The sequence below is a fragment of the Streptomyces sp. NPDC001902 genome, from assembly GCF_042891295.1.
Lineage (GTDB): Bacteria > Actinomycetota > Actinomycetes > Streptomycetales > Streptomycetaceae > Actinacidiphila.
In genome coordinates this window covers 1-111,884 of record NZ_JBIATA010000029.1, presented here as the reverse complement: position 1 = coordinate 111,884, position 111,884 = coordinate 1, and the positions used below count along the sequence as shown (strand labels likewise).

Below are 111,884 nucleotides of genomic sequence, written 5' to 3'. Positions count from 1 at the left end.
GGCGCTGGAGGCCGGAGGCGCCGAGGAGAGGAGCGACGCAGCCGCGGCCGTCTTCCGCTCGGGGGACGCCTGGGAACCGGAGCGCACGCGTACGGCGCTCGCCCGCTTCGCGGGACCGGTGCACGTAATGGCGGGGGAGTGCGACGTGCACGCACCACCGCCCGCGATGGCCGAGGTGGCGGAGCTGTTCCCGGACACCGCGCCGGGCGTTCAGCCGGGCGCCGGGCACTTTCCGTGGCGGGGCGAGCGGGAGCGGTCGGTACCCGGCCGACTCGGACAGCCCGGAGCGGAGGGCGAGTCCACCGGGCGGGATCCGTTCCCGCCCGCCCCGCCCGCCCCGCTCACGCCCGGGCGGCGGCGGGCAGCGTCACTTCCCAGGTGTCCACCGCGAAGTGCAGGCCCATGCCGTGCGCGGTGTACAGGCGCAGGGCCCCCGTGGTGTTGTCGGTGTCCACGCCCAGGCCGAGGGTGTCGCGGCCGCGGGCGGCGTAGACCCCGAAGGCGTGGCGCAGCAGGTGGCCGGCGATGCCCCGGCCCCGCGCCTCCTTGCGCACCCCGAGGCTGCGGATCCACGCCATGGCCGCGCGGTCGTCACGGGTCAGTGCCACGCCGACGTCCCCCGCGCCCTCCAGCGAGGCGATCCACACCAGGGACCAGTCGATGCCCGAGCCGAGGTCGTCCAGCCACTGCGGGTAGGTGCGCCGGTGGTGGTCGAAGTGTTCCGCGAAGGTCTCCTGAAGGAGTTCGTGCGCGCGGCGTCGGTCGACCTCCTCCGTGCAGTCGCGCAGCGTCAGCCCGGGCGGCGGCTCGGGGACGGTGTCCGCGGCGGCGGACAGCGGGCGGGTCGGCACGTGGTAGTGCCGTACGGTCCTCCAGCCGCGCCGCGTCAGACGGGACGTGTCCATGGTGGGCGCGGTGTTCAGGGCGAGATGGACGACGGCCCGGGCCACGCCGTTCTCCGCGGCGCGCCCGGCGGCCCGGTCCTGCAGGAGGTCCAGCAGCCGCTCCCCCGCCTCCTGGTGCGCGGGCAGGACGTAGTGGTCGACGTCGATGCGTTCGGCGCCGGAGTCGTCCCACAGGAGCCCGAACGCGACGGGCGCGCCGTCCTCGAAGACCAGCCAGGAGTTGCGTTCCAGGTCGGCCTCGGGGTGGACCAGTGACGACTCGACGGTCCCCAGGTCGGTCTCGGGCTGCCCGAGCTCCACGACGTCGACGGCGTTGAGCAACTCGCAGATGACGGGGGCGTCCTCGGGGACGGCGGGGCGCACGGTGATGGGCATGCCGCAACTGTCGGTACCGGTACCGGCCCCGCGCAAATGTTTTTCGCGGCGGAGCCGGTCCGGCGGGGACGGTGCCCGCGTCAGGCGTCGGCGGCCTCGGTCGCCGGACGGCCGGCTTCGGCGTCGGCCTCGGCATCCGCGTTGCGCTGGGCGGGGACGGTGACGTCCACGGCCCCGCCGGTCTCCTCCGCCGCGTCGGCGTCCTCGGCGGTGCGCACGGACGGCGTGGCCGGTACGGTCCGTACGGCCGTTGCGGCCACCGCGACCCCCGTCGGCACGGCGGGCGCCATGACGTCGAGGTCGGCGTCGTCGGGCCGGCGGTCGCGGCGGACGTCGCCGACGATCAGGGCCACCACCGCCGCGGAACCGACGAACTCCAGCAGGCTCTGCGAGGTGTCCACGGCGGTCACGGGCATCGTGCCGACCGCGTAGCCCCACAGCTCCGTGAAGGCCGACGGCATCATGAAGAGCGACAGGCCCACCGAGAAGCCCGGGGCGGTGGGCCGCCGCCGGGCCGCGAGCAGCATGCCGGCCCCGCACAGCACGGTCAGGCACACCCACTGGTACGGCGACGGCACCGCGAGGATCGCCCGCCCGCTGCCCTTGCCGACGATCAGGTCGCTGAGCACGCCCGGCCCGACCTGAACGGCCGTCACCGCGTTCCGGCCGATGTAGAAGACGTTGAGCACCGCGAGCAGCAGCCCGGAGGCGGTGGCCGTCACCTTCACCGGGCGGATGCCGCCCGTCACCGAGTCCGCGGCGGCGGCGGCCTCGTACTCCATGTGCCGGGCGAGCAGGAGGAGCGCTCCCAGGATGAGCGTGAGCACCACGGCGAGGACGGCGGTGCTGCCCACGGCGTTCAGCGAGGCACCCTTCAGGGTGCCGAACCACGGGTCGGACGGCGAGTCGAGCAGCAGGTACCAGACCGCGGGGAGGCGGAAGCCGAGCGTCACGGTGCACGCGGTCACCAGCAGGCCGCCCGCGCCGCGGGTGCGGAACAGCGCCGCCAGACCGGCGCAGAGCTGCAGCGCCGCCAGGCCGAGGTCGAGCGAGGAGGTCGCCGACAGCCCCGGCACCCACCCGGTGGTCCACAGCGACCAGGCGCCCGGCAGGCCGCGGACAACGATGTCGTAGAGCAGCCAGAACGCCGTCTGGGCGAACAGCGCGAGGCTGAGCAAGGCCACGGCTATCCGCACTTGATTGATCGACATCCCCGGACGGTTCACGGCGCGCTGTCCCCTCGACGGCCAAACGTGGTTGAGTTCACAACTACCCAATGACGGAGCAGAGCATAAACGGTCCCCCATGGGCCCGCGCCAATCCGCCCCCGGCGTGCCCGCCTTGCGGAACCGCACGGGAACGTCACGCCAACGGAAAGTGAATGACACCTCGTCAGGGCAGTCCGTCACCGGTTCATGGATGAGCCGGTGCGCGACGGAACGGGCCTTGTGCGACGGGGAGTTGGCCATGAGGCGGGAGCGCTGGCGATCACCGCGCGGCGGGCACCATCGGCTTCGTGGTGCGCGCCGGACTGCACGGGGGACGGCACGGCTGGTCCTGCTCGACCGGGTCCCGCTGGTCGCGGAAGCCGCGAACAGGGAGATGCACACCGTCGACCTGCAGGACGCCGACGCCGTACGGTCCGCCCTGGTGGGCGTCGACCGGGTCCTGCACCTCGGCGGCATCCCCGACGAGGCCCCCTTGGCCGACCTCCTGGAGGTCAACGTCCTCGGCACCCACCACGTCCTGGAAGCCGCCCGGCGGGGTGGCACCCGCCGCGTCGTGCCGGCCGGGAGCAACCGCGTCACCGGTTTCCACCCCGCCGGGCACCGCACCGCCCCGGACGAACCGGTGCGCCCCGACGGCCTGCAGGGGTCGGCAAGGCGGCCGTCGAGGCGCTCGGACGGCTCTACGCCGACAAGTTCGCGCTCTGCGTCATCTGCCTGCAGCATCGGCAGCTTCGAGGCGGAACCCGGCGAGCGCCGCCACCTGGCGACCTCGCTCAGCCACCGCGACGCCGTCGGCTGGACCCGGGCCGCGCTCACCGCGCCGCCCGGCGTGCGCTACGCCACGGCGTACGCCGTCTCCGCCAACACCCGCCGCTTCTGGGAACTCCCGGACCCGTCGGTGCTCGACTGCACCCCCGTCGACGACCCCGAGCAGCACGCCTCGCGCCTCACCGCCGCGGACGGCGACGCCGCACCGGACCCCGCCGCGCCCCAGGGCGGCCCGTACGCCCTGCCCGAGGTCACGCTCGCGCACCTTCGGCCCCGACCCGGAAGAATGTTGTCAGAGGCCTGTGATGGGATACCGGGGAACACCGCAGCCACCATCCCCGGGGAGAACACGCCCATGCCTCAGTACCCTTCGCTGACCCACGCCCTGGCGGAGGCGCTCGTGGACGTCACCTGGTTCATCGACGGCACGGACGACGAACAGATGGACGAGGACGACGCCGTGACGGCACTGGAGGGCGTCGCGGCCGTGGTGGACCGCATGTCGGAAGCACAGCGGGCCGAGTTGCTCGACGTGCTCGAGGCGATGGCGGCAGCCGAGGCCGACCCCCGGCGCCGCGCGTTCCTGGAGACGTTCCCGGAGGACTTCGGCGTCGTCGAGTGACCACCCCGGTCGCCTCCTCGGCGCGGGCCCGCCGTGCGAGGTCAGCCCCGCAGCAGCCGCGGGTCGAGGAGGCGGTGCAGCCGGTGGGCGACGGGACGGAATCCGCGACGTGGCCAGAACACCGAGGACAGCGGGTTCGCCGCCCGCCAGTCCGTCACGCACACGCGGAACCCGCGCCGGGCGGCGTCCGCGAAGGCGTGCTCGGTGAGCCGGCGCCCCACACCGCTGCCGCGGTGCTCCGGAACGGTCGCGGCGAGGAGCAGTTCGACCGAGCCGCGCGGCGCCGTCAGTGAGACCTCGTCGTCGGGCACCGGCCGCATGACGCAGAAGCCCCGGACCCCTTCCGGCCCCTCGGCGAGCCAGTACGACACGGCCGGGTCCTCCAGCAGCTCCAAGTGGCCCGGGCGCAGACCCTCGTAGAAGGACGGCTCGATGAAGGCGAAGACCGGCGGCCCCGCGTGCACGTCGGCGACCAGGCGGAACAGCGACTCCAGCGCGGCGAGGTCCGACGGCCCCGCGGCGCGCACGTCGTCGTGGCGGACGGCCGCCTCCGTCGCCAGGTCCGTCACGGCGTGGACCTGCTCGTACGCGAAGCACTGCGACAGCCAGACCGGCAGGTCGCCGGCGGCCGCGACGGCGTAGTGGTGCAGCCGCCCGTCGGCGAGCCATGGACCCGACAGGTCCGCGTAGAGCCCGCGCAGTACGTCCCCGTCGCGTGCCGCGTAGTGCCCGGGGCCCGTCCAGACGTGCCGTCCCCGGCCGTCGTCGCCGGGTACGGCGAGGAGGTACCCGGCGGGCGTGCCGTCCGCCGTCTCCGCGACCGCGCCCCGCGCGCCCTGCTCCCAGGCGTCCCGCAGCAGGGCCGCGCAGGCGGCCGGTTCGGTGAAACCCGGGTCGAGCGCGGCGTCCCGGGCGAGGTCGCGGCGGTGGCGGGCGGCGAGCAGGCCGGCCGCGGCATCGACGTCGGACTCCGCGAACGGCCTGGTGGTCGGCGCGATCACGGGTGTACTCCTTCCGGTGGTCAGCCCTTGCGGGCCTCGATCAGATAGCGCTGCGAGTACGCCACGAAGGGCCCGTGCCGCTCCATGAAGTCGTGCAGCCGCGCCAGCTGCTCGCGGTAGGCGTCCACCGTGAAGCCGGGCACGATCCAGATGACCTTGCGCAGGAAGTGGACCACGGCGGCGATGTCGTGGAACTCCATGCGCAGCGCCTCCTGGCGCAGGTCCACGACCTCCAGGCCCGCCGCTTCGGCGCGTGCGGTGGCCTCGACCCCGCTGGAGCCGGCCGTGGTCGTGAAGGGGTCCCGTGTGTGCGTGGCGACCGGCCGGGGCCCCATCAGGTAGTCCGTCAGCTCCCGCACCGAGCCAGCGCCGACCTGCTGGGACAGGTAGGTGCCCCGGGGACGCAGCACCCGGCGCACCTCGTCCCAGCGGGTCACCACCGGATGCCGGCTGACGACCAGGTCGAAGTGGCCGTCGGGGAAGGGCAGGTCGGCCGTGTCGTCGGCCTCGACGACGGTGGCGCCGAAGGGCGCCAGGTTGCGGCGGGCGATCTCCAGGTTGGGGGCCCAGGACTCCGTCGCCGCGACCACCGGCGGGGCGGTGGGCACGGTCGCCAGGACCTCCCCGCCGCCGGTCTGGATGTCGAGCACGGCCTCGGCCCGCGCCGTCCGCTCGGCGAGGAGCCCGCTGTAGCCCCAGGACGGGCGCTCCTCGGTGGCGCGGCCGGTGAACCAGGAGAAGTCCCATCCCTCGGTCGGGACGGCCTCCCCTTCGGCGAGGAGATCTTGGAACGTGGACATGGGCGCGAGGATGGCAGAAGCACAAAGCGGAACGCATCCGGATTACGCCGGGCCCGGCGCCGCCCGGCGGTGCGCCGTCAGCAGCCGGACGCCAGGGGGGTGAAGGACATCGGGGTGCCCTCCTCGGCGCCGACGGCCGTGCCGTAGGTCGTGGCGTCCACCTTGTACCAGACGTCGTCGCGGGTGCGGTCGCCGCCGACGTCGTCCAGTTCGACGCACCAGCGTTCCGCGGACACCACACGGGTGTAGGACTCGGTGCCCTGCTGGACCTTGCGGCAGTCCTGGTAGTGCTCGGTGGTGTACCAGGTCCGGGTCGACTTGCGCTTGCCCGAACCCTTCGAGGAGGTGTGCTTCACCCGCCGGGTGCGGTCGGTGCACCGCTGCACCATGTGCGGGCGCCGCGCGGGGGCGGTCCTGCGCGCCACGTGCCGGTGGTCGTCCAGCGCCCCGGTGACGGGCGGGTCCGCCTTCGCCACCGGGGTGCGGGTGCCGGCGGAAGCGGCGGCCGACGGTCCGGATCCGGCCACGGCGCCGGAGTCCGGGCTCCCGCAGGCACCCAGCAGGGCGGCCAGGAGCACGGCGGCCACGGCGGCGGAGTACGGACGGCGGTGTCTGTGCACTTCTCTCCTCGATGAACCTGAACGTGGACACGAAGGTGAACGCGAGGGCGAACGCGAACGGTGCGGGCGGTCGGTGCCCGCCCGGATCATGACGCATCGTGGACGGACCGGGTTCCCGTCAGCCCGGTTTCGACGGAGCTCTGACACCGGCTGCCCGTTCCGGGCGTCCGGAAGTCGAACGCTGGGTAGGAACCGGGACGGGGATGGCTGGAAGTCGTAGTCCTTGCCCGGGTCGCCGACGGCCCGGGAAGGGGGGAATCCGGTGGGGAAGACATCTGCGTTCGTTCGTATCGACGGCCCGGGGGGACGGGCCGCGCACAGCGGGACGGCACGGGGCCGGGCCGGGGGGCCCGTCCGCGTACCGGGCCCGTCGCTCCTCAACCCCGGCCTGCGGCAGGTGGAGCCGCACGTCATGGCCTGGGCGCGGCGGGCCGGGTTGCTGTCCGCGCCGGCCTCGGGGCAGGCCGGCCGGGAACGGCAGGCCGCCATGGCCGCGCACGTGTGGCCATGGGCGACCCCGGCCCGGCTGACGGAGCTGGCCCGGCTGACGCTGTGGATGTTCGCCGTCGACGACGGCAGCGACGTGGGCCCGTCCACGGGGACCGGCGCGGAACTGGAGGCCATGGCACGCGCCGTCGGCGGCTGCGGGTGGGAGGTCCCCGCGTCGGCGCCGCCGGCCGTCCGCGTCCTGGGCGAACTCCTGCCGCGGGTGACCGGGGCCATGGGGCCCGCCTGGGGTGACCGTTTCCGCCGTCACCTGCTCGGGTGGATCCGTACCAACCAGGACATGATCAGGATCCGCGCCGGCGACGAGGTGCCCACCCCCGAGGCCTACATCGCCTGGCGGCGGGTCTCCGGCGCGACCGGATGGTGCTTCGACCTCATCGAGTACGCCCAGGAGGCGGAACTGCCCCCGGCGATCTGGTTCTCGCCGGCCTGCCGCGCGCTGCGCGAGGCCGCCGCCGATGTCATCGGCTGGACCAACGACCTGTTCTCGGTGGAGAAGGAGCTGCGCTCGGGGGAGACCACCAACCTGGTCCTCGTCCTGCGCCACCACCACGGCCTGACGCTGGACGAGGCGATCGACGAGACACGGCTGTGGCACGCCCGCCGCGTCGCCTCCCTGCGCACCGCGACACGCGACCTGTACGCCACCGCCCTCGCGACCGACCTCACCCCGGGGCAGCTGGCCGCGGTCTGCCAGTACGCGGACGGCATCCACGCCTGGGCCCGCGGCTTCCTCGACTTCTCCCTGGCCTCCGCCCGCTACCGTGCCCCCGGTGGGTAGCCGGCGGCGCCACCGGGAATGCACCACGGCAGGGGAGCACCGGGGGGACGGGGGAGTACGCGATGGCTGCCGGGAGGGACCGCGCCACAGGCGCGGCGGGTTACCTGCTCAGGGTGTTCTCCGGTCTGGCCCGGCCCGCCCTGACCCTGCTGTTCGGCCCGGCGGGAGCGGTCGCCGGGGCGGCGACGGAGACCGTGGCCGCCTCGGGAGGCAGGGCGCTGGAGCAGTCGGCGGGCCGCAGACGGGCGCTGCCCGGCCTGCTGCGGATCTCCCGGCGCGGCACGGCGCCGCTGGTGGCGGACGTGGACGACCCCATCGGTCTCGGCGTCCACCCGGCCGCACCGGGCGGCGGCGGGACGGCCGGCTTCGGCCGTGTCCCGGTGTTCGTCGGCCGGGACGCCATGCCGCAGGCGGAGGCGGTGCTCAGCGGGGGACAGGGCTTCCTGCTGCTGGTGGGGGACTCCACGGCGGGCAAGACGCGTCTGGCCTACGAGGTGGTGCGCAAGCACTTCCCGCGCTACCGGCTGCTCGTCCCGGACAGTCGTGAGGCGATGGTCGCCCTCGCGGACACCGTGCCACGGCTGAAGCAGGCCGTGGTGTGGCTGGACGACCTGGAGAACTACCTCGGCGCGGGCGGGCTGACGGCAGGTCACGTACAGCGGCTGCTGGAGGCCGGGCCGGCCCGGGTCGCCGTCGTGGCGACCATGAGCGCACGTCAGCACATCCGCTTCGGCGCCCGCTCGGCCGCCGACGACGAGCCCGGCGGTGACGTGCTGCGCTCGGGGCGCGAGGTGCTGCGGCTGGCCTCGGTCGTGCGGGTGGACCGTACCTGGAGCGAGGCGGAGCTGGCGCGGGCCCGGCACCACACCGACGACCCGAGGATCAGGGCCGCCGTCAACGACGCCCGGTCCGGCAGCCGCGGGGTGGCCGAGTACCTCGCCGCGGCGCCCCAGTTGCTCGACGACTTCAGCAACGCGTGGGCGGCCGGTGCCCGTCCGCGGGCCGCCGCCCTCGTCGCAGGGGCCGTGGACGCCCGGCGCGCGGGCTACCACCAGCCGCTGCCCGAGGACGTGCTGCGCCGCCTGCACGAGATCCACCTGGACCTGCGCGGCGGCACCAGCCTGCGGCCGGAGGCGTGGGAGGAGGCGCTGCGCTGGGCCACCGACCCCCTGCACGCCACCTCCAGCCTGCTGCTGCCCCGCGACGACGGCGCCTACCTGGCCTTCGACTACCTGCACCAGACCCTGGACGAGCAGGTGCCGCCGCCGCGCATCCCGGACGCCGTGTGGGAGATCCTCATCGACCACGCCGACCCGGTGCGCGCCCTGGACATCGGCGCGACCGCCTACCAGCGCGGCGACCTGCACCACGCCATGGCCGCCTTCGACAAGGCCGGTGCCGACCCCGGGCAGTTGCCCCGGCAGTGGTACGCCACGTGCGTGGGGGAGGCCGGCGACCCCCGGCGCGCGGCGGACCTGTACCGCGAGCTGGTCGCGGAGGCCGAGCGGCGCGGCGGCCCCGACGTCAAGGAGACGCTGGAGAACCGCAACTCCCACGCCCGCTACGTCGGCATGGCCGGCCACCCCGCCGAGGCCGTCGACCTGCTGCGCGGCGTCATCCAGGACCGCACGCGCGTCCTCGGCCGCGAGCACTCCCACACCCTCAACAGCCGCAACAACCTGGCGCTGTTCCTCGGCGAGACCGGACGGCTCGAGGAAGCGGTCGCCGAGTACCAGTCCGTGCTGGCCGACCGGACCCGCCTGCTGGGCGCCGACCACCCGCACACCCTCAGCAGCCGGTACGGCTACGCCTACCTGCTCGGCGACGCCGGCCGCCCCGCACAGGCCGCCCGGCTTTTCGACAGCCTGGTCGCCGACCGGTCACGCACCCAGGGCCCGTACCACCCCTACACCCTCAACAACCGCCGCCACCACGCCCACTTCCTCGGCGAGGCGGGGCATGCCGCCCGCGCCGCCGGGCTGTTCGGGGAACTCCTCCAGGACTGCCTGAAGGTCCTCGACCCGCTCCACCCGGACACCCTCGCCTCCCGCCACGGCCACGCCCGTTTCCTTGGCGAGGCCGGTGACCCCGGCCGCGCATCGGCACTGCTCAGCGACCTGATCGAGGACGGCCGCGGAGCCGCCGTGCACGGGCCGGACAGCCCGATCCCGCTGCTGTGGCGGCGCTACCAGGCGGTGTTCCTCAGCGAGGCCGGGGCGGCCGAGGAGGCCGTACGGCTCCTCGGCGCGCTGTTGACCGAGAGCGCCGAGATCCTCGACGACGGGCACCCCCAGCTGTTCGCTGTCCGTGCCGCCCACGCCCGCTGTGTCCTGAGGGCGGGCCGGGCGGCCGAGGCGACGGCCCGGTACGAACAGCTCGTCGACGACTGCCGCGAGCGCCTGGGCGACGACCACCCCCAGACGCTCACCGCACGCGGCGGGCGTGCCCGCTGCCTGGCCGCCACCGGCCGTCACGGCGAGGCCGCGGACCTGCTGGAGATCCTCGTCCAGGACCGCACCCGCGTCCTCGGTGACGACCATCCCTCCACCCTCAACAGCCGTAACGCCCACGCTTGTTCGGTCGGCGCGGCGGGCGACGCCCCACGTGCCGCCCGGCTGCTGCGCCAGGTCCTCCAGGACCGTGTGCGCCACCTCGGCGAGGACCACCCCTGGATCGCCCGTACCCGGGAGGAACTCGCCCGCTTCCCGTGACGGGGCCTGCCGCTCCCGGCGGGTCAGCCGCGGGTGACGTGCCCGTCGACCAGCCGCCACAGCCCCAGCGGGTTGGCCGGGACCAGCGCCTCGGGGAGCAGCGCGTCCGGGAAGCCCTGGTAGGTGACGGGCCGCAGGAAGCGGTCGATCGCGCTCATGCCGACCGAGGTGAAGCGGCTGTCGGTGGTGGCCGGGAACGGGCCTCCGTGGATGGTGGCGTGGCCGACCTCCTGCGGGTGGGCGAAGGCGTTCACCACGATCCGGCCGGTGCGGCGCTCCAGGACCGGCAGCAGGCGCGCGGCCTGCGGGTGGTCCTCCTCCTCGAGGTGCATCGTCGCCGACAGCTGGCCGCGGAAGCTCCGGGCCACCTCGGTCATCTGCTCGACGCCGGACAGCCGGACCAGCAGCGCGGCCGGTCCGAAGACCTCCTCGGCCAGGGTGGGTTCGGCCAGGAACCGGTCGCCGTCGACCTCGAGGAGCTGCGCGCGGCCCTCGAAGGCGCCCTCGGGCTCCGGGCCCACCGTCACGGTCGTGGCCCCGGAGTCGCGCAGGCGCTGCGCTCCGCGGCCGTACGCGTCGTGGATGCCGGGGGTGAGCATCGTCCGTGCGCCCATCGCGCCCACCCGTGCCGCGGCTGCCTCGCGCATCGCGGCGTAGCCCGGGCCGTCGACGGCGAGCAGCACGGCCGGCTTCAGGCAGGCCTGGCCGACGTTGACGAGCATGCGCTCGGCGAAGCCGTCGCCGATCTCGCCGCCGCGCGCCGCCAGCGCCGCTGGCAGGACGAAGGTCGGGTTGACGCTGGTCATCTCGGCGAAGACCGGGATCGGGTCGGGTCGCAGCTGGGCCCGCCGGTACAGGGCCATGCCACCGCCTTCGGAGCCGGTGAAGGTGACGGCCTTGACCAGCGGATGGTCCACCAGGGCCTCGCCGATAGCGTTGCCGGCCCCCCGGACCATCGAGAACACGCCCTCGTGCAGTCCGGAATCGGCGACGGCGCCCTGGATGACGCGCCCCTGCAGCTCCGAGGCGCCGGGGTGGGCGTTGTGGGCCTTGAGGATCACCGGGCAGCCCGCCGCGAGAGCGGCGGCGGTGTCGCCGCCCGCGACCGAGTACGAGATCGGGAAGTTGCTGGCGCCGAAGACGGCCACCGGGCCGATCCCGATCTTCTGCATGCGGTGGTCCATGCGCGGCCGGGGCTGCCGCTCCGGCTGGGCCGGGTCGACGGCGGCCTGCCGGAACCGGCCCTGCCGGACGACGTCCGCGAACTGCCGGAACTGCCCTGCGGACTTGACCGCCTCGGCTTCCAGCTGCGCGGCCGGAAGGCCCGTTTCCAGGGCTGCCCGCTCGGCCAGTTCGCCCTTGATCCCCTCGAGCCGGTCCGCGATCAGTTCGAGGAACGCGGCGCGCTCCGCGAGGCCGGTGCGGTTGTAGGTGTCGTAGGCCTCGTCGGCCAGGCGGGCGGCGCGGTCGACCTCGGCCGCCCCGCCGAGCGCGAACTCCGGTCCGACCAGTTCGCCGGTCGCCGGGTCGAGGGCCTTCATCGTGCCTTCGGACGCGGGGACGGACGACGCGCCTATCAGCATCTCTCCGGTCAGTCGCATGTCAGTGGTCTCCGTTCTCCAGGGTCTTGAGCAGGTCGGCGGTGGTGGTGATGGAGTGGGCGTAGGTGGGGCCGTTGAGTTCGTGGGCGGCGTGCATCATCTCCGGGCGGTAGGCCGCGGTGGCGTCGCGGACGAGCGTCACGTGGTAGCCGAGCTCCATGGCGAAGCGGCCGGTGGACTCGATGCAGGTGTTGGCGAGCAGGCCGATGACGATCACGTGCGTGATGCCGTGCTGCTTGAGCCGGAAGTCCAGGTCGGTGTTGGCGAACCCGCTCTGCGACCAGTGCTCCTGGATGACCACCTCGCCGTCGGCGGGCCGGAAGTCGGGGTGGAACTCGCCTCCCCAGGTGCCGAGGGCGAAGGTGTGCCGCTCCTGGATGATGCGGTGCGTGGGGTTGGGGTGCTCCCAGTCCTCGTAGTCACCCTCCTGCCAGCGGCGGTGGGGGACGAAGAAGACCTTCTGGCCCGCCGCGCGCCCCGCACCGACGACGGCGCGGAGGTTGTCGAGCAGGCCGACCTCGGTGGCGACGCCCTCCAGCGCGGGCCAGACCTTGCCGCCCTCCGACAGGAAGTCGTTGTAGGGGTCGACCAGCAGGATCGCGGTGCGCGTGGGGTCGTAGGTGTCGGTCATGACGGGTCCTTTCCAATCTGGATTACTTGCATCATCCTCATTCTTCATTCAGGATTACTCTCGTCATCCTGAAAGTCAAGGACGGCGCCCCCGGGCGCCCGGCACGTGAGCGAGGTACGGCGATGACCCCCGATGAACTGCGCACATCCCTGATCGGCGCCTGGCGCCTGATGTCCTACGAGGCCACCGACGTCGGGACCGGGGAGGTCGTCGAGCCCTTCGGGCCGCGGCCCCGGGGACTGATCACGTACGGGCCGGACGGCCACATGGCGGCCCAGATCATGCGGGTCGGGCGGCCGGGCTTCCGCCACGGGCGGCTCGAGGAAGGGCTGCCGGAGGAACTGGCCGCGGCGGCCGCGGGCTACCTCGCGTACGCCGGCACCTTCGAGGTCCCGGCGGGGGACACGGTCGTCCACCACGTCGAGCTGAGCCTGTTCCCCAACTGGGTGGGCGGTTCCCAGACGCGGATCGCCGACCTGGACGGGCGCAGGCTCCGGCTGAGCCTGCCCGGTGCCGCCAGGATCTGGGGGGCGCTGCGCACCGGCGTCCTGACCTGGGAGCGCGACGGACGGTAGTGGCGGCCCCGGGAAGCGGGGGTGCGGGAGCGCGGGCGGTGGGGCCCGCGCTCCGAGGGGGTGTGGCTACCGCCGCAGGGCGGGAGCGGTGGCGGTGTCCGCGTCGGCCTGTCCGGGCTCGGCGTCGTCGCCGTGCCGGGGGCCGGTGCGGCGGGCGCGGAGGCCGTGCCAGGCGAGCGTGAGGCCCGCGAGGAGCAGGAAGCCCAGGCCGCCCGCCACCACGCCGCGCCAGCCCAAGGCGGAGAAGAGCACCCCGGCGACGGCGGAACCGGTGGCGCCGCCACCGAAGACCGCGAACATGTACACCGTGTTGAGCCGCCCCCGGATCTCCGGCCCGGCGGTGAAGATGCGGGCCTGGTTCGCTATCTGGCCGCTCGTCACCCCGTAGCCGAGGAGGTTGCAGCCGACGGCGAGGACGACGAGCGACCGCCCCGCGACCCCGAAGAGCACGAAGGCGGCCAGTGCCGAGGCGACGGCGAGGGTGTTGACCCCCAGCGGCCCCCACCGGTCGGTGAGCCGCCCCGAGTAGCGGGCGGCCAGGGCGCCCGGCACGCTGCACAGGCCGAAGAGGCCGACCACGGCGGGGCCCAGGCCGATCGGCGGCGCGGTGAGGTGGAAGGCGAGCGTGGACCAGAAGGCCGAGAAGGAGGCGAACGCCGTCGCCCCCAGCGCGGCCGACAGGCGCAACGGGGCGTGGACCACGAGCAGTCGGGGGAGCGAGGCGAGCAAGCTCCCGTAGCCGCCGGAGGCCGCCGCCCCCGGCGGGCGCCCGGCCGGCATGTAGCGGGGGAGGACCAGCAGCAGCGCCGCCGTGGCCGCCGCGGCGACGAGGAAGCCGGCCCGCCAGGTGCCCGCGGCCTCGGCGATGAGCCCGGAGGCGGTGCGCGAGAGCAGGGCGCCCATCGTCAGCCCCGTGCCGACCGCCCCCAGGACCCGCCCGGCCTGGCCGGGGGCGGCCATGGACGCGACCGTGGGCATGATCACCTGTGGGAGCACGGTGCTCGCCGAGAGCACGAGGGTCGCCATCCCCAGCAGGGCGACGGACGGAGCCAGGGCGCCCCCCAGGAGCGCGACGGCGGTCACCGCCAGCAGGACCCTGGACAGCCGGCGCAGCCGGGCCCGGTCCGCGAGCGGGACGACGGCCACGATCCCCAGCGCGTAGCCGATCTGTCCTGCCGTGGCCACGAGGCCGGCGGCCGAGGCGGAGATGCCGAAGCCGCGGGCGATCTGGTCGAGGAGGGGCTGGGTGAAGTAGATGTTGGCGACCGTGATCGCCGTCGCCGTGGCGAAGACGGGGAGGGTTCCCCGCTTGACGTCCGGGCGGGTTGCTGTGGTGGTCATGGGTCCTCGCGGAGGGTTCGCGGGCGGGAGGGGCGGGGCGGTGGGCCTGCTCCGGTGGAGGCTCGTGCCGAGGTCTGGATGATTTGTGTCATCCACACATGCAGGATGATGCGTGTCATCCTGCATGTCAAAGCCCGGGAGGGGATTCCGGTGGCGGTGTATGATGTCCGTCATCCACATTGGGTCGGGTCAGCCCGACGCACACCCGGGAGGTCATGCGATGGGTCACTCGCAGGCAGCGAAGGCCGAGTCGCGCGAGAAGGTCCTGCGGATCGCCGCCCGCCGGATCCGCGAGGAGGGCATGACCCGACCCGGCGTCGCGGACCTCATGAACGAGGCCGGACTGACCCACGGCGGGTTCTACAAGCACTTCGCCTCGCGCGAGGACCTGATGGGTCAGGCGGCGGCGCTGGCCCTGGCCGACGGCGAGGCCAAGATGGCCGAGGCCGCCCGCCGGGACCCGGATGAGCCCCGCTCGGGCCTGATCGACGCCTACCTCAGCGCCCGCCACCGGGACGCTCCCGGCACCGGCTGCGCCCTGGTGACCTTGGGCGCCGCAGCCGGTCGCGGCGATGCGGAGTTGCGGGAGGCGTACGAGAAGCAGGTCCTCGGCTACCTCGCGCTCATCGGTGAGGCGGCGCAGGGCGACGACCCCGGTGAGGCGCGGGCCGACGCGATGCTCACCCTCAGCGCCCTGGTCGGTGCCTTGTTGATCTCGCGCGCGGTCGCCGACCCGGAGCTGTCCGACGAGTTCCTGGCGACGGTCGCCGGGCGCCTGAAGGACGCGCACGTACCCGCGGAGGCCTGACCGAACCGGCCGGAGCCCCCGAAGGCCCGTGCCACCGGCCCCGGCCGCAGCGGCGGCACCCGCGCGGCCTGCCCCTGAGCGCGGGGCGACGTCCGCGTCCACGCACGCCTGCCGCCGGCGGTGCCGGACCGGCCGTCCGACGGGACAGGCGCGGGAGGGTCCCGGTACGTCAGGGCGCTGCTCACGGACGGCCGGACGGTGCTGCTGCGGGGGCGTGTTCCGCGTCTTCGCGGGGTCCGGGGCCGGGCGTGCGGGTCGTGGCGGGCGGTCGCTCGCCCACCGCGTGCGTGCGGCGGTGTCCCGCGGTTCCGTGCAGGCATGGGCCAGGGCCCGCGGAAGACCCTGCCGGTGCAGGGCGCACAGCCGGGCAACGGCCACTTCCTCCGACACCGCCCGCCGGGTGACGGCCACGCAGCGTGCACCGGTGAGCCGGGGCTGGGTCGCCGCGACGACACGCACCAGGGCTGCGTCCACCGCGTCCAGGCGCGGGCGGACCTTTGTCGTCAGGTCGGGCCGCTCGCGCCGGCGCAGCTATGGATCAGGCCCCCCAGAGCCGCAGTAGCCCGGCCTGGTCGACCTTGTCCGCCTCGATCCGGTCCGGCGAAGACCCGCCGGACCACCGCGGGGTCCGCCCCGATGTCCGCCCGCCGCTCCGCCGGCAGCCGCGCCAGGCGCGAGAGGACCGCGTCCGCGGAGGACGTTCCCCCGGACTGTCTGTCAAGAGCGGCAGAATGAACCCTTTCATCCCCTTGTACGGTGGTTCGTGTACGAGTACCGGGACACCGCGAGGGCGGACCATGGCGACACGGATCCCCTCCCTGATCGGCAGACAGGCCGAAACCGAGGCGATTGACGCCCTCCTGCGCCCCGCGGACGGCCGCGGCGGCGCCCTGGTGCTGCGCGGCGAGGTGGGGATCGGCAAGACGACGCTGCTGGCGCTCGCCCAGGAACGGGCGGCGGAGCAGGGCCGGCGGGTGCTCGGCCTGGCCGGTGTGCAGTCCGAGTCGCACCTGCCGTTCGCCGGACTCCACCAACTGCTGCGCCCGGTGCTCCTGGAGACCGGCCGCCTCCCGGAGCCCCAGCGCGAGACGCTGCTGGCCGCGGTCGGCCTCCACGACGTGGGCCGCCCCGAGCCCTTCCGCATCGCCCTCGCCGTGCTCGACCTCCTCGCGGAGTGCGCCTCCGACCGGCCGCTGCTCCTGATCGTCGACGACCTCCAGTGGCTCGACCGGTCCACCAGTGACCTGCTCGCCTTCGTCGCCCGGCGGCTGTCCTCGGACCCCGTGGTGCTGCTGGCCGCCGCCACCCAGGGCGAGACGGAGGCGCCCGCCTGGGAAGGCGTCGAGGAGATGCCGGTCAGCCGGCTCGACGCGGACCACGCCGCGCGGCTGCTGGACGCCGGCGCGCCGGCACTCGCGCCCTTCGTCCGCGCACGGTTGCTGGAGGAGGCCGACGGCAATCCACTGGCCCTCGTCGAACTCCCCCTGGCGGCCGGGGGCCTGGAATCCGTCGCGGTCATCCCCCGCTGGCTCCCGCTGACCGTCAACCTGCAGCGCGCGTTCGAGACCCGGATCCTGGAACTCCCCGACGCCACGAGCACCCTGCTGCTCGCCGCCGCGCTCGACGCCGAGGCGGCGACGGGCGACGTCGTGGCAGCGGCCGGCGCCGTCTGCGGCGTCCCTGTCACCGTCGACGGCCTCGTGCCCGCCGTGGACGCTGGCCTCGTCCGTGTCGACCGGCACGCCGTGCGTTTCCGGCACCCCCTGGTCCGCTCCGCGATCCACCAGGCCGCGTCCGTCACGCAGCGCAACGCCATGCACGCCGCGCTCGCCGCGATCCACGCCGGCCGTCCCGACCGCGGCATCTGGCACCTGGCCGCGTCCACCCTTCCCCCGGACGGGACCGTCGCACGGGGACTGGAGCGGTGCGGCGACCACGCGCTGCGACGCGGCGCCGCCGTCGCCGCCGTGCACGCCTTCGAGCACGCCGCCGCCTTCACCCCCGACGGCGGCCGACAGGTCGACCTCATGCTGCGCAGTGCGGAGCTGGCCGTCGGCCTCGGCCGACGCGACCTCGTCCGTCGCCTGGTGCGGACCGTCGAGCGGCTGGAACCGACCGGCAAGGACACGGCCCGCCTGCTGTGGATCTCCGAGTCGCTCACCGTCTGCGGGGGCCGGGAGCCGGTGGCCGTCCGGACGCTGCTCCGAACGGCCGAGCGCATGCGGGCCGACGGCGAGACGGCCCTGTCGGTCCGGCTGACGAGCGCCGCGGCCGCCCACCTCTACCGCGGGAACGGGGAGTCCGCGCTGCACGGGGAGGTCCTGCGCACCGCCGACCGGCTGGCCGCGGAGCTGGACGGCCGGTGCGAGACCGGGGGCGCCGCCATGGTGCTGATCGACGCGCAGGCCGCGCCGGTGGAGCGTGCCTCCTCGGTGCTCGAAGCGGCCCGCGCCGTGGCCCGGCGGACGGACGACGCCGCGGCGCTGCACACGACGGCCCGCGCGCTGTGGTGCGTCGGTGCGCCCGAACACGCGGACCCCTTCCTCACCGCGGCCGTCGAGCGGCTCAGGCACCAGGGGCGGCTGGCACCGCTGGCGGAGGCGCTGGCACTGCGCGCCTCGGGACGCGCGGCCACGGGCCGTTGCGATCCGGCGCGGCTGGACGCCGACGAGGCCCGCAGGCTCGCCCGGGAGACCGGGCAGCCCGAGTGGGAGGCGACCGCGCTCAGCGTGCTCGGCTGCCTCGCCGCCCTGCGCGACGACGCGTCGAACGCCCACCGGCTGATCGGGCAGGCGCGGGCCATCGCCGTCCGGCTGAACTCCCCGCTGCTGCACGCGACGGTGCGCATGGCGCGCGGCACGGCGCTGTCCTGCAGCGGGGACCACGCGCAGGCGTACGCCCAGCTGCGGCGGCTGACCGATCCGGCCGACGCCGGGCACCACGTGATGACCGCCCTGTGGACCCTGGGCGACCTCGCCGAGGCGGCCGCGCACTGCGGCGAGAAGGACGACGCGCAAGGGGTCCTGGAGCGGCTCGCACCGCTGGCCCGCCGGACGCCCGCGGCCCGCGTGCGCCTGGCCGCACGCCACGCCCGGGCGGTCCTGGCCGGTGAGGACGAGGGTGAGGCCGCCTTCGCGGCCGCCTTGGAGGCGGACCTCACGGGCTGGTCCCTGGAGCGGGCGCGCCTGCGGCTCGCGTACGGCGAGTGGCTGCGCAGGCAGCGCCGCGTCCTGGAGTCCCGCGCACCGCTCAGGGCCGCCCGCGACACCTTCGACGACCTGGGAGCCGCGGCGTGGAGCCGCCGCGCGCGGCAGGAACTGGAGGCCACCGGCGAGACCACCCGTCAGCGGTCGCCCCGGGCCGCCGACCGGCTCACGCCGCAGGAACTGCAGATCGCGACGCTGGCGGCCGAGGGCCTGTCCAACAAGGAGATCGGCGCGCGGCTCTACGTGTCCCACCGGACGGTCAGCACCCACCTGACGCGGATCTTCCCCAAGCTCGGCGTCACCTCGCGCAGCCAGCTGGCCCGGTTCTTCCCACCCGGGTCCTGAGGCCGGAAGGGGCACCGTTCACGCGGCGGCCCGCCCGGTCAGGCCGTCGCCCCCTTCGCCCCTGATGAGGTCGGCCGCCCGTTCCGCGACGGCCAGCACGGTCGCGTTGGGGTGCGCGGACACCGCGGACGGCATCACCGACGCGTCGGCGACCCGCAGCCCCGACACGCCGTTCACCCGGAGCTCGGGGTCGACGACGGCCTGGTCGTCCGACCCCATGCGGCAGGTGCCCCCCGGGTGGTAGAAGCTGCCGACGCTGCGCCGTACGTAGTCCTCCAGGAGCCCGTGGCTGAACACGGCGGGCCCCGGCAGGACCTCTTCCTTCCGCCATACCTTCAGCACCTGCTCGCTGCCGATCTCCTGGGCCATGCGCACCCCCCTGATCAGGCTCTCCACGTCGGAACGCGCGGACAGGAAGTTCGGGTCGACCAGCGGCGCGGAGCGCGGGTCGGCCCCGGCCAGCCGGACCGAGCCCCGGCTGCGGGGCGACATCAGACCCACCACGAAGCTGTAGCCGTTCTCCGCGCCCTCCAGCGGCGGCGGCACGTACGGCGCGCACAGGAACAGCACCTGGATGTCGGGGGCGGTGTCGGCGTGGGTGCTGCACAGGGCCGCGGCGGCGTCGAACGCGGGTCCCGTCGGCGTGGGCACCGCCCGGGCCGCGGAGAAGTTGACGACCGTGACGGGGTGGTCGTGCAGATTGCTCCCGACCTCGCGGAGGTCCGCCTCCACGCCGATGCCGTGGGACCGCAGCTCGTCGGGCGGCCCGACACCCGAGAGCATGAGCAGGTGCGGGGAGCCGACCGCGCCGGCGGCGAGGACGACCTCCAGGCCGGCCTCGGCCCGTTCGGGCAGCCCGTCACGGCTGTACTCCACGCCCGTGCACCGCCCGTGGTGCAGCAGGAGCCGGTGGACCTGCGCCCCGGTGACCACGGTCAGGCCCGGCCGGTGCAGCACCGGCCGCACGTAGGCGTCGGCGGCGCTCTGCCGGGCCCCGTCGACGATGTTCAGGTCCAGCCACCCGCCGCCCTGCTGGTGGCGGCCGTTGAGGTCGGTGCTGATGGGGTGCCCGGCCGCCTGCACGGCGCTCAGGCACGCGGGCGACAGCGGGTGGACCCGGTGCGGCGGCGCCACCCGCATGGGGCCCTCGGTGCCGCGGAACTCCGGGTCACGCCCCGCCGCCCGCTCGCTGCGGCGCAGGTAGGGCAGCAGGGTGTCGAAGTTCCAGCCGGTCGCGCCCGCCTTCTCCCACGCGTCGTAGCCGGCCGGGTGCCCCCGCAGGTGGACCATGGCGTTGATGCTGCTCGATCCGCCCAGCGCCTTCCCCCGCGGATAGGGCAGCACGGCACTGCCGGCTCCGCGCTGCTCCACGGTCCGGTCGCCCCAGTCCATCCCGCTGCCGATCAACCGCATCCACCGCGGCGGAGCGGCCGAGCGCTTCGCCGCCCGGGCCGGCCCCGCCTCGAGGAGCAGCACCCGGGCCCGCCCGTCCTCCGAGAGCCGCGCGGCGAGCACGCACCCCGCGGTCCCGCCACCGACGACGATGTAGTCGTATGCCGTCATCCCAGACCTCCGAGTCGACCCGTCCGCGGTCGCCCGGCCCCCGGCCGCGGACACAGCAAAAACTAGGGCGAAAGCCGACGAAAGGCGTCCGTCAAGCTACGTAACGGCGGTCCGCCGTGTGCCCGGTCATGCGTACCGCCGTACGTCATCGCCGCGCCCGGTGCCCCGGTCGCGGCCCGTGGATGACGGAAGGTGTCCGTTGCATCACTTATGCGCGGCATGCGTACGATGGGAAAGGTTCGAGGCGGGGGCCACCCGGCCCGGGCGAGGTCGCCGGAACCCCGGACCCGCCGACGGGCGGCGAGGAGCAAGGGTGACGCAGGACAGGGATCGGTGCAGTCGCCGGATGCTGGCGGGCCTGCTGGCCGATAGCCACTTGATGCCCCTGGAACAGCTGCCGGCGAAGGTGGCCGAGCACGCGGAACCCGCCGGCCTCGCCCACGTCACGATCTACCTCTCCGACCTCCAGCGCCGTGTGCTGCGCAACCTCGCGGAGGAGGGGGCGGGCGAGTGCGGCCACCGGAACCACAGCTCCGAGCTGCGGATCGAGGGCACGGTGCCCGGCCGCGCCTTCCAGTACGGCCGGCTGCTCCCCGCCGTCTCCGAGTGCCCCGGCAAGTGCCGCTGGTGGGCACCCCTGCTGGGCGGTTCCGAGCGGCTGGGCCTGCTGCGCGTCACCACCGAGGGGGACGACGACCGCACCCGCGAGGACGTGCAGTCGCTGGCCGACGCGGTGGCGCTCATCGTCACCGCCAAGCGCGACTACAGCGACGTGTACGCCCGCACGGTGCGCAGCGAGGCCATGAACGTGGCCGCCGAGATGCAGTGGCGCCTGCTGCCGCCCCGTTCGTACTCGGACGGCCGGGTCGTCATCTCCGCGGCGCTGGAACCCGCCTACCGGGTCGGAGGGGACGCCTTCGACTACGCGCTCGACGGCCCGCTGGTCCATCTGTCGATCTTCGACGCGATGGGGCACGACACGGCGGCCGGCCTGACCGCGAGCCTCGCCATGGGCGCGAGCCGCAACGCCCGCCGCCGCCACGCGGAACTGGTCGAGATCACCGACGAGATCGAGAAGGTGCTGGTCGAGCAGTTCGAGGGGACGCGCTACGCCACCGGCGTCGTCGGCCGGCTGGACACCGGCTCCGGCCTCTTCGAATGGGTCAACCGCGGCCATCACCCGCCGGTCCTCATCCGGGGCGGGCGCTGGGTCGCCGAACTCGCCTGCTCGCCCGGCGACCCCATGGGCCTGGGGCTGGGGGTGGCACCGCAGGTGTGCCGTGAGCAACTGGAGCCGGGCGACCGCCTCGTGTTCTACACCGACGGCATCCCGGAGGCCCGTACCACCACCGGGGGGGAGTTCGGGCTCTCCGGGTTCCTGGACTTCCTCATCCGCCACCACGCCGACCGGTTGCCCCTCCCCGAGACCCTGTGCCGTCTCATGCGCCGGGTCTCGGACCACCAGGTCGGCGAGTTCCAGGACGACGCGACCGTGCTGTTCTGCGCATGGCTGGGCAGTTCCCCGGACGGCACCGAACGGGCGGCGGCCGTCGCCGGGGTACCGCTGTCGTTGTGCCCGACGGTCGGAGCCCCGGACCCGGTCCCCGCGATCGGCGGTGAACTCCCCGGACCCGCCGACGTCATGGCGCAGGACCGGCGCTCCTGACCGGGCACCCCGCAGATCGATCGTCCAGGGCGAGCCTTCACGAAATCTTTCCCGTCGCCCCGGCCCGGACCATGCGGCACGGGGCAAACGCACGGCAACGACATGCTGCTGAACGGCGAACGCGGCCGAACCGGGCCCACGAGGGGGCGTCCATGCGAGCACTCACGGAACACCTGTCCCTGCGGCTGATCACCGGGACCCGGCGGTTCCTCGATCTGTCGGCGGACTGCCGGTACCGTTCCGACGACCCCTACATCGTGCGGATGCGCTTCGGCCTCGACGACGGTGTCGGCGAGGCGGAGTGGGTGCTCTCCCGCGAGCTGCTGCTCGCCGGGCTCGCGGCCTCCGCCGGGGACGGCGACGTGCACGTCGAACCCGGCGACCACGCCCACACCCTGATCACGCTCGCCGCCCCCGGCGGCACGGCCGTCCTGCAGCTCGCCACGGGTGACCTCGCCCGGTTCCTGGCCGCGACCGCGGAACTCGTCCCGCTCGGCACCGAGGGCGGCCACATCGACTGGGACGCCTGCATCGCAGGACTCCTCTCGGCCTGAGGCGTTCCTCAGGGGGTGGGCACGCCCATCGGGTTCGGGTACGGCAGCGCCCCCGCGCAGGCCCGCGCCGCAGCGGACAGCACGGTGACCAGGCGCTCGACGGCCCCGGGTGCCAAGGGCTCCCAGGGCCGACCGGCGGCGCGGTCGGTGGCCTCCTCCAGCGCGCGGTGGGCCTCCCGCCCCGCGGCGGTCGCGGAGCCGTCCGCGCCGAGCAGGCCGCGGTCGGCGAGACGGGCCGCTGCACCGGCCCACTGCTCGTCGGTCCATCCGCGGTGCGGCTGCAGCTCCGTTCGCGGCAGGTCGATGCCCGTGCGCAGCACCAGCGCCTCGCATCCACTCAGACCGGCCGCGACGAGCGCCGCCACATGACCGTCCCCGCGGTGCTCGCGCAGCAGCGTGGCCTGGTGCCAGAGCGCGTCGACCGGGTCGCCGGGGGAGGGGAGCGCCGTATTCGCGGCGGCGAGCACCCGACCCGCGACGTCGAGGCCGGCGACGACGGGAGCCAGCAGGTCCACCGCCTCCGCCACCGCCGTCTCCTGCCCCGCCAGCAGCCGCCGCAGTGCGGCGCCCGCGCCGCGCCGCCGCGCGTCAAGGGCGCGCTCGGGCGGGGCGAGCGCCCACACGCCGGGCAGCGCGCGGGCCACCATGGCGGGCGCGAAGCCGAAGAAGGCGGCCACGACGGGCTCCGGGCCCACCGGGCCGAGGGGGGCCGCGCGACCGGCGAAGTAACCGCGCCAGTAACCGCGCAGCCCCGCCTCCTCGTACGCGGCACGTGCCTCGGGCGTGAAGTAGGTGACGGCGTGCACCGGTTCGGCGAGCCGCCACATGCGCCGGGCGGTGACGGCGGCCTCCGAGGGCGTCACGGTCCGGCTCACCGGACGCCTCCGCCCCGTACCTCGGCGACCAGGTCGCCGGCGACGTCCGTGCGGGCTTCGATCGCCCGCAGCACGGCCACCATGTCCGCGCGTCCGTCGCCCTGTTCCACGGTCTCGTCGAAGAGGGCGTGGCAGACGTCCAGCAGCGGCGAGGCCAGGCCGGACGCGCGGGCCGCCTCGGCGATGAGGCGGTTGTTGTGCAGCACGTCCGCCGCGGCGGCCTGCGCGGAGAAGTCGCGCTCCCTCAGCTTGGGCGCCTTCATCCGCGACACGGCGCTGGCCATGGGCCCGGCGTCCAGGACGGAGAGGAACTGCCCGGTGTCCAGGCCCTGCCGTTCCGCGAAGTGGAACGCCTCGGTGAGCCCGGTGACCATCGTGATCAGGAAGAGGTTGACCGACAGTTTCATCAGCAGCGCGCCGGGCACCGGCCCGCAGGCGAAGGACTCCCGGCACATCGGCGCGAGCAGCGGCCGCACCTCCTCCACCGCCGCGGGATCCCCGGCGAGCATCGCCACGAGCTGCCCCGCCTCGGCGGGCTTGCGGGAGCCGGAGACGGGGGCCTCCACGTAGCGGCCGCCCGCCGCGCGGACGGCGGCCTCCAGCCCGCGCGAGTACGCGGGCGAGGTGGTGCCCATGTGGACGACGACGTGCCCGGCCACACGCGCGGCGAAGTCCGGGGTGCCGCGGCCCAGGACGTCGTCCACGGCGGCGCCGTCGGCGAGCATCAGGACCACCACGCGGGCCCGGTCGAAGACCTCGCCGGGCCCCTCCGCCACCTCGACCCCGGCCGCGCGCAGCGGAGCGCACCGGGCGGCGGTGCGGTTCCAGACCACCAGCCGTGTTCCCGAACCGGCCAGACGGAGCGCCATGGGCTGCCCCATGATCCCCAGGCCGATGAAACCCACGTCCACTGCCCACCGCCGTCCCGGCCGTCCGACCGCTCGACCCGCGCGTTATGACGGCTGTCATACGCGCTATGACAGACGTCATAATAGACCCCGGGGCGCCGGACGCCGGCCCGCGCGCGCGAACTGCGCCGCCGAGCTGACGCGCACCGGGGCAGGGCCGCCGCCCCTTACGCGGGCGGGCGGAAGGGCAGACGGTGGGAGGTCGGCGATGACCGGTTCCGAGCGGGGTCCCCGCGAGCGCATGGTCTTCAGCGCCGCACAGCTGATCCGCCGCGGCGGCGTCACGGCGACGGGCATGCGCGAGGTCGCCGCCCACGCGCAGGCGCCCCGGGGATCGCTGCAGTACTACTTCCCGGGCGGCAAGGAGCAGATGGTCAACGAGGCCGTCGGCTGGGCCGGCCGCTACGCCGGCAAGCGCGTGGCCCGCTTCCTCGCCGCCCTGCCGGAGCCGACTCCCGGCGGGCTGTTCGCCGCCATGGTCGGCCAGTGGACGGACGAGTTCCTGACCTCCGGCTACGACGCCGGCTGCCCCGTCGCGGCCGCCACGGTCGACTGCGCCGGGACCTCCGAGGCCACCCGTACGGCGGCGGCCGTCGCCTTCGCGGCCTGGACGGGGCCTGTCGCCGGGGCATTGGAGGAGATGGGCGTGCCGGCGGGGCGGGCACCGTCGCTGGCGACGCTGATGATCAGCGCCATCGAGGGCGCCGTCGTCATCGCTCGGGCGGAGTGCGACGTACGCGCCCTGACGGCTGTGGCACGCGAGCTCGGCCCGCTGCTGGACGCTTCCGTGGCGCCGGAGCGCTGAGCCGTCTCGACGCGCCGGGACTCCGTCCCGGCACTACGGTTTGACCAACGGCGTACTCATCCCGGTCGGGGCCGGGCTTGGGTATGGGCAACCCCGGAACCCTGCGTTCCCCCTGGAGCGAGAAGGACTCAGGATCATGCCGTATGCAACAGCGAAGGACGGGACCCAGATCTTCTTCAAGGACTGGGGGACCGGCCAACCCGTCGTGTTCTCCCACGGCTGGCCGTTGACCGCGGACGCCTGGGACCCGCAGTTGAAGTGGATGGTGGACCACGGTTTCCGGGGCGTCGCCCACGACCGTCGTGGCGGTGGGCGTTCCGGTCAGCCCTGGGAGGGCAACGACCTCGACACCTACGCCGACGACCTGGCGGCCGTCATCGAGGAACTCGACCTGCGCGACGTCATCCTGGTCGGGCACTCGACCGGTGGCGGCGAGGTCACGCGCTACATGGGGCGGCACGGCACGGGCAGGGTCGCCAAAGCGGTGCTGGTGGGCGCGATCCCCCCGCTGATGCTGAAGACGCAGGCCAATCCCGAGGGCCTGCCGATCGAGGTCTTCGACGAGATCCGCGAGGGCGTGGCCCAGGACAGGTCCCAGTTCTACAGGGACCTCAGCGGCCCGTTCTACGGCGCGAACCGCGAAGGGTCGACCGTCAGCCAGGGCACCCGCGACGAGTTCTGGCTGTGGAGCATGACGGTGGGCATCAAGGGCGCCTACGACTGCGTCAAGGCGTTCTCCGAGACGGACACCACCGAGGACCTCAAGAAGATCGACGTCCCGACGCTGATCGTGCACGGGGACGACGACCAGATCGTGCCCATCGTGGCTGCCGGTGCCAAGAGCTCGAAGCTGGTCAAGGGAGCGGTCTACAAGGTGTACGAGGGAGCCCCGCACGGGCTGGCGATGGTGCCCAAGTTCGCCGAGCGGTTCAACGCCGACCTGCTGGACTTCGCGCGCGGCTGAGCCGTCCGCGGCGCCGCGACCGCGCCCTGATGCGCGTCACCCCGAGCGCGACCGGTCGCGCGCCGCACGACGCCGGTCCCCCGGCGCCCGGCCCGGCCGGTCCGCCCGGGCCGAGGGCACGGGCGCCGGGGGACCGGTCCGTGTCTCCCCGCCGGACGCGCCCCGCCCGTGACGACGGCGCCGGACGCGTTCACCGCGGGCCACGAGCCGGAGCCTGGCCAGCACGGCGAAGCGGTCCTGCTGCGCCCGGGCGGCCTCGTCCAGCTCCTCCATCAGCCGGCGGGAACGGTGCTCCAGGGCCAGCTCGTCCAGGATGCGGTCCACCTCGGCGAGCAGGGACCCGTGCAGTTGCCAGGCCCCCGGATGCTGCCGCACCCGGTCGAGCAGCATGTCCGCGGCCTTCTCGCGGCTCGCGCGGGCCGCCGCGAGCTCCGCGGCCAGCCGGCCCTCGGCCTCCTCGGCGTTGCTGCTCACCTGCGTGGTCACCAGGACGGCGAAGCTGACGAGCGCCCCGCCGAGGTGGGCGAAGAGCTCCTCCAGGGCGACCGCCACGTCGCGGTCGAACAGCGGCTCGTCCGCGCCGCGCCGCTTCGCGAGATCCGTCAGCGACCGCGCCAGGACGCGCAGGACCACCACGCAGATCTCCAGGGTGTCGAGACCGGTCCTCAGCACCACCCGGGACAACAGCGCCTCCCTGACCCGGGGATTGAGCCGCAGGCTGTCCTCGGCCCGGCGCAGCGCGGTGTCGACCTCGGCGACGTCCTGGTCCAGTCGTCGCGCCTCGTGCAGCCGTGCCGCGGCACGCTCCACCGCGGCGGGGGAGTCCAGTTCCTCGGCGCAGCACAGCAGGAGATGACGCATACGGCGGGCGAGGTCCTCGATCGACGCCCCGGCGGTCCCCACCCACACGGGCGGTGCGAACAGGACGTTGAGCAGCAGGCCCACCCCTGCCCCGATGAGTGTCTCCAGTACGCGGTCCCATGCCTGCTCCGTCAACTGGCTCACCCCGAGCACCAGCATCGCGCTGATGGCCACCTCGTTGACGAACTCCTCGACCCGCACGAACTGCCCGATGACCAGCGCCGCGAGGATGATCAGCCCCAGGCTCCACCACGTCAGGCCGACCAGCGCGCTGAACCCGACGGCGATCAGGACCCCGACCACCACGGAGTTCACCCGGCGGATGCCGGTGGTGAGCGTGGAGTAGAGCGTCACCTGCACGACGAGCAGGGCGGTGAGCGGCGCCGTCAGCGGGGCAGACTCGCTACTGACGTGCACGGCGATCACGTACGAGATGGTCGCGGCGACGGTGGCCCGCGCCGTCAAGGTGACCACCGGGTCCCGGCTGCGGCGGGCCAACCAGGTCACGGCATCACGTATAGGCATCTTCTGCCTTTTCCCGTACAAACACCGCGTACACCTGCGGATGCCGCTCCCGGTCCGTGGGCGTCGGGCCGGGGGCCGCGGGAACCGGTGGCTACGCCGGGAAGCTGTCGAGAGGCGCCGCCTCCAGCAGTGCCGTCAGTTCCGCGCGGTGCAGGTCCGCTATCGGGGCCACCAGGTCCGGGTGGCGCAGGAGGACGGCAGCCGCACGGTCGTGGGCACCGGGAATGGTGAGCCGGAGGGCGTCACCGGCGAGGGAGGCGCCGTGTTCGGTGGCCGCGAGGGCCGTCACCGCAGAGGCGGCCAGCTCCGGGTCGGCGAGCAGGCAGGCCGCCCAGCTCACGACGACCTCGTCCACCCAGGTGCGCCAGCCGGTCTCGGTGTCCCCGGCGCCCTCGTCGAGGACCCCGGCGCCGGCGACCCGGTCCAGGCGGTCGGCGCCGCCGGGCGGCAGCAGTCCGAGCAGGGCGGCGTCCACGGCCGTCGGGTAGCGCAGGGCGGCGGCGACCATGGCGGCCTGGCGGGCCTGAGCTTCGGCGAGGGCACGGCTGAGGGCTCCGCCGTTCGCCGGATAGGCGGCCAGCAGCCACCGGGTGGCCGCGGCGATGACCGACGAGAACTCACTGTGCATGCCGAACGAACCGTCCTCCGTGCGCGTGGGTGCCGCGCCCGTCCGGCGCGCGGCGCGCCCAGCGTACGCAAAGCCGTGCTTTTGCGACATGAGCCGCATCACGCCCGCTCCCGGCGAGGACCCGGCGCAGGGTCCCCCGGAGGAACGGGGACCCTGCGCCGCCGCCCCTGCGGCCGGGGGTCAGGACCGGCCGCGGCCGCTCACGAAGTCGCGGGCCCGGTCGACGAGGCCCGCGCCCGGGGCGAGGAGCTTGTTGGCGGGAGGGGTGTGCGGTGCCGCCGGGTGGGGCCGGGTGGGGGCGAGGGACTTGGCGCGGCGCACCTTGTCGCCCAGGTCGTCGAGGGCCTCGGGGGAGCAGGCGCTGCTGAGTCCGGGGAAGAGCGTGCCCTCCTCGTCCTGGACGTGCGCGGTGACCTCGTCCATCAGCCGCATCAGCAGGGGGTGGAACCGGCCGTCGTTCGGTGGCAGCTGCTCCAGCTCCTTCAGCAGTTCCTCGATCCTGGCGTGGTCCGCGATCTCCTTGTCCGCGATGCGGTCCCCACCCTCGACGTGCTCGCGGACGGCAGGGTAGAGGTACTGCTCCTCCGCCACCGAGTGCCGCACCAGCTCGATGGTCACCTCGTCCACCAGCTCCCGCAGCGCCGGGTCGCCGGTCGACATCGACTGCATGCGGTCGAAGATCTCCTCGACCTCGCGGTGGTCGGCCAGCAGCTCAGCGATCACGTTTCCGCCGTGTCCCATTCCCTCACGCCTTTCCGTGCGGCAGTACGGCCCGGGCGTGCGCCGGGGCCGAACCCCATGCATTCCACCCTGCCGGTGCCGAGCCCACCCGGGGACGCGGTCACCACCCGCCCGGCGGCACCTGATCACAGGCGCCCCCGCGGCCGGCGGTGCGGGTCGGCGCGGGCGATCAGGAGGGCGACGTCGTCGTGGTCGTCGGCGCCCCTCAGCTCCCGCAGGAGCCGGTCGCAGGTCTCCTCCACCGAGGCGTCCGGTGTGCCGAGCAGGGTCAGGAGCAGTTCGAGGCGCTCGTCGATCGGGTCGTCGCGGGTCTCCACGAGCCCGTCGGTGTACAGCACGAGACGGTCCCCGGGCGCGAGCGTGATGCTCGTGCTCTCGAACGGCACGCCGCCGACACCCAGGGGCGTCCCCGTCGGCAGGTCGAGCAGTTCGGGGGAGCCGTCGCCGTGCACCAGGACCGGGGGCAGGTGCCCGGCGGTCGCCAGGTGGCACTCGGCCGTGCGCGCGTCGTACAGGGCGTACACGCACGTCGCGATGTACGGGTCGAGGCCGCGCGTGATCTTGTCGAGGTGGCCCAGCACCGTGGCCGGGTCCAGGTCGAGCTCGGCCAGGGTCGAGGTGGCGGTGCGCAGCCGGCCCATGGTCGTCGCGGCGTCGATGCCGCTGCCCATGACGTCGCCGACGACCAGCGCGGTCCGCTCGTCGTCGAGCGGGATGACGTCGTACCAGTCGCCGCCCACCTTGCTCCTGGCCTGCGCGGGCCGGTATCGGGCGGCGACCTCCAGGCCGGGATGGTACGGCTGCGGCTCCGGGAGGAGGCTGCGCTGCAGGGTCTCGGCGGTGTTGCGCACCTGCTGGTACCAGCGGGCGTTGTCGATGCACACGGCCGCACGCGCGGCCAGCTCGCAGGCGAGGGTGAGGTCGTCCTCGTCGAAGGACGCGTGCGTACGGGCCCGGCTCATGCCCAGCACGCCCAGGACCTCGCCGCGGGCGATGAGCGGGATCGCCATGCACGAGTGCACACCGGCGTCGGCGAGGAGCCGCGCCGACTCGGGGTCGGGGGTGATGCGCTCGAGGTCGTGCTGGCCCGCGTGCGCGATCATGTGCGGGCGGAGCGTGCGCACGCACTGGGCGGAGAGGTGATCCGCGTGGTAGGTGACGACCTCGCCCGGGGCCGGGACGGCACGGGCCGCCTCCGTGGCGTAGGCGGCCCGGATCGCCAGGGAGCGGAACACGGGCGCGTCCTGCCGGGCGGCGGGGGCGCGCTGGTCCAGGACGCTGTCGAGGATGTCGACCGCCGCCAGGTCCGCCAGGTCGGGCACGACGACCTCGACGAGTTCCCGTACCGTCGGCTCGACCTCCAGGGCGGTGCCGATGCGGGCCGAGCCGTCGGCGATCACCGCCAGCCGCCGCCGGGCCCGGTCGGCCTCCGCGGCCGCGCGGTGCCGCTCGGTGATGTCGACGACGACCTCGGCGAGGCCCAGCACGTGCCCGCGGTGGTCCTCCAGCCGGTAGAGGGACACCGCCCAGGCGTGCTCGCTGCGCGGGTCGGACGGGGTACGGCCGACGGTGTAGCGGTCGACCATCGGTACCCCCGACGCCAGCACCTGCCGCATCTCCGCCTCCACCGCCCGGTAGTCGGGGCCCGGGAGGACGCTGCGGAACGGGCGCCCCAGGTGGTCCTGGACCGAGGTGCCGTGGAACCGCGCCAGCGCGGGGTTGAGGCTGAGGTACCGCAAGTCGGTGTCCAGCACGGCGATGCCGATCGGCGACTGCGAGATCAGCCGCGTGGACAGGGCGACCTCCTGCTCCACCTCGCGCATGGTGGACTGGTCGGTGGCGAGCCCGAGAATGTAGTAGTCGCCGAGACTGTCCATCAGTCGCATGTTGCGGAACTCCACCAGCCGCCGGCTGCCGTCCTTGAGGCGCACCGGGAAGGACCCCGCCCAGCTCTCGCCGGTCTTCATGATCTCGGAGAACAGCCCGATGACGAGCTTGCGGTGCGTGTCGTGGACCAGCAGGTGGGCGGCGTACTGGCCGACCGCCTCCTCCGCGGTGTAGCCGAACAGCGCCTCGGCCTGCGGGCTCCACATGTCCACCCGGCCGTCGCCCTCCAGGAGCACCGCGGCCACACCCAGGAGGTCCATCAGCCCGCTCGGGCTCGTCGAGACCCCGTCCAGCCGCTCCGGGCCGGTCGTGTACCGATCCGTGTCGCTCATGGTGGGCGCCTCTTCCGCCTGCCGTTCCGGCCGGTCGGTCCGCCGTCCCCTCTCGCCCGTGCCGACGCGATTCCATGGTCCCCCCGAAGACGCGGCGGCGCACCCCTCGCAAGGGCCCGTCCCGGGGCGCGTCCGGACGCGCCGTCCCCGGCGGGCGTCGGCTTGCGGGGACTGCGAGGGGGACGCACACAATGGTCAACAGGTGGGGCTTCTGAAGCGACCGGCGACGCGTCCGGCCGGGGTGCCGGCCCGGGACGAGTGGAGGAAAGCCCTGTGAGCGTTCTACCGCCCTCGCTCGCCCGCCCCGAGGGCCCGCCCTCGGGCCCGCTGTCCGGACCGGACGGGACCGACGAGGCGAGGCCGTCCGGCCAGGACCGGGACTCGCCCGGACGGCGGCGCCGGACGCCGACGGTCGTCGTGGGCGGACCGCCCCCGCCACCGGGTGGACCACCGGACGACGGCGGCGGAGGGGGCGGGGGAGACGGCGGCGGGGACGGCGGAGGACACGAACGGCCCTGGTGGCGCTCGGTGCCCAAGGTGGCCGCGATCACCGCGGTGGTGGTGGCGGCGGTGGCACTGGCCGTGGTGTTCACCCGGCCCGGCGGCGTCTCGGGCGGGAAGCAGGGCGAGCTGTTCCTGCAGACGGCGGGCAGCGCGGGACCGAACCCGTTCACGGGGTCGACGGCCGAGGAGACCGCCGCGCCCTCGGCGACACCGGCGCTGCCGACGCCCTCGACGACGGGGGGCACCGTACGGCAGGTCTACAGCGGCGGCATGCCCGGTCTGTACGGCGGCACGCGTGACGCCGCCAGCTGCGACGTGGAGAAGCAGATCAGTGCCCTGTCGTCGGACCCGTCGAAGAGCAGGGCGTTCGCCTCGGTGCTGGGCCTCGCGCCCGCGGGCGTCCCGGCGTACCTGCGCGGCCTGACCCCGCTTCAGCTCCGCGCGGACACGCGGGTCACCAACCACGGCTACCGCGACCGCAGGCCCACCGCCTTCCAGTCGGTGCTGCAGGCCGGGACCGCGGTCCTGGTGGACGACCGGGGGATGCCCCGGGTGCGCTGCGCCTGCGGCAATCCGCTGACCGGGCCGGTCGAGCAGAAGGACGGTGCCAGGACCGTCGGCCGGGCGTGGCCCGGTTACCAGCCGTCGAGGACGGTGGTGGTGGCCCCGGCGACCGAGCGGGTGAAGAAGTTCGTGGTCCGCGACCCGGGTACCGGCGAGTGGTTCACCCGCGAGAGCGGCGACGGCAAGGCATCCGGCGACACGCGGACCACACCCCCGCAGAACGCGCCTTCCGGCGGCCCGTCCGGGTCGCCGCAGGGCGGCTCACCGGCCGCCCCGGAGGAGGGCGGCGGTTCGACGGGCCCCTCCGCACCGACGGGGGAACAGGGCGGGACCGCCCCGCAGTCCCCGCCGCCCGGCACGGGCCCCGTTCCGCAGAGCCCGGTCCCCGGCACCCCCGGGCCGCCGGGAGGGGAGAGCCCCCCGCCCGGCGGTACCGCCCCCGGACAGCCGTCCGGCCCGGCCGCGTCCTAGGACACCGCCGGGCCGGGGCCGCCGTGCCTCAGCGCGTGGTGAAGTCGGCCATCATCGCCATGTCCTCGTGCTCGAGGTTGTGGCAGTGGATCATGAACTTGCCCGCGTAGTCGGTGAAGCGGACCGCCACCTCCACGGTCTCGCCCGGGCCCGTCGCCACTGTGTCCTTCCAGCCCGCGTCGAACGCGCCCGCCTTCTTGCCGTTGCGTGACAGCACGCGGAAGGCGTCCAGGTGCACGTGCACCGAATGGAAGAACACCGAGGTGAACTTCCAGATCTCGATCGTGCCGAGCTTCACGTCGGCCAGCGAGCGGCCGGGCTTGTACGGCAGGCCGTTGATCGTCCAGCCGTCGCGCGAGTGCCGGAACGCGAAGGTCCGGTGCGCCACGGCCTTGCGGGGGTCGAGGATGGTGGCGGGGCGGCGTGACAGCCGCTTGGGGATGTGGGTGTCGTCGTGCGGCTTCCGGGACGACGGCGAGACGTCGAAACGCATGACCTGCGCGGTGCTGCCGCTGCCGAACCGGTTGACCAGGCGCACCTTGGTGCCGGGCCGGTAGCGGGCGAAGTCCACGATGACGTCGAAGCGTTCGGCGGGGGCGATGCGCAGGCTGTCGTGGGCCAGCGGGCTGCCCAGCAGTCCGCCGTCGCTGCCGATCTGCAGCAGGCCCTTGCCGCCCGGCGGCGGAGGGTCCAGCTCCAGGCGGAAGTCCCGTACGTTGCAGCCGTTGAGGAACCGCAGCCGGTAGCGCTGCCGCTTGACCCGGTGCACGGGCCACGGGGCGCCGTTGACCAGGATGACGTCGCCCATCATGCCGAAGTGGTGCGCGTGCACGACGCCGGGCTTGTGCATGCCGGAGTCGACCGCGGGGTACATCAGCGCCCCGTTCTCGGCGAACGCCCGGTCCGCGAGGAGCAGCGGGATGTCGCGGGAACCGCGCGGCAGGTCGAGCTGGTCCTCCTCGTCGTCGGTCACGAGGTGGAACCCGGCCAGTCCGCGGTACACCGCCGGGCCGGTGTAGCCCATGCGGTGGTCGTGGTACCAGAGCGTCGCCGCGCGCTGCAGCATCGGATACGTGTAGCTGCGCTGGCCATGGCTGAGCTGGCCGGCGGAGCCGTGCATCTCCGGCATGCCCTCCATCGCGTCGGCGTACGACATGCTGCTGCCGACGGGCATCGTCAGGTCGATCGGGTAGCCGTCGCTGTCGGAGGGCGTGTGGCCGCCGTGCAGGTGGACCACGGTCGGCTGGGGCAGTTCGTTGCGGTGCGTGACGATCGTGCGGCGCCCCGAGCGGGAGACGACCGTGGGCCCGGGGAAGAGGCCGTCGTACGTCCAGCAGTTGGTGCGCAGTCCCGGGAGGATCTCCAGTTTCGCCGCGCGCTGGGTCATCTGGTAGTAGTCGGTCGTCGCGGTCCGCAACATGGGCTCCAGGACCGGCGGGACCGGCAGGGGTACCTGGTACGGGCGCGGGAGCCGAGCCTTGCTCCGCAGGATCCCGCCCGGTGGTACATCGGCCAGCGGTGTACCCGCCCAGGCCCTGCTCGTCGCGCCCGCCCCGACGACGGCCGCCCCCGCGGCGAGAAAGCGGCGCCTGCCGATGCCTTCGATCACGTAGGGCTCCCAAAATGTGACGATTTGCGCAATTTATTGGTCGGCGTCACAATAGCCCGCCGGAGCCGCGCGCGACGGCGCCACACGCGGGCCCCGCGAACAACCTTCGGAGCCGCCCGCCACCCGTCCGGCCCCCGGTCCGGTCCGCCCCGCGCCCGGATCACGTCCGCCTGCGGCCCCGTCCCACGGTGTCGTGGCGGGGGTCCAGGACACCCGCGGCGATTCCGGCCAGGACCAGTCCGGCCGCCATCAGCAACCCCTGCGGGAGCACGATGCCGACGAGGATCCAGGCGAGCGCCACCGCCAGCAGGAACCAGCCCAGCCGCCGCCGGTACTCGCGCGGCGCGCACGGGCGCCCGGTGCGCAACCCCTCGGCGAAGCGGGGGTCGGTGCGCCGGGTCTCGGCCTCGATGGCCTTGTGCCGGTACGGCATGGTGTCCTCCTCCCGGAGCCGGGTGGGCCCTGTCCCCTCCACCGTCGCCCGTGCCCGCCCGCGGAACCATCGGGGCCGGCACCCAATCCCGGGGCGCGGAAATGGGTGCCGGCCCCGATGGCGTCGGCCCCCCGGCCCGGCGCAGGCTGGAAGCGGGACCCGGGTACCCACCACCCACGGCACGAGGAGCGCGGCAGGGCACGCGCAGGACGGCACGGCGATGGCGGCGGACAGTGGAGGAAAGCCCCCGAGGAAGGCGGGACCATGTCGCTGTACTGGCGGATCTTCCTGCTGAACGGCGCGGTGCTGGTCGTCGCCACGGTGCTCCTGCTCGGCCCCGTCACGGTCTCCACCCCCGTGCTGCTGGGCGAAGCGCTGGTGCTGGGCGTGGGACTGGTCGCCATGCTCGTCGCCAACGCCCTGCTGCTCCGGGTCGGGCTCGCACCGCTGCAGCGGCTGAGCCGGGCGATGAACTCCGCCGACCTGCTCCGTCCTGGGGGCCGCCCCGCCGTCACCGGATCGGGGGAGATGGCCGCCCTGATCACGACCTTCAACACCATGCTCGACCGCCTGGAGGCCGAGCGCGCCACCACCAGCGCCCGCGTGCTGACCGCCCAGGAGGACGAACGGCAGCGCATCGCCCAGGAACTCCACGACGAGGTCGGCCAGACCCTCACCGCCGTCGTGCTGCAACTGGGACACAGCGCCGACCTGGCCCCCGATCCCCTCAGGGACGACCTGCGGCAGGTGCAGGAGACCACCCGCGCCGGACTCGACGAGATCCGCCGCATCGCGCGCCGCCTGCGCCCCGGCGTCCTGGAGGAACTCGGCCTGCACAGTGCCCTGCGCGCCCTGGCCGGCGAGTTCACCGCCCCCGGGCTCACGGTCGTGGACCGCTTCGGGCCCGCGCTCCCCCCGTTCGACCACGAGACCGAGCTGGTGCTCTACCGGGTCGCCCAGGAGGCGGTCACCAACGCGGCCCGCCACTCCGGCGCGGACCGGGTGGAGATCCACCTGGGCGCCGTTCCCGGAGGCGGGGCCGAGCTCCTGGTCAGGGACAACGGCAAAGGCATCGGCGAGGTCCCCGAGGGCTCCGGGATGCGCGGCATGCGCGAACGCGCGCTGCTCATCGGCGCCCGCCTGGCGGTCGGTGCCGCCCCCGGCGGCGGCACCGACGTCCGCCTGGACGTACCCGCTCCGGCGGCGGACGGCCCGCGATGACCGCCCCGCCGCCCACCCGGATCCTCCTCGCCGACGACCACGCGCTGGTGCGGCGGGGCGTCCGGCTGATCCTCGACGGCGAACCCGACCTGACCGTCGTCGCCGAGGCCGGTGACGGCGCCGAGGCCGTCGCCAAGGCCCGCGGGGAGCAGGTCGACCTGGCCGTCCTGGACATCGCCATGCCCCGCATGACCGGCCTGCAGGCCGCGCGGGAACTGAGCAGGCTCCGCGCGGACCTGCGCATCCTCATCCTGACCATGTACGACAACGAGCAGTACTTCTTCGAGGCCCTCAAGGCCGGGGCCAGCGGATACGTCCTGAAGTCCGTCGCCGACCGCGACCTGGTCGAGGCCTGCAGGGCCGCCGTGCGCGACGAGCCCTTCATCTACCCCGGCGCCGTCACCACCCTGATCCGCACCTACCTCGAACGTGCCCGCCAGGGCGAGCCCCTGCCCGCCCGCGCCATCACCGAACGCGAGGAGGAGATCCTCAAGCTCGTCGCCGAGGGCCACACGTCCCAGGAGATCGCCGGCCTGCTGTTCATCAGCGTCAAGACGGTCGAGCGCCACCGCGCCAACCTCCTGCAGAAGCTCGGCCTGCGCGACCGACTGGAACTCACGCGCTACGCGATCCGGGCCGGGCTCATCGAGCCCTGACCGCGACGGTGCTCAGGAGCCGGCGGAGCCCACGAGGAGCTTGTCGACCTCGCCCAGGAAGGCGTCCAGGTCCTCCGGTGTGCGCGAGGTGACCAGCGGGTACCCCGCGGAGGCGTCGCTCACCACGGGTTCGTCGACCCAGGACGCGACGCCCGCGTTGAGCAGGTCGGTCCGCACCGAGGCGTACGAGGTCAGCGTCTTCCCCTTCGCGACGCCCGCCTCCACGAGCGCCCACGGGCCGTGGCAGATCGCCGCGATCGGACGCCCCGAGGAGGCGAACGCGCGCACGACGTCCATGGCCTTCCCCTGGAGGCGGAGGTTGTCGGCGTTGATCGTGCCGCCGGGGATGAGCAGCAGGTCGAAACCGGTGGGGTCCACCTCGTCGAGGGTGATGTCCGGCTCCACGACCTTGCCGGGATCCTTGTCCCCGACCAGGGTGCGTACGGCGTCGCGGCGCGTCGCGGCGACGGTGACCTCGGCGCCCTTGTCACGCAGGTGCTCGACGGGGACGACCAGCTCGTCCTGCTCGACCCCGTAGTTGGAGACGACCGCCAGGACGCGGCGGCCGCCCGGGAAATCTGCAGCCATGGGTTTTCCCTCTTCTGTGGGCTTCTTGTGCGATATGGGCGCCTGCCCGGGAGCGGGCCCGGGAAACCTGGCCGTCCAGGGGCCGCCGGAGGCGTCCACGAGCAGGACTCACTCGTCGGAGCCGGGGTAGGCGGACGGACGGGAAAGCGGAAGGGATCGGCCAGGGGGCGGGCGAAGAGGGAGCCTGCGATGAGCGAAGCGCGGACACCGCTCGGGACCGATCAGCTCGAGGCCAGGGCACTCGGCCCCAGCGGACTCATGGACCTCCTGGGAGTCGCCGCGGTGCTGCTCGAGTCGGACGGGCGCATCGACATGTGGAGCCCGCAGGCGGAACAACTGTTCGGCTACACCGCGGGCGAGGCCGTCGGCCAGTACGCCGCGCCGCTGCTCGTCCGGCCCGAGCACCGCGGCGACGCCATGAGGCTGTTCGCGGAGGTGCTGGAGACCGGCCGCAGCTGGTCGGGAGCGTTCCCCGTGCGCCACAAGGACGGCAGCACCCGGCTGGCGGAGTTCCGCAACGTCCGCCTCACGGACAGCCGCGGCCGCGTCTACGCGCTGGGGATCGCCACCGACCGGCCCGTACTGCAGCGCCTGGAACGCGGCCTGGCCCTCTCCCTCCAGCTGGTCTCCCAGTCCCCGATCGGGCTCGCCGTGCTCGACACCGACCTGCGCTACCTCTCCGTCAACCCCGCCCTCGCCGAGATGCACGGCCTCGCCGAGGGCGACCACATCGGGCGCCCCTTCCGCGAGGTGCTCCCTGGGGCCAGGTTCCGCATGGCGGAGGACGCGATCCGGCAGGTCCTGCGGACGGGCACACCGATCGTCGACCGGTACGTCGTCGGCCGTACGCCCGCGGACCCCGCCACCGACCGCGCCTGGTCGGTTTCGTACTTCCGGCTGGAGGACGGGAACGGGCACGTCCTGGGCATCGCCACCTCCGTGGTGGACGTCACCGACCGGCACCGTTCCGCCCAGGAGGCCGACCGCGCCCGGGCGCGCCTCGCCGTGATCGCCGACAGCTCCGCCCGGATCGGCACGTCCCTGGACGTGGAGGACACCGCCCGGGAACTCGCCGACGTCGTCGTCCCCGAACTCGCCGACTTCGCCGCCGTCGACGTCCTCGACTCCGCGCTGCGCGACGACGGCGGCGAGCCCGGCCACGACCGCCCCCGCTTCCGCGCGCTGTCCTCCAAGTGCACCGAGGCCAGTGAGGCGGCAGGGGCCTTCGGCCGGCCCGGCAGCCTCGTCTCCTACGGCCCCGACCACCTGGCCGCCCGGTGCCTGGACACCGGCCGCCCCGGCCTGATCACCCACGCCGACGAGCGGAGCCTGGTGCACATCGCCCGCGACCCCGACGCCGCCGCGCTGCTGGCCCGGGCGGGCGTCCACACGGCCATGGCGGTACCGCTCATCGCCCGCGGCCGGATCCTCGGCGTCCTCGGCCTGGCCCGGGCCCGCACCCCGCAGCCCTTCGACGAGGACGACCAGACCCTCGCCTGCGAACTGGCCTCCCGCGCCGCCGTGTCCATCGACAACGCCCGCCTCCACCAGCAACTGCGCAGCACCGCCGAGACCCTGCAGCGCAGCCTCCTCCCGCGACTTCCGTCGGCCCACCCCCGCCTCGAACTCGCCGCCCGCTACTGCGCGGCGCAGGCCAGCAGCGAGGTGGGCGGCGACTGGTACGACGTGATCCCCTTCGACGACGGCAGGGTCGCCCTCGTCATCGGCGACGTCATGGGCAGCGGCGTCCCCGCGGCGACCACCATGGGACGCCTGCGCACCGCGACCTCCACCCTCGCGGGCCTCGACCTCGACCCCGCCCAGGTCCTCGGCCACCTCGACCGGATCACCCACGGGCTGGACCCCTACATCGCGACCTGCGTCTACGCGATCCACGACCCCGGTCGCGGAGTCTGCCACCTCGCCAACGCCGGCCACCTGCCCCCGGTCGTCGTCCGCGCCGGCAAGCGCCCGGAGCTGCTCGAACTGCCCACCGGCACCCCCCTGGGGGTCGGCGGCGTGCCCTTCGAGACCACCACCGTCGACCTCGTCCCTGGCGACCGCCTCGTCCTCTACACCGACGGTCTGGTCGAGACCCGCGACCGCGCCATCGACGAGCGCCTCGACGACCTCCTCCGCCTCCTGGACGCCCCCGACGAACCGGTCGAGCAAACCTGCGACCGCCTCCTCGCCGCGCTGCGCCACCCCGCCGACCGCGACGACGTGGCCCTCCTCATCGCGCGCCCGAAGGATGCGTGACGGGCGTCGCGGTCAGCACCTATGCCGCGGCATGAACCAGCCGGACCGCGCCGATCGTCGTGCCGATCACACCGAAGACCGCACCCACGGCCCTCAGCACCACGGGAGCGAGGACGGCGCCGGCCCTCGGATGACGCGCCGCACAGCGGTGAAGCCGCCCCGCCGCATCGCCCACGTTGAGCGCCACCAGCAGCAGGGCCACCCCCAACCCGAGGTCGTAAGCCGCCCTGAACCCGGCACTCATCGCTGATCCCCTCCTCCGGTTCCGCGGACGCCCGGTCGGTCGCCGTGGAGCCGTCCACCCTAGCCATGACGGTGACGGCTCGTCGCAGGGGCGTTCATCGGTGGACGGGCCCGCCGTCAGGCGCTGCCGGGTCGCACATCACCGATGGGTACGTCCAGCACGCGCAGTCCGCGGGCGACTTGAGTACCCACGGCCACAAGGGCGACCACTGCCGTCAGGAGCAGCATTGCGGTGGTCGGGCCGAACGCGGATGACAGGATTCCCGCGGAGAGGGGGCCCAGCCATCGCAGTGAGGAGGCGCCGAAGTCGATCGCGCTGCTGACCCGGCCCATGAGTTCGTCCGGGATCATCCGGGTCTCGTACGTGGCGAAGATGACGTTGATCGGCGACACCAGGAACAGCAGCACGGCCACCAGCACACCTATCAGCCACGGCAGGGGGACGACCCCGATCGCCGCGAAGACCACCACGGTGACCCACGAGAGCAGGACCACGATGGCACGGCCGTGGAAGCGCCTGGTGACACGGCCTGCGAAGACGGCTCCGGCGAGACCTCCGACAGCACCGGTCGAATTCACCCAGCCCACAAGCATCGGGCCGCCACCGTGACCACGGACCAGCACGATCACCAGGAGGAACATGCCGGCCACCGCTGCGTTGAACGTGGCGGTGTAGATCGTCAGGAACCGCAGATAGGCATCACGGCGAACGTATGCGAGTCCCGTGCGGATGCTCGCCACGACGGACTCCCTCCGCGCTTCCCTGACGTCCGGCCCCAGCGGCTGACGGATCAACAGCACACCCAGGGCACTCACGAGGAAGGAGACGGCGTCCCCGAGGAACGGCACCCAACGCGCAAGGGAAAACAGGAAGCCCCCGGTAGGAGGCGCAGCCAGTCTGACCGCCATGTCGCGACCCTGCATCTGCGAGAAGGCCGTCGGAAGCTGCTCCGGCGGCACAATTCGCCGAAGGGCCGGACGAGACGCACCGGAGGTCAATCCCCCGACAAAGCCCTGGAACAGCCCGATCGCAGCGACATACGCGACATTGACATGGTCGAAGGCCACAGCCCAGCAGACGGAGCCGACCGCGACAGCTTGCAGCAGGGAACCTGCCAGGAGAAGCATGCGCCGTGAACGGCGGTCGGCGAGCGAGCCGCCGACCAGCATCGTCGTGAGGGCGCCGATGCTCACGGTCGAGCCGACGATACCCGCGCTCGCCGCGGATCCGGTCGCTGTGAGGATCAGAAGCGGATACGCAAAGGCCGACAGAGCGGTACCGAATCCCGACACCGTCTCACCGACCCACCACCCCACGTAGTCCCGGTTGCGCCACAGCGCGTTCGACGGGGGTGCGGATTCCTGCTGGCCCAGGGCATGGTGACGGGCCGTCATGCGCAGAGCTTAGAGGAGCCCCTCATGCCGTTACGGAGGCTTTGCGGTCGCCCCACGACACGCTGGAGCCGCCGGCGGGTAGGGCCGGCGGCCCGGGCCCTCCCTTGAGCGGCCCGCCGGTGATTGCCTCCGGCGCCTCCACGCCGGCCGGCCGGAAACCAGGTGCGAGCTGCCCGCGCGGTGGTGTGGGATCGGGGCATGGCGATCGTGTCGGGCACGCCGGGAGTCGACGGGTTGGGCGAGGCCGTGGGCGTGCTGCGGGAGTGGCAGGACGACGGGGCGCCGATGCAGCTGCATCCGGGGGATCTGGGCTGGTACTGGCGGTTCGGTGCGGAGGCGACGGCCGCGGCGGTCCGGACCTGGGGCCGGGACGGAAGGATCCTCGCCGTCGGGCTGCTGGACGGGCCCGAGCTGTTGCGGCTGACCATCGCCCCGGACGCGCAGCGGGACGAGGAGTTGGCGCGGCAACTGGTCGAGGACGTGACCGAGCCGGAGCGCGGCGTACTGGCGGAGGGGAAGGCGTACGTCGAGGCACCCAAGGGTGCGCTGGTCCACGATCTGCTGTCCGAGCACGGCTGGAAGCCCGACGTGCCGTGGACGCCGCTGCGCCGCGACCTCACGGAACCGGTGGAGGACCCAGGCGTGCGGGTCGAAGTGGTCCGGCCGGAGCAGGCGCAGGTGCGGGCCGCCGTACAGCGGGCGTCGTTCGACAGGTCGTCGTTCACGGAGGAGCGCTGGCACGCCATGGCCGCCGGACTGCCGTACGCCGAGGCCCGGTGTCTGGTCGCGTACGACGACCGGGGTCGTGCGGTGGCGGCGGCGACGGTGTGGTCGGCCGGTCCGGGCAAGCCCGGGCTGCTCGAGCCGATGGGCGTGGACCGGGAACACCGCGGCCACGGCCACGGCCAGGCGATCACCCTCGCCGCGGCCGCCGCACTCCAGGGGCTGGGCTCGTCGAGCGCGATCGTCTGCACCCCGAGCTCCAACGTCGCGGCCGTCGCCACCTACACGTCAGCCGGCTTCCGGCGACTCCCCGAGGTCCGGGACCGGCGCCGCGACGCCTAGATGATCAATTCCGAGGGGATCCCCGAAGGGCAGGTCCCGCCGCCCGACTCGATGCTGCCCGCGAACTTTCGCGGCGCTAATCTGGCCGCCATGTCGAACCCCGTGCGTCTGCGCCCCATCGTCGAGCGCGACCTGGACCTGCTGGAACGTCTCTTCGAGGACCCGGACGAGGCGGCGGAGTCGGCCTTCTTCGGTCACCGCAACCCGGGGGCCCTCCGTCGGCAGTGGTCGGAGAAGGGCTTCCTCTCCCAGGAGGGCGGCCGGCTCGCCGTGGTCGGGAAGGACGACTGCTTCGTGGGTGAGGTGCAGTGGCACCAGGTCATGCTCGGCCCGGCCTCACCGTGCTGGAACATCGGCATCGCGCTGCTGGCGGCGGAGCGCGGCAAGGGATACGGCAAGCATGCCCAGCGTCAGCTGGCTGAGTACCTCTTCTCGCACACCAAGGTCAACCGGGTCGAGGCGAGTACCGACGTCGCCAACGTCGCGGAGCAGCGGGCCTTGGAGTCGGCCGGTTTCACGCGCGAGGGTGTGCAGCGCGGGGCCTGTTTCCGTGCCGGAAAGTGGCGCGACATGGTCGTGTACTCGGTCCTGCGATCCGAGGTCGTGCTTGCGGATTGAGCGGCCGCCCTGGTGGTGGCGTTCGCCTGGCTGCCGGCAGGCCGGCCGGCCTGCCCGCAGCGGCAGCCGGCGCCACCGTGCTCACGCCTTGAGGAGGTCGAGGATGGCCCGGGCGGTCGTGATGGCATCGTCCGCCTGAATCCACGAGTACTCGTCGGAGACGATGAACACAGGCCGACCGTCCGCCTGGCAGTCGACGTCAACCGCTTCGAGGCTCCCTTCGATACGGAGCCGGAAGCGGTCCCGCCCTCAACTACGCGTTCGGCGACGAGTTCCGGCACCTGTGCGTGAACGAGGCGGAGAGCGTCGTCCAGGATACGGTCGGCCTCACCCGGTCCGAGGTCTGGGTTCACGGTCAGGATCTTGCCATCCTGTGCGCTCCGTGTGTTGTCCGCGCATCGGCACATCCCGCTTTCTTCCGGCGGCAGTCGGGACGCCGTCGATCCGCAGGCTCCAGGCGGTCACATCCCGGTGGCCCATCTCGTCTACCTGCGACCTCGCTTGACGCAACTCGATGGGAAGTGCCGCTTTGTCCGTACTTGGGTCCCCGGCGCCGACGACCGTCCGCCGCTCAACCGGCCTCCGTGCGTGGCCGGTGGCCGCGCTCGCTTCGTCGGTCGGTCTGATCGGGGGAGCGTTGACGTCCTTCGGTCAGGGTGTCGCACCGGGCGGCTGGCACGCGTTGGTCAACTCGGGCTCCTCATGGGTCATGGCCGCCTTCCTCATGGGTCTGTGTGCCCGTGGCCACTGGCCGAGGGCGTCCATGGCGGGGCTGTTGTCGCAGGCGGGCCTGGTACTGGGGTACTCCGTCGCCTCAGAGCTGCGCGGCTTCCCCGTCGAGGCGCGATTCGTGGCGATCTGGCTGGTCACCGGCGCGATCGCCGGTCCGGTCTTCGGGGCGGCCGGTGCGCTGCTGCGCGATGGCCGCCGGCGCATCCGGACGGCGGCAGCGGGCGTCACCGGATCGGTGTGGCTCATCGAGGGCGCCTACTTCCTCTCGCTCGCGACGGACGACAACTCCAGCAGCGGGGCGGGAACGACGGCCGGTTGGTGCTACCTGTGCGTGGGTGTCCTGCTCCCCGTCGCGCTCGCCCGTTCGGTGCGGGACAGGGCGTACGCCGTGCTCGCCCTGCTCGTGAGTGCCGGAGCCGCCGGTGGGGCCCTGGCCCTCGTTTCCGCGGCGTTCCTGGCCTGAGGCCCGCGGTCCGCGGCCTGCAGCCCGCTCGGAAGGCGCGGACGCGCGGCTGGGGCCGCGGGTCAGGAACGCCTCTTCATCCACGAGATGTCCTCGCCGCTGTGTCCCAGGGACCCCGCTTTCCAGGCGTGCATGTCGCGGCGGGCGTCCCGTACGTCCCGCGACATGGCTGCGCCGTCGCGATAGGAATGCTCGCCGTGCCGGCGGGATTTCCAGTCGACCCAGGAAGCGAGCGCCACGACCAGGACGAGGGGCACCAGGAACATCCACATGGGAACAGCATGTCGGCACTCCGCGGCGCCGGACAGGTGCCGTGCGCCACCACCCGGCGAAGCTTGGTTGCCGTGGCCGGGGCTTGACACGGCTGTCGGCACGCCCTGCCGCCCTGTGTGTGCCGTGGCGCAGGGTGCCGCCCGCGGTGTCCCCGGCCGGGCCGGAGCCGGCCTGGGACGCCGCGGGCGGCGTGGGGGGTCAGGTGGTGCTGAAGGTGAACCAGTTGACGTTCACGAAGTCGGCCGGCTGGCCGCTGCTGAACGTCAGGTACACGTCGTGCTTGCCGGTGATGCCCGAGATGTTCGCGGGGATCGTCGTCCAGCTCTGCCAGCCGCCGGTGTTGGCGACGGAGAAGCTGCCGATCGGGGCGTTGCTCCGGCTGTCCAGCCGGACCTCGACCAGGCCGCTGACGCCGCCCGCGGCCCCGGAGGCGACCCGGGCCTTGAACTGCCGGGCCGTGGTCGTCCCGAAGTCGACGCCCGGGTAGAGCGCCCAGTCGCCGTTCGCGAGCGAGGCGAGGTTCTGGCCGCCGCCGCTGTCCGTCGTCGTCTCGACGGTCGTGCCGGACTGCTGCGTGTACGACTCGGCCTGGAGGGTGCCGTAGGCGCTGCCCGTGCCCCCGGTCGGCGGGGGAGAGGTCGGGGGCTGCGTGCCACCGCCGCCGGAGCTGTAGACCGCGACGTAGTCGACCAGCATGGGTACGCCCGAGACCGTGGAGGCCGTCGGCGTCTTGTACCCCGCCACCGGGTCGGGGAAGGCCCCGCCCATCGCGACGTTCAGCAGGATGAAGTGGCCGTGGCCCGTGGCCGCGTTCCAGGTGGACGCGTCCATCTGGCTCGCGTTCACCGAGTGGAACTGGACCCCGTCGACGTACCAGCGCAGCTGCTGGGGGCTGACGCTGCGGTCCCACTCGAAGGCGAAGGTGTGGAAGTTGCCCTGGCAGGCGCTGCCGGGGCAGGCGCGGGTGGTGCCGAGGCCGCTGGTCTCGTTGCAGGGGCCGCCCGGGTTGGTGCCGCAGTGCAGCGTGCCCCAGACCTGGTTGACGCCGTTCACGTTCTCCATCAGGTCGAACTCGCCGATGGACGGCCAGTTCCAGTAGTTGCCCCGGTAGGGCGCGCCCAGCGTCCAGAAGGCCGGCCAGTAGCCGGCCGCGGCCGCGCCGGTGACGTTCGGCATCTGGATGCGGGACTCGATGCGGAGCTTGCCGCCCGACGGGGGCTCGAAGTCGCTGCGGCGGGTCTCGACGCGCCCGGAGGTCCAGTTCCCCGCGGAGTCCCGGATCGGGGTGATGCGCAGGTTGCCCGAGCCGTCCTGGCGGAGGTTGGCGGTGTTGGAGGTGTAGGTCTGCACCTCGCCGGTGCCCCAGTTGGCGGCGCCGCCGGGGTAGCTGGTGCCGGTGTCGATGATCCAGTTGTCGCCGGACGGGAGGGTGTTGGCGGCCCCGCTGAAGTCGTCGCTCCAGACGGTGGTCCAGCCGGACGGTGCCGGCGGGACGGCGGCCCTGGCCGAGCCGAGCAGGCCCAGGCAGAGCGCGGTCACGGTGGCTGCAGCGGCCACCACCAGGGTGAGCGGTCCGGTGGCGTGGCGCCTGCCGGTGGTCGTACGCGCGGTCACGGGTGATGCCTCCTCGGGATCGGTGCCGGGGAAGGGTGCGGTTCCGGGTGGAGAGCGGCTGAGAGCGCTCTCATATGGCGGGAACACCTTCCCGCCAGGGTGAACCGCGGTCAATACATGGAACAAAAGAAGTCGCGCGCGGTTTCCTGCCTTCACTGCTTGGAGTCAGTGGCGTCGGCCGCGGGCGGCCCGGCTTGTGCCGCGGGCGGGAAACGACAGCCGGGGAGCGGGTGTTGGGAGCCGTCAGTGGCGTGGTCACGTGGTCCTGGCGACCACGTTCGCGCTGCTGAGAGCGCTCTCACCGTGAGGGCGATGGTCCCGGTGGACATCACTCCGGCCGAATCCGGCGGTCATGAAACGCGAAGACCTGGGTAGCCGATCCCTGTAGGAATGGGGGTGAACGCGATGCCGGCAGGTTCACGTCGGAGGCGTGGACGGCAGGCGACGCCGACGGCCGGTCCCGGCTGAGCGAGGCCCGGCGTGACCGCGCACCGTGCGGTCACCGCCCCGGGGCTCGCACCCCCGGTGCCACCGGCCCGGCACAGGGCAACGGCGACCAGGGCCGCGCAAGGGAGTACAACATGATCATCCTCGGTATCATCCTGCTCATCATCGGATTCCTCGCCGGAATCTCCATCCTGTGGACCCTGGGAGCCATCCTCGTGGTCATCGGCCTCGTGCTCTGGGTCCTGGGTGCCATGGGACACGCCGTCGCGGGGCGCCGCCACTACTACTGACGGCCGGTGAGCCCGAGCACGTGCCGCGCCCTGTGTCCCCGAGGGCGCGGCACCCTCATGGGCACGGGTCGCCCGGATGGGCTGCCTGCAGTGGTCACCTGCGCGCGCGGGGGATTGGTTGTGATATGTCCCCCCGACGCCCAGGTGCACTGGAGTATTCGCATGGAATCCGGTTCCTCCGCGCACAACTGCCCCTTCGACTTCGCCGAAGCCCTCGAGTTCGATCCGCAGCTGAAGCACTTCATGGAGAACGAGCAGATCTCCCGCATCAAGCTGCCGCACGGCGAGGGTGAGGCCTGGCTCGTCACGCGGTACGAGGACGTGCGGACGGTGACGACCGACCGGCGTTTCAGCCGCGCCGCCGTCGTCGGCAAGGACTTCCCCCGCATGACGCCGGAGCCGATCGTCCAGGACGAGGCCATCAACGTGATGGACCCGCCGGACAGCAGCCGGCTGCGCTCGCTGGTCTCCAAGGGCTTCACGCCCCGGAACGTCGAGCACATGCGCCCCAGCATCGAGCGGGTCGTCACCGAACTGCTCGACGGCATGGAGGAGAGCGGCTCCCCGGCCGACCTCGTGGAGCACCTCGCGGCGCCGCTCCCGCTGGCCGCCATCTGCGAGGTGCTCGACATCCCCGACGAGGACAGCTGGGAGCTGCGGGGCCACGCCCGCACCATGATGGACTTCAGCCCCGACAACCGGGACAACGCCGTCCACTCCAAGGCCTACCTGCGGGAGTACTTCACCAAGCTCACCGCCGAACGGCGCGCCCGCCCGGGCGACGACCTGGTCAGCGTGCTGGCCACCGCCCGTGACGGGGACGAGATCCTCAACGACAAGGAACTCGCCGTCATGGCCATGGTCCTGCTCATCACGGGCCAGGACACCACGTCGAACGAGATCGGCAACATCGCCTACACCCTGCTCACCCGCCCGCGCGAGCTGGCCATGCTGCGCGAGCAGCCGGACCGCATCCCGCAGGCCATCGAGGAGATGCTGCGGTACATCCCGTTCCGCAAGGGCGTCGGCATCCCGCGGATCGCCGTGGAGGACGTGGAGATGGGCGGCGTGCTGATCCGGGCCGGCGACGTCGTCCACGTCTCGTACCTGACCGCGAACCGCGACCCGGAGAAGTTCGACCGCCCCGACGAGCTGGACCTGGACCGCGCCGGTACGCCCCACATGACCTTCGGCTGGGGCGGTCACCACTGCCTCGGCGCGCCGCTGGCGACCATGGAGCTCCAGGTGGCCTTCAGGGAGCTGTTGCGCCGCTTCCCGGACCTGAGGCTGGCCAAGCCCGCCGACGAGGTCCGCTGGAGCGCCACGTCGATCTGGCGCTACCCGGTGGCCCTGCACGTCGCCTGGTGACCTGTGTCCGCTCCGGCCCCGCTCCGGCCTCCGTCCCGGCCCCGCACCCGCACGGGTGCGGGGCCGGTTCCGTCGCGTTCTCCCTCGTGACGGCGGGTGCGGGCCGCTCCGACATGCGAAATCCGCCCAAGTGACGTACGTTTTCCTGGTGGACGCAAATCTGAACAGGCCATGAATCCACTTCGACAGCAGCCGGTCCCCTTTTGTGAACCGTCTTTTGCCGGGACCTCGTGAACGTCAGGCCTTCTGTGGGCGCGCACATGAAATGCGCTCGTACCCCCTACCGCATTTTCGTGACAGGTACGGGCCTGCTCCGGAAATCCCGGAGCAGCGCGCCACATGGACCATAGCCCGCCGAGGGGCAGGAAATGGAGCCACGCATGGCTGTTCTGTGCAAGCCGGTGATCTCGGTTCCCGACAACGTTATCACCTGCGAACAAACGCTTGAGCTGGCACGACGGCTGCACAAGGACCACCCGCAACTCGGCCTGACCCTCAGGCTCATTGAGAACACGGGCGTTCAGAAGCGGCACCTGATCCAGCCGATCGAAGAGGTGCTCAAACATCCGGGTTTCGACGTACGCAGCCAGATCTACGAGGCGGAGTCGAAGGCGCGGGTACCGGCCGTCATACGACAGGCGTTGGACCAGGCCGAGTTGGAGCCCGACGAGATCGACATCATCGTGTACGTCTCGTGCACGGGCTTCATGATGCCGTCGCTGACGGCGTGGCTCATCAACAAGATGGGATTCCGCCACGACACCCGCCAGCTGCCCATCGCGCAGCTCGGATGTGCGGCAGGAGGCGCGGCCATCAACCGCGCCCACGACTTCTGCACGGCGTACCCGGAGGCCAACGCCCTCATCGTGGCATGCGAGTTCTGCTCGCTGTGCTACCAGCCCACGGACCTCAGCGTCGGAACGCTGCTGTCCAACGGGCTGTTCGGCGACGGCATCGCCGCCGCCGTGGTCCGGGGCAGCGGCGGCACCGGGATGCGGCTGGAGCGCAACGCCTCCTACCTCATCCCGGACACCGAGGAGTGGATCTCCTACGCGGTGCGCCAGACGGGCTTCCACTTCCAGCTCGACAAGCGCGTACCCGGCACCATGGAGCCCCTGGCACCGGTGCTGCGCCAGGTCGCGGAGGACCACGCGTGGAACGCCGCCAAGCTGGACTACTACATCATCCACGCCGGCGGTCCCCGCATCCTGGACGACCTCTGCCGCTTCCTCGGGGTCCCGCCGGAGTCGTTCCGCTTCAGCCGGGCCACGCTGACCGAGTACGGCAACATCGCGAGCGCCGTCGTGCTCGACGCCCTGTACCGGATGTTCGAGGAGGGCTCCGCCCTCGACGGGCACCGCGGACTGCTGGCGGGCTTCGGCCCGGGCATCACCGCGGAGATGGTCCTGGGGACCTGGGTCACCAACGGGCTCGACGCCACGATGACGCCCCAGCACTCCTACGGGGAGTACGACGTCATCACGTGAGGCCGCGGCCCCGGTGACGGCCCGGGCCGGCGGTGGCCGGGACGCCATGGCGTCCCTCCATCCGCCGGCCCGGTCCCACCGGCCGGGTGAGGCCCGTTCAGCCTTGCGACGCGACGGCCGCGCGGCCGTCGCGTCGCGCCCGTTTCACCGGTTCCGTCACGCGGGGGCTGTCACGCGGGGACCGCCCGCTCGCGGGCGGTCACGAAGCCGACCACGGCCTCCGCGAAGCGGCCGGGCTCCTCGATGTGGCCGAAGTGCCCGCTGTTCTCCAGGACCAGCAGCTCCGATTGGGGGATCAGCTCGTGCAGTTCACCGGCCCAGCGCATCCCGCAGACCACGTCGTACCGGCCCACCACGACCAGCGCCGGCACGGTGAGCGCCCCCAACCGCCCGCGGTCGTCGACGGCATCGGGGACCAGGTCCTCGCCCAGCCCCGAGATGTGCGTGCCCGACACCGCGGCGCTCAGGGGCGCGAACTCCTCCTCCCGGCCCCAGTAGTCCGCGAAGTAGGCGGGCAGCAGCCCCTTGAGGACCGCCGTCATACCCGCGTCGTCGGAGATGGCGGACACCTTCTGGAAGGCTTCCAGGACCTCCGGCAGACCGGGGTGACCGGCGTGCCGGGCGGCGAACTCCTCGACCATGCGCATCGCCTCGGCGCCGTGCTCGGGGCCGGTGACCGGCGCGCTGTCGTACAGGACGATCCCGGCGACACGCGCGGGCCGGTGCAGCGCGTGGTACTGGACGACGAAGCCGCCGTGCGAATGCCCCAGGAGGTGCACGCGAGGGGCGCCCAGGTGGTCGACGAGCGCGTCCAGGAACCGGCTGTAGCGCTCACGGGTGTAGCCGTGCGGGTGCGAGGGGAGACGGCCCGAGCCGCCGGTGCCGACCGGCTCCGGGTAGACGACCGTCAGGTGCCGTTCGACCTCGGGCATGCGCAGGTACTCCCAGAACACGCCCGGCCCGCCGGAGTGCGCGATGCACACAGGTCCGGTGCCGTGGACGTGGTAACGCTGGGCCACCCCGTCCACCTCGAAGGTGTGGGTGCCGGGGGACAGGGGGTCGGTCAGGGGGGTGGGCATCGGTGCTCCGTATCCGGGAGGTGTCGAGGACACCGACAGGACGCGGGGCGGCACGGGAAGTTCGATCGCCGGCGAGTGACGGTCGTCACAGCCGGGCGGCGGGCCGGCCGCGTGTGCGCGCGGGGGCCGGTCGGCCCCGTCCTGCGGCGGAAATGATCCGTGTGGCCCCTGCTGCGGCAGTGCCGGCGCGTGCGACGGTCGTCGGACAGGGAAGGGAGCACGGCCATGAGCGGCAGGGCGGTGTTCTGGCGCTGGCGCCGCAATCCGCTGCGGCGACGGTCGGATGTCCTGGAGGCCTGGACGGGCGTGGCGGCGGCCCTGCTGATCGCCGTCGGGGCCCCGGCGGCCGGGGCGGCCACGGCGGCCGCGGTGGAGCAGTCCGAACTGCGGCGGAGCCAGGGCACCCACCTGGCGACGGCCGTCCTCACCGAGGACGCCGCGAAGGCCGTGGAGAACCCGTACACCGGCTCCATCGGAAAGGTCCTCACCACCGTCCGGTGGACCGCATCCGACGGCTCCGCCCGAACCGGTCAGGCCCGCGTCGAACCGGGCAGCCCCGCGGGTTCCACCACGTCCGTCTGGCTGGACGCGGACGGCCGGCTGCAGCAGAACCGGCTCACCCCTGCGCAGGCCGAGGCCCAGGGCGTCGTCTTCGGCTCGGTCGCCGCCGCGGGCGCCTGCGCGCTGGTCCTCGCCGGGCGCTGGGTCGTCCGCCTGCGGATCGACCGCCGGCGCGCCGCGGCCTGGGGCCGCGAGTGGGAGGAAAGCGGCCCCTCATGGGGCCACCGCAGGGCCTGATCCCCGACGGCCCCTTGACCGGCGCACGGGGCCCGGACGTCGGCCGGCGCCGGGGGAAGCCGGGGACGGACGACGGGCAGGACGGACGAGGAGGCGCGGTGAGCGGTCTGGTGGTCGTAGGAGCGGACGGCTCGGCCTCGAGCCTTGCCGCGGTGGAGACGGCGGCCCGGGAGGCCGCATGGCGCGGCGCCGGACTGAGGGTGGTGCACGCCTTCCTGTGGCCGGCCATGCACGTGCCGCTGGGACCCCCGGCCCTGGGCCCGTCCGAGGGCGGCCTGCGGAACGCCGCGCAGCGGGTGGTGGCGGAGGCCGTGGAACGCGCCGGGCGCACGGCACCGGACGTGGACGTCACCCACGCCGTGGTGACCGGGGAACCCCTCACCGTGCTGGAGGCCCAGTCGCGCGCCGCGGAACTGGTCGTCGTGGGGTCCCGCGGCATGGGAGGCTTCGTCGGTCTGATGCTGGGTTCGACGGCGGTGCACCTCGCCGCGCACGGCCAGTGCCCGGTCCTGGTGGTCCGGGAGCAGCCGGCCGCCGGCGGTCCGGTCCTGCTGGGCGTCGACGGTTCCCCGGCCGGCGCGGACGCCGTCGGCTTCGCCTTCGCCGAGGCCGCGTTGCGGGGCGCCGAACTCCTCGCCCTGCACGCGTGGACCCCGTGGCACACGCCCGTACCGCCGCCCCAGGACCCCGCGATGCCCTACGCGAGCGAGCCGGGCGAACTCGCCCGCACCGAGGAACGCCTGGTGGCCGAGACGATCGCGGGACGGCGGGAGCGCCACCCCGGGGTCGCGGTCCGCACGAAAACGGTGCGTGGCGCGACCCGCGAGACCCTCATCGAGGAGAGCCGGACCGCGCAGCTGCTCGTCGTCGGCGCACGCGGACGCGGCGGTTTCTCCGGGCTCGTGCTCGGCTCCGTCAGCCAGGCGGTCCTGCACCACGCGCACTGCCCGGTCGCCGTGGTGCGCGGCTCCGCCGCCGGACGGTGAGGGCGGTGCGCGGGCGCTGCATGTCGCGGCGCCCGGGGTGCCATTGCCGGGGCGTCCGGGTCCGGCAGGTCGTGGCGGTGGCCCGCGCAGGGCCGGCCGTACGTGCACCCCGCAGGGCGGCCTGGCCGTCCGCACCGGGCGCGCTGCCCTGCGCCCGGCCGTGCAGCCTTGAACGTGCGTTCCGCGGGCGGCGGCCGGGGGTGCCGGGGCGGTCGGCGGTGAGGAACCTCCTCAGCCGACCAGGATGCGGCGTCCGGTCACGCTGGCCGGGACGACGCGGATCCACAGGTCGCGGTCGCCGCCCGCCCAGGGGCCGGCGTACTCGCGCTCCGCCAGCCGCCGCACGGTCCCCGGATCGGTGACGGCGGAGGCGACACCTCGGACGAGCACGCTCCAGCCCTGGCTGAGGGCCTCGTCGACCTGGTCGACCTCGAAGGCGCACCTGGTGTCCGCGGCCGCCGCGGGGGTGGCCCCGGGATGGGTGCGGAAGGCGATCACGCCCTCGGTGACCGTGTAGTTGACCGGCAGGATCGCCAGCCCGTCGGGCGTGTCCAGCCCGATCCTGCCGACCCCGTGCGTGGACAGCAACGCCCAGCACTCCCCGGGGCCGAGTTCCACCAGTGACGCCCGGCCCGCCGCGCGGCCCCGGCCGGGCGGCAGCTCCGCCTCGCCGCCGCTCAGCGCCGACACGCTCGTCCCCAGCGCCGTGGCCAGCCCGTGCAGGGTGGAGCTGCCCGGCGCCGCGGTCGGTTCCTGCTCCACGTACCGCAGATAGCCCGGGGCGATGCCGGCGCGTTCCGCCGTCTCCTCCAGGGACAGGCCCAGTTCCTCCCGGCGGCTCGCGATCCGGCGCCCGATGTCCCCGGCCGCGGCGGCCGCGTGCTGCTGCGTCATGACCGGTCACGTCCTTCCGTACGTCGCGGATGCGTCCCCTCCAGGGTCCCGCGGCCGGCGTGGTGCCGCCGCCGGGACGGCGTCCGGGCCGGACCGGCGGCACAGGCAGGGCCGCCACCCCCCGCCACCGCGCCGGTACACGACCCGTACGCTTGAGCACAGCGGTGACCTGCTCCCACCGTCCCGGGCGGGGCATCCTTCGCCCATGGGCCGGTCGGCCCCCGTACGGGCCCGGCGGGCCCCTGCCGGAGGCCCGTCGCCGGCGGGAAGCTGGGGGCGAACAGCCCCCGCCCTTCGTCCCGTTCGCCAGGAGGCACGTCATGTCCCGTACGGTCACAGCCGGTCTCGACGGATCGCCCGAGAGCCGGGCCGCCGCGGACTGGGCCGCCCGCGAGGCACTGCGCCGCGGACTGCCCCTGAGGCTCGTGCACGTGTACGACTGGCAGCCGTACACGTCCGCCTACGCCCCGCTGGCCGGGGCGGTGGCCGCGGTGGACCCCGACGCCCAGCGGCAGTGGGCCGAGTCCGTGCCGCGCGACGCCGCGGACGAACTCGCCGGGCGTCACCCGGACCTGGAGATCTCCGCCGGGGTCGTGAGCGGGCAGCCCGCGGCGGCCCTCGCGGCCGCCGCCGAGGAGTCGGAGCTGCTGGTGCTCGGCTCCCGGGGCCTCGGCGCCCTCGCCGGTTTCCTCGTCGGCTCCGTGGCCTCCGCGACCGTCGCGCAGGCCGTCCGCCCGGTCGTCCTCGTACGGGCCGGTGAGACGGGCGAGGACGAGCACCGCCCGGACCTCGACGGGCTGGTCTCGGAGTACACGCCCTTCCGTGAGGTGGTGCTGGGCATCGACCTGGCCCGTCCCCACGACGATCTGCTGGCCTTCGCCTTCGAGGCCGCCGTGCTGCGCGGCACGGCCCTGCGCGTCGTCCACGGCTGGAACCTGCCGGGTTCCTACGGCTACAACCCGGCGGCGATCGCCCTGGACCTGGAGCACGAGCTGACCGACGCCCAGGCGAAGGCGCTCACCCAGGCGCTGGCGCCGTGGCGGGCCAAGTACCCCGCCGTCGAGGTCGTGGAGCACTCCCTGGTCGGCGGGGCGGCGCACCATCTGGTCGAGGCGGCGGCCGACGCCTCACTGGTCGTCGTCGGCCGCCGTGTCCGGCACGCGGCCGCCGGCCTGCACATCGGCCCGGTGACCCATGCGGTGCTGCACCATGCCAAGGCGCCCGTGGCGGTCGTCCCGCACGACTGACGGTCGCCGTCGTTACGCCCAAGGCCGTCCCGGGTCAGCGGGCGGGGCGGCCCACCGCGTCGATGAGCGCCGTCTCCTCGTCCGTCAGCCGCAGCGCGCCCGCCGCCACGTTGTCGGCCAGGTGCTCCGGATCGCCGGTCCCCGGGATGGCGAGCACGTGGTCACCCTGCGCGAGCGTCCACGCCAGCCGCACCTGCGCGGGCGAGACACCCTGGGCGGCCGCGACGGCGAGCACCGCGTCGCTCTCGGCGCCGCCGGCGCCGGGCCCCTGCTCGCGGCCCCCGCCGGCGATGGAGAAGAAGGGCACGAAGGCGATGCCCTGGGCGCCGCACTCCCGCAGCAGGTCGTCGCTCTCGCGCGCGTCGACGCCGTAGCGGTTCTGGACGCACACCACGGGGGCGATGGCCCGTGCCTCGGCCAGGTGCTCGGGACGGACGTTGGAGAGGCCCAGGTGGCGGACGAGCCCGGCCTCGCGCAGCTCGGCCAGGGCGCCGAAGTGCTCGGCGACGGAAGTGCCGCCCATGAAGCGGAGGTTGACCAGGTCGAGGTGGTCGCGGCCGAGCTGCCGCAGGTTCTCCTCGACCTGGCCGCGCAGCTGGTCGGGCCGGGCGGCGGTGGCCCACTCCCCGGAGGCGTCCCGTGCGGGCCCCACCTTGGTGGCGATGACCAGGTCCTGCGGGTACGGCGCCAGGGCCGAGTTGATGAGCTCGTTGGCCGAACGCAGCCGTGAGAAGTAGAAGGCGGCGGTGTCGATGTGGTCGACGCCGAGCTCGACGGCGCGGCGCAGCACGCCGATCGCGCGGTCCCGGTCGCTGGGCGTGCCGAGGTGGAAGGCGGCGCTGCCGGTCAGCCGCATCGCGCCGAAGCCGATCCGGTTCACCTTCATGTCGCCGAGGAGCCAGGTGCCGGCGGCGGCCGCGGAGATCCTGCCAGTGGTCATGGGTGACTTTTTCCTTTCGCCGGCCTGGAGTATCCCCCAGCGCTTTCCGCCGCCGGTGAGCGGCCGGGATGGCCACCGCCCCTCTCCACTACTTGAACGATTCAGTATGTGACGGGCAGGAAGATACGCGGCGGCGGGCACCGCGACAAGGCGCCAGACATCGGAAGCCGCTTTCCCGCTCACGTGGGGCGGCTCGCCACCGCGCTATCTTCCCTTGTGCAGCAGTTTGTGACGGTCCGTCGGCACCGCGGCCCGCACAGGCCATGGTTTGGGCTGCCGCTCTTGACGGTCTCCGCGGAGTCATCCTAGGTTGCCGCTGGCTCTAAAAACGATTCATTCGCTCTCAGGCCAGTGGCCGGGCATCGGGCTGCCCGGCAACCGCGTTCCACGGCCGCATGCCGCCGGCCAACCGCCGACCGGTGGTACTCCTCCGCGCCCGGAAGGAGTTCCGAGAATGTCCGCACCACCTCCGTCCCGGCCGTCCCGCCGGAACGTGCTGACCGCCGGCGTCGCCGCGGCCGCGACCCTTACGGCTGCCACGCAGGCCGTCCAGGCGACCCCCGCCGCCGCCGCGCCGAGCGCCCCCGAACCGACGGGCGCCGTCCGGAGCGGGCCGGTGCCCGCGGCGCGTCCGAAGCTCGACCCGCTGCCGCTGTCCGCCGTGCGCCTGCTGGACAGCCCGTTCCTCGACAACATGCGGCGCACCTGCGCCTACCTGCGCTTCGTCGACGTCGACCGGCTCCTGCACACCTTCCGCCGCAACGTCGGACTGCCCTCGTCCGCCGAGCCCTGCGGCGGCTGGGAGGCCCCGGACGTCCAGCTGCGCGGCCACACCACCGGGCACCTGCTGTCCGCGCTCGCCCAGGCCCACGCCCAGACCGGCGACGCGGACCACGCCGACAAGGCCCGCGTCCTCGTCGCCGCACTCGCCGAGTGCCAGGCGGCCGCGCCCGCCGCCGGGTTCCACGACGGCTACCTGTCGGCCTTCCCCGAGTCGGTCTTCGACAGCCTGGAGGCGGGCGGCAAGCCCTGGGCGCCGTACTACACCCTGCACAAGATCATGGCCGGGCTGCTCGACCAGTACACCCTCAGCGGCAACCGGCAGGCCATGACCGTGCTGCTGGGGATGGCCGCCTGGGCGGACGCGCGGACCGCGCCGCTGCCGTACGAGCGCATGCAGTCCGTGCTCAAGGTCGAGTTCGGCGGGATGAACGACGTGCTGACCCGTCTCCACCTCGTCAGCGGCGACCCCGCACACTTGCGCACCGCCCGCCGCTTCGACCACGAGGAGCTCTACGCGCCGCTCGCCGCCGGCCGCGACGAACTGGCCGGTCGTCACGCCAACACCGAGATCGCCAAGGTCGTCGGCGCGCCGTTCGGCTACGAGGCCACCGGGGAGCGCCGCTACCTCGACATCGCGCGCACCTTCTGGCGCACCGTCGTGGAGCACCACACCTACGCCATCGGCGGCAACTCCAACCTGGAGCTCTTCGGGCCCCCGGACGAGATCGTCAGCCGTCTGTCGGAGAACACCTGCGAGAACTGCAACAGCTACAACATGCTCAAGCTCGGCCGGCAGCTGTTCCTGCACGAGCCGTCCCGCACCGCCTACATGGACCACTACGAGTGGACCCTGTACAACCAGATGCTGGGCGAGCAGGACCCCGACTCCGAGCACGGATTCGTCACGTACTACACCGGGCTGTGGGCCGGCTCCCATCGGCAGCCCAAGGGCGGGCTCGGCGCGGAGCCCGGCAGCTACAGCGGCGACTACGACAACTTCTCCTGCGACCACGGCACCGGTCTGGAGACCCACACCAAGTTCGCGGACAGCATCTACTTCCAGTCCCGCGACGCGCTCTACGTCAACCTCTTCATCCCCTCCGAGGCGGACTGGCGGCCCCACGGGGCGCAGGTCGGGGTGATGATCCGTCAGCACACCGTGTCCGAGGACACCGTGGGCATCACCGTCGCCGAGGGCGACGGCCGCTTCGCGCTCAAGGTCCGGATACCGGGCTGGCTGGCGGACGGCCGGGGGCGGGCCCGGGTACGCGTGGCCGGACACCCCTACTCCGGCCGCGTCGAGCCCGGCACCTACCTCACCCTCGACCGGCGCTGGCGGACCGGGGACACCGTCGAACTCACCCTGCCCCGCGAACCCGTGTGGCGCCCCGCGCCCGACAACCCGCAGGTGCGCTCGGTGTCGTACGGTCCGCTCGTGCTGGCCGGCGCCTACGGCCCGACGGAACTGACCACCATCCCCGGGATCCGGCCGGAGTCCCTGCGGCCCGTGCGCGGCGGCGACGGCGCGTTCACCGCCGATGCGGCCGGCGGCGCGGTCACCCTGAAGCCGTTCCACCAGGTCCACCACGAGAACTACACGGTCTACTGGGCGGTCGCCCCCCGCGCCGGCCGCGAGCGCGACGTCGCCCGCTACCCCCTCGACGAAGGCACGGGCACCAGCGCCGCCGACGCCACCCGGACGTTCGCCCCCGCGACGCTCACCGCGGGCGCCTCCTGGACCGCGGACGGGCCGGGCGGCCGGAGCGCCGTCACCCTCGACGGCGCCGGGGGCCACGTCGCCCTGGCCCCCGCCCTGCCCGCCGGGCTGTCCGAACTGACCGTCAGCATGTGGGTGCGGGTGGACGTCCTGGTCAACTCCGCCCGCGTCTTCGACCTCGGCTACCACAAGGACACCTATCTGTTCCTCACCCCGCGCACCGGCGCGGGACGCGCCCGGGCCGCCCTGAAGATCGCCGGCATGGAGGCCGAGGACGTCATCGACGCCGCCGCACCGCTGCCCACCGGCCGCTGGACCCACGTCGCGCTCACCCTCGGCGAAGGCGCCGGCATCCTCTACGTCGACGGCGCCGAAGCCGGCCGGAACGCGGCGATGGCCGCGAGCCCGCTGCTGCTCGGCACGACCACGCACAACTACCTCGGCCGCTCGCAGAACCCCACGCACCCCTACCTCACCGGTGCGGTCGCCGGCTTCCGGCTGCACAACCGCGCCCTGGCGCCCGCCGACGTCGCCGCCCTCGCGGCCCCCTGACACGGCCGGCGCGAGCGCCCCGGCCCGCCCACCACTGCACCCGCCCTCACCTCACGGAGTACCGCCATGCCTGAACTCCCCCTGTCCAGACGCCGTTTCGTGGCCGCCGCAGGGATGACCGGAGCCGCGCTCGCCTCCGGCCTCCCGCTCCCCGCGTACGCCGCGCAGCAGCACCACGGTGCGACGGGGACGACCTGGTCGCCAGCCCGCTTCGCCGACCCCGCCAGGGACAGCCGCCCGACGGTCTACTGGTACTGGAACGGCCCCGTCACCCCGGAGCTCGTCGACGCCCAGATGGCGGACCTGCGGGACAAGGGGATGTACGAGGTCGTCCTCTTCCCGTTCGACAACGCGGAGATGCAGCCGGTCTTCTTCACCGAGGAATGGTTCGCGATCGTCGGCCATGTCCTGCGGACCGCCGAGAAGACCGGCATGCGGGTGTGGATCTTCAACGACGACCACTTCCCCAGCGGACGATCCGGCGAGTACATCGTCAAGGGCGGCCAGGTCGGCTCACGCACCTACGAGCCCCGCCCCGACCTGCGGCTGAAGGCCCTGTGGCGGTCCAGCACCGTCGTCTCCGGGCCCGCCACCATCGACCTGCGCACCACCACCGGCGTCGGCGTGGACACCACCTCGCTGGTCGCCGACGCCGCGGTCCTGGGCGGCGCGGCCGTGCTGCGCGGGGGAGAGGAGTGGCGCGACTACACCGTCACCGGCAGTGCCCGGGCCGACCAGGTGTCCGCCGGGCTCGTCGTACGCGCCGCCGCCGACGGCACCGCGGGCTACGCCGTCGAGTTCGACCAGACCGGCGTGGTCACCGTGTCGCTCCTCGCGGAGGACCGGGACCCCGTCGAGCTCGCCCGCTCCACCCGCACCGACGGCTTCAACAAGACCAAGTTCCACACCCTCGCCGTGACCGTCAGCGGCTCCACCCTGACCGTGACCCTCGACGGCAAGGCCAAGGGCACCGTCACCGACACCACGCACCCCGCCGGCAGCGTCGGCGTCCGTGCCACCGGGACGCAGCGCGCCCTGTGGGCGAGCCTGGTCGTGACCGCGGCCGACGGCACCGCCCTCCACACCCGGACCGCCTTCGGCGACCCCGCCGCCGCGGGCGACTTCCCCGCCCGGATCCCGCCCGCCGGCGCCGCGACCCCCGCCGCGGCCGCCGCCCGCCCGGTCGGCGCCACCTCCAGCGACCAGGTCGTCGAACTCACCGGGGAACTCGGTGAAGGCCGCACCTGGCGCGTCCCCGAGGGCGACTGGCTGATCGACGTGTTCGGCGGCACCCCGCTGGTCGACGACTCCCAGGGCTACAGCCGCAGCTACGTCGACCTCCTCGACGACGAGCCGGTGGAGCTGTTCCTCGACATCGTGCCCGGCGAGTACCACCGCAGGTTCGCCCGCTACTTCGGCAACGTCATCCCCGGCTTCTGGGACGACGAGCCGTTCTTCGCCTCCGCCGAGGCGCACTTCAAGCGCCTCCCGTGGTCGCCCACCCTGGCCGCGGCCCTGCGGAAGACCGGCACCGAGCCCGGCACCGCCTACGCGACGGCCTTCGACGACCTCGGCCGTACCGGCCGCATCACCCGCGGCCGCTACTGGCAGGCCGTCTCGGACCGCTTCGCCGGCTACTTCCGCAAGCAGTCCCAGTGGTACGCCGAGCGCGGCGTCGCACTCATCACCAACCCGCTGTACGACGAGACCTCGCCCTCCAAGCGGATCGTCTCCACCGGCGACCTGCACAAGGTCCACCAGTGGGCGCAGGTGCCCGGCGGCGACATCATCACCGCCGAGTACGTGGCGGGACAGCCCACCATGATCCCCCGCAACCCGGTCAGCGTCGCCCACCAGATGGGCCGCGACCGGGCCCTGTTGGAGTGCTTCGGCAACATGGGCTGGCAGGTCGCGCCCGACTTCGTGCGGGCCCTGGTCGGTGCGAACGCCGCCCGCGGCGTCAACCTCACCGTGTTGCACGCCCTGTGGACAGACGAGCAACGCGTCTTCTTCCCGCCGCCGTTCGGGCCGCGCGCACCCTGGTGGTGGGCGATGGAGCCGATCGCCGACTGGATCGGCCGCGTCATGGAGGTCGCCCGCGGCACCTCCGGCGCCCGCACCGCCCTGATCCAGCCGCAGCGGGCCGCCGAGCAGTGGCGCGGCACCACCCGCCAGGGCGAGGTCGACGGCGCCTTCACCGACGCCGCGTACGCACTGGAGAGCGCCCAGGTCGACTTCGACCTCGTCCACGAGGGCGCCCTCTCCGGGGACCCGGAGCTGCTCGCCCACGCCCGCGTCCACCAGAGACGGCTCGTCGTCGGCGAGGCCGGCTACGACCTGGCCGTCCTCCCCGTCACCCCGACCCTCGACGCCGCCGCCGTCACCCGCCTCGAGGCCTTCGCCCGGCAGGGCGGCACCGTCGTCGCCGTCGGCACCCTGCCCCAGGAGGACGCCGGCGGGCGCGACCGCACCCTGGAGCGCGCGCTGAACGGCCTCTTCGGCGACACCGTCCCCGGCAGCCACCGCGTCGGCGCGGGAACCGCCGTCCGCGTCGCGGACTCCGCCGCCCTCGGGGACGCGGCACGGGAGGCGGGAGTCGCCGCGGCCGTCCTCGAACCGCGGGCGCCGGCCGTACGGGTGCTGCGCACCACGCGCGGCAAGGACGTCGCCTTCCTCCTCAACAACGAGAGCGCCGTGCAGGTCGACACCGTCGCCGTGCTCCCCGCCACCGGCGCCCCCGAACTCTGGGACCCCGTCACCGGCACCGTGCGCCCGGCGCCCGTCCACCGGGAGCAGAAGCACGGTGGCATCCGCCTGCCGCTGCGGCTCGCCCCGTACGAGACCCTCGCCGTCGTCGTGCGCGCCGGCGCGAAGGAAGCTCCGCACCTCACGGACAGCACCCTGCCCGCAGCGGCCATCACCTCCGTCAAGGCCGCCGGCCAGACCCTGCGCGTCACCGCCGTCCTCGACGCGCCCGGCGACCACGTCCTCACCGGCACCGACGGCGGCCGCACCTACCGGGGCACGGTACGCGTCACCGACCCGCTCGCCCCGCTCCCCGTGGACGGCGACTGGACGCTCACCCTGCAGCGCGCCGGAGCCACGCCGGTCACGGGCCCGCTCGGCAGCTGGACGACCGTGGAACCGCTGTTCTCCGGCAGCGGCACCTACACCACCGAACTCGTCCTCGACGCCGGGACCCTCGACGGCCGGGGCTTCCGCCTCGACCTCGGCCAGGTCAGGGAGGTCGCCTCGGTCACCGTCAACGGAACCGAACTGCCCCCGCTGCCATGGGCCCCGTACACCACCGACGTGACGGAGCTGCTGCGCCCGGGCCGGAACACCCTCACGGTGCGGGTGTCCAACACCCTGTCGAACGAGCGCAACAAGCCCCTGCCGTCCGGACTCCTCGGCCCGGTGACCCTGCGCCCGCACCGCGAGGTCACCACCACCCTGCGCCGGATCTGACGTGCCGTCCCCCGCAGCGACGGACCCGCAGCCCCCGCCCACAGCACCGCCGTCAAGGAGCACCCGCATGCCCCGACCCCCGCGCGCAGGCACCCGGCGTACCCCGGCCCTCGCCCTCGCGACCGGTCTCACCGCGCTCGTCACGATCCTGCCCACCGCCGTCACCGCGGAGGCCGGCGCCCCCGCGTCGCTGACCGCGACCGCCCTGCGCAACCAGAAGCTCACCCAGGCCCTGGGCATCGACGACACCACCCCCGAACTGAGCTGGGCCCTCACCGGCCGCTCACCGGGGCTCGTCCAGACCGCCTACCGGGTTCAGGCCGCCACCTCGCCCACCAGGCTCCGGCAGGGCCGCCCCGACCTGTGGGACTCCGGCAAGGTCGCCTCCGCCGTCCCGCAGACCGTCTACGCCGGCGAGCAGCTCGGCTCCCGCACCCGGGTCTACTGGCGCGTCATGCTCTGGTCCGCCACGGGTTCGCACGGCGCGGACCACGCCGCCGACTGGAGCACGCCCGCGTCCTTCGAGACGGGCCTGACCAAGAGCGGCGACTGGCAGGCCGACTGGATCACCAACGCCAACTGGCAGCTCGGCAAACGCGACGTCACCCCCGTGGTCGTCACACTGCCCCGCACCACGGCACGCTACCTCCGCCTCGACGTCACCCGCCTCGGCCTGCCCCTGCAGGAGGACTTCCCCGGCCGCACCTGGCGCCTGCAGCTCGGCGAGATCGACGTCCGCGACGCGGCCTCCGGCACCACGGGTCTCGCCAAGGGTGCCGCCGTCACCGCGTCCGAGTCCACCACCCTCCGCAAGACCTGGGAACCGGCCCTCGCCGTGGACGGCCTGCCCAACAGTGGCCTCCAGACCGCCGCCGGCTACTCCAGCGCGGCGCACACCGGACCGGACGTCTCCCAGCAGCCCGTCACGCTCACCCTCGACCTGAAGTCCGCGAAGACCTTCGACGAGGTCGCCCTCTACCCCCGCGCCGACGTCCTCACCGACGACGGCCGCGTCCCCGGCTTCCCCACCGACTACACCCTCGCCACCGCCGACACCCCCACCGGGCCCTTCACCCAGGCCGCGGCCGTCACCGGCCAGCAGCCGCCGAAGCCCTGGCTGCCGTCCGGACTGCCGCTGTTCACCAAGGACTTCGCCCTGCCGAAGCACGTGCGCAGCGCCCGCCTGTACGTCTCGGGCCTCGGCGTCTACGACGCCACCATCAACGGCAGGCAGGTCGGCGACGCCGTCCTCGAACCCGCCAACACCACCTTCACCAAGCGCGTCCAGTACGCCACCTACGACGTCACCGACCTGCTGCGCACCGGCGGCAACACCGTCGGCGTCTCCCTCGGCAACGGCATCTCGAACGTCGTCAGCACCGCGGACCGCTACCGCAAGCTCTACGGCAACATCAGCGACCCCAAGCTGATCGCCCAGTTGGAGGTCACCCTGGCCGACGGCACCGTCCGCCGCATCGGCAGCGGCGACGACTGGCGCACAACGCTCGGCCCCACCACGTCCTCCAACTGGTACGGCGGCGAGGACTACGACGCGCGCCGCGCCGTTCCGCACTGGGACGAACCCCGCGGCAGCCGCGCCGGCTGGGACAAGGCCGTGACCGTCGCCGGTCCCGGCACCGCGGACGCGCCCGCCCTGCTCAGCGCCCGCGAGACCGAGCCGATCCGGGTCGTCGAGACCCTCACCGGCAAGGAGGTGCCCGGCGCCGAGGGCAGCCGGGTCTTCGACCTGGGCCGCAACATCGCCGGCTGGCCCGAGATCACGGTGCGGGCACCCGCCGGCACCACCGTCCGCATCGTGCCCGCCGAGAGCCTGAAGGACGGTCACGCCTTCCAGTCCATCAGCAACGTCGGCGGGCCCCTGTGGGACAGCTACACCACCAGCGGCTCCGGTGCCGAGACCTGGCACCCCGAGTACGGCTACCACGGCTTCCGCTACCTGGAGCTGAAGGGCCTGTCCGCCGGGGCGACGGTGACCGTCCGCGGCAAGGTCCTGCACACCGACAACACCTCGGCCGGTGACTTCACCAGCTCCAACGACCTGGTCAACGGCATCCACTCCCTCATCCGCCGCTCCATCGAGGGCAACATGATGAGCGTCCTCACCGACTGCCCGAGCCGCGAGAAGCTCGGCTGGCTGGAGCAGGACCAGCTCGTCTTCCCCACCCTCGCCGCGAACTACGACATGGAGTCCCAGCTCCGCAAGATCGTCCGCGACATGGCCGATGGCCAGACCCCCGAGGGCCTGATCACCTCCACCACCCCGGAGTACACGGCCCTGCCCGGCGGCTACCGCAACGACTCCAACTGGGGCGGTGCCTTCGTCCTGGTGCCGTGGCAGCTCTACACCACCTACGGCGACCAGGAGACCCTCGCCACCTACTACCCGCAGATGCGGAAGTACGTGACCTTCCTGGAGGAGAAGGTCTCCGACGGCATCCTCGACTACGGCCTCGGCGACTGGTTCACCCCGGACACCACCTTCCCCCGCGCGGTGGCCGGCACCTACGGCTACTGGCGCGTCGTCGACGCCATGAGCCGCATCGCCGCGCTCCTCGGCGACCAGGACGCCGCGGCCGGGTACCGCGCCAAGGCCGACGCGAGCGCCAAGGCCCTCGCGGACAAGTACTACGACCCCGCGCAGGGCACCTTCGGCGGCGGCGGGCACGGCGCGGAGGCGCTCGCCCTCGACATGGGAGCCGTCCCGGCCGACCAGCGCGACCGGCTGCTCGGCCACTTCGTCGCGAGCGTCGAGGCGGCGGACTTCCACCTGAACCTGGGGGAGATCTCGCTGCCCGCCGCCTTCCGGGTGCTCTCGGAGTCCGGGCACGACGACGTCGTCGGCCGGATCGCCACCCAGACCACCAGCCCCAGCTACGGCTACCAGGTGCTGCACGGCAACACCACGCTCGGCGAGAGCTGGGACGGCGGCCCCGGCCAGTCCCAGAACCACTTCATGCTGGGCGCCATCGACGCCTGGTTCACCGCCCGCCTCGCGGGCATCCAGCAGGCACCCGGCTCCATCGGCTACCGCGAACTCCTCGTCGCCCCGGCCCTCGTCGCCGGCCTCACCTCCGCCTCCGGCTCGTACCGCACCCCGTACGGCACCGCCGGCACCTCCTGGCGCCTGGACGGGGACGCGTACCGGCTGCGGCTCACCGTGCCCGCGGGCACCACGGCCGAGGTGCACGTGCCGGTGACCTCCGGTGACGTGGCCGCGCCCAAGGGCGCCCGCTTCGTCCGCTCCGCCGACGGGGAGCGGATCTACGAAGTCGGTTCCGGCGACTGGACGTTCACCTCGACCTACCGCGCCGGCGCCTGACCCCGGCCGGTACGACCCGCCCCGGCCGGCCGCACCTCCCCGTGCGGCCGGCCGGGGCGGCGGCGTTCAGTGGTCCTCGACGTAGACCATGCGGCGGCCCGCCCCGGTCCGGAACTCATGGGCCAGGTAGCGGCCGGTCGCCCAGGGCCCGCCGGGGCCCTTGTACGCGCCCTTGACCAGGCTCCACAGCCCGGGACGTTCGGCCGCGGTGGTCGGACGGGGGCCGATGCCGCCCATGTCCCCCCCAGACGAGGGGGATCGCCGCACCCCCGACGAGCCGGCGGACGGCGCGCAGATCCAGGCGCTTGCGGTGGAGCACCCAGCAGGTCCCCTCTTCGTCGACGAGCGTCACGGGGTCGTTCTTGAGGCTGTCGGGGTTCGAGGGGAAGTGCCGCATAGGCCAGGTCTCCCAGCCGGTCAGCCGGCCGGCGAGGCCGATGCCCGTGCGGGCCGGGGCAGCAGCGACGCCGGGAGCAGGCCGAGCGCGGCGAGCCCGGCGAGGAGGAAGAGGGTCGTGCTCATCGTCGCGCCCGGCACCCCGGCCGTAGCCGTGGTGCCGGCCGCGACCGCGATGCCGAGGGTCGGGCCGACGTTCATCGCCGTCTGCTTCAGGCCCCCGACGACCCCGGCGTACCCGGGCGGCGCGTCGCCGACCACGGAAGCGGTGGCGGTCACCATGACGGTGGCGAAGCCCGCGCCGAGCACGGCGAACGCGGCGGCCATGGCTGCCCACGCGCTGCCCGGCCCGGACCGCGAGAGCAGCGTGATGCCCAGGACGACCAGGAGCGTGCCGCACAGGGCGGTACGGCGCGGGCCGTAGCGGCGCAGCGCGGCACTTGCGACGGGTGCGCCGAGCACCATGAGCGCCGTCAGCGGGAGCACCCTCAGCCCCGTGGCCAGCGGGTCGAGACGCAGCACGTCCTGCAGGTAGAACGTGGCCCGGAACAATGTGCCGAACAGCCCCGCGGTCGTCACCAGCAGGATGGCGACGGACGCCGTCACGGGCACAGAACGGGCCACCGCGCGGGGCACGTTGGGATGCTTCGCATGCCGCTCGTACGCGACGAGCAGCGCGAGGGCGCCCGCCACGGCGAGGAGTTCGAGCACCGTACCGGTAGCCGTCCACCCCCGCTCGGGTATGTCCGCCAGGGCGTGGACGAGGGCCGCGAGCGCCAGCGCGAGCAGGGCCGCCCCGGCCGTGCCGACCCTGCCTCCGCCGTCGTCCGGCCGCTGCGGCACGGGCACCCGGACGGCGAGCGTGAGCACGGCGATCGCCAGCGCGAGGGGGACGTTGATCCAGAACACCGCGCGCCATCCCAGGTGCGCCACGACGAGGCCGCCGAGGACGGGACCGGCCCCCGCGGCCACCGCGAGCGCGCTCGTCCGGACGGCGATCGGCCGTCCCAGCCGGTCCTCGGGGTAGGCCAGCCGCAGCAGCGCCAGCGTCGCGGGTTGCAGGAGCGCGCCGAACACGCCTTGGGCGACGCGCAGCGCGATGACCCACCCGACGCCGCCCGCGACGGCGATCCCGGCCGACGCCGCCCCGAAACCCAGCACGCCGGCGCAGAGCAGGCGCCGGTGCCCGTAGCGGTCCCCGAGCCGGCCCGCGAGCACGAGCAGTGCCGCCACCGCCACCAGGTAGCCCGTGCTGGTCCACTGGACCTCGGCGACGCTCGCACCGAGATCCCGCTGCAGGCTCGGCTGCGCCACCAGCAGGACGCCACCGTCGAGGGCGACGACCGCGGCCCCTGCGACGCTCGCCGCCAGCGCGAGCCGCTGCCGCGCGGGGGAGATCACGCGGGCACCGGCCCGAGGTGGGCGTCGAGGACGGCCGTGAGGAGTTGCTCGTGGCGCAGCGACTCCTCGCCCGGGTCGTCGGCGCCCAGGACGACCTGGAGACTGCCCCAGGTCCACAGCTGGACGAGCCCGTGCAGGTTCGACCAGAGGGCGGCGGCCGTCACCGGGGCGGGCGGCGCGGTGGCCACCACGGCGGAGTCCTGCTCGGCCCGGCACCGGGTGACGAGCTCGACGAGGGCCCCGAAGAGGGGCAGTGACGTCTCCCGCAGCCGCGGACCGCCGTCCCCCTGCGGCGCGCCGTCCAGCAGGTCGTGGCGGAACATCAGCTCGAACATGCCGCGGTGGTCCAGCGCGTACCCGACGTACGCCCGTGCGGCGGCCGCCAGTTGGGCACGCGGTGCTGCCGCGTCCGCGGTGGCGGTCGCGGTCGCGAAGCGCGCGTGCAGGTCCTCGAATCCGCGCCGGGCGATCGCCGACAGCAGGGAATCGTGCGTGGGGAAGTGGCGCCGTGGCGCCCCGTGCGACACCCCTGCCCGCCGTGCGATCTCGCGCAGCCCCACCGACGCGGTGCCTCCGGCCAGCACGAGGTCCACGCCGGCATCGACAAGTCGCTCCCGCAGGGAGCCGCCATCGGTCATGGGGGAGTGTCTACCAGCAGCCCGTAGACACTGTCTACGGCAAGGACCGCGACCTGTGCCGACGCCGGGCCCCTTTCGCGGCCCTGTCGGTGGCGGCGGGCAGACTGTGATGCATGACCTCGGCGACCGCACATGACCATGCCTGGATACGTTCCTCTCCGTTGTTCGGCTACGCGCTGGAGTGTGGGTACACCCTGACCCTGGCGCGGGGTGTCACTCCGGGGGAGGTGCTGCGAGTGATGGGGGCGGAGCCCCAGGGCACATGTACGGGAGCCGACGCGCTGATCGAGCGGCAGGACGAACTGCGCGACCCGATGGACTACTGGGACGACTCCTTCGTCGCGGGCGCGTTCACCGTCCCGGGTGAAGGCGGCGACTGGACGCTCGTCCTGCACGTCGGAGAGGGGGGCACGGGGATGCAGCCGCGCTTCCTGGAGGCCCTGTCGGCGGGCGGGCGCGCCGTGGTGCACTCCAGCAACGGAGGCAAGCCCATGGACTTCTTCCACTGGTATGAGGACGGGGAACTCCGGACCACGTTCGAGCGGCCCACAGTCAGGGCAGGCAGCACCCCCGATGCCCTCAACGCGTCGATCCTCGAGGTGGGATGGGCGCTGTCGGACGACGAATACGGGACAGGCGGGGGCGTCGACACCAAGGCCGCGGCCTTTGCCCTCGCCGAGCGGCTGACCGGGGTCCGGGTGACGGAGGAACTGCTTCGGGAGGCCGAATACCAGCTCGGGCATGTACCCGAGGAGCCCGCCGAGGAGTGGACCGGCATCGTCATCGACATCACCGACGCCCATGGGGAACCCTTTTACATGGAAGTCACCCGTGACGAGGTCGAGAGCGCCACGGCTCGCGCCCGCGCCGAGGCCGCAGCACCGATGGTCATCCGCGGGCCTTCGTCACCTGCTCCCTGACCCGCAGCGCGACGTGCCTGGGCCCGTGAGCTCGGGCTGGGGGACGAGCCGTCGATCCGGCGCGATCGCCGTGTGGTCGCTCACCGACCGCCCTCCGCCCCCTCCCGTGCGCCGCGGAACTCGGCGCGAACGGCGTCCGTGTGCTCGCCCAGCGCCGGGACAGGACCCATCAGGGCCTCGCGGCCGCGTACCGTGACCGGCGGCAGCAGCCCGCGCAGCGGGCCGGACGGCGTGCCGAACTCCCGCCAGCGGTCGCGGGCCTCGAGCTGCGGGTGGGCCGCGAACTCCGTGACCGACCGCAGCCGGGCGTTCGCGATCCCGGCGCCGTCCAGACGTTCCAGGACCTCGTCGGCGGTGAAGGCGGCGAAGTGCTCCTCCAGGATCGCGGTGAGCTCGTCGTCGTGGGCGTGGCGCAGCGGATTGTCCGCGAACCGCGGATCACGGACCAGCCCGGGCCGCTCCAGCACCTTCTCGCACAGGGCGACCCAGTCGCGGTCGCTCTGCACGCTGACGAAGACCTCCCCGCCGTCGCCCACCCGGTAGTCGCCGTACGGCGAGATCGACGGGTGCCGGGCGCCGCTGCGGGTCAGCGGCGCGCTCCCGTACAGGCCGTGGAAGAGGGGCTGCCCCAGCCACTCGCCGAGCGCGTCGAGCATCGCCACGTCGAAGGCGCTGCCTTCGCCGGTGCGTTCACGCTCGTACAGCGCGGTCAGGACGCCGGTGTACGCGTACATCCCGGCCGCGATGTCGGCGATGGAGATCCCCGCCCGCGCGGGGCTGTCCGGCGTGCCCGTGAGTGACACCAGCCCCGACTCGCACTGCACCAGCAGGTCGAACGCCTTCTTCGCCGCGTAGGGCCCGTCGTCGCCGTAGCCCGAGACACCGCACCAGATCAGCCGCGGATGCCGCGCGCGCAGCACCTCCGCGCCCAGGCCGAGCCGCCCGGCGGCACCGGGGGCGAGGTTCTGCACGAAGACGTCCGCATCCGCCAGGATCCGGTCGAGCAGCGCGTGGTCGCCCTCCTCCTTGAGGTCCAGGACCACGCTCTCCTTGCCGCGGTTGCACCAGACGAAGTACGCGGACTCACCCTTGGCGGCCTTGTCGTACTCCCGCGCGAAGTCACCGCCCGGCCGCTCGACCTTGATCACCCGTGCGCCGAGGTCCGCCAGCTGACGGGTCGCGAACGGCGCGGCGACGGCCTGCTCCAGGGAGACGACGGTGACGCCGTCCAGTGGCTGCCGCTGTGCCCGGTGCTGTGACGTTTGCTGTGGCTGCTGCAAGGCTCGCGCTCCTGGTCTCTTGCGGTAGGAATCGTGCACCTGGTGTCTCCCAGGGTGCCCGGGCTTTCAGGCCGGGGAGGTGTTGGTGCTTGGGTGGGAGCCGTGAAGCGACGGAGTTCTCTGCGTGTCGGTTCTGAGCTGCGTTCTCTTTCGTTGTCGGTGGGGGCTGTCAGGTTCCGCAGCGTGACGACGACAGCGTTGACCGGGCAGGGGCGCGGGCATGCCCGGTACACCTACAGGTTGCGTGTGTCGTCCACGGCGGGTGCCGGTCTGGAGGCGGAGTGGGCGCGTTGCCGGTGGGTGTGGAACGAGTGCGGAGCCGTGTCCCCCAGGGACAAGAACTCCGCCCGCGTGATGCTGGTCCGGGCTGGTCTCAACCCGGCTGGTGCCGATCGTGCAAGCGCTGGCGGACCGCTGGTTCCCAGCCCGCGTGAGCCAGGAATCCCCGTCCCTTAGGACGGGGAGGATGTCAAATGTCCACGGTCGTGCCCAGTCCCTCCGCACGCGCGACGGCGTGGACGACATGGGCGGCGGCCACGTCGAGCGCCGCGTGCCCCGTGGACTTGAAGACGGTCAGCCCGCCGGCCTCGCCGCGTCCGGGGTGGTCACCGGCGAGCACCGAGCCGAGCAGGACGACCGCCCGGCCGGGGGAGAGACCCTGCAGTTCGTGGGCCCCGGCCGGGGGAGGGGAGCCGGCGGCGCCGGGCCACTCGGCGAACAGCGCGGCGTCCCGAACGGTCTCCGCGTCGAGTTCGGGGCCGTGGGAACCGCCGACGGAGCTCACGTGCGTGCCCGGCGCGAGCCACGAGCGGCGTACGACCGGACGCGTCGCCCCGGTGCAGCAGAAGACGACGTCGGCCCCGCGCACCGCCTCCTCGATGCCCTCCGCCACGCGCGCCCCCGGGTGGCGGGTCGCGGCCTCACGGGCGCCCCGCGGGTCACGGCCGGCGACGACGACCTCCGCGGCTGGGTGGAGTTCCGCCAGCAGGTCGATCTGGGCGCGGGCCTGGGCCCCGGTGCCGACCACGGTGTGACGCAGCGCCCCGGGGCGGGCCAGCGCCCGCGCCCCGAGCGTGGCCGCCGCGGCGGTGCGCACGGCCGTCAGCGACTCGGCGTCCATCAGGGCCAGCGGGCGCCCGTCGTGCTCGTCGAACAACGCGACCATGCCCCGGTGCGCACTGCGCCCGGGCAGCGCCGGATCGCCGAAGACCGACACCAGCTTCGCCGCCAGGCCCAGCCCCGGAACATGGCCCGGCATCGCGCCCAGCAACCCGGCCGGGGTGCGCGCCGCGATCCGCGGCGGCGCCGACACCTCGCCGCGGCTGATCGCGACGAGGGCCGTGGCCACGGCGTCGACGACGCGGCGGGCGTCGAGCGCGGCCCGGGTCTGCGCCCGGTCGAGGACGAGGAGACCGCTCATGACGTGGCTCCCTGAGGATCGGTCAGAATGCGCCGGAGCTCGTCGGTGGCGTCACGCAGCGCCCGCTCCAGGGCGGGCAGCCGGGCCTGACCGAACTCCGTGTCCGGCCCGACGACGGTGAGCGCGCAGACGGGGGCGCCCGGGCCGGGCGTCACGGCGCGGCTGATCGAGGCGACCAGCTTCTCGTTGCGTCCGCGCTCCACGGCCACCCCCGTCCGCTCCGTACGCGCGATGTCGGCCAGCAGTCCGTCGTCCCCGTCGAGCGGGTGCCCTTCGGCCTCGGCGGGACGCAGGTAGGGCGCGCGTGCCGCCGGGTCGAGTGCCGCGACCAGCGCCAGCGGCCCGGCGAAGCGGTGCACCGGCAGCGCCTCGCCGAGCAAGTGGCTGATCATGGCGAGGCGTTCCGGCCGGACGACGTCGATCACCCGGGCCCGGTCGGCCTCCAGCACCTGCAGGTTGACCATCATCCCCGTGAGGTCGGACAGCTCCTGCAGCACCGGGCGGGCCAGGGCGTTCAGTGAGTTCCCCGCCGCGGCCGCCGACATCCGCAGCACCGCGGTGCCGGGCAGATAACGGTCACCCGCCCGCAGCACCCAGCCCCTGCGCACCAGGTCCAGCAGGATCCGGTAGGCCGTCGCGCGGTGCAGGCCGACCTCGCCGGCCAGGTCCGTCAGGCGGACGGGACGCGGCGCACGCGTGACGGCCTCGACGAGGTCGAGCGCCTTGTCCACCGCGGTACGCGGGGCCTCGGGCATCGCGGCCACTCCTTCTCGTTCCCCGGCGGCTGCAGTACAGTACCGAGCGTTTCCCCAGACGATACAGATGTTACGCAGGTTGCAACAGCCGAGGTGAGCATGGCCGACCAGTCCCAGGGCGCCCCCACCCCCTACGCGGCGCCCGGCGCGGGCACGACCGCGGTCTACCGCGGCGCGACCCTCTTCGACGGCACCGGCCGGCCGCCCCGGCCCGCGACCACGATCGTCACCGACGGGCAGAAGGTCACCGCGGTCGCGCCCGACGCCGACCTCGCCTCCCGGCTCCCCGAGGGCGCCCGGGTGTTCGACCTCGACGGACGCTTCGTCATCCCCGGGTTGATCGACACCCACCAGCACCTCGCCACCCCGCCCGACCGTCCCGCGGCCGAGGCGGCGTTGCGCCGTCACGTCTACAGCGGCATCACCGCCGTCCGGGACATGGCCGACGACCTGCGGCAGATCGGCGACCTCGCCCGTGCCACCCTCGTCGGCGAGATCCCGGGCCCCGACATCCGCTACGCCGCCCTGATGGCGGGCCCCGGGTTCTTCGACGACCCGCGCACCCACCAGGTCTCCCAGGGCGCCGTGCCCGGCGAGGTGCCCTGGATGCAGGCCGTCACCCCCGCCACCGACCTGCCCCTCGCGGTCGCCATGGCCCGCGGTACGTACGCCGCGGCCATCAAGGTCTACGCGGACCTCGACGCGGACCTGGTCGCCGCCGTCACCGCCGAGGCCCACCGCCAGGGCATCCCCGTCTGGGCGCACGCCACCGTGTTCCCGGCGACGCCCGGCCAGGTCGTCGCCGCCGGTGTCGACACGGTCTCCCACGTCACCCTGCTCGCCTTCGAGGGCACCCCCGACGGGCTCACCAGTTACAAGAGCAAACCCCCCGTCGACCACGCCCGGTTCACCGCCGGGGACGACCCGCACCTGGACCGGCTCTTCGCCCTCATGCGCCGGCGCGGCACCGTCCTGGACGCCACCGCCTGCATGTGGGAGAGCGACGAACTGGCCGGCGGGGGACCCGAGGACTCCGCCCGGGCCCGCGCGAACACCGCGCTCGCCGCCGCCGTCACCGCCCAGGCCCACCGGGCGGGCGTGGCCATCTCCACCGGCACCGACCACGAGACCGCCCCCGGGGCCGCCTTCCCGGCGCTCCACGACGAACTGGCCTTCCTCGTTCAACGCTGCGGCATCCCCATCGCGGACGTCCTGCGCTCGGCCACGCTCATCGGCGCCCGTGCCGCCGGCACCGAGGACTCCATGGGCAGCGTCGAACCCGGAAAGCTGGCCAACTTCGTCGTCCTGGACGAGGATCCGCTGCGCGACATCGCCAACCTGCGCAGCGTCACCCTGACCGTCAAGCGCGGACACCGCTTCGACCGCGCCGAGTTCGAGGAGCGCCGGTGAACCCCACCCCCGTGATCGTCAACGCGCTGGGTCAGCTCGACAACCCCAACGCCCCCGCGTCCGCCGAAGCCGCGGCCCACCTCAACCCCTCCAGCGACCAGCTCACCATCGACGCCCGCGCCCTCGCCGACGCCCACGCCTCCGGCCTCACCGCCGTCAACATCACCCTCGGCTACACGATGGGTGACCTGCCCCCGTACGAGCACACCCTGCGCGAGATCGACGTCTGGGACGCCATCATCGGCGACCACCCGGCCGACCTCACCAAGGTCCGCACCGTCGCCGACGTCCACCGCGCCCACGCCGACGGCAGGATCGGCGTCATCTACGGCTTCCAGAACGCCGTGGCCGTCGGCGAGGACCCCGGACGCGTCGCCACCTTCGCCGAGGCGGGCGTCCGCGTCATCCAGCTGACGTACAACCAGGCCAACCACATCGGCGACGGATCGATGGCCCCCGCCAACCGAGGGCTGACCCCCTTCGGCCACGAGGTCGTTGAGGCGCTCAACGACCAGCAGGTGATGGTCGACCTCTCCCACAGCGGCGAACGCACCTGCCTGGAGGCCGCCAAGACCTCCCGGCAGCCCGTCTCCGTCAACCACACCGGCTGCCGGGCCCTCACCGACCTGCCCCGCAACAAGACCGACGAGGAACTGCGCCTCGTCGCCTCCCGCGGCGGCTTCGTGGGCATCTACTTCATGCCCTTCCTCAACCCGGCCGGCCACGCCCGCGCCGCCGACGTCGTGGAGCACATCGACCACGCGGTCAACGTCTGCGGCGAGGACCACGTCGGCATCGGCACCGACGGCACCATCACCCCCGTCGACGACCTCGACGCCTACCGCACCGCCCTCGCCGAACACGTCGGCCGGCGCCGCGAGGCGGGCGTCGGCGCCGCGGGCGAACGCGCCGACACCTACCCGTTCGTCGTCGACCTCCGTGGCGTCGACCAGTTCCGGGAACTCGTCCGCCTCCTGGAACGCCGCGGGTACCGTTCCGAGCGCATCGAGAAGATCCTCGGCCGCAACTTCCTCGACTACGCGTCCCGCGTCTGGGCGTGACCGGCCCAGGCCCGGGCACACCCTTCTCACCCCCGGAGCGAGTGAGTGACCTCTCGGCAGCCCCTCACCTACGAAGCGTTCGTCGAAATCGCGACCGCCGACCCGGCTGTCGTCGGACTCGTCCTCAAAGGATCGCGGGCCCAACGAGGGCATGACCACCGAACACTCCGACCACGACCTGTACGTCGTCGTCGCCGACGGAGCGACGACGGCCCTCACGCGCTTCGCAGGGCACCGCACACCGGAGCTGGACCTCGTCATCGTCTCCCTCGAGGAGTTCCGCGCGGCCGGAATGCCGGGGTTCGAGCGGTACGCCCTCGCGCGCGCCCGGACCGTGCTCGACCGGCTCCGGGGCGGGATCGCCCGGATCGTGGCCGCCAAGGCGCGGCTCGACGCCGTCGAGGCGTCCCGGGACGCGGGCCGGTGGCTCGACGCCTACGCCAACTCCCTCTACCGCTCGCTCAAGAACGACCGCGACGGACACGCGCTCGCGGCGCGGCTCGACGCCGCCGACAGCATCGGGTTCCTGCTGGAACTGCTCTTCGCCCTCGACCGGCGCCCCCGCCCGTACAACAAGTACCTGGAGTGGGAACTCGCCAGGTTCCCCCTGCCCGGCTGGGACGCCCGCATGCTGCTCGACGCCGCGGACACCATTGCGGCGACCGGGGACGTGTCCGCGCAGCGGGAGCTCTTCGCCCGCGTCGAGACGGCGGCCCGCCGGGCCGGGCACGGCGCCGTGCTGGACGCGTGGGGCGGGGACCTGGCACTGATGCGACCGCAGGAGGTCTGACCACGGCGGCGCACGGAGCAGGGCCGGGACGGTCGTGGCCGGGTTGACATGCGCGGCAGGCCGGTTATGTACTTGACGAAGCAAGTATCTGGCTTCCGGGTGATGCGGGCCTTCGCCGTGCCCGGGGCCGCCGTGCAACGTGTCTCCGACCGGGAAGAGCAGATGAGCACCGACAACGCCGTGCCGATGGCCAACGTCCAGGAGATGCACGTCGTGCACACGATGTTCCGGCGGGAGTTCGAGCTGACGCCCGCGCTGGTGCGGGGCGTCGCCGACGGGGACCTGGCGCGGGCCCGCGTCGTGGCCGAGCACGTCGACATCATGCTCTCCGCGCTCATCGGGCACCACGAAGGCGAGGACATCGGGTTGTGGCCCCGGCTCCTGGAGCGCGTCAGCGACGAACTCGCCCCGCTGGTACACGTGATGGAGGAGCAGCACGAGCAGCTGCACGCCGTCTGCGACGAACTGGCCGGGGCGGTCCGGAGCTGGCGCGTCAACGGTTCCTCCACGCAGGGGACGATGGTCGCCGGGATCGCCGACCGGCTGAACCGCATCGCGTTCGAGCACATGCGGCTGGAGGAGGAGACGATCCTGCCGCTGGCCGAGCGGCACATCACGGCCGCGGAGTGGGCCGAACTCGGGGGCCACGGCGCGTCCGTGACGCCCCGGGACCGCCTGGACCTGCAGTTCGGGATGACCCTCTACGAGGGCGACCCCGTCGTCATGAAGGGGCTCCTGAAGGGCGCCCCGCTGCGCGTCCGTGTGCTCATGCCGATGCGGTCGCGCAGGCGGTACCGCGCCTACGCCAAGAAGCTGCACGGAACGGCCAGGCCGCCCCGCGCCGGCCGGCGCGACGAGCGCCCGCGCGGCTGACCGGATCGCTCCGGCGACCCCCAGGGGTCAACCGCCGCACACGGCGGCGGGCTCGCGGACCATGAACACGTCGACCGGATCCTCGGTGTCGACGGTGAACCCGTGCCGCTCGTACAGCCGCCGGGCCGCACTGCCCCGCAGCACGTTCAGCCTGACCGGGACGCCGTCCCGGTCGCACCGCTCCAGCAGCTCCCGCAGTACGGCCGTGCCGATGCCGCCGCCCTGCAGGCGCGGATCCAGGTAGAAGTGCTCCAGCCAGTGGGCGTCCCCGGCAGGCCGCAGGGCGACGCAGCCGGCGAGAGCGCCGCCCACGTCGATGACCCAGGTGTGCTCCGGCGCGAAGGCGTCCCGCAGGCGCTGCCGCACGCGGTGCTCGTCGTACCGCCCGAGCCGCTCCAGGTCGGCCCGCATCACCACGGCGCGCAGCTCCGCCACCGCCTCGACGTCCGTGGCCGCAGCCGGCCGTATGTTCCAGTCCGCCATGATCGAAAGGCTATCGCGTCACGTGCCGGGGCCCTACGCTGCGGTGATGGTCGATCACGTGCCCGAGGAACTGCTGAGCGTGGCCGCGGCCCTGCTGCCGGGACGCGACCTGCGCGGCGCGACCCTCGCGGTCGGTGGCTCGCACCATGTGGTGCTGCTTCCGGGCGTAGCGGTCGTGCGCGTCGCCAGGAACCCCACCGCGGTCGCGGCGCTGTCGCGGCGTGTGGAGCTGCTGCGCCGCCTGGGCGCCCTGGACCTGCCCTTCGCCGTGCCGCGCCCGCTGTCCGACGTGGTCCGGGTGGCGGGGCACACCGCTGTCGCGCTGTCCTGGCTGGGAGGAACGCCCGCACCCCGGGGCGGGGGTGGCGGAGCGGAACACCTCGCAGGGCTGCTGCGGGCGCTGAAGGGCGTGGACTGCCGCGACCTCCAGGGCCTGCTGGGTGCCGCGCACGAATACGCGGGCGGTGACCGGTGGGCCGAGATGATGGAGCGCGACGTCGTCCCCCGGCTGCCGCGCACGTGGCGGGCCGAGGCGCGCCGCCGCGTGGGCGCCGCCCTGGAGCTTCCCCCGGTCGAACCGTCCCTGGTCCACGGCGACCTGGCCGGCGGCAACCTGCACTGGAGCGACGACGGCCGGGTGGTCGGCGTGCTGGACTGGGACCTCGCCCAGCCGTTCGATCCGGCCGTCGACGCCGCCTGCCTGGCCTGGCACGGCTGGGACAAGGTGGCGGCGGCGGTCGACCGGCCGACCCTGCACCGCGCGTGGACGTGGTACCTCACCTTCGGCCTGGAGCAGGTGGCCTTCGCCCTGCTCAACGGGGAACCGGAGGACGTCGTCGAGCGACACAGCTCGGTCACGGCCGCCTGGCTGGAGCGCACGGCACGGATGACGCGACCCGGCGCCTGACGCGACCCGGCGGCTGACGCGACCCGGCGCCTGACGTCGCCTCAGGGGACGATGGCGTCCACGCAGCCCCCGTCGACACGCACGGCGCCGCCGGTGGTGGCCGACGCGAGGTCGGAGCTGAGGTACACCACCATGTTGGCGATCTCCGCCGGCTCGATGAGGCGTTGCAGCAGTGACTGCGGGCGGTGCTCGCGCATAAAGACGCGCTGCGCCTCCTCCCAGGGCAACTCGCTGCCGACGAGCCTTTGGACGAACTCCTCCACGCCCGCGGTACGGGTCGGACCGACCAGGACCGAGTTCACCGTGACGCCCGAACCCGCGGCCTTCTTCGCGAAGCCGCGCCCGAGGGCGAGCATCGCCGTCTTCGTCATCCCGTACTGGACCATCTCGACGGGGATCGCCACGCCGGACTCGCTGGAGATGTACTGGATGCGGCCCCAGTCCCGCTCCAGCATCCGCGGCATGTACATCCGGGTCAGGCGGACGGCGGACAGGACGTTGACCTCGAAGTACCGGCGCCACTCGGCGTCGTCGATCTCGAGTGCGTCCCTGGCGCCGTAGACGCCGAGGTTGTTGATGAGGATGTCGACGTCCGGCACGGCCTCGCGGGCCCGTTCGGCGCCCTGGTCGGTGGCCACGTCGGCTCCGACGGCGACGAACTCGCCGTCCGGCACCTCGTCCCGCAGCTCCTTGAGGGCCTGGTCCACGCGGTCCGGGTCGCGGCCGTTGACGCCCACGCGGGCTCCGGCCCGTGCGAGCCCGGCCGCGATGGCCGCTCCGATGCCCTGCGTCGATGCCGTCACCAAGGCGGTCCGTCCGGTGAGGTCGATGCGCATGTCCGCTCCCTGGGGCGACCCGTTCGACGATCACGGCGGCACGACCGTGCTCCTCCCAGTCTCCGCCAGGCGGCATACCCCCGCTCGGTGAGCGGGGGCCGTCACCCGGTCCTGACGGCACGCCGCTCGGCGAGGAAGCGGTGGACGGCCCACGCCGCACCGGCCGCCGCGGCCGTCCAGACCAGGGCCTCGGCCACGGCGATCGCCGGGGTCACCGTCATATGCGGCCGGGGCGGCAGTACGACCATCTGGACGGCGGCACCGACCGGCACCGTCAACGCGGCCAGGAGGCCGGTCAGGCCGGGCCGCCGGACGGCCGCGCCGGCGATGCCCAGCATCGGACCGAAGAACACCGCGACCACCGCCCAGAGGAGGACGTCGCTGCCCGCGTCCACCAGGAGGTGGTCCATCGCGGAGTACGTCGCCGTGGCGGCGATCAGCGCCAGCGGTCCGGCCAGCATGCCGCGGGCGGTGGTCCCGGCGAGCAGGCCCGCGGCCACCGCGAGCGCGGCCCAGGACCAGCCCGCGTCCAGCAGCAGGCTCAGCACCTTGGCCGCGCCGCCCCAGAGGGTGCCGGTGACGGGGGCCCCGAGATCGGTGTACGGCGACGACAGCGCGTTGACGAGCGAGGTGACCGTCCCGAACACGGCTCCCACCGCCACACCCCCCATGATCTTCATGGCGGGAGATTACCGAAAGCGCCCTGCACGCACGGCAGTTCGGCGATCGTCGCCCCGTGGCTCAGTCGTCCCGCCGCTCAGCCGGCGGCGGCCTTCCGGAGGGCGGCGAAGACCGCTCGGGCCTCGGTGCCGTCCGGCTGCTGCCAGCGGGCCTCGACGTGACCGAGCGCGCCGCCCGCGGTGCCGTCGACAGCGCCGGGGCGCAGTGCCCGCGTCACGCGGAGGACCAGGTGTCCGGCCGGGCCCGCGTCGAGGGTGACGTCGGTCGTGGCCTCCGGGCCGTCGGTCACGGATCCGGCGCCGGACACGGCGGCGTCCACCGGGCCGGCGTAGTGGCAGGCGACGGTCGGGTCGGGCGTGTCGCTGAGGCTCTGGGCCTGCGCCTCGGTCTCACCTCGTACCAGGGCGGTCAACTGGGCCACCGCGACCGGGTCGTGCGCGCCGTCGTAGATCCAGCGCTTGCCCAGTACCCCGTGCTCCGTGGTGCCGATGAGCGCGCCCTCGGCGCCGGCCAGCGGCGCGCCGCGGTAGGCCATGGGCACGTGGTACGCGGCGCCGTCCTGGTCGGTGACCACCATGAACTCCACCCCGACCTCGCCCAGGGGGTCGTCCAGGCGGAAACCGCCTGCCTTCACGAGCTCCGGCGCCCGTCCCGTGCCCGCGTACCAGGGCTGCCGGGGGAGCCACTGCGTGAGCAGCTCCAGCTTGGTCGGCGTCAGCGTCGTGTGGTGGATGAGCGACATGGCCGGTGCAGCCTTCCCCTGAGTCCGTAACTGCGGGGGACATCGTCCCATCCGGGTCCGACACGCGGTCGTCCGGTCGGGTGACGATCGTCCCCCGTGCGGCCATACATCGGTATGGTGACCGTATGGCGAAGCAGAAGGTCACCATCACCCTCGACGAGGACACCGTCGCCGCGGTCGACAAGCTGGCCGGTGGCCCCGGTGGCAACCGGTCCGCGTTCATCGAGGCGGCCGTCACCGAACGGCTCCAGCGCACCGAACGCGCCCTGCGCGCCGTCGACTGGCTCGCCGCACGGGCCCGCCAGGACCACCCCGGCGAGTGGGAGGCCGCCCTCGAGGCCGTCGCCTCCGCCGACGCGCGGCGCGGCTTCGAGACCGCTCCGCCCGCGGACCCGGGTCAGGCGGCGTGAGCGGCGGGTACATCCTCGACCACACCGCCGTCCGGGCCCTCGCCCTGGGGCGGCCGTACATGGTCGCCCGGGTCATCCGCTCGGCCCAGACCGCGGTGCCGCTGTACGTCCCGGCGGTGCCCTTCGCGCAGGGCCTGACCGAGTCGGTCCTCGGTGAGGTGTACGAACGCCTCCAGGACGCCCTGGCGGCGCCCTGCTTTGTCTTCCGGGCGCTCGGCGAGGCCACCTGCTGGTCCGTCGCGCAGATCGCCCACGAGCGCGCGACGGACATCGCCACCGCGCACGCCGCGCACCTGGCCCTGTCCACCGGTCTTCCGGTGCTCACCCAGCAGCCGGACGCCTACAAGCGCGTGGACGCCCGGATCGACACCGAGCAGATCGTCTGACCCGCCCCGTCGCACGCTCCTGGACCCCGTGACCAGGGCGTTCCGGGCCGCTCGTGCCCTCCCGCGCGAATCTCCACGTCTCGACCGCCGCATCATGGGTAAGTGTGGGGTGAAACGTCCGAAATGAGTGGGGATGGTTTAGATGGCCTCTACGCGACCGAGTATCGAGCAGCACCCCGACCTGCTGGCGCTGCGCGCGGAGTACGAACGGACGACCGCCACCAACCGGGGCCAGGCGATCGAGGCCATGGGCCTGGTGACCGGCACCTACCTGGCGGCGTCCCCCTGGATCGTGGGCTTCAACGGCCTGTCGACGATTGCCGTCGGCAACCTGATAGCCGGCATCGCGTACGCCATGCTCATGGGCGGCGTGGGCAGGGCGTTCGAGCGCACGCACTCCATGGCGTGGGCCGCCGCCATCATCGGCCTGTGGACGATCATCTCGCCGTGGTGCATCGCGGGGAACGTCAACACGACGCGCACGATCGTCAACAACGTGGTGGTCGGCGTCATCGCTCTGGCGCTCGCGCTGGCGGCGTCCTCGATGCGGCCGGGCACGGGCCGGGGGAAGTCCTCGGACATGAGGGGCCCCACCGGAGGCTCACGCATCTGACCGGCTCCCGCCGAATCCGCCCCGCCGGGCGAGCCCCCTGTACGGCTCGCCCGGCGGTACGCGTGCGGACACGGCCGGCGCCCGGTCCGGGCGCCCCGGCCTCAGCTGTCGGCGGAACCGAAGGTGACGGGCAACCGCGAGGGGCCGCGCAGCACCCGCGGCCGCCAGCGCAGTTCCTCGGGCGGAACGGCCAGCGCGAGTCCGGGCAGCCGGCGCAGGGCGGTGCCGATGGCGATCCTGCCCTCCAGCCGGGCCAGCGGCGCACCCAGGCAGTAGTGGATGCCGTGCCCGAAGGCGAGGTGGGCGTTGTCCTCCCGGGTGATGTCCAGGCGGTCCGGGTCGCCGAACCGCGCCGGGTCGCGGTCGGCGATGGCGGAGGCGACCACCACCGTCGCGCCCCGCGGGATCGCCACCCCCGCGATGGTCAGGTCCTCGCGGGCGAAGCGCGCGATGCCGGGGTTGACCGGCCCGTCGTACCGCAGGAACTCCTCGATCGCGCCGGGCAGCAGCCCAGGGTCCTCGCGCAGCATGCGCAGCTGGTCCGGGTGGGTGAGCAGCGCCGCGATGCCGTTGCCGATGAGGTTGACGGTGGTGATGTACCCGGCGACCAGGAGCAGGAAGGCCATCGCGATCAGTTCGTGCCGGTCCAGCCGCTGCTCGTCGTCGTGGGTGGCGATCAGCGCGCTCAGCAGGTCGTCCCCGGGGTGCGCCCGCTTGGCGTCCAGCAGGGCCGTGAGGTAGCCGTGCATCTGCTTCCAGGCCGCCTCGATCTTGGCCGGGTCCGGCGGCTGGGGGCCCTGGAGGACCATGTCGTCGGTCCACCGCTGGAAGTCGTAGCGGTCGGAGACGGGCACGCCGAGCAGTTCGCTGATGACCGTGACCGGCAGCGGCAGGGCGAAGTCCTCGACCAGGTCGGCGCGCCCGGCCGGGACGATCGCGTCGAGGAGCTCGTCGGTGACGGCCTGGACGCGCGGCTCCAGCTCGGCCACCCGGCGGGCGGTGAACGCCTTGGAGACCAGCCGGCGCAGCCGGGTGTGGTCGGGCGGGTCGGCGCGCAGCATCGTGCGGATCATCGACTCGCGCTCGGTGGTGGGCAGCCGCGCCATGAGCCGCGGGTCCGCGGCGTCGCGGACGTCGCTGCTCAGCCGTGGATCGGTCAGGGCCGCCAGGCCGTCCTCGTACCGGGTGACCAGCCAGGCCTCCAGCTCGCCCTGGATGACCGCGCGGCGCACCGGGCCCTCCTGGCGTAGCTCCTGGTAGAGGGGGAAGGGATCGGCGACGAAGGCCGGATCGGTGAAGGGCAGGGTGACCGGCTGCTGGCTCATCAGGCCTCCGGGAGTGCGTGGCACCTCATGACGGCATCAATGTGCACCGTTCAAGGATAATATGTCCCGTTATATCGGGGCCGGGATGCGGATGGCGGCGGAGGGCGGGCTGCGATGGAACGGACCACCTGCTGCGTGGTGGGCGGCGGCCCGGCGGGCATGGTGCTCGCCCTGCTGCTGGCCAGGGCCGGGGTGGAGGTCACCGTCCTGGAGAAGCACGGCGACTTCCTGCGCGACTTCCGCGGCGACACCGTGCACCCCTCGACCCTCGCCCTGCTGGACGAACTCGGCCTCGCCGAGCGCTTCGCCGCCCTGCCGCAACGCCGCGTCACCACCGTCCAGTTGCCGATCGGGCCCGGGCGGTCCCTGGTCACCGTCTCGGACGTCTCCACCCTGCGGGGCCCGTACAACTACGTGGCGATGGTGCCGCAGTGGGACCTGCTCGCGCTCCTGGCGGACGAGGCCCGCCGCGAGCCGACGTTCACCCTGCGCATGGGCACCGAGGCGACCTCCTTCCTGGAGGAGCGCGGCCGGATCACCGGCGTGCGCTACCGCACCGCGGAGGGCGGCGGCGGCGAACTGCGGGCCACCCTGACCGTGGCCTGCGACGGCCGCGGGTCACTGGCACGGTCGCGGCCGGAACTGGGCCTGCGGGAATTCGGCTGTCCGATGGACGCGTGGTGGTTCCGGGTGCCGCGGCACCCGGGCGACCCGCAGGGGCTGGTGGCCGGAGTCGGCGACCGCTTCCTCACCGCGATGATCGACCGGGGGGAGTACTGGCAGTGCGCCGCGCTGATCCCCAAGGGCAGCGACGCCGACCGCCGGGCCGCGGGCCTGGACCGGTTCCTCGCCGCGTACTCGGCCGCGGTGCCGTGGCTGGGCGACCGCGTGCGCGCGGTGCGCACCTGGGACGAGGTGAAGCTCCTCGACGTGCGTTGCGACCGGCTGGAGCGCTGGCACCGCCCGGGGCTGCTGTGCATCGGCGACGCCGCCCACGCGATGTCGCCGGTGTTCGGGATCGGCATCAACCTCGCCGTCGAGGACGCCGTCGCCACCGCGCGCCACCTCGTGGAGCCGCTGCGCCGCGGCAGCGTCGGGTTGCGGGACGTACGCGCCGTCCAGTTCCGCCGGTGGCCGACCACGGCCGCCACGCAGGCCCTGCAGCGCCTGGCCCACCGCCGCTTCGTCGCCCCGGTGCTGGCCGGACGCTCCCCGCTCGGCGACGCGGATCGCGCGGGGCGGCTCGCCGGCCTGCTCAACTCCACACCCTGGCTCAAGCGGGTGCCCGCGTACTTCATCGGCTACGGCGCCCTGCGCGAACGTCCGCCGGCGGCGTCGGTGCGGCGGCTGCGGTAGGTGGCGGTGTCCGGGCCGGCTCCGGCAGGCCGGGCCGGACACCGCCATGCACGACCGGACCGGGTGTCCGGGCTCAGGCGGTGGCCCTGGCGGCGTTGCGGGCGATCGCGTCGACGACCGCCGGCCACACCTGCTCCGGCAGGTCGTGACCCATGCCCGGGATCAGCAGCAGTTCGCTGCCGGGGACCGCGGCCGCCGTCGCCCGGCCGCCGCTGTGGTCGATCAGGGGGTCCTGCTCGCCGTGCACGACCACCGTCGGTACCGCCACCGACCACAGGCCCGGCGTGCGGTCCGGGGAGGCGAGGATCGCCGCGTACTGGCGCACGTAGCCCTCCGGGCGGTACGCCCGGTCGTAGGCGGCGGTCACGCGCTCGCGCAGCTCCTGCGGAGCCGGCGGGTAGGCGGGGGAGCCGATCACGGCCGACCTGCGGACCCCCTCGTCGATGACGGCCTCGCGCGTCAGGGGGACGCCGTTCGAGCCGGGCATCGCCGCGATGGCCTCCGCCGAGGCGCGGCCGACCGACCGGTCGCCGGTGGTGGACATGATCGAGCACAGCGACAGCACCCGGCCGGGGTGGTCGATCGTCAGCTGCTGGGCGATCATGCCGCCCATCGAGGCGCCGACGACGTGCGCGGCCGGGATGTCCAGCGCGTCCAGCAGCCCCACGGCGTCGTCCGCCATGTCGGCCAGCAGATAGGGGACGCTGGAGCGGTCGCCCGAGAGCACGGCGCCGATGTCCGGGACAGGGTGCTCGTCGAGACCGGTCGACAGGCCCGCGTCGCGGTTGTCGTAGCGCACGACGAAGAAACCGCGGTCCGCGAGCGCGGAGCAGAACTCCGGCCGCCACAGCGTCATTTGCGCACCGAGGCCCATGACGAGCAGCAGCGCCGGATCGCCGGCGCTGCCGAAGCTGTCGTACTCGAGCTCTATACCGTTGGACTTCGCGCGCGGCATGCGGGGCTCCTTGGGGGCTCGCGGGGGATCGGTTCATACCGTCCAGTCGGTACGATAGCTGCGCCGCCCGCGCTCGGCACCCCCACCGGCGCGGCGCCCGCACCCCGCGAGAGGCGTCCGCATGGTGAAATGAGGGGCCGTTACATTACACTTATGTAATGTAATGCCCGCAATCGATGGCATGGGGCCGTGTCCGGGCACAGAGAGGACCGCGGATGAGCGGCGACGACCGCACCGGAAGCGCCAAGGACGACAAGGGGGCCGACCGCGGCGCCGGCTCGCGGGCCGGTGGCCGGCCGCGGGACCCGGCGATCGAGGAGGCGATCATCCGGGCGACGCGCAAGCGGCTGGTCGCCGACGGGTACGCGCAGATGACCATCGGGGACATCGTCGCCGACGCCGGGGTCACGCGGCCCACGCTGTACCGGCGTTGGGCGAACAAGTACGACCTGGTCGTCGACGCCCTCCAGTACGGACTGCGCGCCCAGCGCGAGGCGTACCCGGACGTCGACATGGACGCGCTGACCGGGGTCGAGGCGTTCCGTGAGGCCGTGCGCCGCCTCGATCCGCGGTACCACAACAAGGGCGCGATGGCCCTGCACGGCAACTTCATGGCGGAGGTCGAACGCGCACCCGGCCTGCTGGAGCAGTTGCGCGAGCACGGGGTCGGGCCGCGGTGCGACGAGTTGGCGCAGACCCTGCGGCGGCTCCGCGAGCGCGGCGAGGTCCGTGAGGACGTCGACCTCGACACCGTCGTGACCCTCTGCTTCGGCAGCTACTTCGCGGACTACCTGCGCACCGGCGGATCCGGTGCGGACATCCCGGACCGCCTCGTCGACACCGTCTGGCCCGCCATCGCGGTGCACCCCGCCGGCTCCGGCTGATCCGGCCGGGCGCGGCGCAGGCCGGGGCGGCCCCGGGGCGCGGGCAGGCGACTACCGATGGTGTTACGGTAAATATCTGTAACGTAACTGCCGCTCGCGCCCTGGGAGTTGACCGGTGGACGTCTACGAAGCGCTCTACACGACCCGGATCATGCGCCGCATGAAGCCGGATCCCATCCCGATGGAGAGCCAGTGCCGGATCCTGGACGCCGCGATCCGGGCGCCCAACGGCGGCAACACGCAACGCTGGCACTTCCTCGCCGTGGACGACCCCGGGCTCAAGGCGAGGCTCGCCGAGCTCTACGCGTCCTGCCGGCAGCGGGAGTACGCCGACATCGAGGCGGGCCGGCTCGGTACGGCACCGCACGAGGACCCCGCACGGCGGGCGCAGTCCCTGGGGCGCATCAAGAGCTCCGGGGACCACTTCGTCGAGCACTTCGCCGAGATCCCCCTGCTGGTCTTCGTCTTCGCGGTGGACGACCACGGCGGCGCGAACATCTACCCGGCCATCTGGAGTTCGCTGCTGGCCGCGCGAGCCGAGGGCATCGGCGGCGTGCTGACCACGGTCCTGCGCTACGAGGCCGACACCGTCCGCGACCTGCTGGGCGTGCCCACTGCGGATGGCTGGCGGATGATCGCGATGCTGGCGTTCGGGTATCCACTGGGCCGCTGGGGGGTCGCCGCCAACCGGCGTCCGGTCCACGAGGTCTCGTCGCGCAACCGGTGGGGCGCGTCGTTCGGGGCGCGGGTGCCCGAGCCCCTGTGGCCGCCGGACGCTGACGGTGCCCGCATCGAGCTGGACGACCCGGCTTCCTGAGCGGGACGGCGCAGCCGCGCGTCAGCCCGCGGGCGGGCACTGCACGGCCACCAGCGCCACGTCGTCGTTGAGCCGCCCGTCCGTGTGGCGGAGCAGGTCCGCCAGGACTTCCTGGAGCAGGGATTCCGGGTCGCACACGACCGTGTCCCGGGGTATCCCGAGGTCGGACACGGAGTAGAAGGCGCCCGAGCGGTCCCGGGCCTCGGCGAGGCCGTCGGTGTAGAGCAGGAGCAGGTCGCCCGGGGCGAGCGGGAAGCGGTCCACGCGGTACGCGGCGGGGTCGAGGCCGGCCAGGCCGAGCGGCGGCGCGGGCGCCGGGCCCGTGAGGGCGGTGATGCGGCCGTCGCGCAGCAGCAGCGGCAACGGGTGCCCGCAGCTGACCGTGCGCACGAGACCCCCGCCGGCCGGGAACTCCACCAGCAGTGCGGTGATGAACCGCTCCGGCGCGTCGGCGTCGGCCTCGGACGCCTCGGCCACGTGCCGGCGCACGCTGCCCTCCAGCGCCGCGGCCAGGCCGGGCAGGGTGGGGTGCTGGTGCACCGCCTCGCGGAAGGCGCCGAGCAGCGCCGCCGTGTCGTCGAGCGCCTGCAGGCCCTTGCCCTTGACGTCACCGATGAGGAGCCGGGTGCCGTACGGCGTCCGAGCCGCGGCGTACAGGTCGCCTCCGACCTCGGCCATCGTCTCGGCCGCCCGGTACACCGAGGCGACCCGCAGGTTCTCGATCCGCCGGGGGAGGGGCCGCAGGACGACCTGCTGCGCCGCCTCGGAGATCGCCCGCAGCTGGCTCGCCTCCCGGCGGTTGCGGTCGCGGGTGCTGCAGAACGCGATGAGGAAGACGGAGACCACCAGCAGGGCCGCGACATGCGTCGGCAGGACGGGGGAGCGGAGCAGCCCGTCGTGGACGTCGCAGGTCACCGCGGCCACCAGTGACAGCGCGGCCACCCCGGTGGTGGCGCGTGCTGTCGAGATCGCCGCCATCAGGGCGGGCGCGGCGATGAGCAGGGACGCCAGGTGCACGTCGGAGGGCGCGAGGAAACCGATCGTCGTGATGATCAGCACGAGTGCGACGGGGGTGCCGGCCTCGGACAGCCGCCATGCCCGCCAGGACCTGGACCGCTTCAGCCCGCGGAGCGCCGTACGGCCATGGGTGTGATGGCTCCCCGCACGCTTGATGGGCTCGTGCACGGGCCTCGCCTCCTCGACCGGCCCGCCGCCCCACGACGGGGGAGACGGGTCAGAGCGGACAATTCATTACAGATAGGAACTGTAACGCTGATCGGCGTGCAGCGGGGACTCCGACGTTAAGTTACAATCATTGACGGTAACGAAACCTGCTGTCACCCTGGCACCGACGGGGTGCGACGGCCACCCCGGGCGCCGAGGAGGACGGACGATGGATCACCGACGCGAGCTCATCGAGCGCAGCATCCCCTTCCTGGAAGCGGTCAGGAACCGCACCGCGGGCAAGGAACTCGAGGACTGGCTGAACGGCACCCACGGCCCGCACAGCGAGCTGTACGGGCACCTCTCGCGCCTGATCAAGCTCGGCATCGAGGAGGGCTGGGCCGCGAACGCCGAGGTCGACGGACCGAACTACCGGCGCAGCCTCATCGCACCGCCCTCGGCGGAGACGCAGTACTTCAGCATCACCGCGGTGTACATGAACAGCCAGGCCCGCTACCGGGGCCAGTACCACGCCCACCCCTACGGCGAGATCAACCTCGTGGCGCCCGTCGACCGTGACGCGCAGCTCGCCGGCCCCAGCGGCTGGCAGGGGCCGGGCTGGACCGCCCCCGCCCCCGGCAGCCACCACTACCCCGAGGTCCGCGGAGGCGCCCTCATCGCGCTGTTCTACCTGCCCGCGGGGCGCATCTCGTACGACGTCACCGCACCGCGCGGCCACTGACCGATCGTTTCAGGATGACGTGCGGGCTCGTCGGAGGCAGATGATGCCGCAGGCGAGTTCCAGGAGGCCCTGGCGACGCCGCGCCGGGCGTATGGGCCGCCATCGGCACGGTCCTCCGCGTCGTCAGGGGTGCGGTGCGCTCCCCGTCGCGCTCGGCGACGGCACCTGGCTCACCCTGGCCGCGGACGGCACCACCCTCAACCGCTGGGCCCCGCACCGCCGGTGACCAGCGGGGCCGGTCCGACCCCGCCGGGTCCGCGCAGGTCGGCGGCCCTACCATGTGCGTCATGCACAGAAGTGGGCGAGCGGTGAGCGCCCGGCCGTACGCACCCTGGCGGTGAACCCATGCAGCAGAACGTCCCGGACCCGGCCGAGACGGCCACGTCGTTCACGGAACTGCTGACCCTGGAGCGGCTGGAGGAGAACCTCTACCGCGGCTTCTGCCACGCCGGGATGCCGTTGCGGGCCTTCGGCGGCCAGGTCGCGGCGCAGTCGCTGATCGCGGCGGGCTCGACCCTGCCCGCCCCCGACCTGCTCGTCCACTCCCTGCACGGCTACTTCATCCGCGCGGGCCGTACCGACCGGCCCATCGTCTACGAGGTCGACCGGACCCGGGACGGACGCTCCTTCGCCACCCGGCGGGTGGTCGCGATCCAGGACGGCGAGGCGATCTTCAGCCTCTCCGCCTCCTTCCACCGCCCGGAGGACAGCGACGAGCACCAGGCGGACGCGCCCGAGGCGCCCGGGCCCGAGGGACTGCCCGAGCTGTGGGAGCTCGGACGTGCCCGGCGGGGAGCGTCCGTCTTCGAGGCCGTCCTGGAGTCCCGCTGCGTGGGCGACCCCGACAAGGGACTGCCCAGCATCGGGCAGGGGCCGCGCCAGCAGTTGTGGGTCCGCACCCGCGACGCCCTGCCCGGAGGGCCGTTGCTGCACGCCTGCGCCCTGACCTACTTCTCCGACATCCGGCTGCTCGCGACGGCCGGCCTGCCCTACGCCGACCACCCCGGCGTGCGGCAGGCCGCATCGCTCGACCACGCCGTGTGGTTCCACCGGCCGTTCCGCGCCGACGAGTGGCTGCTGTTCGCCATGGAGAGCCCGACGTACGCGTCGTCCCGGGGCCTGGCCCGGGGTCAGTTCTTCACCCGGGACGGCCGCCTGGTCGCCTCCGTCGTGCAGGAGGGGCTGTACCGGCGGCGCCCGCCCCGCTGAACGGCCGCACTCCGAGGAAGGAGCGACACGATGCAGCAGCCGCCCGACCGTCCGACCGTCGAGGCCTGGGAGGCCCTCGGCGGCGCCCCCGAGCGGGCGGAACACGTGGCGTACCGGGAGGTGGCCGGGGTGCTGCCCGCCCGGCTGCCGGTACGCCGGATGGCCCGGGCCACGGTCGGGGTCTGTTCGCTCGCCGCGGCCGAACTGCTCGCGCTGCGCTCCGGCGGGCCGCCTCCCGCGGTGCTGGTCGACGAGGGGGCGGTGGCCACCGCGTTCGTGAGCGAGCGGCACCTGCGGATCGACGGCCGGGCGGCCACGTCCTTCGCTGCGCTGTCCGGCTTCTGGCGCACCGCGGACGGCTGGGTGCGCACCCATGCCAACTACCCGCACCACCGAGCCCGGTTGACCGCCGCCCTCGGCCTTCCCGACGGTGGTGACGGCGGCGACGAGGACGCCCTGGCCCGACGGCTGGCGGAGGAGCTGGCCGGGCGCAAGGCCGCGGAGGTCGAGGAGACCGTCTACGCGGCGGGCGGACTGGCCGTCGCCGTACGGGATCCGGGCCCGGCGGCGCGGCCGCTCGTGGAGACCGAGCGCACCGACGACGCTCCGGTGCGCCCCCTGCCTCCGGCGGGGCTGCCCGCGGCGGATGTCCGCGTGCTCGACCTGACGCGGGTCATCGCCGGACCGGTCGCCACGCGCACGCTGGCGCTGCTGGGCGCGGACGTCCTGCGGGTGGACAGCCCCCGTCTGCCGGAGGACGAGTCGGCCCACGCCGACACCGGCTTCGGGAAGCGGTCGGCGCGGCTCGACCTCTCCGGTCCCGACCGGACGGTCCTCGAGGACCTCATCACCTCCGCCGACGTGGTCGTGACCGGCTACCGCCCCGGCGCGCTGGACCGCTTCGGCCTCTCGCCGGAGGCGCTGCGCGAGCGGCGGCCGGGGCTGGTCGTCGCCCAGCTCCGCGCCTGGGAACGGTCAGGTCCCTGGGCGGCGCGGCGCGGCTTCGACAGCCTGGTGCAGGCGCGCTGCGGCATCGCCTCGATCGAGGCCGGACCGGACGGCCGCCCGGGCGTCCTCCCCGCGCAGGCCCTCGACCACGGCACCGGCTACCTGCTGGCCGCGGCGGTCCTGCGCGCCCTGGCCGACGCCCGCCGCCACGGCGGCGGAAGGCTGCTGCGGCTGTCGCTGACGGCCACGGCCTCCTGGCTGACGCACGGCATCGGCCCGGGCGACGCGCAGACCGGAACCGGAACCGGTGGGGACCACGACCCCATGCGCCGGCTCGCCGTGGCCGACTCCTCCTACGGACGCCTGGTCCACGCCCTCCCGCCCCTGGGCTACCACGGCGCCCCGGCCGACTGGACCCGCCCCCCGGGGCGCTGGGGCACGGATCTTCCGGTCTGGCGGTGAACCACACGGGCCCCGGGTGAACCCTTCGCCCGGGGGCGGGCGGTGGCCCCTGGGCGCGCGGAGCATCCGCACCGCCACTACGATGCCCCGGCTCGAGATGATCAAGGGGAGGGGCGACATGGAGACAGGCCGGGGAAGACCGTGCCCGCAGTGCGGGCAGCGGCTGACGGAGGACGACCGGTTCGTCGTCTGGTGCGCGGCGTGCGACTGGAACGTGCGGGGCGGGAACGAGGACGACGAGGAGCACGACGGACCCGTCGACGCGTTGCGCCGGCGCCTGTCGCGGGCGTACGGCGAGGAACTGTTCGCCAGGATGACGTCGGAACGGCCGCCGAGGCCCGGCCGGGGCGCGGCGTACGTCGGCGCCTACGCGATCGCCGGCCTCGTGCACCTGCTGACGCTGGCCGTGGCCGCCGCAGGTGTGTGGCTGCTGGTGACGGGCTGGCGGGCGATCATCCCCGCCGTGCTGGGCGTCCTGTTGCTGGGCCTGGCATGGCTGATGCGTCCGCGGCTGGGGCGGAGGCCGCGGCACGGGGACCAGCTGCACCGGGCGGACGCGCCCGCGCTCTACGCGCTGCTGGACGAGGTGGCCGACGCCCTCGGAGCGCCACGGGCGGACGTCGTCGTGGTGGACGCCCAGGTCAACGCCTCTGTCCAGGCGGTCGGCCTGCGCCGTCGCAAGGTGCTGACGATCGGCCTCGGGCTGTGGGAGGTGCTGACCCCGCAGCAGCGGGTCGGCCTGCTCGGCCACGAGTTCGGTCACTTCGTCAACGGCGACACCAGCCAGACGCTCGTCATAGGCTCCGCTCACCGCACGCTCGTCGAGTGGTACGTGCTGCTGCGTCCGCAGCAGGACACCAGCGGGCTGGGAATGATCGAGATCGCCGCACGACTGTTCATGTTCGTACCCGCTTCCGCCGTCCTGCTGCTCCTGCACGTCCTGGCACACCTGACCCTGCGCGCCAGTCAGCAGGCCGAGTACCTCGCGGACGACCTCGAAGCGCGGATCGGCTCGACGGAGGCTGCCATCGGGGGGCTCGACGTCCTGCTGCTCGCCGACGCCATCTCCTTCTGGCTCGACCAGCAGTACGTCACCGCTGGCACCGTGCACCGCGCCACACGCGGCGCCGACAGGGAACCCGACGAGGCGGTCTGGGAACGGCTCAAGGGGTACGTGGCGTCGATTCCCGCGCATGAGCTGGAGCGGCGGCGCCGGCTGTCCGCCCTGACCGCCCACGTCGAGGACCAGACGCACCCGCCGACCCACCTGCGCCGCGCCGCAGTCGAGCGCCGGGAGCACCATCCGGCCGCCGTCGTGCTGGACGTCGCGCGGAACAAGGAGGTCGACGCCGCGCTGGACCCGGCCCGCCGCCGGCTCGGCCGGGAGGTCCTGCGCGGCTGAGCGACCCCCGGGTTCAGGCCCGGCCGCCCCGCTCCAGGGGGATCCTCTCGCCCGCCTCGACGGCGAACGGCAGCCGGTTGCCGGCGGGCGGGAGGGGACAGGTGGCGAGGTCGGTGTACGCGCAGGGCAGGTTGGCCGCACGGTTGAAGTCCAGGCTCACCCCGCCCCCGGCGTCCGGCGGGTCGATCTGCAGGGAGCGGTTCGCCGCGTAGGTGGTCACCCCGGACGTCGCGTCGGTGAACAGCGCCATCAGGCCGCCCGGCCGCGAGCCGTTGAAGACGGTGAGCCGGTACGTCGCGCCGTCCACGTCGAACTCCACCTGGCCGGGGGAGTCGTAGACGTGCTCCAGGCCCTCGACCGTCGCGCCCACGGTCACCGGACGCGGGGCGTCGTAGGGCACGAACCGGCCTTCGCGGACCCAGCGGGGATCGGGCGCGTAGGCGGGCGTCCCGGTGAAGCCGGTGCGCAGCGGGTTGCCGGGGTGGCGTGGGCGCAGGATGTCGTGTCCGCCGCGCTTGGCGACCTCGACGACGGCGTCGCCGAAGCCGGCGTGGACACCGTCGCGCTCGCCGATGACGCCGAAGTCGTACCGGCCTCGTACCGGCGTGCCGTCGACGGTCAACTCCTCGCCGTCGCCGAGCTCGACCACCACATGGCCGTCGGCGACCGACCAGGTGCCGGGGGCGTCCTCGAAGCGTTCCGGTCGCGGTCCCAGCCAGCGCAGGCTCGTGATCGCCAGGAAGCCGTGCGGACCGGCGAGCACCTCCTCCTTGCCGCGGTGCCAGCGCTCCCACTGCTCGGTGAAGCCGGTGCGTTCGACGTCCTGAGCGGTCATGTCCGCTGCTCCCTCGCGTGGCGGTGTACTTCTCCTCCCCGTACAACCGCCGCGGCCCGCGGAGTCATCCCGGTGCCCCCGACGCAGCGGCCCGCCCGGGCGGCGTGCGAGGACGACCGGGCGGGCTCCGCTTCCCAGGCTGCCCCGTGGGTGATCGCCGCGCAGGCCGGAGGCCGTCGCGATTGCGCCGGACGGGGTGGGGGCGCCGCGTGTCGGGAGCGCGGCGTCGGGACGGGCGGGGGTCAACCTCCGCGCCGCGTAGGGAGGGTGCGCGCGGCGGACTCGTGCCCCTCGCGTACGGACGTCGGATCAGGGCGTGACGAGCTGCCGCACCGACTCCACGACGACCCGCCTGCGCTCCGGTGCCGGGACCAGGGAGCGGACGTCCTCCCCTTGGCGCTGCCACATGTTGGCCACGACGAGGACCAGGGCGAGGAGTTCGCCCGCGCCCATGCGGTCGGTGACCGTGCCGCGCCGCTGCGCGTCCTCGACCGCGGCGACCTTGTCGGCCATGGACGCGGCCACGACGGGCCGGACCTCGCGGCCGTCGCCGCGTTCGAGGGCGTACCAGGCCACGAAGCGCATGACCTCGGGGTGGTCCAGCCCCGCGTCGTGGAGGCGGCCGGCGTAGCCGGGCAGGTCGTCGGCGTCGATGGGGATGCCGGCCACGGCCTGCTCGACGACGGCGTCGTAGACGGCTTCGAACAGGCCCTCCTTCCCGTCGAAGAAGGAGTAGGTCAGGCCGGGGCTCACCCCGGCGCGTCCGGCGATCCGGTCGACCCGCGCCCCGGCGACGCCGTACTCGGCGAACTCGGTCAGCGCCGCCTCGAGCAGCAGCCGCCGCTTCAGCTCCGGATCACGTGTGCGCATGCACGCATCGTCGGCTATTGAACGTTCATTTGACAACTCGGCCAGGGAGGGGCACCGTCCAGCTATTAAATGAACGTTCACTTGATAGGAGTCCGGGCATGCCCGCCACCACCGCCCCCACCCCCCACTGGACCCCCGACGCCATCGCCGACCAGCGCGGCCGCACTGCCCTCGTCACGGGCGGGAACAGCGGCATCGGCCTGGAGACCGCACGCGTGCTCGCAACGCACGGCGCCCGCGTGATCCTCGCCGGACGCAGCCAGGACACGCTCGACGAGGCGGCGGCCGCCCTCGCCGCCGAGCAGCCCGGCGCCGACGTCGGCACGGTCGTCGTCGACCTCGGCAGCCTCGCCTCGATCCGGCGGGTGGGCGAGCGGCTGGCCGCGGGGCCGGGGGCGGTCGACCTGCTGATCAACAACGCGGGCGTCATGAACGTGCCCGAGCGCCGCACCACCACCGACGGCTTCGAGCTGACCTTCGGCACCAATCACCTCGGCCACTTCGCCCTCACCGCCGGGCTCATGCCGTCCCTGCTGCGGTCGCCGGCGGCCCGTGTCGTGACCGTCAGCGCCGTCGCCGCGCGATGGCGCAGCGGCCGGCTCGACGACCTCAACAGTGAGCGCCGGTACGGAGCGATGGGCGCCTACGCCAAGTCCAAGCGCGCCAACGTCGTGTTCACCCGGGAACTGGCGCGCCGCCTTGCGGGCACCTCCGTCGAGGCGGTCGTCGTCCATCCCGGTTCTGCGATGACGAACCTGCAGAGGCACAGCAGCGGCCCGCTCGCCCGGATGGTCGTCGCCGTCGCCTCGCGGGCGCTGATGGGCTCGCCCGAGGGCGCGGCCTGGCCGTCGCTGTACGCCGCCACCAGCCCCGACGTCCGCAGCGGGCAGTTCCTCGGCCCCGCCGGACGCGACCAGACCTCCGGAACGCCCGTTCCGGTGCGGCTGCCCCGTGGCGCGGACGACCCCGCCGAGGGCGAGCGGCTGTGGACGGAGAGCGAGCGGCTCACGGGCGTACGGTTCCCCGCCTGAACGACGCCGCGTCGCCCGCCACGGTCCGTCAGCCCGGCGGGTCCTCGCCGACGAGCCCGTCGACGGACTCCCGGATGAGGTCGGCGTGCCCGACGTGCCGCGCGTACTCCTCGATGAGGTCGACGAGGATGCGCCGCAGGCTCGGTGACCGCCCGTCAGGGGTGGTGCAGCGACCCAACTGTCCGAGGTCGCCCGCCGCCAGGGCCTCGCGGACCACGTGCCGGGAGCGGGCGACCGCGCCCTGCCAGAGCGCCATGAGCTGTTCGGGGCCGTCCTGCGCCGCGGAGTGCCAGTCCCACTCGGGGTCGGCGCGCCAGTTCACCGTGTCCCACGGCGCACCCGGCTCCCGCCCGAGGAACTTCCGGGAGAACGTGGCGTCCTCGCAGTGCGCCAGGTGCTTCAGCAGACCGCCCAGGGTCACGGACGAAGCACCGACCGTCGCCCGCAGGCCCGCCGCGTCAAGGCCGCCGCACTTCCACGCGAAGGTCGCGCGCTGCCGCTCCAGCGAGCCCAGCAGTGTGGCGGCCTCGCCCCCGGCGAGCGGCGGCTCCGGCCCCCCGGCCGGGCTCCGGCCGATCTCCCACGCGTCGTCGTCGGTCACGGCAACCGAACCTACCGGGCGCGGGTCCCGCCCGAGAACCCGTTCCCCCGGTGAACTACCGTGGCCGGCCATGGACACCGACGACTGGCTCGCGGACACCCGGACGTCTTACGACACCGTCGCCGAGGACTACGCCGACCAGGTCCGCGGCCTCTTGGACGAAACACCCTACGAACGTGCGGTGCTGGCGCTCTTCGCCGACATGGTCAGGAGCAGTGGCGGAGGGCCGGTCGCGGACGTCGGATGCGGACCCGGGAGGATCACGGCCCACCTGAACGGACTGGGTGCGGACGCCTTCGGGATCGACCTGTCGCCCGCGATGATCCAGGTGGCCAGGCGCGAGCACCCCGGCGTGCGGTTCGGCGTCGGTTCCATGACGGACCTGGACCTCCCCGACGGCTCGGTGGCGGGCCTGGTCGCGTGGTACTCCCTGATCCACGTCCCCGACGACGCGGTCGGCGCCGTCCTCACGCACTTCCGGCGGGCCCTGCGGCCGGGCGGCCCGCTGCTGCTGGCCTTCCACGCAGGCGAGGGGACGCGACTGAAGACGCAGGGCTACGGCGGCCATCCGATGAAGGTCCGGGTCCACCTGCGGCGGCCCGACCGGATGGCCGCGTGGCTCGGCGACGCCGGTTTCACCGTGGAGGCCCAGATGACGCTCGCCTCGGCCGAGAGCAGGCTCGGGGGGATCCTCTTCGCACGCCGCGACGGGTGATTTCAGTGCTCGCGGTTTCCGCACTCGGCGTCGTAGAGGACGCCCCCCGGCGACAGCACGCCGTACGGCGCGTGCGCCAGTCGTACGTAGGCCGCGCCGGAGGCATCCGCCGTCAGCGACTCGATACGCACGGCCGGAAACGTCTTCGCCGGCTCCGTCGTGTGCACTTCTGCTTCGGCCGGTGTGCCGAAGGGCTCGCCTTCGAGGACCGTCAAGGCGGTCGTGGTGCCGTCGGGTTGCGGCTCGGTCTCCTCGACGGCCAGCCGCCAGTGGAGTGCAGCCTGCGCCAGTAGGTGCTTCCCGTGGATGCCGTGGGCGAGGAGGGCGCCGGCACGGCTGCGGATCTGCCGCGCGATGGCGCAGCAGAGCGGGACGTCGGTGCCGTAGGGCGTGTCCACGCGGTTGTGGCCGGCGAGCGGGGAGAAGCGCAATGCCTCGAACACCAGCGAGAGGGCCACGTCCTTGATGCGCGGGCGCCGGCCGTGCTCGACGAGGTCCAGCAGGACCGCCGTGGCGGGGTAGGCCGCGGGGAACACCATGGCGGCGTGCCCGCAGGTGAAGCCGCGGTCCCCCAGTGCCGCCGCCGCACTCCCCGTCTCGTTGGCCGTCGTCGACACGGTCAGCCGTCGCAGCGCGTCGGCGACCCGTGCGGGTTCGTCGCCCGGCCACGACGTCGGGTTGGGTATCGCCGACCAGTCCACGGCGTCGATGGCGTCCAGGATCACGTCCGCATTGTGCCGGACCAGGTGAGGTCAGAGGGACAGCGCACGCTCCAGCGCGGCCCGGTCCGCCGGTGCGCCGTGTGCGGGGAGCACGAGCTCGACCGGGAGGGCGAGCAGCGGCCGCAGGCGCTGGACCACCTGTTCGCGCGTGACGCCGTCGCGCAGCCGGTCGTTGATCTGCAGCCCGCGGCCGAAGTCGACCAGGGTGTCGCCGGGGATGACGGCCCGCACACGGCCGTCCCACAGGACCATGTCGTTGTGCTCCCTCCCGGCGAACGCCTCGATCCCCGCCGGGAGTCGGTCGCCCGCGGCGTACAGGTGGCCATGGCCGCCGTCGCCGGTGTGCAGCCGGGCGAGGTCGGGGCTGCCGTCACCGGCCTGTTCGCGTGTGACGCCGAACTTCCGCACGAGGTCGTCGGCGGTGTCGGGCCGGGGAGTGAACACCGGTGCGCCGAGGCGCTCGACCAGACCCCGTGCGTCGTGCTCGTGCCAGGGAGCGGTGAGCACCACGACCGGATCCCGGTCGGCGGCGAGCGCGAGCAGCCCGGCCGGCACGGACAGCGGGTCGAGGAGGAGCAGCCGGGCGCCGTCGTCGACGGCGTACGACGACACCTCCCGCGGCCACGGCTCGTCCGGCGTCCATTCCGGATGCGGCGTCCGCCAGTGCCAGACGCCGGTTGCGACGTCACGCATGCGCGGACCCTACCGGCACACCCCGCCCGGGCGCCGGGGTCAGTGGCCCGCGGCCGGGTCGAGGTGCCGGGTGAAGAAGCCGGCGAGCTTCTCGACCGCGGGGTCGACGTACCGCTCCCGGTCGTAGAGGTCGACGTGGCCGGCGCCGTCGATCCAGTGCAACTCCTTGGGGCCGGTGGCTCGCTGGAACGCGTCGACGCTCATCCAGGCGGTGACCGCGCGCGACCCCACGACCATCAGCAGGGGGCGCGGGCCCATGAGCGGGACGGGGGCGAAGGCGTCGAAGGCGGCCATCCTGTCGATGCTCGACCAGGTGAAGAAGTCGGCGGCCCGGGGGTGCCGGGCGCGCGGGGTGCGGTAGTAGTCGAAGCCTTCGACGCCGTGCTCCCCGCCCAGTGCGCGGGCCTGGTCCGCGGTGTCGGGGAACAGGGTCAGGACGGGCGGCTCCTCGCCGCGGGCCTCGGCGGTACGTGCGCCGGCAGCGGCCTCCAGCATGCCCTGGAACACGGCCGCGTCCTGGGTCCCGTCCGCCCCCAGGCGGAACTGGCGGGAGACGTCGACCGCGCTGACGGTGCCGACGGCCTTCTGGGTCCCGTCCGCCCCCAGGCGGAACTGGCGGGAGACGTCGACCGCGCTGACGGTGCCGACGGCCTTGATCCGCCGGTCACCGGCCGCCGCGGGAAGGACGTAGCCGCCGGAGGCGCAGATGCCCAGGGCGCCGATGCGTCCGGCGTCGACGTCGTCGCGGGTGGTGAGGTAGGAGACGGCCGCCTTGAGGTCCTCAACCCGCTGGGCGGGGTCCTCCAGGCCGCGGGGTTCGCCGCCGCTCTCGCCCTGGTGCGCCGCGTCGAAGGCGAGCGTGACGAAGCCCTTCTCGGCCAGGCGCCGCGCGTAGAGACCGGCGGCCTGCTCCTTCACGCCGGTGCCGGGGTGGCCGACGACGACCGCGGGCCGCGGGCCCCGCGCGGCGGGGGCGTCGGGGGAGTGGTCGGGGGTGTAGAGGTGGCCGGCGAGCGGGATGCCGGCGCTGTCGAAGGTGACGGTGGTCTTGGCCACAGGGTTCTCCGTGTTCGCTGTCGTGGCGGGCCGCGCCCGTTCGGCGGGCCCTCCGCCGCCCGGGACCGTGCCGGGCACTTTCGACCCTCCGTCCTGGCCGGGGTGGGCAAAAGAGGCGGGTTCCTGCCGGGGAAGAAACGTGCCCCCTCACAGCAGGGGGAGCGCGCGGGAGAATGGGGCACATGACTGCGGCATCTGGTCCTCGCGAACTCGGAGCCTTCCTGAAAGCCCGCCGGGCGCAGCTGGCACCGGACGAATGCGGTCTGCCGCCGGCGGATTCCGGGCGCAGGGTCGCGGGTCTGCGCCGTGAGGAGGTCGCGCAGCTCGCCGCGATCAGCGTCGACTACTACACGCGGCTCGAGCAGGGCCGCGTCCGGGCGTCGGCTTCGGTCCTCGCCCCGCTGGCCCGTGCGTTGCGCCTCGACGAGGACCAGCAGAGGTACCTGTACGAGCTCGCCGGCAAGGCCGACGCGCAGCCGCGGCGCCGCCGTCCCGCGCAGGGCGTGAGGCCCGCGATGCGGCGTCTGCTCGACCAGCTCTCGGCGACGCCCGCCGTCGTCCTCGGCAAGCGGCTGGACGTCCTGGCCTGGAACGACGCCGCCGCGGCCCTGTACACCGACTTCTCGGCGGTCCCGCCGGGCCGGCGCAACTATGTGCACCTGCTCTTCACGCACCCGACCGTCCGCGGCATGCACCGGCAGTGGGAGCACGACGCCCGCGACGCCGTCGCCGCCCTGCGCATGCAGGCCGCCGCTGAGTCCGACGATCCCGAACTGGCGCGTCTGGTGGGTGAGTTGTCGGTCCAGGACGCCGACTTCCGCACCTGGTGGGCGGAGCACCGCGTCATCACCACCAGCTACGGCACCAAGCACTACCGGCACCGGCTGGTCGGTGACCTCACGCTCGACTGCGACACGTGGAGCAGTCCCGACGGCTCGGGTCAGCGCCTCATGGTGCTGACCGCCGAGCCCGGCAGCCCGTCGTACGACGCCCTGCGCATCCTGGCCTCGTGGACGGCCGGGCAGCCGGGCGCGGACGAGGCCGGGGACCGGGCAGGCCGGCGGGGCGGGATCGACCCGCCCCGGCCAGGGTGCCTCTGAGCCTGCGTCAGCCGTCCGCACCGTCCGCACCGGACGCGCCGGACGCACCGGCGAGCGACGCCCGGACCTGCCGGGCGAAGCCGGCGACGGTGTAGTCCGCGGGAAGACCGTCGATCAGCACGAGGTCGGAGATCGCGTTGCGGGTGCGCAGCGGCAGGATCTCCTGGTACTCGGGGGAGTTGTACCAGTCCTGGGCCGCGGCCCGGTCGGGGAACTCCAGGAGGACGACCAGGCCGGGCCAGGCGCCCTCCACCACGGTCGGCTCGCCGTTCGCGAGCCACGTGCCGCCGTAGGGCCGCAAGGTGGCGTCGACGCGCTCCAGGTAGGTCAGGCCCTCGTCGTTCGGGATGCCGCCGGGGATGCGCAGGTGGTTGATCAGGTACGTGCTCATGTCTGGCCTTCCGGGGTGGGTGCCGTCGCCGGTCGTCGTGACCAGGCGACGTGACGGACCGGCCGGATCGCCGTGCGACGCGCCGCACGGACGCCGGGATGCGTCCCCGCGGGTGAGGCGGCTGGTCCCCTCACCCCCAGGAACAGTGGGGCACTGCCACCCGCGCCCCACGCCGCGCACAGTGGAGGGCGGCCGGAGCCGACCGGTTCGTCACCCCTCACACCAATGCGCGAAAGGTGCGACACATGAGCAATGCCCGGAATCTCCCTGGTGGTGCGCTGCGGCTCGCGGACGACCTCGTCATCAGCCGCATGGGTTACGGCGCCATGCAGCTGGCCGGTCCCGGGGTCTTCGGCCCGCCGAAGGACCGCGACCAGGCCCTCGCCGTGCTGCGGGAGGCGGTCGAGCTCGGTATCACCCACATCGACACCAGCGACTTCTACGGTCCCGCGGTGGTCAACGAGCTCATCAGGGAGGCGCTGCACCCCTATCCGGACGCCCTGCGCATCGCCACCAAGGTCGGCGCACGTCGCGACGCCACCGGCGGCTGGATCCCCTCCCTGGAGCCCGACGACCTCAAGGCCCAGGTGCACGAGAACCTCCGCCGCCTGCGACTCGACGCACTCGACGTGGTCTACCTGCGCCTCGGCTCCGTGGAGGACACCGGCGACGACCCGATCGCCGAGGAGTTCGGCGCCCTCGCGGAACTGCGCGAGCAGGGCCTGATCCGGCACCTCGGTCTCAGTGGGGCCTCCGACGCCCAGCTGACCGAGGCGCAGTCCATCGCCCCCGTCGTGGCCGTGCAGAACCTCTACAACCTGGTCAAGCGGCAGGACGACGCCCTCGTCGACCGGTGCGCGGCCGAAGGCATCGCCTTCGCCTCCTTCTTCCCGCTCGGGGGCTTCACCCCGTTCCAGTCGGACGGACTCGCGGGCGTGGCGGCCCGGTTGGGTGCCTCGCCGCAGCAGGTCGCCCTCGCCTGGCTGCTCCGGCGGTCGGCGACCACCGTCCTGATCCCGGGTACGTGCTCGCTCGCGCACCTGCGCGAGAACGTGGCCGCGGCCGCCCTGGAACTGCCTGCCGACGCCGTCGCGGAACTCGACGGCATCGCCGGCTGAACGGCGCCCCACTCGCGCCACCCCCCACCCCCCACACCCCCCGACACGTCGGCGCGCGGTCACCCGTGCGTCGCGCGCACCAGCAAGGGAGCACCCATGACCATCACGCTCGTCACCGGCGGCAACAAGGGCCTCGGCCGCGAGACCGCCCGCCGTCTGATCAAGCTCGGGCACACCGTCTACATCGGCTCCCGGGACGCCGCCCGCGGACGGGCGGCCGCCGACGAGCTCGGGGCGGAGCTGCTCCTGCTCGACGTCACCGACGACGCCTCCGTGACCGCGGCGGCCGAGGAGCTGCGGCGCCGTGAGGGCCGGCTCGACGTCCTGGTGAACAACGCGGGCGTCTTCGAGGGCATGGTCGGCGCCGCGGAGGCCTCCGGCGCCCACATGGCGACCGTCCTCGACGTCAACGTCGTCGGCCTGGTGCGCGTGACGCACGCCTTCCTCCCCCTCCTGGGGGAGTCCGCCGCGCCGGTCATCGTCAACGTCAGCAGCGGGCTCGGCTCCTTCGGCACGGTCCTCGACCCCGGGAAGAACGAGTCGCGGTACGTCACGCCCGTCTATTCCGCGTCGAAGGCGGCGGTGAACATGCTCACGGTGCAGTACGCCAAGGGCCTGCCCCACATGCGCGTCAACGCCGTCGAGCCCGGGTTCAGCGCCACGGACCTGCACGGTCTGAGCGGGCACGGCATCCAGACCCCGGAGGAGGGCGCCGAGGCGATCGTGCGCTACGCCACGGTCGGCCCGGACGGCCCGACCGGCACCTTCGGCGACCTCACCGCGCAGTTGCCGTGGTGATGATCCCCGGGCCGGCCGCCGGGGCCGGCGCGGGACCCACGGGCGGTGGGGGCCGCCCGTGGGCCACCCGCCCGCGCCCGGGGTGAGCCGGGGCCCGGTCAAGGCCACGGCCGTCCGGCCCTCGGACGGGAACGGGGTGCGCGCGCGGCGCGCAGTAGCATGCGAGGACGGCCCCGCCGCACGCACAGCCCACCGATCCGGAGATACCGACGCGCACATGGTGACCATCGCCTACCAGGGAGAACCCGGATCCAATTCCGCCGCCGCGGCCCGCAGGCTGTACCCCGAGAGCCGGGAGCTGCCCTGCACGACGTTCGAGCAGGCGCTGGAGGCGGTCGCGGTGGGGAGCGCGGACCTGGCCGTGATCCCCGTGGACAACTCCGCCGCCGGTCGCGTCGCGGACGTCCACCACCTGCTGCCGGAGGCGGACCTCTCGATCATCGCGGAGTACTTCCTGCCGATCCGCTTCGACCTGATGGGCGTGCCCGGGGCCACGCTGGAGGACGTCGTGTGCGTCCGCAGCCATGTGCACGCCCTGGGGCAGTGCCGCAAGATCATCCGCGAGGGCGGCTGGCAGACGCTGGTGAGCGACGACACCGCGGGCGCCGCCCGCGAGGTCGCGGAGCTCGGCGACCCGCGGCACGCGGCGCTCGCCCCGCCCGGCGCGGCGGACCTGTACGGGCTGCAGGTGCTGCGCGGCGGCGTGGAGGACACCTCCGACAACACCACCCGCTTCGTCGTCCTCTCCCGCGACGCCGTGTTCCCGCCGGACTCGGGCACGCCTATGATGACCAGCCTCTTCTTCTCGGTGCGCAACATCCCGAGCGCGCTCTACAAGGCGCTCGGCGGCTTCTCCAGCAACGCGGTGAACCTCACCAAGATCGAGAGCTACCAGGTGGGCGCGGGGCTGAAGGCCAGCCGCTTCTACATCGAGATCGAGGGCCACCCGGAGGAGAGCGGCGTGGCCCTGGCCCTGGAGGAGCTGCGCTTCTTCTCCTCCGAGGTGCGGATCATGGGCGTCTACCCGGCGCATCCGCACCGCTTCCTGGACCACGACTGACGCAGGATCCGGCTCCGCGGCACGAAGACCGCGCCGATGGCGCGCAGCGTCCCGGCGGCCGCGGTGTAGTTGCGCTCCAGTACCGCGATCCGGCGGCTGACGGTCGACTTGTCGAGCAGGAAGGGCGTCGCCGAGTCGGTGCCGAGGCAGCCCCCGCGCTCCCTCATGGGGTCGAGCGCGAGGCGGAAGACGAGATGAGCGAGGCCTTCGCCGTTCGACCCGGAACCGCCCCCGCGGCCCGGCCGCAAGGCGCGCCCCGCGGGCCGCACACCCCCTCGGGGCAGCTTTCACCCCGACGGCCCACGGGCGTGACCCGGTCGGCATACGCGGCCGGGCCTGTCGCCGCCGAGCCGTGAACACTCAGGTGCCGTAGGGCCCCCGCCCTGAGCACCGAGGAAAGCGAGATACGGCATGGCGGCAACTCTGGATTCCCGCTCGCGGCGTCGCATACGCCGCGCCCACGTCGCCGCGGCCGGCTGCGCCCTGGCCTTCTGCGCGTCCGCCGCGGCTCCGGCCGCCGCGGACGGGGACACGACCGGGACGAAGCCGACGGTGGTCCTGATCCACGGGGCGTTCGCGGACGCCTCCAGCTGGAACGGGGTGATCGAGCGGCTCGAGAGCCGCGGTTACCCCGTCATCGCCCCCGCGAACCCGCTGCGCGGGCTGTACAGCGACTCCACCTACATCGCCTCCGTACTGGAGAGCATCAAGGGCCCCATCGTCCTGGCAGGCCACTCCTACGGCGGCGCGGTGATCAGCTCCGCCGCGGCGGGGAACCCCCAGGTGAAGTCGCTGGTGTACGTCTCCGCGCTGATGCCCGACGTCGGTGAGAGCGGGATGTCGCTGGCCGAGCGGTTCCCCAGCGCGCTGGGCACCGCCACCAAGTCCGTGCCGTTCCGGGCGGGCGGGGGAGTCAGCGGTACCGACCTCTACCTCAAGCGCGACAAGGTGCACCCGGTGTTTGCCGCCTGCCTGCCGGAGAGCCAGGCGAACCTGCTGGCGGTCACCCAGCGGCCCGCGGCCACCACCGCGTTCTCGGAGAAGGCCAAGGTCGCGGCCTGGAAGACGATCCCGTCCTGGGCCCTCGTCGGCCGCCAGGACATGACGATCAACCCGGACCAGGAGCGCTTCCAGGCGGAGCGCGCCCACTCCCACACCGTGGAGCTCGACACCTGCCACGTGTCCCTGATCGCACGCCCCGACGCCGTCGCCGACCTGATCCTCCAGGCCGCCACCGCCGCCGAGTCCGGCCGCCCGGCGCTGGCCGACACCGGTTCCGGCGAGCACCGGCCGGGCGTCGGCGCTCTGGCCGGCGCCGCCGGGGGCGCGATGGCCGCCGGCGCGGCCGCCTTCCTCGGCGCCCGTCGCCTGCGGCGCCGCTCCGGCTGAGGGCCCTGCCGAGCCACGCCCGACGTCAGTGGCCGTGGTCGTGGCCGCCCGTCCCGCCGCCGTCCGTGCCGGCATGGCCGTCGTCCGGACCGGCCGTGACCGTGAACGCGGCGGTGCGGACCGTTCCTCGGTGCTTGAAGTCGAGGAAGAGCCGGTACGTGCCCGCGCTCGGGGCCGTGGCGGTGAAGGAGACGTCCGGCCCGGGCGCGGTTGCGCCGTCGCCCGGGGCGCCGCCGGGGTGCACGTGCAGATACGCCAGGTCGCCGGCGCGCAGGGCGACCAGGTGGCCGTACGCGCCGAGGTAGGGCTGCAGGTCGGTGACCTCGCGGCCGTCCTTCGTCACCGTCAGCCGGAGCTCCCGCGCGGCGCCGGGTCGCAGGCCGCCGTGGAGCGTCACGGTGTAGCCGTCGACGGTCGCCGTCCGGGAGACCGGCGCGGGGCTGCCGGGCCGGTGGTCCCCGGCCACGGAGAGGTCCGCGCCGAGCGTGAGGTTCCGGCTGCCCTTCGCGGCGGGCGTGAAGTCGGCGAAGACCCGGTGGTCCCCGGCGCGGGGGAGGCTGACGGGGGTGCTCCACGTGCCGTCGGCGGCCCGGACCGGATGCAGATGGCGGTAGGACGTCAGGTCGCGTGAGACGACGATCAGGTGCAGCTCCTTCTCGTGGGCCCGCCGGTACGAGGTGAGCGGGTGGCCGTCGGCGTCGCGTATGAGGAAGCGCAGTTCGGCCGGGCGACCGGAACCGACGCGTGGCGTGCGGAGGTCCAGGGTGTAGCCCGCCTCGCTGATCGCCAGGCCTCCCGCGGGCTGGGCGGCGCCCTCGCCGTCGGCGGTGTCGTGCGCGTGTCCCGGCCCCGGCGCGTTCACGCCGGCCACCGGTGGGCGGACCGGGTCGAAGGCCGCGCCCACGCCGTAGGCGGTGCCGAACGAGGCCGCCAGGGCGACGGCGAACGCGGTGATCTTCGTTCCGGTGTTCAAGGCTGCTCCATGGGTGCCGTGGCATGGGGACGACGTGCCGGGCGGGCGCGTCGCCCCACGCTATACCCCCTAGGGGTATGTGCCAAGGTTCGCGAGGGCAGTACGCGGATACGGGGTGGGGGTATGTGTGGCCGTGGTCGTCAGGCGGGCGTCAGGACCTGTTCGGTCCAGATCGTCTTGCCGCGCGGATGGTGACGGGTGCCCCACTGCTGGGCGAGCTGCGCCACGAGGAGCAGACCCCGCCCGCCCTCGTCGTACGTACGGGCACGGCGCAGGTGCGGGGTGGTGTTGCTCGTGTCCGTGACCTCGGTGATGAGCGCCGTGTTGTTGTGGATCAGGCGCAGCTGGATGGGCGGCTTGCCGTAGCGGATGGCGTTCGTGACCAGCTCGCTGACGAGCAGTTCGGTGGTGAACGAGGTCTCCTCCAGGCCCCATGTCGTCAGTTGCGACGTGGTGTGGTGGCGGGCGTGCGCGACGGTGGCGGGGTCGTTGGGCAGCTGCCAGGTGGCGATGTGGTCGGAGGGCAGGGTGCGGGTCCGGGCGACCAGGAGGGCGATGTCGTCGGTCGGGCGGTGCGTGATGAGGGTGGTCAGGACCCGGTCGCAGACCGTGTCCAGCGACGAGGTCGGGTGCGCGAGGGCCGTGAACATCTTGTCCAGGGACTGGTCGATGTCGTTGTGGTGCGGGTCCAGCAGCCCGTTGGTGTAGAGGGCGAGGACCGTGCCCTCGGGGAGGTTCGTGGTCATCGTCTCGAACGGGAGCCCGCCCAGGCCCAGCGGGGGGCCGGCGGGGACGTCCAGGAAGTGGACGGCGTGGTCGGGGGTCACGACGGCGGGCGGAGGGTGCCCCGCGCGGGCGAGGCTGCACTGGCGCGTGATCGGGTCGTACACCGCGTACAGGCACGTGGTGCCGATCCCGCCCGCGGTCTCGGCGTCCTGGTCCTCCCCGGCGTCGTCGGAGCAGAGGTGGATCACCAGGTCGTCGAGGTGGGTGAGGAGCTCGTCCGGTGGCAGGTCCACGTCGGCGAGGGTGCGCACCGCGGTGCGCAGCCGCCCCATCGTGGCCGACGCGCGGATGCCGTGCCCGACGACGTCGCCGACCACGAGGGCGACACGGGCGCCGGACAGGGGGATCACGTCGAACCAGTCACCGCCCACCCCGGCGTGCGTCGTCGCGGGCAGGTAGCGCGTGGCGATGTCCAGGGCGTCCTGCTCGGGCAGGGTGTGCGGCAGCAGGCTGCGCTGCAGCGTCATCGTCGTCGTGCGCTCGCGGGCGTAGCGGCGGGCGTTGTGGATCGCCGTGGCGGCCCGGTGGGCGAGCTTCTCGGTGAGGGCGAGGTCGTCGGCGGTGAAGGGGACCGGGTTGCGGTGGCGGCTGAAGACGGCCAGCCCGAGGGTGCCGCCGCCGGCCGTGAGGGGGATCGCGATGACCGAGTGGGTGCCCGCCTCGCGGATCCACGCGGCCCGGGGGTCCTGGGCGGCCCAGCGGGCGAGGGTGGCCTCGGTGATGTCGTACAGCGCGGCCTTGCCGGTGGCCAGCGTCTGCGCGGGAGGGGACCCCGGGGGGTAGGTCGCGGTGTCGCCGAGGGCGATGAGGGCCTCGGGGGTGTCGGGCAGGATGGACCTGGCGGCGGTGCGGGTCACGGTCACCGGACCGTCCGACCCAGCGGCCCGGGCGCCGCTGGAGGGCTCGATCAGGTCGACGGCGGCGTAGTCGGCGAGCTCGGGCACCACGAGGTCGGTGAGCTCCTGGGCGGTGCGGGTGGTGTCCAAGGTCGTGCCGATGCGGGTAGCGGCGTCGTGCAGGAGCTGCGAACGGCGCCGCACCTCGGGATCCTCCCCGGCCGGGTGCGTGGTGAGCACCACCCCGCTCACGGTCCCCGCGGGGTCGGTGAGCGGGGTGAGGGTCGCCTGCAGGGCGTGCTCCCCGTCGGCGCCGTCCCCCGGCGCGGTGCCCGGGCCGCCGTCGTCTCCGGTGGCGGTGGAGCCGTCCGCGGTGAAGGGGGCCGGAGCGTGCTGCGGGCGCCCGCTGGTCAGGACGCTCCGCATGTGGGCTTCCGTCTGCCGGGCCGTGTCACCGGGGGCGAGGTCGGCCAACCGCAGGCCGCGCATCTCGGCCTCGCGCAGTCCCAGGGTGTCCTCGAAGGCGGCGTTGGCCCGCGTCAGCCGTAGCCCGGTGTCGAAGACGGCCTGCGGACAGGGGGACTGGGTGAACGCCCAGCCGCACACCGCGTCGTGCGCCGGCGGGTCGCCGGAGGACCCGGGGACCGCCGCGACGACGAGCCAGCCGCTCCTGTCGTGCGCGTCGCCGTTGTGCCCGGGCCCGGTGCCGCCCGGCGGCCGGCCGGCGGTCTCGCGGTGGTGGGCGATCAGGCGCAGGCGCAGGGTGTGTCCGTCCCGGTGGCGGAGCGCGAGGGTCCCGGCCCAGCGTGGCGTGGAGGGGGGCGGCGCGTGCGGCGGGGGTCCGGCGAGCAACAGCGTGGCGGGATGACCGATGATCTCGGCGGGCGTGTGGCCGAGCAGATGGTGGGCTTGGGCGCTCCAGCCGGTGACGATCCCGTGGTCGTCGAGCGTGGCGGAGGCGGTGTAGGCGGTGGCGCCGTCGGTGCCCAGGGACTCCGGCTGTCCACCGGCGGCGGTGGGAAGTGGCTCCATGGCTGTCATCTCGCCCTCGCTAGGTTCTTTCCCCCGCGGGGGCGGGGGAACCGGGCTCGGCCAGGGCATCCACTGACCAGCATCGTGCCTGTGACGGGTGAGCACCAACGCAACGGGCGGGGCGGGCGCCGGGAGGGGCGTCGGAAGGTGTGCCGCGGCATGAGAGCATCGCAGGCGTGTTCCTGGAGACCTCCCGGCTGCGCGTACGCCGGTTCCGCCCCGGTGACGCGCCGGCCCTGGCCGCCTACCGGTCCGACCCCGCCGTCGCCCGCTACCAGGGCTGGAGCGAGCCGGTGTCCCCTCAGACGGCCGCGGACCTCGTCGCGCGGTTCGCCGCGGGGGATCCGGAGGAGCCCGGCTGGTTCCAGTACGCGGTGGAGCTCGCCGCCACCGGCGAGCTGATCGGCGACATCGGCGTGTGCCTGCACGACAACCGGATGCAGGGCGACCTCGGTTTCACCCTCGCCCGAGCGCACCAGGGCCACGGCTACGCCACCGAGGCCGTCACCGCGCTGCTGGACCGGCTCTTCACCGTGAGCGGCCTGCACCGCGTCTCCGCCGAGTGCGACGCGCGGAACACCGCCTCGGCACGTCTGCTGGAGCGTGCCGGGTTCCGGCTGGAGGGTCGTCGCCCCGCTCACACCTGGATCAAGGGGGAGTGGACCGACGACCTGCTGTTCGGTCTGCTCGCCGCCGACTGGCAGACGCGTCACCCGGGCACCGGCCGCGACGGGGGATGGCGACAGGGGAGGACGACAGGGGAGGACGACGGGGAATGACCGCTTCCGGTTCACGGTTGGACCAGGCGCGGGAGACCTGCCACGGGACTCCACGGGGACGCGGAGCGGTCCGCCCCCACGGAGTGCCGCCGAGCAGGAGAACGGCCCCGCTTCGATCCGGCGCCGGCCTGGCCCCCCTTCCCGGCCGGCGCCGATCGTGTCGAAGGACCCCGGGGTGCGACCGGCTTCGGACAGCCCGTCACGCTGCCTGTGGCCGTGTCCGGTTGAGCCCGGGTGGGTCAGTCCGGCTCGCAGGAACCCCTCGACGGGTGTCTGATGTGGTCAGCGGCCCGGGGCCCCGGAGTGGCCCCCGATGAAAGGCCCCGGGCCCGCTTCGTGAGTCATGCCTCCGCCCCCGGGCGGTCCCGCCACGGAAGAAGTCTCCTGACGGATCGTCATGCGGCCATGGGCTGCCGGGCCTCACTGATCGCCCAGGCGGCGTTGACCAGGCCTATGTGACTGAACGCCTGCGGGAAGTTGCCGAGCAGTTCACCGGTGGCCGGGTCGATCTCCTCCGCCAGGAGGCCCACGTCGTTGACGTACGCCGCCGCCCGGGCGAAGACGTCGCTGGCCCGTTCGGCCTGGCCGGACAGGGCCAGCGCCTGGGCCAGCCAGAAGGTGCACAGCAGGAAGGTGCCCTCCTCGCCGGCGAGGCCGTCCACCCCCTCCGCCGTGCGGTACCGGTAGACCAGTCCCGCGGCGTCGGTGAGCCTCCGCTCCGTCGCGTCGATGGTGGCGCGGATCCGAGGGTCGTCGGCGGGCAGGAAACCGACGATCGGCATCATCAGGTTCGACGCGTCGAGGGCGGTCGAGCCGAAGTACTGCGTGAACGCGCCCGCCTCCTCGTTCCAGCCCTCCCGCAGTACCGTCCGGTGGATCTCGTCCCGGGTCCTCCGCCAGGCCGCCACCTTGTCGCGGCGCGCGCCCAGGCGGTCGGCGAGCCGCACCGCCCGGTCCAGCGCCGCCCAGCACATGACCTTGGAGTACAGGAAGTGGCGGGGCTCGCCACGGACCTCCCAGATGCCCTGGTCCTTGTCGGTCCACCGCTCCGCCGCGGCGTCCGCGCACGCGACGAGGAAACGCCGGGTGTCGTCGTCGATCCGGTGCAACTGGTCCGCGAGGCGGTAGGCGGCCTCGAGGAGCTCCCCGTAGACGTCGATCTGCTGCTGGCACCACGCGCCGTTGCCCACCCGCACCGGCCGGCTGTTCCGCCATCCCCGCAGGTGGGGGAGGGTGCGCTCGCTCAGGTCGTGCTCGCCGCCCACCCCGAACATGATCTGCAGCGTCCGGTCCTCGCTCAGCGACGGCGCGGCGGTCGCCAGGAAGGCGAAGAAGTCGTGCGCCTCGTCGGGGCAGGCCGCCACCCACAGGGCCTCCATGGTCAGGCAGGCGTCCCTGACCCAGGTGTAGCGGTAGTCCCAGTTGCGCTCGCCGCCCACGCCCTCCGGCAGCGAGGTGGTCGCGGCGGCGACGATGGCGCCGCTGGGCTGGAACGACAGCGCCTGCAGCACCCGGCCGCTGTGCTGCACCAGGTCACGCCAGGGCCCGTCGTAGGCCTGGTGCATGTCCGACCACGACTGCCACGCAGCGATCGTGGAGTCCAGGCGGCCGGACAGGTCCTCCTGCGTCCAGACGTGGGCCGGGGGCTCCTCGAGCGTCGAACGGTGCAGGCCGAAGCAGACGGACTCGCCGGCCCGCAGGGTGAAGGCCCCGTGGGCCGTGGCGTCCGCGAAGTCCATGCGGTACGGAGTGGTCAGCACCAGCCACTCGGCCCCTCCCCGGGACGTGACCCCGCCCTCGGTCCCCGACAGGATCGGCGCGACGAGCCCGTACTCCGGTCGCGGGCGGTACTCCGTCTCCACCGGCACCTCACCCTCGGCGCAGGTCAGCCTGCGGGCCAGCAGGTGCGGCGCGCCGGCCCCGAGGCTGTGCTCGTCACCGTGCGGGCCGGTCAGCAGGGCGTCCGTGAGCGTGGCCGTTCCCGAGTCGGTGCGGAAGGTGGTCTCCAGCACCATGGAACGGTCCACGTACGTCCGCGTCGCCTCGTACGGGACCGACGGCCGGACCGACCAGTGACCGGCCGCGCCGTCCAGCAGTCGCGCGAAGACCGAGGGGCTGTCGAACCGGGGGAAGCACAACCAGTCGACGGAGCCGTCCCGGCTCACCAGCGCGGCGGAGTGCCGGTCGGAGATCAGTGCGTAGTCTGCGATCGCGGTCGAACTCATGGCGGCTCCCACGGACAGTGGCTCAGCGGACCGGCCGGCCCTTGCCGTACGCCGCGCGCGGCTCGAACGCCGCGCCCCGCGCCGCGAGTTCGGCCGAGGCCCTCCCGATGTCCCCGGCCTGCCACGAGATCCGGGCGGAGGTCCGGGCACAGGCGCCCGCGGGCACGGCCGTCACGCGGTCGCCGGCCGGACCGGCCCCGCCGTCTGCGTCCCTGCCTCCAGTGTCCCGCGGACGGCGACGGGCGACCCGGTGCGCGGGCGTGCGGGGGTCCGTGGTGTCTGAATTCGCCGGTCGGGGGGTGTGGGGGGATGCTGGTGTATATGAGTACGCGCGTTCCTGCGGATTCTGTGCCTCGGGCGGAGTTGCCC

The 111,884-nt window shown here is 73.7% G+C and carries 99 protein-coding genes and 2 pseudogenes; 51 read left to right on the top strand and 50 right to left on the bottom strand.

What is annotated here, in order from left to right; translation table 11 throughout:
• Positions 1-341 precede the first annotated feature (341 nt).
• Together ACFYYN_RS35350 and ACFYYN_RS35345 are read right to left on the bottom strand one after the other, a co-directional pair.
• Complete coding sequence (locus ACFYYN_RS35350; protein WP_500548967.1) at positions 342-1,280, bottom strand: GNAT family N-acetyltransferase; 939 nt, start codon at positions 1,278-1,280, stop codon at positions 342-344.
• Positions 1,281-1,360: 80 nt separating this feature from the next.
• Positions 1,361-2,491, bottom strand: a complete 1,131-nt coding sequence (locus ACFYYN_RS35345; RefSeq protein ID WP_500548966.1) for a hypothetical protein — start codon at positions 2,489-2,491, stop codon at positions 1,361-1,363.
• Between the two features lie 391 nt (positions 2,492-2,882).
• Here ACFYYN_RS35345 and ACFYYN_RS35340 point away from each other — a divergent pair, with 391 nt between their 5' ends.
• Positions 2,883-3,899 carry an NAD-dependent epimerase/dehydratase family protein gene (locus tag ACFYYN_RS35340; RefSeq protein WP_500548965.1) on the top strand — a complete coding sequence of 339 codons (1,017 nt, stop codon included), beginning with the start codon at positions 2,883-2,885 and terminating at the stop codon, positions 3,897-3,899.
• Positions 3,900-3,940: 41 nt separating this feature from the next.
• On the opposite strand, the gene ACFYYN_RS35335 is transcribed toward ACFYYN_RS35340, so the two are convergent.
• From ACFYYN_RS35335 to ACFYYN_RS35325, 3 genes are all read right to left on the bottom strand, one after another.
• Complete coding sequence (locus tag ACFYYN_RS35335; protein ID WP_500548964.1) at positions 3,941-4,900, bottom strand: GNAT family N-acetyltransferase; 960 nt, start codon at positions 4,898-4,900, stop codon at positions 3,941-3,943.
• Between the two features lie 20 nt (positions 4,901-4,920).
• Positions 4,921-5,700, bottom strand: coding sequence for a class I SAM-dependent methyltransferase (locus ACFYYN_RS35330; RefSeq protein WP_500360128.1), 780 nt, complete (start codon positions 5,698-5,700; stop codon positions 4,921-4,923).
• A gap of 77 nt (positions 5,701-5,777) precedes the next feature.
• Positions 5,778-6,320 carry a hypothetical protein gene (locus ACFYYN_RS35325; RefSeq protein WP_500548963.1) on the bottom strand — a complete coding sequence of 181 codons (543 nt, stop codon included), beginning with the start codon at positions 6,318-6,320 and terminating at the stop codon, positions 5,778-5,780.
• Between the two features lie 262 nt (positions 6,321-6,582).
• Here ACFYYN_RS35325 and ACFYYN_RS35320 point away from each other — a divergent pair, with 262 nt between their 5' ends.
• Together ACFYYN_RS35320 and ACFYYN_RS35315 are read left to right on the top strand one after the other, a co-directional pair.
• On the top strand, positions 6,583-7,608 hold the full coding sequence (locus ACFYYN_RS35320; RefSeq protein ID WP_500548962.1) for a terpene synthase family protein: 1,026 nt from the start codon (positions 6,583-6,585) through the stop codon (positions 7,606-7,608).
• Positions 7,609-7,670: 62 nt separating this feature from the next.
• Positions 7,671-10,319: a tetratricopeptide repeat protein gene (locus tag ACFYYN_RS35315; protein ID WP_500548961.1), complete on the top strand. Its 2,649-nt coding sequence runs from the start codon at positions 7,671-7,673 to the stop codon at positions 10,317-10,319.
• A gap of 23 nt (positions 10,320-10,342) precedes the next feature.
• Here ACFYYN_RS35315 and ACFYYN_RS35310 read toward each other — a convergent pair whose 3' ends face one another.
• Together ACFYYN_RS35310 and ACFYYN_RS35305 are read right to left on the bottom strand one after the other, a co-directional pair.
• The gene (locus ACFYYN_RS35310) at positions 10,343-11,920 is read right to left on the bottom strand and encodes an aldehyde dehydrogenase (NADP(+)) (RefSeq protein ID WP_500548960.1); all 1,578 of its coding nucleotides are present in this window, start codon (positions 11,918-11,920) and stop codon (positions 10,343-10,345) included.
• A 1-nt stretch (position 11,921) separates the two neighbouring features.
• Positions 11,922-12,551: a cysteine hydrolase family protein gene (locus tag ACFYYN_RS35305; protein WP_500328884.1), complete on the bottom strand. Its 630-nt coding sequence runs from the start codon at positions 12,549-12,551 to the stop codon at positions 11,922-11,924.
• A 122-nt stretch (positions 12,552-12,673) separates the two neighbouring features.
• On the opposite strand from ACFYYN_RS35305, the gene ACFYYN_RS35300 reads away from it, so the two are divergent.
• Positions 12,674-13,126, top strand: a complete 453-nt coding sequence (locus tag ACFYYN_RS35300; protein WP_500548959.1) for a lipocalin-like domain-containing protein — start codon at positions 12,674-12,676, stop codon at positions 13,124-13,126.
• A gap of 66 nt (positions 13,127-13,192) precedes the next feature.
• On the opposite strand, the gene ACFYYN_RS35295 is transcribed toward ACFYYN_RS35300, so the two are convergent.
• Positions 13,193-14,467: an MFS transporter gene (locus ACFYYN_RS35295; RefSeq protein WP_500548958.1), complete on the bottom strand. Its 1,275-nt coding sequence runs from the start codon at positions 14,465-14,467 to the stop codon at positions 13,193-13,195.
• 220 nt (positions 14,468-14,687) lie between these two features.
• On the opposite strand from ACFYYN_RS35295, the gene ACFYYN_RS35290 reads away from it, so the two are divergent.
• Together ACFYYN_RS35290 and ACFYYN_RS35285 are read left to right on the top strand one after the other, a co-directional pair.
• Positions 14,688-15,275, top strand: coding sequence for a TetR/AcrR family transcriptional regulator (locus ACFYYN_RS35290; protein ID WP_500548957.1), 588 nt, complete (start codon positions 14,688-14,690; stop codon positions 15,273-15,275).
• 797 nt (positions 15,276-16,072) lie between these two features.
• A complete protein-coding gene (locus tag ACFYYN_RS35285; RefSeq protein WP_500548956.1) occupies positions 16,073-18,826 on the top strand; it encodes an AAA family ATPase in 2,754 nt (917 codons plus the stop codon).
• Positions 18,827-18,844: 18 nt separating this feature from the next.
• Here the strand turns inward: ACFYYN_RS35285 and ACFYYN_RS35280 are convergent, their stop codons facing one another.
• Positions 18,845-20,389: a GMC family oxidoreductase gene (locus ACFYYN_RS35280; RefSeq protein ID WP_500548955.1), complete on the bottom strand. Its 1,545-nt coding sequence runs from the start codon at positions 20,387-20,389 to the stop codon at positions 18,845-18,847.
• 379 nt (positions 20,390-20,768) lie between these two features.
• Here ACFYYN_RS35280 and ACFYYN_RS35275 point away from each other — a divergent pair, with 379 nt between their 5' ends.
• Complete coding sequence (locus ACFYYN_RS35275; protein ID WP_500548954.1) at positions 20,769-22,055, top strand: PP2C family protein-serine/threonine phosphatase; 1,287 nt, start codon at positions 20,769-20,771, stop codon at positions 22,053-22,055.
• A gap of 152 nt (positions 22,056-22,207) precedes the next feature.
• Complete coding sequence (locus tag ACFYYN_RS35270) at positions 22,208-22,609, top strand: SsgA family sporulation/cell division regulator (RefSeq protein WP_500548953.1); 402 nt, start codon at positions 22,208-22,210, stop codon at positions 22,607-22,609.
• A gap of 8 nt (positions 22,610-22,617) precedes the next feature.
• On the opposite strand, the gene ACFYYN_RS35265 is transcribed toward ACFYYN_RS35270, so the two are convergent.
• Entirely contained in the window at positions 22,618-23,484 is an 867-nt protein-coding gene (locus ACFYYN_RS35265) for an SCO6745 family protein (RefSeq protein WP_500548952.1), read from the bottom strand.
• Complete coding sequence (locus ACFYYN_RS35260; protein ID WP_500548951.1) at positions 23,481-24,395, bottom strand: NAD(P)-dependent oxidoreductase; 915 nt, start codon at positions 24,393-24,395, stop codon at positions 23,481-23,483. The genes ACFYYN_RS35265 and ACFYYN_RS35260 overlap by 4 nt, the downstream gene beginning before the upstream one ends.
• A 205-nt stretch (positions 24,396-24,600) precedes the next feature.
• On the opposite strand from ACFYYN_RS35260, the gene ACFYYN_RS35255 reads away from it, so the two are divergent.
• Positions 24,601-25,197: a TetR/AcrR family transcriptional regulator gene (locus ACFYYN_RS35255; protein WP_500548950.1), complete on the top strand. Its 597-nt coding sequence runs from the start codon at positions 24,601-24,603 to the stop codon at positions 25,195-25,197.
• A gap of 136 nt (positions 25,198-25,333) precedes the next feature.
• The gene (locus tag ACFYYN_RS35250) at positions 25,334-26,161 is read left to right on the top strand and encodes an alpha/beta fold hydrolase (RefSeq protein WP_500548949.1); all 828 of its coding nucleotides are present in this window, start codon (positions 25,334-25,336) and stop codon (positions 26,159-26,161) included.
• Between the two features lie 36 nt (positions 26,162-26,197).
• On the opposite strand, the gene ACFYYN_RS35245 is transcribed toward ACFYYN_RS35250, so the two are convergent.
• The 4 genes from ACFYYN_RS35245 to ACFYYN_RS35230 all read right to left on the bottom strand — a co-directional run bounded on the left by ACFYYN_RS35245 (position 26,198) and on the right by ACFYYN_RS35230 (position 31,135).
• Positions 26,198-27,547: an FUSC family protein gene (locus tag ACFYYN_RS35245; protein ID WP_500548948.1), complete on the bottom strand. Its 1,350-nt coding sequence runs from the start codon at positions 27,545-27,547 to the stop codon at positions 26,198-26,200.
• Between the two features lie 91 nt (positions 27,548-27,638).
• Entirely contained in the window at positions 27,639-28,175 is a 537-nt protein-coding gene (locus tag ACFYYN_RS35240) for a hypothetical protein (protein ID WP_500548947.1), read from the bottom strand.
• 180 nt (positions 28,176-28,355) lie between these two features.
• Positions 28,356-28,916 (bottom strand): hemerythrin domain-containing protein, encoded by a 561-nt coding sequence (locus tag ACFYYN_RS35235; protein WP_499509207.1) that lies wholly within the window; start codon positions 28,914-28,916, stop codon positions 28,356-28,358.
• Positions 28,917-29,041: 125 nt separating this feature from the next.
• On the bottom strand, positions 29,042-31,135 hold the full coding sequence (locus ACFYYN_RS35230) for a SpoIIE family protein phosphatase (protein WP_500548946.1): 2,094 nt from the start codon (positions 31,133-31,135) through the stop codon (positions 29,042-29,044).
• Positions 31,136-31,408: 273 nt separating this feature from the next.
• Here ACFYYN_RS35230 and ACFYYN_RS35225 point away from each other — a divergent pair, with 273 nt between their 5' ends.
• Positions 31,409-32,674 (top strand): DUF6777 domain-containing protein, encoded by a 1,266-nt coding sequence (locus ACFYYN_RS35225; protein WP_500548945.1) that lies wholly within the window; start codon positions 31,409-31,411, stop codon positions 32,672-32,674.
• Between the two features lie 28 nt (positions 32,675-32,702).
• On the opposite strand, the gene ACFYYN_RS35220 is transcribed toward ACFYYN_RS35225, so the two are convergent.
• Together ACFYYN_RS35220 and ACFYYN_RS35215 are read right to left on the bottom strand one after the other, a co-directional pair.
• Positions 32,703-34,283 (bottom strand): multicopper oxidase family protein, encoded by a 1,581-nt coding sequence (locus ACFYYN_RS35220; RefSeq protein WP_500328870.1) that lies wholly within the window; start codon positions 34,281-34,283, stop codon positions 32,703-32,705.
• A gap of 160 nt (positions 34,284-34,443) precedes the next feature.
• Entirely contained in the window at positions 34,444-34,716 is a 273-nt protein-coding gene (locus tag ACFYYN_RS35215; protein WP_500548944.1) for a DUF3040 domain-containing protein, read from the bottom strand.
• A gap of 264 nt (positions 34,717-34,980) precedes the next feature.
• Between ACFYYN_RS35215 and ACFYYN_RS35210 the strand changes: the two genes are divergently transcribed.
• A complete protein-coding gene (locus ACFYYN_RS35210; RefSeq protein ID WP_500548943.1) occupies positions 34,981-35,937 on the top strand; it encodes a HAMP domain-containing sensor histidine kinase in 957 nt (318 codons plus the stop codon).
• Entirely contained in the window at positions 35,934-36,593 is a 660-nt protein-coding gene (locus ACFYYN_RS35205; RefSeq protein ID WP_500548942.1) for a response regulator, read from the top strand. The genes ACFYYN_RS35210 and ACFYYN_RS35205 overlap by 4 nt, the downstream gene beginning before the upstream one ends.
• 12 nt (positions 36,594-36,605) lie before the next feature.
• Here the strand turns inward: ACFYYN_RS35205 and ACFYYN_RS35200 are convergent, their stop codons facing one another.
• Positions 36,606-37,181, bottom strand: coding sequence for a type 1 glutamine amidotransferase domain-containing protein (locus ACFYYN_RS35200; RefSeq protein WP_500548941.1), 576 nt, complete (start codon positions 37,179-37,181; stop codon positions 36,606-36,608).
• Positions 37,182-37,370: 189 nt separating this feature from the next.
• Between ACFYYN_RS35200 and ACFYYN_RS35195 the strand changes: the two genes are divergently transcribed.
• On the top strand, positions 37,371-39,440 hold the full coding sequence (locus tag ACFYYN_RS35195) for a SpoIIE family protein phosphatase (RefSeq protein ID WP_500548940.1): 2,070 nt from the start codon (positions 37,371-37,373) through the stop codon (positions 39,438-39,440).
• 19 nt (positions 39,441-39,459) lie between these two features.
• On the opposite strand, the gene ACFYYN_RS35190 is transcribed toward ACFYYN_RS35195, so the two are convergent.
• Together ACFYYN_RS35190 and ACFYYN_RS35185 are read right to left on the bottom strand one after the other, a co-directional pair.
• Positions 39,460-39,684 carry a hypothetical protein gene (locus ACFYYN_RS35190; RefSeq protein ID WP_500548939.1) on the bottom strand — a complete coding sequence of 75 codons (225 nt, stop codon included), beginning with the start codon at positions 39,682-39,684 and terminating at the stop codon, positions 39,460-39,462.
• A gap of 116 nt (positions 39,685-39,800) precedes the next feature.
• Positions 39,801-41,078: an MFS transporter gene (locus ACFYYN_RS35185; RefSeq protein ID WP_500548938.1), complete on the bottom strand. Its 1,278-nt coding sequence runs from the start codon at positions 41,076-41,078 to the stop codon at positions 39,801-39,803.
• A 198-nt stretch (positions 41,079-41,276) separates the two neighbouring features.
• On the opposite strand from ACFYYN_RS35185, the gene ACFYYN_RS35180 reads away from it, so the two are divergent.
• The 3 genes from ACFYYN_RS35180 (at position 41,277) to ACFYYN_RS35170 (ending at position 43,956) form a co-directional block, all read left to right on the top strand.
• On the top strand, positions 41,277-42,143 hold the full coding sequence (locus ACFYYN_RS35180; protein WP_500548937.1) for a GNAT family N-acetyltransferase: 867 nt from the start codon (positions 41,277-41,279) through the stop codon (positions 42,141-42,143).
• A gap of 90 nt (positions 42,144-42,233) precedes the next feature.
• A complete protein-coding gene (locus ACFYYN_RS35175) occupies positions 42,234-42,761 on the top strand; it encodes a GNAT family N-acetyltransferase (protein WP_500548936.1) in 528 nt (175 codons plus the stop codon).
• 514 nt (positions 42,762-43,275) lie between these two features.
• Positions 43,276-43,956 (top strand): DUF6518 family protein, encoded by a 681-nt coding sequence (locus ACFYYN_RS35170; protein WP_500548935.1) that lies wholly within the window; start codon positions 43,276-43,278, stop codon positions 43,954-43,956.
• A gap of 62 nt (positions 43,957-44,018) precedes the next feature.
• On the opposite strand, the gene ACFYYN_RS35165 is transcribed toward ACFYYN_RS35170, so the two are convergent.
• Positions 44,019-44,228: a hypothetical protein gene (locus ACFYYN_RS35165; protein ID WP_500548934.1), complete on the bottom strand. Its 210-nt coding sequence runs from the start codon at positions 44,226-44,228 to the stop codon at positions 44,019-44,021.
• Between the two features lie 199 nt (positions 44,229-44,427).
• The gene (locus ACFYYN_RS35160; protein WP_500548933.1) at positions 44,428-45,843 is read right to left on the bottom strand and encodes a glycoside hydrolase family 16 protein; all 1,416 of its coding nucleotides are present in this window, start codon (positions 45,841-45,843) and stop codon (positions 44,428-44,430) included.
• Between the two features lie 581 nt (positions 45,844-46,424).
• On the opposite strand from ACFYYN_RS35160, the gene ACFYYN_RS35155 reads away from it, so the two are divergent.
• The 3 genes from ACFYYN_RS35155 (at position 46,425) to ACFYYN_RS35145 (ending at position 49,435) form a co-directional block, all read left to right on the top strand.
• Positions 46,425-46,580, top strand: coding sequence for a DUF6131 family protein (locus ACFYYN_RS35155; protein ID WP_499509195.1), 156 nt, complete (start codon positions 46,425-46,427; stop codon positions 46,578-46,580).
• A 162-nt stretch (positions 46,581-46,742) separates the two neighbouring features.
• Positions 46,743-47,948: a cytochrome P450 gene (locus ACFYYN_RS35150; RefSeq protein WP_500548932.1), complete on the top strand. Its 1,206-nt coding sequence runs from the start codon at positions 46,743-46,745 to the stop codon at positions 47,946-47,948.
• A 380-nt stretch (positions 47,949-48,328) separates the two neighbouring features.
• Positions 48,329-49,435 (top strand): type III polyketide synthase, encoded by a 1,107-nt coding sequence (locus tag ACFYYN_RS35145; protein WP_500540047.1) that lies wholly within the window; start codon positions 48,329-48,331, stop codon positions 49,433-49,435.
• Positions 49,436-49,605: 170 nt separating this feature from the next.
• Here ACFYYN_RS35145 and ACFYYN_RS35140 read toward each other — a convergent pair whose 3' ends face one another.
• On the bottom strand, positions 49,606-50,514 hold the full coding sequence (locus ACFYYN_RS35140; RefSeq protein WP_500548931.1) for an alpha/beta fold hydrolase: 909 nt from the start codon (positions 50,512-50,514) through the stop codon (positions 49,606-49,608).
• A gap of 225 nt (positions 50,515-50,739) precedes the next feature.
• On the opposite strand from ACFYYN_RS35140, the gene ACFYYN_RS35135 reads away from it, so the two are divergent.
• Together ACFYYN_RS35135 and ACFYYN_RS35130 are read left to right on the top strand one after the other, a co-directional pair.
• Complete coding sequence (locus tag ACFYYN_RS35135) at positions 50,740-51,312, top strand: Rv1733c family protein (RefSeq protein ID WP_500548930.1); 573 nt, start codon at positions 50,740-50,742, stop codon at positions 51,310-51,312.
• 98 nt (positions 51,313-51,410) lie between these two features.
• Complete coding sequence (locus ACFYYN_RS35130) at positions 51,411-52,298, top strand: universal stress protein (RefSeq protein WP_500548929.1); 888 nt, start codon at positions 51,411-51,413, stop codon at positions 52,296-52,298.
• A 231-nt stretch (positions 52,299-52,529) separates the two neighbouring features.
• On the opposite strand, the gene ACFYYN_RS35125 is transcribed toward ACFYYN_RS35130, so the two are convergent.
• The gene (locus ACFYYN_RS35125; protein ID WP_500328857.1) at positions 52,530-53,192 is read right to left on the bottom strand and encodes a helix-turn-helix domain-containing protein; all 663 of its coding nucleotides are present in this window, start codon (positions 53,190-53,192) and stop codon (positions 52,530-52,532) included.
• Positions 53,193-53,512: 320 nt separating this feature from the next.
• On the opposite strand from ACFYYN_RS35125, the gene ACFYYN_RS35120 reads away from it, so the two are divergent.
• Complete coding sequence (locus ACFYYN_RS35120; RefSeq protein WP_500548928.1) at positions 53,513-54,439, top strand: universal stress protein; 927 nt, start codon at positions 53,513-53,515, stop codon at positions 54,437-54,439.
• Between the two features lie 34 nt (positions 54,440-54,473).
• Here ACFYYN_RS35120 and ACFYYN_RS35115 read toward each other — a convergent pair whose 3' ends face one another.
• Positions 54,474-55,379, bottom strand: coding sequence for an oxidoreductase (locus tag ACFYYN_RS35115; RefSeq protein WP_500548927.1), 906 nt, complete (start codon positions 55,377-55,379; stop codon positions 54,474-54,476).
• Between the two features lie 454 nt (positions 55,380-55,833).
• Here ACFYYN_RS35115 and ACFYYN_RS35110 point away from each other — a divergent pair, with 454 nt between their 5' ends.
• The 3 genes from ACFYYN_RS35110 (at position 55,834) to ACFYYN_RS35100 (ending at position 65,239) form a co-directional block, all read left to right on the top strand.
• On the top strand, positions 55,834-58,431 hold the full coding sequence (locus ACFYYN_RS35110) for a glycoside hydrolase family 127 protein (RefSeq protein WP_500548926.1): 2,598 nt from the start codon (positions 55,834-55,836) through the stop codon (positions 58,429-58,431).
• Between the two features lie 66 nt (positions 58,432-58,497).
• The gene (locus ACFYYN_RS35105; RefSeq protein WP_500548925.1) at positions 58,498-61,899 is read left to right on the top strand and encodes a glycosylhydrolase-like jelly roll fold domain-containing protein; all 3,402 of its coding nucleotides are present in this window, start codon (positions 58,498-58,500) and stop codon (positions 61,897-61,899) included.
• Between the two features lie 67 nt (positions 61,900-61,966).
• Complete coding sequence (locus tag ACFYYN_RS35100) at positions 61,967-65,239, top strand: family 78 glycoside hydrolase catalytic domain (protein WP_500548924.1); 3,273 nt, start codon at positions 61,967-61,969, stop codon at positions 65,237-65,239.
• Positions 65,240-65,305: 66 nt separating this feature from the next.
• Here the strand turns inward: ACFYYN_RS35100 and ACFYYN_RS35095 are convergent, their stop codons facing one another.
• The 3 genes from ACFYYN_RS35095 to ACFYYN_RS35085 all read right to left on the bottom strand — a co-directional run bounded on the left by ACFYYN_RS35095 (position 65,306) and on the right by ACFYYN_RS35085 (position 67,674).
• A complete protein-coding gene (locus ACFYYN_RS35095; protein ID WP_500548923.1) occupies positions 65,306-65,476 on the bottom strand; it encodes a hypothetical protein in 171 nt (56 codons plus the stop codon).
• Positions 65,477-65,656: 180 nt separating this feature from the next.
• Complete coding sequence (locus ACFYYN_RS35090) at positions 65,657-67,036, bottom strand: MFS transporter (protein WP_500548922.1); 1,380 nt, start codon at positions 67,034-67,036, stop codon at positions 65,657-65,659.
• A complete protein-coding gene (locus tag ACFYYN_RS35085) occupies positions 67,033-67,674 on the bottom strand; it encodes a TetR/AcrR family transcriptional regulator (RefSeq protein ID WP_500548921.1) in 642 nt (213 codons plus the stop codon). Before ACFYYN_RS35085 ends, ACFYYN_RS35090 begins: the two co-directional genes overlap by 4 nt.
• Positions 67,675-67,787: 113 nt before the next feature.
• On the opposite strand from ACFYYN_RS35085, the gene ACFYYN_RS35080 reads away from it, so the two are divergent.
• Positions 67,788-68,594 (top strand): DUF6461 domain-containing protein, encoded by an 807-nt coding sequence (locus tag ACFYYN_RS35080; protein ID WP_500548920.1) that lies wholly within the window; start codon positions 67,788-67,790, stop codon positions 68,592-68,594.
• A gap of 80 nt (positions 68,595-68,674) precedes the next feature.
• On the opposite strand, the gene ACFYYN_RS35075 is transcribed toward ACFYYN_RS35080, so the two are convergent.
• A complete protein-coding gene (locus ACFYYN_RS35075) occupies positions 68,675-69,874 on the bottom strand; it encodes a CaiB/BaiF CoA transferase family protein (RefSeq protein ID WP_500548919.1) in 1,200 nt (399 codons plus the stop codon).
• Between the two features lie 312 nt (positions 69,875-70,186).
• Here ACFYYN_RS35075 and ACFYYN_RS35070 point away from each other — a divergent pair.
• Positions 70,187-70,330: pseudogene (locus ACFYYN_RS35070) on the top strand (RNA-guided endonuclease TnpB family protein); the annotation flags it as partial.
• Between the two features lie 13 nt (positions 70,331-70,343).
• On the opposite strand, the gene ACFYYN_RS35065 reads toward ACFYYN_RS35070, so the two are convergent.
• Together ACFYYN_RS35065 and ACFYYN_RS35060 are read right to left on the bottom strand one after the other, a co-directional pair.
• The gene (locus tag ACFYYN_RS35065) at positions 70,344-71,294 is read right to left on the bottom strand and encodes an ornithine cyclodeaminase family protein (protein WP_500548918.1); all 951 of its coding nucleotides are present in this window, start codon (positions 71,292-71,294) and stop codon (positions 70,344-70,346) included.
• Entirely contained in the window at positions 71,291-72,049 is a 759-nt protein-coding gene (locus tag ACFYYN_RS35060; RefSeq protein ID WP_500548917.1) for an IclR family transcriptional regulator, read from the bottom strand. The genes ACFYYN_RS35065 and ACFYYN_RS35060 overlap by 4 nt, the downstream gene beginning before the upstream one ends.
• 99 nt (positions 72,050-72,148) lie before the next feature.
• On the opposite strand from ACFYYN_RS35060, the gene ACFYYN_RS35055 reads away from it, so the two are divergent.
• The 4 genes and pseudogenes from ACFYYN_RS35055 to ACFYYN_RS35040 all read left to right on the top strand — a co-directional run bounded on the left by ACFYYN_RS35055 (position 72,149) and on the right by ACFYYN_RS35040 (position 76,183).
• On the top strand, positions 72,149-73,459 hold the full coding sequence (locus ACFYYN_RS35055; RefSeq protein ID WP_500548916.1) for an amidohydrolase family protein: 1,311 nt from the start codon (positions 72,149-72,151) through the stop codon (positions 73,457-73,459).
• Positions 73,456-74,520, top strand: a complete 1,065-nt coding sequence (locus ACFYYN_RS35050) for a dipeptidase (RefSeq protein WP_500548915.1) — start codon at positions 73,456-73,458, stop codon at positions 74,518-74,520. Before ACFYYN_RS35055 ends, ACFYYN_RS35050 begins: the two co-directional genes overlap by 4 nt.
• Positions 74,521-74,565: 45 nt before the next feature.
• Positions 74,566-75,310: pseudogene (locus ACFYYN_RS35045) on the top strand (hypothetical protein).
• Between the two features lie 162 nt (positions 75,311-75,472).
• Positions 75,473-76,183 (top strand): hemerythrin domain-containing protein, encoded by a 711-nt coding sequence (locus ACFYYN_RS35040; protein ID WP_500548914.1) that lies wholly within the window; start codon positions 75,473-75,475, stop codon positions 76,181-76,183.
• A gap of 27 nt (positions 76,184-76,210) precedes the next feature.
• Here ACFYYN_RS35040 and ACFYYN_RS35035 read toward each other — a convergent pair whose 3' ends face one another.
• A complete protein-coding gene (locus ACFYYN_RS35035; protein WP_500548913.1) occupies positions 76,211-76,666 on the bottom strand; it encodes a GNAT family N-acetyltransferase in 456 nt (151 codons plus the stop codon).
• Positions 76,667-76,712: 46 nt separating this feature from the next.
• On the opposite strand from ACFYYN_RS35035, the gene ACFYYN_RS35030 reads away from it, so the two are divergent.
• Entirely contained in the window at positions 76,713-77,573 is an 861-nt protein-coding gene (locus tag ACFYYN_RS35030; RefSeq protein ID WP_500548912.1) for a phosphotransferase, read from the top strand.
• Between the two features lie 41 nt (positions 77,574-77,614).
• On the opposite strand, the gene ACFYYN_RS35025 is transcribed toward ACFYYN_RS35030, so the two are convergent.
• The 3 genes from ACFYYN_RS35025 to ACFYYN_RS35015 all read right to left on the bottom strand — a co-directional run bounded on the left by ACFYYN_RS35025 (position 77,615) and on the right by ACFYYN_RS35015 (position 79,832).
• The gene (locus ACFYYN_RS35025; protein ID WP_500548911.1) at positions 77,615-78,409 is read right to left on the bottom strand and encodes an SDR family NAD(P)-dependent oxidoreductase; all 795 of its coding nucleotides are present in this window, start codon (positions 78,407-78,409) and stop codon (positions 77,615-77,617) included.
• 101 nt (positions 78,410-78,510) lie between these two features.
• A complete protein-coding gene (locus tag ACFYYN_RS35020) occupies positions 78,511-79,089 on the bottom strand; it encodes a hypothetical protein (protein WP_500548910.1) in 579 nt (192 codons plus the stop codon).
• Positions 79,090-79,166: 77 nt separating this feature from the next.
• Positions 79,167-79,832: a maltokinase N-terminal cap-like domain-containing protein gene (locus ACFYYN_RS35015; RefSeq protein ID WP_500548909.1), complete on the bottom strand. Its 666-nt coding sequence runs from the start codon at positions 79,830-79,832 to the stop codon at positions 79,167-79,169.
• Positions 79,833-79,957: 125 nt separating this feature from the next.
• Here ACFYYN_RS35015 and ACFYYN_RS35010 point away from each other — a divergent pair, with 125 nt between their 5' ends.
• From ACFYYN_RS35010 to ACFYYN_RS35000, 3 genes are all read left to right on the top strand, one after another.
• Positions 79,958-80,242: a ribbon-helix-helix domain-containing protein gene (locus tag ACFYYN_RS35010; RefSeq protein WP_499509169.1), complete on the top strand. Its 285-nt coding sequence runs from the start codon at positions 79,958-79,960 to the stop codon at positions 80,240-80,242.
• Complete coding sequence (locus tag ACFYYN_RS35005; protein WP_500328836.1) at positions 80,239-80,628, top strand: hypothetical protein; 390 nt, start codon at positions 80,239-80,241, stop codon at positions 80,626-80,628. Before ACFYYN_RS35010 ends, ACFYYN_RS35005 begins: the two co-directional genes overlap by 4 nt.
• A gap of 142 nt (positions 80,629-80,770) precedes the next feature.
• The gene (locus ACFYYN_RS35000) at positions 80,771-81,241 is read left to right on the top strand and encodes an SPW repeat protein (protein WP_500548908.1); all 471 of its coding nucleotides are present in this window, start codon (positions 80,771-80,773) and stop codon (positions 81,239-81,241) included.
• Positions 81,242-81,342: 101 nt separating this feature from the next.
• Here the strand turns inward: ACFYYN_RS35000 and ACFYYN_RS34995 are convergent, their stop codons facing one another.
• Positions 81,343-82,566, bottom strand: coding sequence for a cytochrome P450 family protein (locus ACFYYN_RS34995; RefSeq protein WP_500548907.1), 1,224 nt, complete (start codon positions 82,564-82,566; stop codon positions 81,343-81,345).
• A gap of 114 nt (positions 82,567-82,680) precedes the next feature.
• Between ACFYYN_RS34995 and ACFYYN_RS34990 the strand changes: the two genes are divergently transcribed.
• On the top strand, positions 82,681-83,922 hold the full coding sequence (locus ACFYYN_RS34990) for an FAD-dependent oxidoreductase (protein ID WP_500548906.1): 1,242 nt from the start codon (positions 82,681-82,683) through the stop codon (positions 83,920-83,922).
• A 73-nt stretch (positions 83,923-83,995) separates the two neighbouring features.
• On the opposite strand, the gene ACFYYN_RS34985 is transcribed toward ACFYYN_RS34990, so the two are convergent.
• Positions 83,996-84,877, bottom strand: coding sequence for an alpha/beta fold hydrolase (locus ACFYYN_RS34985; protein ID WP_500548905.1), 882 nt, complete (start codon positions 84,875-84,877; stop codon positions 83,996-83,998).
• Positions 84,878-85,092: 215 nt separating this feature from the next.
• Between ACFYYN_RS34985 and ACFYYN_RS34980 the strand changes: the two genes are divergently transcribed.
• Positions 85,093-85,761, top strand: a complete 669-nt coding sequence (locus ACFYYN_RS34980; protein WP_500548904.1) for a TetR/AcrR family transcriptional regulator — start codon at positions 85,093-85,095, stop codon at positions 85,759-85,761.
• A 115-nt stretch (positions 85,762-85,876) separates the two neighbouring features.
• Positions 85,877-86,578, top strand: a complete 702-nt coding sequence (locus tag ACFYYN_RS34975; RefSeq protein WP_500548903.1) for a nitroreductase family protein — start codon at positions 85,877-85,879, stop codon at positions 86,576-86,578.
• Between the two features lie 21 nt (positions 86,579-86,599).
• Here ACFYYN_RS34975 and ACFYYN_RS34970 read toward each other — a convergent pair whose 3' ends face one another.
• Complete coding sequence (locus tag ACFYYN_RS34970) at positions 86,600-87,763, bottom strand: PP2C family protein-serine/threonine phosphatase (RefSeq protein WP_500548902.1); 1,164 nt, start codon at positions 87,761-87,763, stop codon at positions 86,600-86,602.
• Between the two features lie 208 nt (positions 87,764-87,971).
• Between ACFYYN_RS34970 and ACFYYN_RS34965 the strand changes: the two genes are divergently transcribed.
• The 4 genes from ACFYYN_RS34965 to ACFYYN_RS34950 all read left to right on the top strand — a co-directional run bounded on the left by ACFYYN_RS34965 (position 87,972) and on the right by ACFYYN_RS34950 (position 92,505).
• Positions 87,972-88,484 (top strand): 4-hydroxylaminobenzoate lyase, encoded by a 513-nt coding sequence (locus ACFYYN_RS34965; RefSeq protein ID WP_500548901.1) that lies wholly within the window; start codon positions 87,972-87,974, stop codon positions 88,482-88,484.
• Between the two features lie 345 nt (positions 88,485-88,829).
• Positions 88,830-89,693, top strand: coding sequence for an acyl-CoA thioesterase (locus ACFYYN_RS34960; protein WP_500328824.1), 864 nt, complete (start codon positions 88,830-88,832; stop codon positions 89,691-89,693).
• Positions 89,694-89,723: 30 nt separating this feature from the next.
• A complete protein-coding gene (locus ACFYYN_RS34955) occupies positions 89,724-91,103 on the top strand; it encodes a CoA transferase (RefSeq protein WP_500548900.1) in 1,380 nt (459 codons plus the stop codon).
• Between the two features lie 118 nt (positions 91,104-91,221).
• On the top strand, positions 91,222-92,505 hold the full coding sequence (locus ACFYYN_RS34950) for a M48 family metallopeptidase (protein ID WP_500548899.1): 1,284 nt from the start codon (positions 91,222-91,224) through the stop codon (positions 92,503-92,505).
• Between the two features lie 13 nt (positions 92,506-92,518).
• On the opposite strand, the gene ACFYYN_RS34945 is transcribed toward ACFYYN_RS34950, so the two are convergent.
• On the bottom strand, positions 92,519-93,340 hold the full coding sequence (locus tag ACFYYN_RS34945) for a DUF1684 domain-containing protein (protein ID WP_500328821.1): 822 nt from the start codon (positions 93,338-93,340) through the stop codon (positions 92,519-92,521).
• A gap of 309 nt (positions 93,341-93,649) precedes the next feature.
• Complete coding sequence (locus ACFYYN_RS34940; protein ID WP_500548898.1) at positions 93,650-94,210, bottom strand: TetR family transcriptional regulator; 561 nt, start codon at positions 94,208-94,210, stop codon at positions 93,650-93,652.
• 98 nt (positions 94,211-94,308) lie between these two features.
• On the opposite strand from ACFYYN_RS34940, the gene ACFYYN_RS34935 reads away from it, so the two are divergent.
• Positions 94,309-95,241 carry an oxidoreductase gene (locus ACFYYN_RS34935; protein WP_500548897.1) on the top strand — a complete coding sequence of 311 codons (933 nt, stop codon included), beginning with the start codon at positions 94,309-94,311 and terminating at the stop codon, positions 95,239-95,241.
• Between the two features lie 28 nt (positions 95,242-95,269).
• Here the strand turns inward: ACFYYN_RS34935 and ACFYYN_RS34930 are convergent, their stop codons facing one another.
• Positions 95,270-95,842 carry a DinB family protein gene (locus tag ACFYYN_RS34930; protein ID WP_500548896.1) on the bottom strand — a complete coding sequence of 191 codons (573 nt, stop codon included), beginning with the start codon at positions 95,840-95,842 and terminating at the stop codon, positions 95,270-95,272.
• Positions 95,843-95,912: 70 nt separating this feature from the next.
• Between ACFYYN_RS34930 and ACFYYN_RS34925 the strand changes: the two genes are divergently transcribed.
• Positions 95,913-96,557, top strand: coding sequence for a class I SAM-dependent DNA methyltransferase (locus ACFYYN_RS34925; protein ID WP_500548895.1), 645 nt, complete (start codon positions 95,913-95,915; stop codon positions 96,555-96,557).
• A gap of 2 nt (positions 96,558-96,559) precedes the next feature.
• On the opposite strand, the gene ACFYYN_RS34920 is transcribed toward ACFYYN_RS34925, so the two are convergent.
• From ACFYYN_RS34920 to ACFYYN_RS34910, 3 genes are read right to left on the bottom strand one after another with little or no spacing between them, the layout of a single operon-like run.
• Positions 96,560-97,282, bottom strand: coding sequence for a hypothetical protein (locus ACFYYN_RS34920; protein ID WP_500548894.1), 723 nt, complete (start codon positions 97,280-97,282; stop codon positions 96,560-96,562).
• Positions 97,283-97,309: 27 nt separating this feature from the next.
• On the bottom strand, positions 97,310-97,972 hold the full coding sequence (locus tag ACFYYN_RS34915; RefSeq protein WP_500548893.1) for an MBL fold metallo-hydrolase: 663 nt from the start codon (positions 97,970-97,972) through the stop codon (positions 97,310-97,312).
• 39 nt (positions 97,973-98,011) lie between these two features.
• A complete protein-coding gene (locus tag ACFYYN_RS34910; protein ID WP_500548892.1) occupies positions 98,012-99,028 on the bottom strand; it encodes an alpha/beta hydrolase in 1,017 nt (338 codons plus the stop codon).
• A gap of 182 nt (positions 99,029-99,210) precedes the next feature.
• Here ACFYYN_RS34910 and ACFYYN_RS34905 point away from each other — a divergent pair, with 182 nt between their 5' ends.
• Positions 99,211-100,128 (top strand): helix-turn-helix domain-containing protein, encoded by a 918-nt coding sequence (locus tag ACFYYN_RS34905; protein WP_500548891.1) that lies wholly within the window; start codon positions 99,211-99,213, stop codon positions 100,126-100,128.
• A 7-nt stretch (positions 100,129-100,135) separates the two neighbouring features.
• Here the strand turns inward: ACFYYN_RS34905 and ACFYYN_RS34900 are convergent, their stop codons facing one another.
• A complete protein-coding gene (locus ACFYYN_RS34900) occupies positions 100,136-100,519 on the bottom strand; it encodes a DUF1330 domain-containing protein (protein ID WP_500548890.1) in 384 nt (127 codons plus the stop codon).
• Positions 100,520-100,764: 245 nt separating this feature from the next.
• On the opposite strand from ACFYYN_RS34900, the gene ACFYYN_RS34895 reads away from it, so the two are divergent.
• The 3 genes from ACFYYN_RS34895 (at position 100,765) to ACFYYN_RS34885 (ending at position 103,495) form a co-directional block, all read left to right on the top strand.
• Entirely contained in the window at positions 100,765-101,637 is an 873-nt protein-coding gene (locus tag ACFYYN_RS34895; RefSeq protein WP_500548889.1) for an oxidoreductase, read from the top strand.
• Positions 101,638-101,733: 96 nt separating this feature from the next.
• Positions 101,734-102,435: an SDR family NAD(P)-dependent oxidoreductase gene (locus ACFYYN_RS34890; protein WP_500548888.1), complete on the top strand. Its 702-nt coding sequence runs from the start codon at positions 101,734-101,736 to the stop codon at positions 102,433-102,435.
• Between the two features lie 217 nt (positions 102,436-102,652).
• On the top strand, positions 102,653-103,495 hold the full coding sequence (locus ACFYYN_RS34885; protein WP_500328809.1) for a prephenate dehydratase: 843 nt from the start codon (positions 102,653-102,655) through the stop codon (positions 103,493-103,495).
• Here the strand turns inward: ACFYYN_RS34885 and ACFYYN_RS34880 are convergent.
• Positions 103,456-103,662 carry a hypothetical protein gene (locus tag ACFYYN_RS34880; protein WP_500548887.1) on the bottom strand — a complete coding sequence of 69 codons (207 nt, stop codon included), beginning with the start codon at positions 103,660-103,662 and terminating at the stop codon, positions 103,456-103,458. The genes ACFYYN_RS34885 and ACFYYN_RS34880 overlap by 40 nt on opposite strands.
• Positions 103,663-103,906: 244 nt before the next feature.
• Here ACFYYN_RS34880 and ACFYYN_RS34875 point away from each other — a divergent pair, with 244 nt between their 5' ends.
• On the top strand, positions 103,907-104,884 hold the full coding sequence (locus tag ACFYYN_RS34875; protein WP_500548886.1) for an alpha/beta fold hydrolase: 978 nt from the start codon (positions 103,907-103,909) through the stop codon (positions 104,882-104,884).
• A 25-nt stretch (positions 104,885-104,909) separates the two neighbouring features.
• Here ACFYYN_RS34875 and ACFYYN_RS34870 read toward each other — a convergent pair whose 3' ends face one another.
• Together ACFYYN_RS34870 and ACFYYN_RS34865 are read right to left on the bottom strand one after the other, a co-directional pair.
• Positions 104,910-105,857: a DUF8832 domain-containing protein gene (locus tag ACFYYN_RS34870; RefSeq protein ID WP_500548885.1), complete on the bottom strand. Its 948-nt coding sequence runs from the start codon at positions 105,855-105,857 to the stop codon at positions 104,910-104,912.
• A 140-nt stretch (positions 105,858-105,997) separates the two neighbouring features.
• Complete coding sequence (locus ACFYYN_RS34865; RefSeq protein WP_500548884.1) at positions 105,998-108,511, bottom strand: SpoIIE family protein phosphatase; 2,514 nt, start codon at positions 108,509-108,511, stop codon at positions 105,998-106,000.
• A 176-nt stretch (positions 108,512-108,687) separates the two neighbouring features.
• Here ACFYYN_RS34865 and ACFYYN_RS34860 point away from each other — a divergent pair, with 176 nt between their 5' ends.
• On the top strand, positions 108,688-109,290 hold the full coding sequence (locus ACFYYN_RS34860; RefSeq protein WP_500548883.1) for a GNAT family N-acetyltransferase: 603 nt from the start codon (positions 108,688-108,690) through the stop codon (positions 109,288-109,290).
• A gap of 395 nt (positions 109,291-109,685) precedes the next feature.
• On the opposite strand, the gene ACFYYN_RS34855 is transcribed toward ACFYYN_RS34860, so the two are convergent.
• Entirely contained in the window at positions 109,686-111,515 is a 1,830-nt protein-coding gene (locus tag ACFYYN_RS34855) for a glycoside hydrolase family 15 protein (protein ID WP_500548882.1), read from the bottom strand.
• A gap of 22 nt (positions 111,516-111,537) precedes the next feature.
• Positions 111,538-111,690, bottom strand: a complete 153-nt coding sequence (locus ACFYYN_RS34850; RefSeq protein WP_500548881.1) for a hypothetical protein — start codon at positions 111,688-111,690, stop codon at positions 111,538-111,540.
• Positions 111,691-111,884 lie beyond the last annotated feature (194 nt).

What these genes read in the sequence shown, in the direction of transcription:
- ACFYYN_RS35350 (WP_500548967.1), bottom strand. Translation starts at nt 1,280, where the DNA reads ATGCCCATCACCGTGCGCCCCGCCGTCCCCGAGGACGCCCCCGTCATC.
- ACFYYN_RS35345 (WP_500548966.1), bottom strand. Translation starts at nt 2,491, where the DNA reads ATGTCGATCAATCAAGTGCGGATAGCCGTGGCCTTGCTCAGCCTCGCG.
- ACFYYN_RS35340 (WP_500548965.1), top strand. Translation starts at nt 2,883, where the DNA reads ATGCACACCGTCGACCTGCAGGACGCCGACGCCGTACGGTCCGCCCTG.
- ACFYYN_RS35330 (WP_500360128.1), bottom strand. Translation starts at nt 5,700, where the DNA reads ATGTCCACGTTCCAAGATCTCCTCGCCGAAGGGGAGGCCGTCCCGACC.
- ACFYYN_RS35315 (WP_500548961.1), top strand. Translation starts at nt 7,671, where the DNA reads ATGGCTGCCGGGAGGGACCGCGCCACAGGCGCGGCGGGTTACCTGCTC.
- ACFYYN_RS35310 (WP_500548960.1), bottom strand. Translation starts at nt 11,920, where the DNA reads ATGCGACTGACCGGAGAGATGCTGATAGGCGCGTCGTCCGTCCCCGCG.
- ACFYYN_RS35305 (WP_500328884.1), bottom strand. Translation starts at nt 12,551, where the DNA reads ATGACCGACACCTACGACCCCACGCGCACCGCGATCCTGCTGGTCGAC.
- ACFYYN_RS35300 (WP_500548959.1), top strand. Translation starts at nt 12,674, where the DNA reads ATGACCCCCGATGAACTGCGCACATCCCTGATCGGCGCCTGGCGCCTG.
- ACFYYN_RS35295 (WP_500548958.1), bottom strand. Translation starts at nt 14,467, where the DNA reads ATGACCACCACAGCAACCCGCCCGGACGTCAAGCGGGGAACCCTCCCC.
- ACFYYN_RS35290 (WP_500548957.1), top strand. Translation starts at nt 14,688, where the DNA reads ATGGGTCACTCGCAGGCAGCGAAGGCCGAGTCGCGCGAGAAGGTCCTG.
- ACFYYN_RS35285 (WP_500548956.1), top strand. Translation starts at nt 16,073, where the DNA reads ATGGCGACACGGATCCCCTCCCTGATCGGCAGACAGGCCGAAACCGAG.
- ACFYYN_RS35280 (WP_500548955.1), bottom strand. Translation starts at nt 20,389, where the DNA reads ATGACGGCATACGACTACATCGTCGTCGGTGGCGGGACCGCGGGGTGC.
- ACFYYN_RS35275 (WP_500548954.1), top strand. Translation starts at nt 20,769, where the DNA reads ATGCCCCTGGAACAGCTGCCGGCGAAGGTGGCCGAGCACGCGGAACCC.
- ACFYYN_RS35270 (WP_500548953.1), top strand. Translation starts at nt 22,208, where the DNA reads ATGCGAGCACTCACGGAACACCTGTCCCTGCGGCTGATCACCGGGACC.
- ACFYYN_RS35255 (WP_500548950.1), top strand. Translation starts at nt 24,601, where the DNA reads ATGACCGGTTCCGAGCGGGGTCCCCGCGAGCGCATGGTCTTCAGCGCC.
- ACFYYN_RS35250 (WP_500548949.1), top strand. Translation starts at nt 25,334, where the DNA reads ATGCCGTATGCAACAGCGAAGGACGGGACCCAGATCTTCTTCAAGGAC.
- ACFYYN_RS35245 (WP_500548948.1), bottom strand. Translation starts at nt 27,547, where the DNA reads ATGCCTATACGTGATGCCGTGACCTGGTTGGCCCGCCGCAGCCGGGAC.
- ACFYYN_RS35240 (WP_500548947.1), bottom strand. Translation starts at nt 28,175, where the DNA reads ATGCACAGTGAGTTCTCGTCGGTCATCGCCGCGGCCACCCGGTGGCTG.
- ACFYYN_RS35235 (WP_499509207.1), bottom strand. Translation starts at nt 28,916, where the DNA reads ATGGGACACGGCGGAAACGTGATCGCTGAGCTGCTGGCCGACCACCGC.
- ACFYYN_RS35230 (WP_500548946.1), bottom strand. Translation starts at nt 31,135, where the DNA reads ATGAGCGACACGGATCGGTACACGACCGGCCCGGAGCGGCTGGACGGG.
- ACFYYN_RS35215 (WP_500548944.1), bottom strand. Translation starts at nt 34,716, where the DNA reads ATGCCGTACCGGCACAAGGCCATCGAGGCCGAGACCCGGCGCACCGAC.
- ACFYYN_RS35210 (WP_500548943.1), top strand. Translation starts at nt 34,981, where the DNA reads ATGTCGCTGTACTGGCGGATCTTCCTGCTGAACGGCGCGGTGCTGGTC.
- ACFYYN_RS35205 (WP_500548942.1), top strand. Translation starts at nt 35,934, where the DNA reads ATGACCGCCCCGCCGCCCACCCGGATCCTCCTCGCCGACGACCACGCG.
- ACFYYN_RS35200 (WP_500548941.1), bottom strand. Translation starts at nt 37,181, where the DNA reads ATGGCTGCAGATTTCCCGGGCGGCCGCCGCGTCCTGGCGGTCGTCTCC.
- ACFYYN_RS35195 (WP_500548940.1), top strand. Translation starts at nt 37,371, where the DNA reads ATGAGCGAAGCGCGGACACCGCTCGGGACCGATCAGCTCGAGGCCAGG.
- ACFYYN_RS35190 (WP_500548939.1), bottom strand. Translation starts at nt 39,684, where the DNA reads ATGAGTGCCGGGTTCAGGGCGGCTTACGACCTCGGGTTGGGGGTGGCC.
- ACFYYN_RS35185 (WP_500548938.1), bottom strand. Translation starts at nt 41,078, where the DNA reads ATGACGGCCCGTCACCATGCCCTGGGCCAGCAGGAATCCGCACCCCCG.
- ACFYYN_RS35180 (WP_500548937.1), top strand. Translation starts at nt 41,277, where the DNA reads ATGGCGATCGTGTCGGGCACGCCGGGAGTCGACGGGTTGGGCGAGGCC.
- ACFYYN_RS35175 (WP_500548936.1), top strand. Translation starts at nt 42,234, where the DNA reads ATGTCGAACCCCGTGCGTCTGCGCCCCATCGTCGAGCGCGACCTGGAC.
- ACFYYN_RS35170 (WP_500548935.1), top strand. Translation starts at nt 43,276, where the DNA reads ATGGGAAGTGCCGCTTTGTCCGTACTTGGGTCCCCGGCGCCGACGACC.
- ACFYYN_RS35165 (WP_500548934.1), bottom strand. Translation starts at nt 44,228, where the DNA reads ATGTGGATGTTCCTGGTGCCCCTCGTCCTGGTCGTGGCGCTCGCTTCC.
- ACFYYN_RS35155 (WP_499509195.1), top strand. Translation starts at nt 46,425, where the DNA reads ATGATCATCCTCGGTATCATCCTGCTCATCATCGGATTCCTCGCCGGA.
- ACFYYN_RS35150 (WP_500548932.1), top strand. Translation starts at nt 46,743, where the DNA reads ATGGAATCCGGTTCCTCCGCGCACAACTGCCCCTTCGACTTCGCCGAA.
- ACFYYN_RS35145 (WP_500540047.1), top strand. Translation starts at nt 48,329, where the DNA reads ATGGCTGTTCTGTGCAAGCCGGTGATCTCGGTTCCCGACAACGTTATC.
- ACFYYN_RS35140 (WP_500548931.1), bottom strand. Translation starts at nt 50,514, where the DNA reads ATGCCCACCCCCCTGACCGACCCCCTGTCCCCCGGCACCCACACCTTC.
- ACFYYN_RS35135 (WP_500548930.1), top strand. Translation starts at nt 50,740, where the DNA reads ATGAGCGGCAGGGCGGTGTTCTGGCGCTGGCGCCGCAATCCGCTGCGG.
- ACFYYN_RS35125 (WP_500328857.1), bottom strand. Translation starts at nt 53,192, where the DNA reads ATGACGCAGCAGCACGCGGCCGCCGCGGCCGGGGACATCGGGCGCCGG.
- ACFYYN_RS35120 (WP_500548928.1), top strand. Translation starts at nt 53,513, where the DNA reads ATGTCCCGTACGGTCACAGCCGGTCTCGACGGATCGCCCGAGAGCCGG.
- ACFYYN_RS35115 (WP_500548927.1), bottom strand. Translation starts at nt 55,379, where the DNA reads ATGACCACTGGCAGGATCTCCGCGGCCGCCGCCGGCACCTGGCTCCTC.
- ACFYYN_RS35110 (WP_500548926.1), top strand. Translation starts at nt 55,834, where the DNA reads ATGTCCGCACCACCTCCGTCCCGGCCGTCCCGCCGGAACGTGCTGACC.
- ACFYYN_RS35105 (WP_500548925.1), top strand. Translation starts at nt 58,498, where the DNA reads ATGCCTGAACTCCCCCTGTCCAGACGCCGTTTCGTGGCCGCCGCAGGG.
- ACFYYN_RS35100 (WP_500548924.1), top strand. Translation starts at nt 61,967, where the DNA reads ATGCCCCGACCCCCGCGCGCAGGCACCCGGCGTACCCCGGCCCTCGCC.
- ACFYYN_RS35095 (WP_500548923.1), bottom strand. Translation starts at nt 65,476, where the DNA reads ATGGGCGGCATCGGCCCCCGTCCGACCACCGCGGCCGAACGTCCCGGG.
- ACFYYN_RS35085 (WP_500548921.1), bottom strand. Translation starts at nt 67,674, where the DNA reads ATGACCGATGGCGGCTCCCTGCGGGAGCGACTTGTCGATGCCGGCGTG.
- ACFYYN_RS35080 (WP_500548920.1), top strand. Translation starts at nt 67,788, where the DNA reads ATGACCTCGGCGACCGCACATGACCATGCCTGGATACGTTCCTCTCCG.
- ACFYYN_RS35065 (WP_500548918.1), bottom strand. Translation starts at nt 71,294, where the DNA reads ATGAGCGGTCTCCTCGTCCTCGACCGGGCGCAGACCCGGGCCGCGCTC.
- ACFYYN_RS35060 (WP_500548917.1), bottom strand. Translation starts at nt 72,049, where the DNA reads ATGCCCGAGGCCCCGCGTACCGCGGTGGACAAGGCGCTCGACCTCGTC.
- ACFYYN_RS35055 (WP_500548916.1), top strand. Translation starts at nt 72,149, where the DNA reads ATGGCCGACCAGTCCCAGGGCGCCCCCACCCCCTACGCGGCGCCCGGC.
- ACFYYN_RS35040 (WP_500548914.1), top strand. Translation starts at nt 75,473, where the DNA reads ATGAGCACCGACAACGCCGTGCCGATGGCCAACGTCCAGGAGATGCAC.
- ACFYYN_RS35035 (WP_500548913.1), bottom strand. Translation starts at nt 76,666, where the DNA reads ATGGCGGACTGGAACATACGGCCGGCTGCGGCCACGGACGTCGAGGCG.
- ACFYYN_RS35030 (WP_500548912.1), top strand. Translation starts at nt 76,713, where the DNA reads ATGGTCGATCACGTGCCCGAGGAACTGCTGAGCGTGGCCGCGGCCCTG.
- ACFYYN_RS35025 (WP_500548911.1), bottom strand. Translation starts at nt 78,409, where the DNA reads ATGCGCATCGACCTCACCGGACGGACCGCCTTGGTGACGGCATCGACG.
- ACFYYN_RS35020 (WP_500548910.1), bottom strand. Translation starts at nt 79,089, where the DNA reads ATGAAGATCATGGGGGGTGTGGCGGTGGGAGCCGTGTTCGGGACGGTC.
- ACFYYN_RS35015 (WP_500548909.1), bottom strand. Translation starts at nt 79,832, where the DNA reads ATGTCGCTCATCCACCACACGACGCTGACGCCGACCAAGCTGGAGCTG.
- ACFYYN_RS35010 (WP_499509169.1), top strand. Translation starts at nt 79,958, where the DNA reads ATGGCGAAGCAGAAGGTCACCATCACCCTCGACGAGGACACCGTCGCC.
- ACFYYN_RS35000 (WP_500548908.1), top strand. Translation starts at nt 80,771, where the DNA reads ATGGCCTCTACGCGACCGAGTATCGAGCAGCACCCCGACCTGCTGGCG.
- ACFYYN_RS34995 (WP_500548907.1), bottom strand. Translation starts at nt 82,566, where the DNA reads ATGAGCCAGCAGCCGGTCACCCTGCCCTTCACCGATCCGGCCTTCGTC.
- ACFYYN_RS34990 (WP_500548906.1), top strand. Translation starts at nt 82,681, where the DNA reads ATGGAACGGACCACCTGCTGCGTGGTGGGCGGCGGCCCGGCGGGCATG.
- ACFYYN_RS34985 (WP_500548905.1), bottom strand. Translation starts at nt 84,877, where the DNA reads ATGCCGCGCGCGAAGTCCAACGGTATAGAGCTCGAGTACGACAGCTTC.
- ACFYYN_RS34980 (WP_500548904.1), top strand. Translation starts at nt 85,093, where the DNA reads ATGAGCGGCGACGACCGCACCGGAAGCGCCAAGGACGACAAGGGGGCC.
- ACFYYN_RS34965 (WP_500548901.1), top strand. Translation starts at nt 87,972, where the DNA reads ATGGATCACCGACGCGAGCTCATCGAGCGCAGCATCCCCTTCCTGGAA.
- ACFYYN_RS34960 (WP_500328824.1), top strand. Translation starts at nt 88,830, where the DNA reads ATGCAGCAGAACGTCCCGGACCCGGCCGAGACGGCCACGTCGTTCACG.
- ACFYYN_RS34955 (WP_500548900.1), top strand. Translation starts at nt 89,724, where the DNA reads ATGCAGCAGCCGCCCGACCGTCCGACCGTCGAGGCCTGGGAGGCCCTC.
- ACFYYN_RS34950 (WP_500548899.1), top strand. Translation starts at nt 91,222, where the DNA reads ATGGAGACAGGCCGGGGAAGACCGTGCCCGCAGTGCGGGCAGCGGCTG.
- ACFYYN_RS34945 (WP_500328821.1), bottom strand. Translation starts at nt 93,340, where the DNA reads ATGACCGCTCAGGACGTCGAACGCACCGGCTTCACCGAGCAGTGGGAG.
- ACFYYN_RS34940 (WP_500548898.1), bottom strand. Translation starts at nt 94,210, where the DNA reads ATGCGCACACGTGATCCGGAGCTGAAGCGGCGGCTGCTGCTCGAGGCG.
- ACFYYN_RS34935 (WP_500548897.1), top strand. Translation starts at nt 94,309, where the DNA reads ATGCCCGCCACCACCGCCCCCACCCCCCACTGGACCCCCGACGCCATC.
- ACFYYN_RS34925 (WP_500548895.1), top strand. Translation starts at nt 95,913, where the DNA reads ATGGACACCGACGACTGGCTCGCGGACACCCGGACGTCTTACGACACC.
- ACFYYN_RS34915 (WP_500548893.1), bottom strand. Translation starts at nt 97,972, where the DNA reads ATGCGTGACGTCGCAACCGGCGTCTGGCACTGGCGGACGCCGCATCCG.
- ACFYYN_RS34905 (WP_500548891.1), top strand. Translation starts at nt 99,211, where the DNA reads ATGACTGCGGCATCTGGTCCTCGCGAACTCGGAGCCTTCCTGAAAGCC.
- ACFYYN_RS34900 (WP_500548890.1), bottom strand. Translation starts at nt 100,519, where the DNA reads ATGAGCACGTACCTGATCAACCACCTGCGCATCCCCGGCGGCATCCCG.
- ACFYYN_RS34895 (WP_500548889.1), top strand. Translation starts at nt 100,765, where the DNA reads ATGAGCAATGCCCGGAATCTCCCTGGTGGTGCGCTGCGGCTCGCGGAC.
- ACFYYN_RS34890 (WP_500548888.1), top strand. Translation starts at nt 101,734, where the DNA reads ATGACCATCACGCTCGTCACCGGCGGCAACAAGGGCCTCGGCCGCGAG.
- ACFYYN_RS34885 (WP_500328809.1), top strand. Translation starts at nt 102,653, where the DNA reads ATGGTGACCATCGCCTACCAGGGAGAACCCGGATCCAATTCCGCCGCC.
- ACFYYN_RS34880 (WP_500548887.1), bottom strand. Translation starts at nt 103,662, where the DNA reads ATGAGGGAGCGCGGGGGCTGCCTCGGCACCGACTCGGCGACGCCCTTC.
- ACFYYN_RS34875 (WP_500548886.1), top strand. Translation starts at nt 103,907, where the DNA reads ATGGCGGCAACTCTGGATTCCCGCTCGCGGCGTCGCATACGCCGCGCC.
- ACFYYN_RS34865 (WP_500548884.1), bottom strand. Translation starts at nt 108,511, where the DNA reads ATGGAGCCACTTCCCACCGCCGCCGGTGGACAGCCGGAGTCCCTGGGC.
- ACFYYN_RS34855 (WP_500548882.1), bottom strand. Translation starts at nt 111,515, where the DNA reads ATGAGTTCGACCGCGATCGCAGACTACGCACTGATCTCCGACCGGCAC.